The sequence below is a fragment of the Bradyrhizobium sp. 1(2017) genome (genome assembly GCF_011602485.2).
Taxonomy (GTDB): domain Bacteria; phylum Pseudomonadota; class Alphaproteobacteria; order Rhizobiales; family Xanthobacteraceae; genus Bradyrhizobium.
Window position 1 is genome coordinate 1,763,510 of the sequence record NZ_CP050022.2, and the last position, 111,398, is coordinate 1,874,907.

A 111,398-nucleotide genomic window follows, 5' to 3' on the forward strand; every position below is an offset into this window, starting at 1 on the left:
GCTGTTCCTCCAGCGCGGTTTTTTCCGCACGCAGAGACTCGAAGGCGGCCGACGACTTGCCGCCGCTCAGGGCTGCGAGTTCGACGCGCAGTTCCTTGACGGTGCGTTCGGCGCCGTCATTGGCCTGGCGCAGCTGGTTGTTCTCGTAGTCGCGCTCGGCGAGCAGCTTGCCCTGCGTGGCGAGGCGGCCCTCGAGGTCGGAGACGCGGCCCGACAGCATCTCGGCCTCCTTCACCTGCACGATGAGCTGGCGATCGAGCTCGGTGACGCGCTGGCTCAGATTCTCGACGCGGCCGCGGGCCTCGGCGAGCTCGCGCGAGGCGGTCTCGGATTCGGTCCGCTCCAGCGCCAGGCGCGCCTGCGTCGCGGCGAACTCCTTCTCGGCGTCGCCGACGCGGTTCTTCAGTTCCTCGATCTGCGTGCGCACGGCGACCAGCTCGACCTGGCGGCTTTCCGCCATCATCGAACGGTCGGACAGCTCGGTGTTGATCCTGCCGAGCTCGGCCTGCTTGTCGGCCAGCGCGATCTCGGCCTCGCGCAGGGATGCGGTCTTGGCGTTGAACTCTTCTTCGGTGGCGCGGAGCTGCTCCTTCACCGCCTTCTCGCGCGCCTCCAGCGCGAAGATCGTGGCGTTCTTCTCGCCGAGCTCGATCTTCATGCGGTTGATGGCGTCGCTCTTCTTGCCGAGCTCGGCGAGCTGGCTCGTGGTCTTGTTCTTGAGCTGCTCGACGCTCATCTCCAGCCGTCGCGCCGACATGGCGAATTCGGCCCGGAGCTGGTCCTTGTCGGCCTGGATCTCGGCCATCGACAGCGGGGTGGCGGCCTCGAGCCGGCGCGTGGTCAGGCGCACCGCGCGGTTATGCACCAGCGGCACGATGGCAAGCCCGCACAGCATCGAGAGCAGGAAACCGATCGCCAGGTACATGATCGGTTCGACCATGGTCCAGAACTCCCAGAGCTAAGGAAAAATTTACCAACGACCATGCCATGGCGGGCCGGCAAAAAGCCAGCCCCGCTCTGTCGTTAACCTTGATCTGTGAGCAGACGGGAGAAGGAAAACCCTAGAACGGGTTCCAGGTCGCGCGCGGGGTGTATTTGAGGTAGCCGATATTGGCTCCCAGCCGCAGGCCGAGGCCCGAGCGGATCGGCACCAGCACGATGTTGTTGGCGGTGAGCGCCGTCATCCCGAAACCGCCGATGATGTAGGCCGAGCCGTCGAGGCCGGCGAAGCGCTGGTAGATCGCGTTGGTCGCGGGCAAATTGTAGACCAGCGTCATGGTGCGGGCACCGTCGCCGCCCCAGTCGAAGCCGAGCGAGGGGCCCTGCCAGTAGACGCGCAGATCCCCGGCGTTCTTGGTGTAGAGCGTGCCTTCGCCGTAGCGCAGGCCGGCGACGAAGGCACCAGAACCTTCCTCACCCAGGATATAGCCGTTCGGCAGGCCCCATTGGCTCACCGCCTTCTCGATGATCGAGGCGAGCCCGCGCGAAACATTCCCGAAGAAGCGGTGGCCGGCATTGACGAGCTCATCCGGCCCATAGGTGCTGGGTGTCGGGGTCCGCTGTGGCGGCGGCAGGTCCGGCGGCGGCGCCGGCTGGGCGGAGGCCGGCACGATCCAGCCGACCATCGCGACGAGCGCGAGCGCAGCAAGGCGTGATGCGAAAGTCATAAAAGAACCCCTGGTATCGAATCCCGTCGCTTCCTTAACCTGACGCCAACAGGCACGGCTCTAGGTTGCGCCGGATGTCCCCTCGACTCGGATGTTATCCGCAGCAACTATGACGGCACAACGGCAGGAAGATAGCCCTTTGCGCCCCGGAATTGCCTTGATCGGCCGTCTGGTCTGCCTGCTGGCGGGCATCTGGCTGACCTGCGCGGGGCTGCCGGCCAAGGCTGCCACCACCGAGCGGATCGTCATCAACCGTTTCAGCGGCGTCGCCATCGAGGGCTTCGACCCCGTCGCCTATTTCGTCGATGGCGCGGCCGCGCGGGGCACGGCGCAGTTCGAGGCAATCCTCTGGGGCGCGGTCTGGCGCTTCCGGAACGAGGGCAACCGGGCCTCCTTCGTGTCCCATCCCGAGATCTACGGACCGCAATACGGCGGCTATGATCCGGCCGATATCGCCCGCGGCGTCGCCATCGCCGGCAATCCCCGCTTCTTCGCGATCGTGGCCCAGCGGCTCTATCTGTTCAGCCGCGAAACCAATCGCGACGCCTTCGCCGCCGATCCCGAGCGCTTCCTCTATGAGGTCGGCAAGCGCTGGCCGGCGCTGCTGGACCAGCTCGGTCAGTAGCAAGCCCGGTCAGGAGCGGCCGACCACGTCAGAAATCACCGCCTGCGGGTCACCCCAGGCGATGAACTCCGGGATGATGAAACCGCTGCCGCTGCGCTGGCCGAAGCGGAGCGCGCCGCCCTGGCCGTCGGTCACCCTGCCGCCCGCCGCGGTCACGACCGCGCAGCCGGCCCCGACGTCCCATTCCGATGTCGGCCCGAAGCGGGGATAGATGTCGGCGCTGCCGTCCGCGATCCGGCCGAATTTCACCGCCGAGCCACACGTCTTCCTCACGGCATTGGAGCGGCTATCGATGAAAGCCTCGCTTCTGGGATCGCCATGCGAGCGGCTCACCGCCGCGATCCAGGGCTCGCCTTGCGCCGGCAGCTTGCGGGTGCGGATCGGCTCGGCCGTACCGATGGTCACGCCCTTAAAGCTGACGCGCTCGGCGCCGCGCCCGACGATACCGCGCCAGAGCAGGCCGAGCGCGGGCGCGGAGACGATGCCGAGCAGCGGCACGCCCTCGGTCACCACGGCGAGGTTGACGGTGAACTCGTCGCGGCCGGCGACGAACTCCTTGGTGCCGTCCAGAGGATCGATCAGGAAGAAGCTGCCCTGGAACGGCGGGGAGGCGAGCTGGGTCCGCTCTTCCGACAGCGTCGGCACGTCGACGGCGAGCTGCGCGAGGCCTTCGGCGATGATGCGGTCGGCGGCAAGGTCCGCCTCCGTCACCGGCGAGCCGTCCTGCTTGCCGTCGACCCGCATCGCCGCGCGGTTGACGGCCAGGATCGCTTCGCCCGCCTTCACCACCAGCGCGGTGAGCGGCTCCATCAGGCCGGATGCGGCCGCATCGTCGATCATCCTCACTTGCGTGCCTCATTCATCGGCAAGTTTCGTCCCTCTCGGTTGATTCGCCCTGATCGATTCGACCGGGGCCTTTATGGCCGCTTCGAACCTATCGCAAGCTAGCTGCCGCGGGCTTGCGAATGTTAGAACCCGCAGCATCCGTCAAGCATGCGTGATTCGCGGCGTCCAGCGCCGTGCAATTCCAGGAACCCTCCAGGACCCCATTATATGTCTGACGCTTCGTCGCCCGCGACCGCCACTGCTCCCGATATGCTCGAACTCGCTGCGCTCTTGTGCTCGCGGGTCTGCCACGATCTCATCAGCCCCGTTGGCGCCATCGTCAACGGGCTCGAAGTGCTCGACGACGATCCCAAGCCCGAGGACCGCGAGTTCGCGCTCGACCTGATTCGCAAGAGTGCCAAGACCGCCTCGGCCCGGCTCCAGTTCTGCCGCCTCGCCTTCGGCGCCGCCGGCTCGTCCGGCGCGCAGATCGATCTCGGCGATGCCCAGACCATGGCGCGCGGCCACATCGAGGACGGCAAGTGCTCGATCACCTGGAATCTGCCGCGACTGCTGCTGCCGAAGAATCGCGTCAAGCTGCTGCTCAACATGCTGGTCGTTGCCCAGCACACCATCCCGCGCGGCGGCATGCTGACGATCGATCCGATCGGCGAGGGCGAGACGATGAGCTTTCGCATCACTGCGACCGGACACAATGCGCGTCTGCCGCAGAACATCTCCGAGCTCCTCAGCGGCGAGCGTGGACCGGCGGCCGACGCACATGCGATCCAGCCTTATTATACGCGGCTGCTCGCGCTGGCCTGCGGGCTCACGGTGACGCTCAAGCCGGAAGGCGAAGCCATCATCGTTAGCGCTTCGTAAACGCGCACGTCGCTCTCGGACCGTTAATCGAATCTTTACGAGGCGCTTCGGCTTGTCCGGAGCGCCTTATCTCTTTGTTGGTTCCGTTCTTTTGCACATACTCAACCAATATTAAACGCTTTGCGGTGAAGCTGGCTTCATTCCGAAATGGCGCATCACGTCTCGTGCGCGCCCTCCCTGTATGAAGGCCTGTTTTTATGGATGATCTGTTGCGGGAGTTTTTGACGGAGACCAGCGAGAGCCTGGACACCGTCGACAATCAGCTGGTGAAGTTCGAGCAGGAGCCGAACAACGCCAAGATCCTGGATAACATCTTCCGCCTCGTCCACACCATCAAGGGTACCTGCGGCTTCCTCGGCCTGCCGCGACTGGAAGCGCTGGCGCATGCCGGCGAGACCTTGATGGGCAAATTCCGTGACGGCATGCCGGTGACCGGGCAGGCGGTGACGGTGATCCTGTCCTCGATCGACCGCATCAAGGAGATCCTGGCCGGCCTCGAGGCGACCGAAGCCGAGCCCGAGGGCAACGACCGCGACCTCATCGACAAGCTGGAAGCGATGGTCGAGCAGGGCATGGCGGCAATGTCAGCGTCGGCTTCGCCGATCGCGTCAGGCTCGGCGCAGCCGATGCCGGCTGGAAGTGCCGCCGCTCCCGTTGCCGAAGCCCCGCCGCTGGTGCCGGAGGCCCCGGCTGCCGCGCCCGCCAAGGAGATGACCACGGGCACGCTGATCGACCAGACGCTGGAGCGTCCCTTGCGTCCGGGCGAGGTCTCGCTCGACGAGCTCGAGCGCGCCTTCCGCGAGACCGCGATCGAAGCGCCGGCCCCGGCCCCCGTTGCCAAAGCCGAGCCCGCGCCTGAAGCTCCGGCCGCCAAGGAGATTGCCAAGGAGGCTGCAAAACCCGCCAAGGAGAAGGCCGCGCCGAAGAAGTCGATGGCCGACGAGAATGCCGGCGAAGGTGCCAGCATCGCCAACCAGTCGATCCGCGTCAACGTGGACACGCTGGAGCATTTGATGACCATGGTCTCCGAGCTGGTGCTGACCCGCAACCAGCTGCTGGAGATCTCCCGCCGCAACGAGGACACCGAGTTCAAGGTGCCGCTGCAGCGCCTGTCCAACGTCACCGCCGAGCTGCAGGAGGGCGTCATGAAGACGCGCATGCAGCCGATCGGCAATGCCTGGCAGAAGCTGCCCCGCATCGTCCGCGACCTCTCTAGCGAACTCGGCAAGCAGATCGAGCTGGAGATGCACGGCGCCGACACCGAGCTCGACCGCCAGGTGCTCGACCTGATCAAGGACCCGCTCACCCACATGGTGCGCAACTCCGCCGATCATGGCCTCGAGACCCCCGCCGAGCGTCTTGCCTCCGGCAAGGGCGAGCAGGGCACCATTCGCCTGTCCGCCTATCACGAAGGCGGCCACATCATCATCTGCATCGCCGACAACGGAAGGGGCCTCAACACCGAGAAGATCAAGGCCAAGGCGATCTCGTCAGGCCTCGTCACCGAGGCCGAGCTCGAGAAGATGAGCGAGGCCCAGATCCACAAGTTCATCTTCGCGCCCGGCTTCTCGACCGCGGCCGCCATCACCTCGGTCTCGGGCCGCGGCGTCGGCATGGACGTGGTCCGCACCAATATCGACCAGATCGGCGGCACCATCGACATCAAGAGCGTGGCTGGCGAGGGAAGCTCCGTCACCATCAAGATCCCGCTGACCCTGGCCATCGTCTCGGCCCTGATCGTGGAAGCTGCCGGCGACCGCTTCGCCATCCCGCAGCTCTCGGTGGTCGAGCTGGTGCGCGCCCGCGCCAACTCCGAGCACCGCATCGAGCGCATCAAGGACACCGCGGTCCTCCGCCTGCGCAACAAGCTGCTGCCGCTGATCCACCTCAAGAAGCTGCTCAAGATCGACGACGGCGCCGCATCCGATCCCGAGAACGGCTTCATCGTGGTGACCCAGGTCGGCAGCCAGACCTTTGGCATCGTCGTCGACGGCGTGTTCCACACCGAAGAAATCGTGGTCAAGCCGATGTCGACCAAGCTGCGTCACATCGACATGTTCTCCGGCAACACCATCCTGGGCGATGGCGCGGTGATCATGATCATCGACCCCAACGGCATCGCCAAGGCGCTCGGCGCCGCCGGCTCCTCGGCCCATGACATGGGCGACGAGAACGGCGCGCATCACATCGGATCGGGCGAGCAGACCACTTCGCTTCTCGTCTTCCGCGCCGGCTCGTCGCAGCCCAAGGCGGTCCCGCTCGGGCTCGTCACCCGCCTGGAAGAGCTGCCCGCCGACAAGATCGAGTTCTCCAACGGCCGCTACATGGTGCAGTACCGCGAGCAGCTGATGCCGCTCGTCGCCATGGAGGGCGTCACCATTGCCAGCCAGGGCGCCCAGCCGATCCTGGTGTTCGCCGATGACGGCCGCTCCATGGGGCTCGTCGTCGACGAGATCATCGACATCGTCGAGGAACGGCTCAACATCGAGGTCGGCGGCTCCAGCCAGGGCATTCTGGGCTCGGCCGTGATCAAGGGTCAGGCCACCGAGGTGATCGACGTCGGCCACTTCCTGCCGATGGCGTTCGCCGACTGGTTCACCCGCAAGGAGATGAAGCCGTCGCTGCACTCGCAGTCGGTGCTGCTGGTCGACGACTCAGCGTTCTTCCGCAACATGCTGGCGCCGGTGCTGAAGGCGGCCGGCTACCGCGTCCGCACCGCGCCGACCGCGCAGGAGGGCCTGGCTGCGCTGCGCGCGCAGAGCTTCGACGTGGTGCTGACCGACATCGAGATGCCCGACATGAACGGGTTCGAGTTCGCGGAAGTGATCCGCTCGGACAACAATCTGGGCGCGATGCCGATCATCGGCCTGTCCGCCCTGGTGTCGCCGGCGGCGATCGAGCGCGGCCGTCAGGCCGGCTTCCACGACTATGTCGCCAAGTTCGACCGTCCCGGTCTGATCGCGGCGCTGAAGGAGCAGACCGCGGGCGCCGCCGGCGCCTCCGAGCTGAGCCGGGCAGCGGCGTAAGCAGGACAGGGATCAGGAGACACCGAGATGACCAACAAGACCCAATCAGCCGAAGGCGCCATGGTCGAATACGTCACCGCGATGATCGGCGGCCAGCTGTTCGGGCTGCCGATCTCCCGCGTGCAGGACGTGTTCATGCCCGAGCGCGTCACCCGCGTGCCGCTGTCCTCGCGCGAGATCGCGGGCGTGCTGAATCTGCGCGGCCGCATCGTCACCGTGGTCGACATGCGCGCCCGCCTCGGCCTGCCCAGGGCCGAGGACGGCAAGGTGCCGATGGCGGTCGGCGTCGACCTGCGCGGTGAATCCTATGGCCTGCTCATCGACCAGATCGGCGAGGTGCTGCGCCTGCCCGAGGCCGGCATGGAGGAGAACCCCGTCAACCTCGATCCCCGCATGGCCAAGCTCGCCGGCGGCGTCCACCGTCTCGACGGCCAGCTCATGGTCGTCCTCGACGTCGATCGCGTCCTCGAGCTCGCGCCTGACATGATGGCGGCCTGATACGGCGGCACTGCCGCCGACGTGCCAGTAGTTGGAAGTACCCCCGCAAAGGGGAGGAAGCAGAGGTTCACATGCGAACTTGTCTCGTCGTTGATGATTCCAGCGTCATCCGCAAGGTTGCGCGCCGGATCCTTGAAGGCCTCGACTTCCAGATCCTCGAAGCCGAGGACGGAGAGAAGGCGCTCGAGGCCTGCAAGCGCGGCCTGCCCGATGCGGTGCTGCTCGACTGGAACATGCCCGTCATGGACGGCTACGAGTTTCTCGGTCATCTCAGGCGCATGCCCGGCGGCGACCAGCCCAAGGTCGTGTTCTGCACCACCGAGAACGACGTCGCGCACATTGCCCGCGCGCTGCACGCCGGTGCCAACGAATACATCATGAAGCCCTTCGACAAGGACATCGTGACGGCGAAATTCCAGGAAGTCGGCCTGATCTGAGCGAACGCCCGGAGGCTGAACGGGTCCTTCGGCGCTGGTTTTCAAATGAACCGTTCGGTCTGAGTTGGTGAGTAATGAGTGTTGCGTTCGCAGGTAAGTCGACCACGGGCTCGTCGCGCGAAGCCGGGCCGCTGCGGGTGATGATCGTCGACGACTCCGTCGTCATCCGCGGTCTGATCTCGCGCTGGATCGGTGCCGAGCACGACATGGAGGTCGCGGCCTCGCTGCGCACCGGACTCGAGGCGGTCAACCAGGTCGAGCGCATCAACCCCGACGTCGCCGTGCTCGATATCGAAATGCCCGAGCTCGACGGCCTGTCGGCGCTGCCGCAGCTGCTGGCGAAGAAGCGCGATCTCGTCATCATCATGGCCTCGACGCTGACCCGCCGCAACGCCGAGATCAGCTTCAAGGCGCTGTCGCTCGGCGCCGCCGACTATATTCCGAAGCCGGAATCGACGCGCGAGGCGTCGGCCGCGGACATCTTCCACCACGATCTGATCCAGAAGATCCGTCACCTCGGCGCGCGCCTGCGCAGAAAGCCCGCGGTTGCGAGCCCGCCATTGGCGCCCGCCGGCCCCGCACCGGCCGCCGCACGTGCACCGGTTGTCGCGCGGCCCGCCGCGCCCGCACCGGCCGTGCATGCGCCGTCGTCGGGAGCGCTGGCCCTGCGCCCGTTCTCGACCCAGACCCCCAAGGTGCTGTTGATCGGCTCATCGACCGGCGGTCCCCAGGCGCTGATGACGCTCGTCACCGAGCTCGGCCCCGTGATCGACCGCGTCCCGGTGCTGATCACCCAGCACATGCCGCCGACCTTCACCACCATTCTTGCCGAGCATCTGGCGCGTTCGAGCCGCAAGCCGGCGGCCGAGGCGGTCGACGGCGAGCCGGTGAAGCCGGGGCGGATCTATCTGGCGCCCGGCGGCAAGCACATGCGCGTCGTGCGCAGCGGCGCGGACGCCGCGATCGCACTCGACGATGGTCCCGCCGTCAATTTCTGCAAGCCCGCGGTCGATCCGCTCTTCACCTCCGCCATCGACATCTGGCACGGCGGCATCCTCTCCGTGATTCTGACGGGCATGGGCTCGGACGGCATGCGCGGGGGCAAGGACATCGTTGCTGCCGGCGGCAGCGTCATCGCGCAGGACGAGGCCACGAGCGTGGTCTGGGGCATGCCGGGCGCGGCGGCCAATGCCGGCATCTGCGCCGCGATCCTGCCGCTCAACCAGATCGGCGCCAAGGTCAAACGCCTGTTCGCGGGAGACCGTTCGTGACGCCGGCGGACTACGACTATCTGCGCAAGTTCCTGAAAGAGCGCTCCGGCCTCGATCTGTCCGCCGACAAACAATATCTGGTCGAGAGCCGGCTGCTGCCGCTCGCCCGCAAGGCGAGCCTATCAGGCCTTCCCGATCTCGTGCTGAAGATCAGGAACGGCGACGGCCGGCTTGCGACCGACGTGGTCGAAGCCATGACCACCAACGAGACCTTCTTCTACCGCGACAAGATTCCGTTCGATCATCTGCGCGAGACGATCCTGCCGGGCCTGATCCAGGCGCGCACGGCGCGCAAGTCCTTGCGCATCTGGTCGGCGGCGTCGTCGACCGGGCAGGAGCCTTATTCGATCGCGATGTGCGTGAAGGAGATGGGCGCGGCGCTCGCCGGCTGGCGCGTCGAGATCGTTGCCACCGATCTGTCGCAGGAAGTGCTGGAGAAGTCCAAGGCCGGCATCTACAGCCAGTTCGAGGTGCAGCGCGGCCTGCCGATCCAGCACCTGATGAAGTATTTCACGCAGATCGGTGAAGTCTGGCAGCTCAATGCCGACATTCGCGCGATGGTGCAGTTCCGCCAGCTCAATTTGCTGCAGGACTTCTCCCATCTCGGGACCTTCGACGTGATCTTCTGCCGCAACGTGCTGATCTATTTCGACCAGGGCACCAAGGCGGTGATCTTCGAGCGCATGGCGAAGGGGATGGAAGCCGACGGCACGCTGCTGCTGGGGGCCGCCGAATCCGTCGTCGGCATCACCGATGCGTTCCGCCCGATCACTGAGCGCCGCGGTCTCTACCAGCTCAACCCCGCGCGCTCCGGACGGCCGATGGGCGGATTGATGCCGCAGCCGCTGAAGGTCGCCGCGGCGAGGTGAACTTCTCCTCGTCATTCCGGGGCCGCGCGTGAGCGCGGAGCCCGGAATCCATAACCACAGGCCATCGCCATAGGCAGGTGATTAGACGCGAGCTGTTCGATCCGCCTGTGGCTATGGATTCCGGGCTCACTCGCTTTGCGAGTGCCCCGGAATGACGGGCGCCTCACAAGATCGCATGCGGCAGGAAGCGCGAGCGGTTGCCGGTGATCGGGCTCTCGTCCTCGCGGATCGACAGGCCGCACGGTTCGTGGTTCACCAGCCAGCTTCCAATCACCGGATAGAAGCCCGAAAAATTCGGCAGCGGTGCCAGAGCCTGCCGCACGAAACCCTCGGCGCCGTAGGGGCCCGCCTGCTCGTCGAGCGGCATGCCGCCCGACACCAGCGTGACGTTGGCGCCCTCGCGCGACAGCAGCGGCTTGCGCACATAGGACGTGCCGAGCTCGGCGGCGCGTGGATCGTCCTCGAAGAAGGCCGGCAGCAGATTGGGATGGTTCGGAAACAGCTCCCACAGCAGCGGCAAGATACCCTTGTTGGAGAGCACTGCCTTCCACGGCGGCTCGATCCAGCGCGTCGGTGCGTCCTTGAGCTTGGCGCCGAAGGCGTCGTGGAACATCCATTCCCAGGGATAGAGCTTGAAGGCCAGCGCGATATCGCAATCGTCGAGATCGACGAACCCGCCGGTCTCATCGCGCCAGCCGACCTGCTCGATGTCGAGCAGCCGGGTCGAAAGCCCCGCCTGGCGCGCGGTGTCTTCGAGATAAGCGAGTGTACCGGCGTCTTCCTCGTTGCCGGTGATACCGGTGAGATGGATTTGGCGGCCGCTGGCGATCTCCTTCCAAGCTGCGATCAGCCGCTCATGGATGGAGTTGAATTGATCGGCACGCGAGGGGATGACGCGCCGCTCGATCGCCTGCTCGAGCCAGGTCCATTGGAAGATGGCAGCCTCGAAGAGCGAAGTCGGCGTATCCGCGTTGTATTCGAGCAGCTTTGCCGGACCTTTGCCGTCGAACGTCAGGTCGAGCCGGCCATAGAGGCTGCGGTCGTCGCGCTCCCAGCTCTCGGCGATCAGGCTCCAGAATGTTTCCGGAATCTTCAAGCGGCGCAAATATCGCTCGTCGCGGATGATGCGGCCGGCGAGCTCAACGCACATCGCGTCGATCTCGCCGGTCGGCGTCTCGATGCCGCGCTCGATCTCGTCGAGGGTGAAGCCGTAATAGGCGCGCTCATCCCAATAGCGTTCGCCGTCGATGGTGTGGAAGACGAAGCCGCACTGCGCTGCGGTCTCTCGCCAGTCGTCGCGCTCGAGACAGGTGATGCGCTGCATGGGTCAGCCGCCGCCCGAGAAGCCATGGCCGAACGAGCCGAAGCCGCCGCGGCTCACGCTGCTGTGGCCGGAGTCGGACGACGTTCCCGACGAGGAATGGCTCGAGGTATCGCTGCTGAAGAAGCTCGATCGCGACGACCAGCGCGAGCTGCTGCCGCCTGACGAACTGCTGCTGCTACTGCTGCACGTCGTGGTCGTCTGCCCCGGCACGGCGCCAGGAGAGGTCTCGCAGTTCTGACGCGGCATCAGCGTGTAGGCGGTGGTGCCGACCGCGATCGTGCCCATCACCAGCAGCGCGACATGGCCGGAGCGCTTCACCGGCGGCCGCATGGCCGGCGGCTCGGCCACCGGCCGGCGCTTGCCGAACTCTTTTTTGGAAGGTTTGTCGGGCATTTCAGTAGATCATGCTGGCGGCGTTCAGCAGGCCCGCGGCGAGCGAAGACAGGCCGAGCCAGATGGCCGGCGCAAGCTCGCCGGCGGCGATCCGCGCAGACAGGTTCGGCACCGGCACTCTCACCAGAAAGAACACAATGACCTGCACGATCAGCGCGATCGTCGCCCAGATCAGGCAGTCCAGCACGTTGGCCGAATGTGCGATGGCGCTGACCAGCGGCGACACAAAGCCGAGCAGGCTGAGGCCGAGCGCGATCGCGGCGGCCGGCTCGTTGTCGCGGATGAGCTGAAATTCGTTATGCGCCGTGATGCGGGTGTAGACGAACAGATAGGCCACGATCGCGATCAGCCCGGTGCAGAAATAGACCAGGAAGGCGGGCAGGCCGGCGAGTGATTGCAGGATCATCGTTCCCCCATCGTGCAGCGACCATTCGTCGGCGCGAAGAGGATAGCGGTTCAACGGCTGGAGGGCGATGAAACCTCCGGCCTGCCCCAAAAAACAAAACCCCGCCATTTGCGGCGGGGTCCAGGCTGGGAGGAGCGAGCCTGACAAGGCTCGCGACGTAAGCCCTGAGGTCAGGCGGGGATGCGTTCGTCGGCCTCGTGCGGCTCGCGCAGCACGTAGCCGCGGCCCCACACGGTCTCGATGAAGTTGCGTCCCTCGGAGGCGTTGGCCAGCTTCTTGCGGAGCTTGCAGATGAAGACGTCGATGATCTTCAGCTCGGGCTCGTCCATGCCGCCATAGAGATGGTTGAGGAACATTTCCTTGGTGAGGGTCGTGCCCTTGCGGAGCGAGAGCAGCTCCAGCATCTGATATTCCTTGCCGGTCAGATGCACGCGCTGGCCGCCGACTTCCACCGTCTTGGTGTCGAGGTTGACGACGAGGTCGCCGGTCTGGATGACCGACTGGGCATGGCCCTTGGAACGGCGCACGATCGCGTGGATGCGGGCAACCAGCTCGTCCTTGTGGAAGGGCTTGGTCATGTAGTCGTCGGCGCCGACGCCGAGACCCTTGACCTTGTCCTCGATGCCGGCGAGGCCGGAGAGGATCAGAATCGGTGTCTTGATCTTGGAGACCCGGAGCTGCTTGAGCACGTCGTAGCCGGACATGTCGGGCAGGTTGAGGTCGAGGAGAATAATGTCGTAGTCGTATAGTTTACCGAGATCGACGCCTTCTTCCCCCAAATCGGTCGTGTAGACGTTGAAGCTCTCAGACTTCAACATCAGCTCGATCGACTGCGCGACGGCGCTGTCATCTTCAATCAGCAAAACGCGCATGCCAGTTCCCCATAGTCGCCGCTCCTGGGCGTCAGGTCGGCCGCATTCGCGGCACTCAACAAAACGCCTTTGAACAACTGATTCGGATCCTGACAACAGATGGTTAACAAACTCTGATTCTGGAACGCAAGTCCCCCCGGTGCAATTTTTGTCGAATCGCCCTAAGGTCTTGTGCGCGAAGCAGCTTTCGTCACCCGATTCCGTTCAAGTTCCACTTTAAGAGACGGGCCTAACCGACTCCCGCGACTCAGCCTTCTTCTGAAGGGGAGTCACGCTCAGTCTCAAAGACAGTGACGCAATGATTAATGATGCGGGTAAACACGAAGTTAAGCGCCGTTCAGAAATATGGCGAAACTTAAGGTTCTCACCGTGAAGGCCCGTGATCGCGCAGCGACCCTGGGGATGACCAAGGCGCGTCCCTTAATGAAGGTCCACCGATGAAGGCTCTGGCCGAACAGATCGGCGACATCGACGGCATCAACATCTACGGCCGCGTGGTCGGCGTGCGCGGCCTGATGGTCGAGGTGGCCGGTCCCATTCACGCGATGTCGGTCGGCGCGCGGCTGGTGATCGAGACCGGCGCCAACCGTTCCATTCCCTGCGAGGTGATCGGCTTCTCCGGCAACAACGCGGTCGTGATGCCGTTCGCCGGCCTCGACGGCGTGCGCCGCGGCTGCAAGGCGGTCATAGCCAATGCCGCCAATCAAGTGCGGCCGTCATCGGCCTGGCTCGGCCGCGTCGTCAATGCGCTGGGCGAGCCGATCGACGGCAAGGGGCCGTTGCCGCAAGGTTCCTCGCCGATGCCATTCCGCAATGCGCCGCCGCCGGCGCATTCGCGCAAGCGCGTCGGCGCGCCGCTCGATCTCGGCGTGCGCGCGATGAACACCTTTCTCACCTGCTGCCGTGGCCAGCGCATGGGCATCTTCGCGGGCTCCGGCGTCGGCAAGTCGGTGCTGCTGTCGATGCTGGCGCGCAACGTCGATGCCGCGGTCAGCGTCATCGGGCTGATCGGCGAACGCGGCCGCGAGGTGCAGGAATTCCTGCAGGACGACCTTGGCGATGAGGGCCTTGCGCGCTCCGTCGTCGTGGTCGCGACCTCGGACGAACCGGCGCTGATGCGCCGCCAGGCCGCCTATCTGACGCTCGCGGTCGCCGAGTATTTCCGCGACGAGAACAAGGATGTGCTCTGCCTGATGGATTCGGTGACGCGCTTTGCCATGGCCCAGCGCGAGATCGGTCTGTCCGCCGGCGAGCCGCCGACGGCCAAGGGCTACACGCCGACCGTGTTCACCGAGCTGCCGAAGCTTCTGGAGCGCGCCGGGCCGGGCCTCGGCGAGGGCGCCATCACCGCGATCTTCACGGTGCTGGTCGATGGCGACGACCATAACGAGCCGATTGCGGATGCCGTCCGCGGCATCCTCGACGGCCATATCGTGATGCAGCGCTCGATCGCCGAGCGCGGCCGCTACCCCGCCATCAACATCCTCAAATCGGTCTCCCGCACCATGCCGAAATCGGCCGATCCGCAGTTCTGGCCGACGATCCAGCGGGCACGGCAGGTGATGGCGACCTATGCGGACATGGAGGAATTGATCCGGCTTGGCGCCTATCGGGCCGGCTCCAGCCCCGAGGTCGACGAGGCGATCCGCCTCCACGAGCCGCTGGAGGCCTTCCTGCGCCAGCGCAAGGACGAAAATGCATCACTGGCGGACGGCTACCGCCAGTTGGCTCACATCCTAGGGAATTTGGAAACGGAACGCTAACTTTGTCAGGTCATCATCCGATCCCACAGAGTAGCAGAGCCGGTCTTGGTCCCAATCGGGCCTGTGGGGAGACCGGTGCCGTCCCACGTGCAGCGAGGGGACTTCTGGGGAGTACGAGTCGATGAAGTCACGTGATACCCTCATCCGCCTGAAGAAGTTTCAGGTCGACGAGAAGCGCCGCCGGGTCACCCAGATCGAGACCATGATCGCCGACTTCCAGCGGATGTCGGTCGACCTGGAACGCGAGATCCAGACCGAGCAGGAGCGCGCCGGGATCAACGATCCCTCGCACTTCGCCTATCCGACCTATGCCAAGGCCGCGATCCAGCGCCGTGAGAACCTGACCCGCTCGGCCGACGAGCTCAAGGGCCAGCTCGACGAGGCCAAGGCCGCGCTGGCCGAGGCCTTCGAGGAACTGAAGAAGGTCGAGCTGCTCGACGAGCGCGACCAGGCCCGCGAGCGCGCCGAAGAGAACGCCCGCGAGCAGGCCGACCTCGACAGCATCGGCCTGATGCGCGCCCGCATCGGTGCCGTCGCCTGAGGGCGCCGGCAAGCCAGACCGCCGAGAAATCCGCAAAACCCGGACCCGCAAGGTCCGGGTTTTCGTTTGTGCTGTCCACAGCGTGACGCGGCGCCCCTTGGTGGTCGGCTTTGTCGCGCGCTATGGTGGTGCAGTGCCATGGCTTGCGCGGAACGCGACGGGCCGCGTGTCGGGAGGCTGAATGCTGACGCCAGCAGAGCTGGTCGGGCTGATTGAGGAGGTGGCGAAGGGCGATCAGGCCGCGTTCGAGCGCCTCTACGTCGCCACGCGCGCGAAACTCTATGGCGTCGTGCTCCGTATCTTGCGCCGGCAGGATCTTTCGGAGGAGGTCATCCAGGAGACTTACGTCAAGATCTGGAACGGCGCCGGTCAGTTCAATCCGGCGCTGTCCTCGCCGATCACGTGGATGGCGTCGATTGCGCGCAACCGTGCCATCGACGTCGTGCGCAAGAAGTCGGAAGCCTCCATCGAGGAAGAGCCCCAGGCGATGGAGGTGGCGGCCGACAATCCCGATCCGCTGGCGCGGCGGGAGATGACGGAGGAGCTGAAGCGGCTCCTGGAATGTATCGGCCGGCTCGAGCCGGACCGTCAAAGGCTCGTGCTTCTCGCCTATTACAATGGCTGGAGCCGCGAGCAATTGGCGGAGAAATTCGCCGCGCCGGTCAACACGGTGAAGACGTGGCTCCGGCGCAGCATGCTGGATATCCGGGAATGCCTCGGACTGTGATGGCTTGGATGATGACGTGGCTTGGATGATGAGGACGGTTCTGGACTGCAATTGATGGCCCACACGGAGGACCATATCGCGCTCGCCGCGGAATATGCGCTCGGTACGCTCGACGCCGACGAGCGCGCGCAGGTCGAGACCATGATGGCGGTGGACCCGGTGTTCGCCGAGATCGTGCAGGCCTGGGCCTTCCGGCTCGGCGTCCTCAACCAGATGGTCGGCTCGGCGGAGCCGCGTCCGGTGGTGTGGGAGAACATCAGGTCCGAGATCGCGCGCACCGCGGCTGCGCAGCAGCCGCCTGCGCTTGCCGAGGCTTCGCCGCCACCTCCGCCCATCCCTGACTTGCCCGCGCCGGAAACTGCTTCGTCGGATTCCTCGGCCGAGGCGGTGCCATCCTCGGAGCCGCCGCCTGGCGCAGCAGAGCAGCCGGAGACGCCGCGCCCCGAGCCCGATGCCATCCCGCACATCGCGCCGCAATTCATCCCGCAGGTCCATGCTCCCGATCTCAACGTCGTCCGCGCGGCCGAGGCGCCGATCATCGACGACGGCAATCTGATCCGGCTCGAGGGGCGCGTGAAGCGCTGGCGCAACATCGCGTCTGCCGTCGGTGCGCTGGCGGCCGCTCTGCTCGTGACGCTGTCGCTTCAGATCTTCCAGCCCGATGCGCTGCCGGGCGGCTTGCGTCCTGCGCCGCGCATCCAGACGGTGGAAGTGAAGACGCCCGCGCCGCCGCTCACCCCGTCCGCGCAATATGTTGCCCTGCTCCAGGGCCCGGCTGGCGGCCCCGCCTTCATCCTCACCATCGACGGCGCGACGCGGAGTTTCACGGTCCGCAAGGTCGGCGCGACCCTGGAGCCCGGCAAGAGCTTCGAGCTCTGGCTGATCTCCGACAAGCTGCCGCGGCCGCGCTCGCTCGGCGTCATCGGTGCAAGCGATTTCACCGCGCGTCCGCTGCTTTCGTCCTACGATTCCGACGTCGTCAACGGCGCGACCTACGCCGTCACCGTCGAGCAGGCCGGCGGCTCGCCCAATGGCGAGCCGACTTCGGCCCCGGTGTTCTCCGGCAAGCTGATCGAGACCGTGCCGCCGGCGCAGCCGCAGCAACAGCCGCCGGCGAAGAAGTAATTCCGTAGCGCGGACGAGCGAAGCGATATCCAGGACCAGCGTCCCCGCACGCCGCTCCGCTCATGCGGGCCAGGGTGCGCTCATGTCGCCAAGGTCCATTCCGCCGTCGCAATCCGACAAGTCCCCCTGAATCCGCTCCCGATTTGAACCTCGCCGCAATTCGCGGCGTCAAATCCCCGGAATTTGCAGTCGGCGCCGCCGATCGCGGAGCCGGAGAGGGGCTAGAAATCAGATGGATGCAGCGAAAACGCCCGGCATCTTCATTCACCAATATGCGGGGCTGCCGCACGGCCCGGCATTCGAGCAGTGGCGCGAGCGGGCCTTCGGTTCCTGCGGCCTCGATATCGGGCCGAGCCGGGGCGACAGCATCGACTGCCGGCTCCAGGTCAGTGTCGTCGACAACATCGCGCTCGCGATTCCCGAAGGCGCTTCCGCGCAATATTCGCGCACGCAGAGCCATCTTGCCGACGGCAGCGACGATCTCGTGCTGATCGCAGCCCATGCGGGCCATGTCCGCGTCGGGCAGAACGGCCACACCGTCGACCTCGCGCCGTCGCAGATGGTGCTCGTCGACATGGGCATCACCGGCACCGTCGGCCATACCGACGAGGACCGCTTCACCACCATTCGCATGCCGCGCCGCGCGCTGCTCGACATCAATCCGCGCGCCGAGGCGAAACTCTCGCAGGTGCTCTCCGACGGCGCGGTCGCCGAAACCATCTTTCGCTACCACGGGCTCGCCGCCAATCAGGGGCCGCATCTCGACGCCGTCGGCCAGCGCCTGACCGCGCAGCACATGGTCGATCTCGTCGGCCTGCTGCTCGGGACCGACGCCGAGCATGCCAGCCTTGCGCGTGGGCGCGGGCATGCGGCGGCGCGTCTCGATCTCATGCGCGCCGACGTGATGGCCGCACTCGGCCGCAACGATCTCTGCCTGTCCGAGATCGCAACGCGCTCGGGCCTCAGCCCGCGGCAGGCGCAACGCCTGTTCGAGCAGGCCGGCACGACCTTCACCGAGTTCGTGCTGGAGCAGCGCCTGCTCCAGGCGCGCAAGCTGCTCTCCGATCCCCGCGCCAGGACGCGCAAGATCAGCGACATCGCCCACTCCTCGGGCTTCGCCGATCTGTCCTATTTCAACCGCGCCTTCCGCAAACGCTTTGGCGCGACCCCGTCGGAATTGCGCGAGGCGTAAGCCGCGATATTGTGCAGCGGCGCAGCACTGCCGCATTTGGTCGATGCGGGCTGTTGAGCTATATTGCCCCGCGCGGGCAGGCCGCAGCATTGCTTTGGAAAGTATAGTAGGCGGACATGGCGCTTATCGTCGTGCTCGGCGCCGGGTTTGCGGGCCTGTGGGCGGCTATCGGCGCCGCACGCAAGCGCGACGAGATCGGTGCCAACAGTGACATCGAGATCCACCTCGTCGACCGCAATCCCTATCACAATATCCGCGTGCGCAATTACGAGGCGGATCTCGGCGAGGTCGCGCTGCCGCTGCCGCAACTGCTCGACCCGATCGGTGTCAGCCACGGCATCGGCGAGGTCGAAGCCATCGATCCGGCACTCCGCGAAATCTCGCTGGTCACGAGCGGCGGCGAGGAGACGCTGCAATATGACCGCCTCGTGCTGGCGCTCGGCAGCGAGGTGATGCGTCCCGACATTCCGGGCCTTGCCGAGCATGCCTTCGACGTCGACACCTATGCCGCGGCGCTCCGCCTCGAGGATCATCTGGTCTCGCTCGGACGCAGCGTGCCGGCGCCGGGGCGCTCGACCGTCGTCGTGGTCGGTGCCGGCTTCACCGGCATCGAGGTCGCGGCCGAGATGCCGGCGCGGCTCGCGCGTGCGGGCATCAGCGGCAACCGGCGCATCATCCTCGTCGATTCCAATCCGGCGGTCGGCGCCACCATCGGCGCGCAGGCGCGTCCCGTCATCGAGATGGCCCTGGCCTCGCTCGACGTCGAGATGCGGCTCGGTGTGCGCGTCACCTCCGTCGAGGCGGCTGGCGTGCATCTGAGCTCGGGCGAGTTCGTTGCGACGCAGACGGTGATCTGGTGCGCCGGGATGCGCGCAAGCCCCTTGGCGGCGAGCTTTCCGGATGCGCGCGATCGCCTCGGGCGGCTCCTGGTCGATCCCTACATGCGGGTTGCGGATGTGCCTGGCGTGTTCGCGGCCGGCGACGTGGCCTCGAGCGTGGTCGACGGACTGCATCCGACCGTGATGTCCTGCCAGTTCGCGCGCCCCATGGGCCGCTTCGCCGGCCACAATGTGGTGGCCGATCTCGCCGGCCTGCCGATGCTGCCGCTGCGGATCGACTGGTACGTCACCGTGCTCGATCTCGGCGGCTGGGGCGCGCTCTATACCGAAGGCTGGGATCGCGAGGTGCGGACGACCGGCGCAGCGGCAAAGGCGACCAAGGAGATCATCAACCGCAAGCGCATCTATCCGCCGCTGACCGGCAATAAGGACGAGCTATTTGCAGCGGCTGCGCCGACCGTGCAGGCGCCGCCGCCGACCTATGGAGTGCCGCGTCGTTGAGCTGGATCGTGGGTCCATCAACCAAGCGAGGCGACGGGTTTGCGCGGTCGGGCTGCAGCGGAGCGGCAGCAGCCCTTGTCCGCCCCGGGCCCCTTAGCCGACTTTGCCGTTCAATGCCGAGAGGTCGCCTTCTGACCCATAGCAGACGAGGCCCGCTCGAAGGGCTGCCTGCGAAAGCATCGGTCGAGGAGATTACCTCTTGCCCAAATCCTCTGCGAAGCGCAGGAGGTAGCCGTCAGGGTCTTGGACCAGGAATTGCCTGTTGCCGCGCTCCTCTCCTGCGATCCGATACCACGCGTCATGACACTCTCTGAAGAGAGGCCATTTCTCGCGCTTGAGTGCATCGAGAAGAGGCGCCACGGATTCGACGAACATTTGAAAGTTGATCCCGCGTCCAAGTGGTCGTTGCAGAGCCCCGGTTTCCCAGTTGCCATTGTGTTGCTTCAGCATGACCTGCGAGCCTTGTAGCTCGATGTACACGAAGCGGTTTTCGGGTCGCTGATACGCGATTTGGAAGCCGAGTATCTTGCACCAGAAATTCTCACTCCCTTTTAGGTCAAAAACTTCCAGCTCAGGGACGAGCCGGGCAAAGCCCCCGGTTGGCGATCTATCGGTTGGAAGTCCCATGGCTCGCTAATCCTTCCGCATGCGTAATTTGGTACAGGGCACTCGGGCACGACGCTGCTCTTGCGGGGAAAATCAGATATCATCCACGGGGCGCTTTGACGACCGCTAATGGCCCTTAACTGAATAAGACTGAAGCTATTGTGATGTCGGCTATCGGCGGTGGACCGGACGCGGGCCGTGCGTACCTCGACCGCCGCTTGTGACCCAGAGCAGACTCCGCTCGCGTCAAGGTCGCCCATTCAGTTCCTATTTGGTCCTCGATAGAAATCGTAAGCATTCAGCTCATTCGCGAACGATTCACCAGTGTGGAGCCGACTGCCATCGAGCTGACCCTGAATTGTCTTCAGCCAAGGCAGCTTTGTTTCGACCGCGCGAGTAATCGGGTCATCTGTCACCTCGATGGTCACCTCACGGAGCGCAACGTCAGCACCAAAGGTTGCTCGGAGATTTGCTGGATCAACCTGCACCACCGACTTCGGATCATTGGGGTCGCTAAAGTGAACCAACATTGGAATTACATCGAGCGGCAACACGCGATGAGGGCGCCGCTTAATCAACAGCCGCACTTTTGGAAGAGGATCGATCTCACCCTTGAGCAGATCGGCAAAAACGTGAAACAGCATCCAAGCAGGGCCACCTAGATCTCCAAATCCTGTCTTCGGTCCTCGCAGAAGCGCGAAGAGTGTGCGGTGAGAGCCGAGGTCAACCATCACAGCTTCGCCGCTGATCTCACTTCCAGCCCCGCCCATAGACCCAAAGATGGGTCTCATGTCGGATTGCTTGACCTGGATGACGCCAGAACCACTGACGAGCCTGCCATCAACATCTACGTTAACCGTTAGTCGGTATCTGATTGTTTCGCTCAGGCTACCACAGCCAGTTAATGCGCTCACTAGAACGCAGAGCGCGGCCAGCCGTTTCGCAAGGAGTAGAGCCATCGCCGTACCAATTCACGCCGCTAATCTGATCGAGCTTTCTTGCGCTTTAACAAGCTTTGGTTGTGCATGGCGACGCGCTAAAGTTCAGTAAATGTTTGTCCCGGCCGCCCGTAAAGGCGCAAAGCTGGGCAGAGCTTCACTTCCGCTTGTGGCCCTCGGCGGACCAATCGCGGCACAGTGGGCTAGGGCAAATTTTGATCCATTGCGGACTAAGAACTGTTGCGGCAGTGTTTGTACTGCACTTTCGGCTTGGCTGACGAAAGCCCTGTCCTATTGTTGCTTCATGGCGATTTGGCAATTCGACTTTTATCTCCTCCCCCGCGAAGCCGCTGAGCGGCTTCATGGATCGTCGCCCGTAGTGCTCGGAGCGCTTCGAAGCAGCCGTGCTCAAGACATGGATGGCGATCCAAATCCACACAGCTATTGGAATGGCCGCGAATGTTACTCTTACGAGAACGCCGTGGCCGCGTTGCTACCGGCTAGGAAGTCATGGGCTCCTGAGGGGCTCATGTTCGGTGACGAGAGAAGCGATAGTATCGAGCTATGGGACGACAGCTTTTTTATCCGACTGGACATGCGGCGATTTAATGCGGCGCTGGCCCGCTCGATTGTTGGCTTGGCCGCGGCTGATGGTCTAATGCTCGGTATGGTTGAAACAGGTCATCTGCTGCCGGCATCATACCCCATGCTGCTTCGCCAGATCGTACAGTCCCGGGCGCTCAAATTTGCACGAGATCCCATTGGGACATTGAGCGTGTAACCTAAGACCGTCCGTTCACCGGAAGCGAGGCCTTGATAGATGATGATTGAAAACGAAGGGCCAAAGATCGGGTCTGAAGACATTGCGGCCATAGAATCTGAGCTGGATGCCGAGTTATCATCCGAGTATCGCGAATTTCTCTTGAGATATAACGGTGGTACTCCAACGCCAGACGCTGTGGACGTGCCGGACGCGCTGGGAACACCGACGGACGTACAGGTGTTCTTTGGCATTCGCAGATCAACAGCAGCCAGTAATCTGTCGTGGAATCTCGGTCTGATTTCGGACCGTTGTCCGGGTTGCCACGTTCTGCCAATCGCATGTGATTCGGGCGGGAATTTATTTTGCCTGAAAGTCGAGCGCGGCATTGCTGCCGAAGTTGTGTGCTGCGACCTAGGCTCTCCCGACTGCAAGTGCTATCCAGTGGCGCCGACCTTCGGAAAATTCCTCAGCTGCCTTAGAGCGTATGGGCAATAGCTCGTCTGAGCTTATTTCCGACGACGAGGTCTAAGACGATCACCCCAGATGCCCGCTTCTGACCCATCTGCGAAGTTGCGTCGTGTCTGTCCGAGGTCCGCTCATCGCGCTGGTGCGGACCAAATATGCTCCACCTGAGTTCTTCGCATTTTGACCCAAAGCAGACAATCCATGCATTGTTCATCTATGGTTGTCCGGGACTAGAGATCACAAGAGAGCCGATGTCGGGGCTGAGTAAAGGCGCAACGTGGATGATTGCCAAACCAACCTTGAGCGGACCTCGCGTGTTGTTGCGGAATCCCGAGCCGCGAGATTTGACCGATCGCCTCGTACTGGGGTTTGACCCCGCGATTGTTCACATGTTCGGCGTTGACCCCAACCTCGCAAACACGATCCCAGCCTTGGCGCCGTTGACGACTGGTTCAGCGGCGGCATGGCTCGCATGGCTCGCAAACGAGCCACATGGGTGGGTAGTTGAGCACGAAGGGCACCTCCTCGGTGATGTACGCTTGATTGCGACGCCGGTCGACCGCGCTCCGGGGCGGGCAGAGTTGGCAATATCTCTTTACGATACCGCCAAGCTTGGTTTAGGTCTCGGACGCGAGACGATCCGCCTCGTCCTAGACCATGCCTTTAGAACCCTTGAATTGCACCGCGTTGGTTTGCGAGTAGCGTCATACAATGAGCGCGCAATCCGCTGCTATGCGGCGTGTGGGTTCATCGTAGAAGGGCGCATCCGAGAGGCATCGCTCATAGCTGGTGAACGGTTCGACGATCTGGTAATGGGGATTCTAGCCAGCGATTTTCACAAAGCCGCCGTCAAGAGCAATTGCTAGGACCGTATCACTGAGGCGGTGCGGGGGGCATCGCTTGCGAGCGTCGGGGGTATCATGGCGATTTCTGCTTCTGGGCCCGTAGCGGGCCTCCCGCACCCTTCGCTGATTTGTCAACTTGTGACCCTAAGCGGACAAAACACCCTTACGATAGAGCAACTGGTGCAACGGCCGGGGCGTTCTAGGACGGTGCTACTTCGGCATGAAACGTTAACTGCTATCAACCAGAACTGTAGCCAAGCCGGATTATGCCATGCGACAAAAGCGCAATGGAAATGACGCTCCGAATGACCATTGTGGCGGTCCTCGCTGTGGCGACGTCGTCATTGTCATGGTCAAGTCGATCAGCCTCCGCGCAAAGCTTTGATCCAGTCGGCAAGCTGTCCACCTGGTACACGGATCGCAATTCAATCGACATAGAGATCACGGCAGCCAATGGCGCAGGGAACGAGGCGCGCCCCCTTGACCCGCCGCGCGTGCTTCGCCTTCGCCTAGAGCGCGCTTACGTCCACACGCTAATTAGTAAGCCTTCCATCAGCATCGTCGGGCTCTCATTTGATCTCCCAACCGGGCTGCCGAGTGCCTTGTTCACGGCCCCTCCCGAGCAAGTCGACGTCCGAGGAGATCCGATCCGCCAGCTATCCCACTCCGAGGCGATCGCGCGCATGATCAACGTTGTTGTTGAAAGCAACATATCAGGCGAAAGCATGGGGGGCGCCTCGGCGAAGATAAGCAAGTGTAAAGGGGCGGAAATCCAGAGCGATCTGCTCGCCTTCGACAAGGATCGTGATCGTGCTTGCAAGATCTGGTCACTTTTTTCCGGCGCGAAGTACGTGGGGCATCTTTCGGAGAATAACTGGCTGTTCATTCTCTGCACGAATTCACCGATCGGATGCACGGTCCGATTCCCCTTTGAGGGCTTCTTCCCTTCTGTGTCATTCAATGTAAGGCACCTGAGCCAGTGGAGGACGATAATCGAGAAAGCGACCGCGTTTCTGAAGTCTAAGGAGCTGCCGTGACGCAGCGATGGATGTCGGTTTATGGCCCATCGCTTCAGTTGGCGCAGTGCATCGGTAGCTCTGTAGGCGGGGTAGAGCAGAAGGCATCGCCTCCGGTGCGGACTGCCGCACTTGACCCAAAACGAACAAAACTAGGTCGATTTCAGGGGAATTTTCATTTGAGCGGCACCAAACGTCCCTGTCATCTCGATGGGTTCGCTTGCCGGTGCACTGCACCTGCGAACCAACCGGACGGCATCGACATACGCAATGCTCTGCCGGTGCGCTTCGATGTCTGTGCAGAGCGCCGCTACCTGCTCGGGTTCGAAATCAATTTCAGCCGGATCAAGTTGCAAATCTGTTTCTACAACAAGGACGGTTTTTTTGCCGGTTCGATCGAAAACGTATTCGACCCGAACCGACCTCGCGTTCCGGTCCGTTATCATTGGTTACTTCCTCGCGCGGTCCGAAATCGCTTATTGACCATCGACATGATGGGTGAAGTGATCGTTTTGGGAAAAGCCCTCGGTCCTTCGTTCGCTGGTTTGGGGCGCCCTATTACGGATGAATGCGAAATACAAGAAGGCCAGTATAGCGAGTAACGCGATGGGTACTCCTACCCAATTCGGCATGATGCACTCCGTCGGCAGCCTTGGGTGCCCACACAGGGCGCGTCCGTATAGCACATTCAGCTTTTGGGAGGGCTTTGCTCATCCAGATTGGTTTCCCGTTTCTTTCGACGTGTGGGATCATCTCCAACGCGATGTCTGGATTTGGCCCGTAGCTGACCTTGCTGCGCGGTTCGCGAATCGTCAGCTTTGGTTTCAATTCCAGACATCTGACGCAGAAGCTACCGGTCGAACCAATTCGGCGGAGGTGGCCCAGCTACAAGCCTTTGCGTTGCCCGACGGGCAAAACACCCAAGAAGTCGGTCAATGCCCGGTGTTAAAAACATTCCACTTTACCGAAATTCGGAAATGGCGTATCCATCACGGCAACCCGGCCCAAGGAAGAGGGGCGTATCGCGATCGTCACGAACGCGGGCCGGGCGGCGGTGGACGCGGGTCACATCGGCGCGAAGGGCTTTTGCAGGGCGGGCGACCGTGAGCGAAGGCGTCGCGCACACGACCGGGGTGATCTGCGTACGGCAAAATCGTGTGGTCCTGGCGCCCGGGGTCTGTGCGCCAAGTCGTGCGGTGATGTCGCGGCCCAACCGGGTTCGCAGCATCAGTCATCCGCAAGGCGACGGGGGCAATAGTGCATCGCTCCCCGGGGAGAGCACGACATAAGCCGTAAACCCACTGCGCAGGGAAGGCCGGATGTTTGGCTTCACCTGTATGCCGCTGTGCAGATTCTTGTTGCCACCTTTCGCACAGTGGACCGTGGGTGCCCGGCCGGCACCCGGTCTTCCCTGCGCCCTTTTTCAATTGGGGGTGAAGCGACGAAGCATAGCTCGGGCGAGATCAGCCGCGAGGATGCGAAGGTGTGACTGCAAATGAAGATGCGGCGCTCGTGCCCTAAAACACCGTCATTGCGAGCGAAGCGAAGCAATTCAGACTGCTTCCACAGAGGCGGTCTGGATTGCTTCATCGCAAGAACTCCTCGCAGTGACGAGGGTGAGGCGAGAGTTCGAAATCTTCCGACATACCCCAGACAGGCGAAAGCGCCCGTGGGGGGCGGGCGCTTTCAGTAGTCGACTTGGGGTTGGGGTCGTCTACATATCCACGTGGCGACTTTGGGGGGCTGGTAAAGGGCCGCGTGAATTCAAAAAACTCGTCAGATCTCCTTAGCGAACGAGGGACGCGTTCGAGCTGGTGACAACGACCGGCTTGCCGGCCTTGATGACGCGGGCCGTCTCGGTCAGACCTTCATCCGAGCCAGTCGAGCCCGTGCGTGCCGTGATACCGAGGCCTGCCACCGCGATCCCTGCGACGAGGGCCACGACCACGATTTTCAAATGGGTCGAGCGATCTGCGCTGTAGATCGAGTGGTTCATGGAAGGCTCCTGCCGCCATCTACCCAAAGTAGTCGCCAGCCTATTGAGGCAGGTTCATGCTTCCGGTGCCCAACAACCTAGTATTGGGGGGAATCGTTCCCAAGAGGTCATCACAAGAGCGTGAAATGACGTGAAAGATCGCGATCAAAAGCGACCCTTGATCGTGCAATTATATAATTATTTCAAAGCTGTAATGTGCTTTCGAGTGGCTCTTTTGGTCTTTGGTCGACAAGGCGCCAGGAACTCAAAAACCATTTGCCTGTGGCCGAAAAACACACGGCTTCTTAAGCCAAATCAGATGCTTCCGACGGTTTTCAACCTCGCCCTGGGGTGGATTTCGGCCTGCGACAGCACGGTGGTCTGGGCCCGGAACCGTTCCACCAGGGAACGCACGAACGGACGAATTGCCGCAGAGGTCACCAGCACTGGCGCTTCGCCTTCGCGCGCGGCGCGCTCGAAGGCCTCGCGCACGCCGGTCATGAACTCCGACAGTTTCGAGGGCTGCATGGCCAGGCTGCGCTCCTCGCCCTGGCCGATGATCGATTCGGCGAAGGCCTGCTCCCAGCGCGCCGACAGGGCAATCAGCGGCAGATAGCCGTTGTAGGAGGTGTTCTGCGCGCAGATCTGGCGCGCCAGCCGGGCGCGGACATGCTCGACCATGGTCGCGGGGTTGCGCGAGAACGCGAGCGAGTCGGCGATGCCTTCCAGGATGGTCGAGAGGTCGCGGATCGAGATGCGCTCGGCGAGCAGCAGTTGCAACACGCGCTGAATGCCGGAGACCGTGACCTGGCCCGGCACGATGTCCTTGACCAGCTCGCTCTGCTCCTTCGGCAGCTCCTTGAGCAGCTTCTGCACCTCGCCATAAGAGAGCAGGTCCGACATGTTGGCCTTGAGCAGCTCGGTGAGGTGGGTCGAGAGCACGGTCGCGGCGTCGACGACGGTGTAGCCCTTGAGCGAGGCCTCTTCCTTGAGGCTGGCATCGACCCAGGTCGCGGGCAGGCCGAAGGTCGGCTCTGTCGTGTGGATGCCGGGCACCTGCACCTGGCTGCCGCCGGGGTCCATGACCATGAACTGGTTGGGCCAGATCTTGCCGGAGCCCGCGTCGACCTCCTTGATCTTGATGATGTAGGTGTTGGCCTCGAGCTGGACGTTGTCGAGGATGCGCACCGCCGGCATCACGAAACCCATCTCGATCGCGAGCGATCGGCGCAGCGCCTTGATCTGCTCGGTGAGGCGGTCGGTGCCGTCGGGGCCGTTGACCAGCGGCAGCAGCGCATAGCCGAGCTCGATCTTGAGGTCGTCGATCTTGAGTGCCGCCGAGATCGGCTCTTCGGCGGCAGTCGCGCCCGGCGCACCCGGCGTGCCCGGGGCAGGCGCGGCCTTGGCAGCTTCCTCGGCCTTGACGGCGGACTTCTTATGGTTGCGGGCGTTCCAGGCCAGCGCGCCGGCGCCGGCGCCGAGCGCCAGGAAGGGGAGGGTCGGAATGCCCGGCAGCGCCGCCAGCACCAGCATCACCGCCGAGGACATCGCGAGCGCCTGCGGATATCCGGAGAACTGCTTCATCAGCGCCTTGTCAGCGGCGCCGGAGACGCCGGCCTTGGAGACGAGCAGGCCGGCCGCGGTCGAGACGATCAGCGCCGGCACCTGGGTGACGAGGCCGTCACCGACGGTCAGCAGCGTGTAGGTGCGGCCCGCGTCGGCAAAGGACATGCCCTGCTGCGCCACGCCGATGATCATGCCGCCGACGACGTTGATGAAGACGATCAAGAGGCCGGCGATGGCATCGCCGCGGACGAACTTGGAGGCACCGTCCATGGCGCCGAAGAAGCCGCTTTCGTCCTCCAGCTCCTTGCGCCGCTCCTTGGCGACCTTCTCGTCGATCAGGCCGGCGGACAGGTCGGCGTCGATCGCCATCTGCTTGCCGGGCATGGCGTCGAGGTGGAAGCGGGCGGCGACTTCGGCGATGCGGCCCGAACCCTTGGTGATGACGACGAAATTGACGATGATCAGGATGGCGAAGACGATGATACCGATGACGAAATTGCCGCCCATCACGAAATTGCCGAAGGCCTCGATGACGTGACCGGCGGCAGCAGTGCCCTCATGTCCGTGCGACAGGATCAGTCGGGTCGAGGCCATGTTGAGCGACAGGCGCAGCATGGTCGAGATCAGCAGGACGGTTGGGAAGGCGGAAAATTCCAGCGGCGCCTGGATGAACAGCGAGGTCATCAGGATCAGGATCGAGAGCGTGATCGAGATCGCCAGGAACAGGTCCAGCACGATCGCGGGCAGGGGGAGGATCAGCACCACCAGGATGGTGAGGACGCCGAGCGCCAGCGCGATGTCGCCGCGCTTGAGGATGGTGACGATCTCGTTGAGGGAGGGGATCGAGGGCCTTGCTGCGCCTACGCCCTGTCCTGCGGTGACGTCGACCATGGTAGCTGCCTCCCCGCGCGGCTGCCGTCCGCGCGCCCCAAACGTCTGCGCAGCGGCCGAGGGGCCGCCGTTCCGAAAGTGAGGCACCGCACTGGCGTCCACAGGGAATCCCCCGTTCTACGCGGCTGACGACACTCGACTTCACCCGGCAATTCTTGCCGGGTGTATGGTTAGCAAAGGGTTAACGGAGGGGTTGGAAGGGACGGACCGGGGTGTTTCGGTGGCTCTGAGAGCGTCATTCCGGGGCGATGCGCCGCATCGAACCCGGAATCTCGAGATTCCGGGTCTGGTCCTTCGGACCATCCCGGAATGACGGCTTTGGCTGGCAGCCCCTACTTCGCCTTCTCCATCCTCGTCACCGTGTACCCCGACGCCGCCTCCTCGGCCTCGAACGTCACCTTGTCGCCGACCTTCACCTGCTTGAGCATCGCGGAATCCTTGACGCGATAGACCATGGTCATGGGCTCCTCCATGCCGAGGCTCTTCGCTGGTCCGTGCTTGAGCGTGATCTTGCCGGCGCTCTCGTCGATCTTCTTGACCTCGCCGCTGATCGAGGCGGCGCCGGCCGCCAGGACTCCGGTGACAACGGCGCAGGTGACAACGCTCGACGTCAGCGCCAGCGCAGCAGTGATACGGATGATGCGGTTCATGAGTGTCTCCTTTCGCCTTACTTGACGGTGACGTTGCCGACCATGCCGTAGTCGCGATGGTCGGGGATCAGGCAGGAAAATTCGAACGTGCCGGTCTTGCTGAACTTCCACAGGATCTCGGCGGTCTTCTTCGGCTCGAGCCGCACCCCATTGGGGTCGTCATGCTCCATGTGCGGATGCTTCTTCATCTCCACCGCATGCGCGAGATTCTCCTTGGTTGTGGCGAGCAGGAATTCGTGGTCTTCCTTGCCGACATTGCGCAGCACGAAGCGGATCTGCTCGCCGCGCTTGACCTCGATTTTCGCGGGCGTGTAGTCCATCTCGTTCATCAGGATCTCGATGGTGCGCGCCGGCTTCCTGGGATCGCCGGGCTCGCCGGCCGAAAAGGTTGCGTGCCCGTGCTTGTCGTGGGCGAGGGCCGGCGCGATCGAGAGCGCGGCCAGCGCGAGGCCGAGCCCGGCAGTCTTCTTCATTGCAGTCTCCTGTTGCTTCATCGAAACGCTCACATCTTCATGTTCTTCATCGGCGGGCTGCCCGGCTTTTGCCGCGCCGGCTCCGCAGCCGGGGCGGTCACTTCGTAGGCGACGGTGCCCTGCGGATACTTGTACGGTCCGGGATCGCGGTAATCGTCGCGTGGGAGGTCCTCGCGGATCTTCATCACCGTGAACATTCCGCCCATCTCGATCGGCCCGAACTGGCCGGTGCCGGTCATCATCGGCAAAGTGTTGTCGGGCGCGGGCATCTCCATGTTGCCCATCGCCATGCCCGTCGAGCCCATGGCCATGCTGTCAGGCGCGAGCTTGCCGACGGCCTTGGCGAGATCCTTGCGCGACACGCCGATCAGGTTGCGCACCTCGTGCCCCATCGCGTTCATGGTGTGATGCGACTTGTGGCAGTGGAACGCCCAGTCACCGGGATTGTCGGCGAGCACGTCGAACACCCTGATAGCGCCGACCGGCACGTCCGTGGTCGTTTCCGGATACTGCGCGCTCTCCGGGATCCAGCCGCCGTCGGTGCAGGTCACCGCGAAGCTGTGGCCGTGCAGATGGATCGGATGGTTGGTCATGCTGAGATTGCCGATACGCACGCGCACCTTGTCGCCGAGCCGCACCGGCAGCGGATCGATGCCGGGAAACACCCGCGCATTCCAGGTCCACATGTTGAAGTCGGTCATTTCGTTGACCAGCGGCAGATAGGTGCCGGGATCGACGCGATAGGTGCTCATCACGAAGACGAAGTCGCGGTCGACGGGCCGGAAGTGCTGATCGCGGGGATGCACGACCACCATGCCCATCATGCCCATCGCCATCTGCACCATCTCGTCGGAATGCGGGTGGTACATGAAGGTCCCGCTCTTCTTCATCTCGAACTCGTAGACGAAGGTTTTTCCCGGCTGGATATGCGGCTGGGTCAGTCCGCCGACGCCGTCCATGCCGCTCGGAATGATCATGCCGTGCCAGTGCACAGTGGTATACTCGGGCAGTCTGTTGGTGACGAAGATGCGGACCTTGTCGCCCTCGACGGCCTCGATCGTCGGGCCCGGCGACTGGCCGTTGTAGCCCCACAAATTCACCTTCATGCCCTCGGCGAACTCGCGCACCACGGGTTCGGCGACGAGATGGAATTCCTTCCAATCGCCGTTCATGCGGAACGGCAGCGACCAGCCGTTCAACGTGACGACGGGCCGATAGTCGGGGCCGCTGATGGGGTGCAGCGGCGGCTGCATCACCACCTTGTCCATGTGCGCAGCTTCCGGAATAGCGGCGGCCTGGACGCGGCCACTGATGGCCGAGGCGCCGGCAAGGGCGGCGGCGCCCAAAAATCCTCGTCGGGAAAACATGCATGCCTCCATGTCAGTGGCCGCCACCGGCAGGCGCTGCCGCGGCGATGGTGGTTGAATTGTCGCCGCCGGAAGCAGCGCCGCCGCCATTGACGGCGGCCTGCAAGTCGGATTGGGCGAGGAAAAATCTCTGCCTGGCATCGATGGCGCCGCGCAGCGAGGCCAGACGCTGCCGCGCCTCGGTGAGCAGTGCAAAGATGTCGACCTGCATGCTGGAGAAGCGCAGCTGCATCTCCTCGGTGATGATTTTCCGCAAGGGAATGATCTCGCGCTGGTAGTGGCTGGCGATGTCGTAGGTGGAGCGGTAGACGCGATAGGCGTCGCGTGCCTCCGAGCGCACGTTGACGGCCCGCTCGGTCAGGCGATTGAAGGCGAAATTGTAGGTCTCCGCCGCCTGGCGCACGCGAACCTCGCCGCCGTCGAAGATCGGGATCTGGAACTGGACGTCGAAGCCGCGCTCGCGGAACGGCGGACCTTCCGGATCCTGGGTGCGGCGGGAGATGCCCGCGAGATCGAACAGCGTGACGAAGCGTGTCGCCTCGGTGAGGTTCAGCGATTTCGCCAGCGCCGTCAGCTCCAGCCGCGCGATCTGCAAATCGATGCGATGGGCGACCGCGTCGGCCTCGATCGAGGGCAAGGCCAGCGGCCGGCGCGGCAGCGGCAGCAACGCGTTCGGCAGGCGGAAGTCGAGGCCGCCGTCCCACAGTCCCATCAGGCGCGCGAGCCGTTCGCGCGCGCTCGCTGCCGTCTGACGTGCATTGACGAGGTCGGCGGTGGTTTCGGCGTAAAACACCTGCTCGCGGGCCTGGTCGAGCTTGTTGAGCGAGCCGGTCTCGCCGAGCTTGACCGCGAGCTGTGCAGTGGATTCCGCCGTCGCCTTTGCGTCCGTCAGCAGCACCACCATCTCGTTGCCGGCGACGGCGCGCCAATAAGCGCGGCGGACGTCGGCGGCGAGCCGTAACGTCGCCAGCGCTGCGCGCAATTGAGCCTGGTGAAAACGATCGCGGGCGATATCGGAGCGGAACGGCAGGGTGGCCAGCGCGAGGATATCACCGACCACCTGACGCTCGATCTCGCTGGCGCCATTGCCAGTGATCCGGGATAGCGCGAACACCGGATTGGGCGGCAGGCTCTGCTCGACCAGATCGGTCTCGGCCAGCGCCAGCTCGTTATAGGCGGCTTGTAGTCCCTTGTTGTTGAGCAGCGCGATCTGGACGGCGGTGTCTGCGGTGAGCGTACGCGACAGCAACTGGCGCGTGCGCCCGTCGACCGCGTCGACTCCCTCGGCTGTTCGCACGAAGGCAACATCCTTGTTGATGCTCTGGCTCGTCAGCTCCGACACCGTCGTCATGCCGCTGTCGGGCGAGAACCCGGCGCAGCCAGAGAGGCCGAGAGCGGCGAGAACGAGCAGGCCTCGCGCAAAATCGCGTTTCATGGCTCGCTCCTACCGGTCTTGCTTGGGGCGCGGCGCCACGGCGTCGTTGCGGTCGCGCCATGGTGCCGGCGTCGCAGGCCGCAGGCTGGTATAGGGCGCAACGGTCGAGCGATAGCCGACAGGCGCCACCTTGGCCGCCGGATCGGCGGGATCGGCGCTGGCGACCCGGTTCGTCGCCGGCATGCAGCCCGACAGCGCCAGCGCGGCCAGGGCCAGCAGCGGCCAATTGAATCGAAGGTGTCGTCCACGTGCCGCGGATGCGGCGGCGGACTTCGCCCCGGAAAGCGTAAGCATGATTCATCCCTGATCTGGAGACGATAGGTTCGCGCGCGCAGACGCGCGCTCGGCCCGACGTTGTCGCGTCAGATCAGGCGATGGGGGGACGGTAGTGCTGGGGCGAGGCCGCGCCGTGCATGCCGGCCACGATTTCGGGCACGCAGGCGGATGTCGGCTGAAGCGGTGTCGCGACGATCGGCAGGTCGGCCGGCAACGCGCTGATGCACATCATCGCACAGCACGGTCCCATCGTTCCCTTGCCGCCATGATCATGCGGGGCGGGTGCATCCTGCGCCGCGGTCTGGTGATGCGCATGCGACCCGGCATGGTGATGCGAGGTGCCGTCATGGCCGGCCAACATCTGGTGATGCGCCGGCACGAGATCGGCAACGGCTGCTTCGTCGGTAAGACACGGTGCCGCACCGCTGCCCCAAGCGAGGGCCGCCGCGGGCGCGAGCACGCAGAACAGATAGGCGAGGGCAACAAGTCTCCCCACCCTGATCCGCATCGATCGCGTCGATCGCAGCAACATTCCGTAGATATGCTCCTCGCGCGGTCAATGTTGCGCACGCTGATTGCAAATTAGTGGCAAAACGCGCGTTCGCCAAGCTCCTTCTTACCGCAGTGCACCGCGCATGCCCAATATCGCGCCACGATGCTTGACCCTGCGGCGATCCGCGGGTCATGTTCCGCCCCGTGCACGCACCAAATCATCCGGGACAAACGCCTGATTCATTCCGCCCTGATTCCCGTCAGGCCTGGATGCGGCTTGTCATTGCGCTCGTGATCGGTTCGATCGGCGGCGTCGGCATGTGGGCGATCGTGGTCATGATCCCCGCGGTGCAGGCCGAATTCGCCGCCACGCGCGGCGCGGTGTCGCTGGCCTTCACGCTGATGATGTTCGGTTTCGGGCTTGGCGGCGTCATCGCCGGCAAGATCACCGACCGGTTCGGCATCGTGCCGGCGATGGCGATCAGCATTGCCTTTCTCGGCGTCGCCAATGTGCTCGCGGGCCTGTCTGCGCAACTCTGGCAATTCGTGGCGGCCTACTTCCTGATCGGGCTCGGAACCTCGGCGACCTTCGCGCCGCTGATGGCGGAGGCCTCGCACTGGTTCGAGCGCTATCGCGGCCTTGCCGTGACGATCGTCGCGAGCGGCAATTATTTCGCCGGAACCATGTGGCCGCCGCTCGTGAACTGGGGCATGCAGGAGATCGGCTGGCGCTACACTCATGTCGGTATCGGGCTCGTCTGCGTCAGCCTGATGACCATCCTGGTGCTGGTCCTGCGCGCGCAGATGGGCGACGACAAGGCGCACGATCACGCCAATGCGCCGCCGCCGCGGGTCGACCTCAAGCTGTCGACCAACACGCTGACCGTGCTGCTGTCGATCGCCAGCATCTCCTGCTGCGTCGCAATGGCGATGCCGCAGGTGCATATCGTCGCCTATTGCGGCGATCTCGGCTATGGCGTGGCGCGGGGCGCCGAGATGCTGTCGCTGATGATGGCCTGCGGCATCGTCAGCCGGATCGGCTCGGGCTTCCTTGCCGACAAGATCGGCGGCATCCGCACGCTGCTGGTGGGATCGCTGGCACAGGGCTTTGCGCTCGTCTTCTATCTGTTCTTCGACAGCCTCACGTCACTTTACCTGATCTCCGCGATGTTCGGCCTGTTCCAGGGCGGCATCGTGCCGAGCTATGCAATCATCGTGCGCGAGGCGATGCCGGCGAGCGAAGCCGCAACCCGCGTCGGCATCGTGATCTTCGCCTCCGTGTTCGGCATGTCCTTCGGCGGCTGGGTGTCGGGGATGATCTTCGACGCCACCGGCTCCTACGGCGCGGCGTTCGCGAACGGCGTGGCGTGGAATGCCCTCAATATCGGCATCGTCGTGTTGCTGTTGATCCGCTCGCGGATGGGCTCGGTCAAGACAGGGCCGGGTTTTGCAACCTAGACCGCCTGTCCCGCCTTCAGCAGCGAGCAGCCGGTGATCTTGTAGCTGCCGTCTGGTTGCCGCTCGAGCGTATACAGCGCTTCCCAGGCCTCGCCATTGGCGTCGACGATATGGACGCGCTGGGCGATCCAGCTGCCTTCGGCCTTGCTGTCGCCAAACTCGAAACTCTTGTGCCGATAGACCGGCGCGTAGCCGTTCTGCACCATGGACATGAAGATGTCGGGTGCGGGGAAGAGCTCCTGAATCGCCGGGGCGGCGTGGGAATAGGCCGCAGCCGCATCGTCGCGAACGAATGCTTGCTCCTGGGCGCGGATGACGCCCTGCGCCGCAGCTATATCGTCGGCGAATGCCGGAGCGGCACCGAGGGTGATCATGAGAGCGACGAGCAAGGCGGCAATGCGCATGACAGGCTCCGCGTTGAAATCCCGGCGATGCTGATCCTAGCACGCCCCATGGGAAATACGGGCGCGCTATCGCTTCCGTTTCACCGCCGGCCTTACGGATTTGGCCGAGCGCGCCTTGGGCTTGCTGGCCGGCTGCACCCGCAGGCCGTCGACGAACACGTCCAGCATCCGCAGCACCGAGGATTGCCATCCGGGCTGGTCGTGCATGTAGCACATGCCGATCAAGGCCCTGAGCAGGTCTTCCGGGCTGATATCGCCGCGCATCTGGCCGGCTTCGACAGCGCGGTCGAGCAGGGACCCGATCGCCTTGGTCAGCCGGTCCATCGAGAACGCCGCGAGCTCCGACGAGCTCTGATAGGTCAGCGCCAGCGCGGCTGACATGCCCTTCTTCGTGGCAACGAATTCGACGGCTGAGCGCAGCCAGCGGCGTAGCGCATCGACCGGGTCCTTGGCACTGCGTAGATGCTCGGCAAGCTCGCTGAGCTGCTCGACCTCGCGGCGATACACCGCCTCGAACAGATCTTCGCGTGTCGGGAAATGCCGATAGAGCGTGCCGATGCCGACGCCGGCGCGTTTCGCGACGGCCTCGAGGCTCGCCTCGGGGCCGCCCGCGTTGAACACGACCTTTGCCGCTTCGAGCACGCGTTCGCGATTGCGCACGGCATCGGCACGGGGCTTTCGGGTCCGGTCGGTCTGGTCGTCCATGCCGGCAATGTAGATCACGAATTGGTTAGATTGAACCCTCGCTGAACCCTTGTGGGGCTGCATCGCGTTGGTAGCGCACAGGCTTTCGACCAATTCCAAATATTTTCGGGCAGCCCTTGTTAAGCGGAGGGTGCCTCCGTATCTTCGCTCGTGTGCTCGTCCGGGTCATGTCCGGGCGGGTCGAATTCGACGGCGGCCACGGCGGTGGCGCGCCGCGCGATCACTCATGTCCATATCTGATCGGAGCCTTGTATGAACCCCTCCATCAGCCTCACCGTGAACGGTGCGCGGCGCGACTTCGTCCTCGACGATCCGCGCGTCACGCTGCTCGATCTGTTGCGTGAGCGCCTCCATCTCACCGGAACCAAGAAGGGATGCGATCGCGGCCAGTGCGGCGCCTGCACCATTCTGGTCGACGGCAAGCGGATCAATTCCTGCCTTGCGCTCGCCATCAGCCATGACGGCGCCGACATCCTCACCATCGAAGGCGTTGCGCGCGGCGACCAGCTTCATCCAGTGCAGGCTGCCTTCATCGCCCATGACGGCTTTCAGTGCGGCTTCTGCACGCCAGGCCAGATCATGAGCGCCATCGGCATGATGAGCGAGGCGCAGGCCGGCAACGATCCCGAGCGCATCCGTGAATGCATGAGCGGCAATCTATGCCGCTGCGGCGCCTATGCCGGCATCGTCGATGCCGTGCTCGACGCACAAGATCGCATGGACGAATCCAACCAGAGGCGCTCCGCATGAAGCCGTTCGATTACGTCAGGCCCGCCACGGTCGGCGAGGCCGTTGCCGCCGCGGCCCAGCCGGGCGCCGTCTATCTCGCCGCGGGCACCAATCTGCTCGATCTGATGAAGGGCAATATCAGCCGCCCGGATCGTCTCGTCGACGTCACGCATCTCGAAGGGCTCGACGGGATCGAGCGCCTCGCCGACGGGTCTTTGCGCATCGGCGCACTCGTCAGCAACGCCGATCTCGCACACGATACCGAATTCGCAAGGTCGTATCCGGCGGTGGCCGAAGCGCTGCTCTCCGGTGCTTCCGCACAACTGCGCAACGCCGCGACGGTCGGCGGCAATCTCCTGCAGCGGACGCGCTGCGCGTATTTCTACGACACCGCGAGCCGCTGCAACAGGCGCGAGGCCGGCAGCGGCTGCGACGCCCGCCAGGGCGAGAACCGCGGCCATGCCGTGCTGGGCTGGAGCGAGAGCTGCATCGCCACGCATCCGTCCGACTTCTGCGTGCCGCTGGTCGCGCTCGACGCAATCGTCGAGATCGAGGGCAGAAACGGCCGGCGCGAGATCGCGCTCGCCGAGCTGCACCGCCTGCCCGGCGATACGCCGGAGCGTGAGTCCGCGCTCGAGCCCGGCGACCTCATCGTCTCGGTGCGGCTGCCGCCTGCGGCGCGCGGCTTTGCCGGGCATGCGCGCTACCTCAAGGTTCGCGAACGAACCTCCTACGCCTTCGCCATCGTCTCGGCCGCCGCAGCGTTGCGGATCGAGAACGGCAAGATCGCCGAGGCACGGCTTGCCCTCGGCGGCGTCGCCGCAAAACCCTGGCGCGCTCGCGCCGCCGAAGACGTGCTCAAGGGCGTGGCGCCCACGGCCGACGCCTTCCAGGAAGCCGCCTGGCGCGCGCTCGCCGACGCCAAGCCGTCCGGCGACAACGCCTTCAAGATCGATCTCGCGCGGCGCATCGTCGTGCGCGCGCTGACCCTTGCCGCGGCCGGCACGCCCGCGCGTCTTCCCGCGCTGCCGGCCTCTCCCTTTGCCTCGACGTCTGGAGCCATCCATGCCTGAGCTCAACCTCTCAAGCGCGCCTGCTCATCTGCGCCACGGCTCGAACATCGGCCAGCCACTGACTCGCCGCGACGGCGTCCTCAAGGTCAAGGGGCAGGCGACCTATGCCGCGGACAATCATCCGACCGGCATGCTATTCGCGGTGCTGGCCGTCGCCGGCATCGCGCACGGCCGTGTTACCTCGCTCGATGTCGCCGCCGCGAAGCGCCATCCCGGCGTCGTCGATGTCATGACGCCGGACCACAAGCCGCAGCTTGCGATCGACCCCGAGATCAAGACCAATCCGTTCGTGTTCCGGATGGAGGTCTTGCAGAGCAACGAGGTCCGCTACGCCAACCAGCCGATCGCCGTCGTGATCGCGGAGACGCTGGAAGCCGCAACGGAAGGCGCGCTGCTGCTGGCGCCGCGTTACGAAGCGCTGCCCGCGCTGGTCGGCCTCGATGCCGGCGAGAGCTACGTGCCGCCGGTAGTCGGCGTCGGCAATCCCACTGAAAACCATCGCGGCGATGTCGAGGCGGGCCTCGCCTCGGCCGACAAGCAGATCGACGCGACTTACGAGACGCCACCGCAATATCACAACGCGATGGAGCCGCATGCGATCGTCGCTCACTGGAACGGCGACAATCTGCAGATCGATATGCCGACCCAGGGCCTGATGCTGTCGCTGGCGCGCGTCGCCGAGCTGTTCGGCATCGCGCACGACAAGATCCACATCCGCAGCCCGTTCCTCGGCGGCGGCTTCGGCTCGAAGGGACTGATGGCCGGCCCGCCGGTCCTCGGCATCATGGCGGCAAAGCTGGTCGGCAAACCGGTGAAGCTCGTGCTGCGTCGCGAGCAGATGTACGGCCCGGTCGGCCATCGCGCGCCGACGCGGCAGCGCTTGCGCATCGGCGCCGATAGCGAAGGGCGCTTGACCGCGCTCGATCATCACGCGCGGACCGTGTCGAGCACGTTCGACGACTTCTATGAACCCGCAGCCGATGCCTCGCACACGCTCTACGCGGCGCCGGCGATCCGCACCTCGCACGACGCGGTGCGCGTGAACACCGGCACGCCGCTGTTCATGCGCGCGCCCGGTGAAGCGACTGGCTCGATCGCACTCGAAAGTGCGATCGACGAGATGGCCTGGGCCTGCGGCATGGATCCGCTCGCCTTCCGCCTGAAGAACTATGCCGAGGTCGAGCCGATCACGGGAAAACCGTTCTCCTCGAAAGCGCTGCGTGCCTGCTACGATCAGGGCGCAGCGCGTTTCGGCTGGGCGAAGCGCTCGCTCCAGCCCAAACAGATGCGCGACGACGCCGGACTTCTGGTCGGCTGGGGGATGGGCACTGCGACGTTCCCCGCGCTGATGTTCCAGGCCGAGGCACGTGCTGTTCTCCGCCTTGACGGCTCCGGTGCGATGGAGATCGGCGCACATGACATGGGGCAGGGCGCCTGGACCGCGCTTGCCCAGATCGCGGCGGATGAACTCGGTCTCGCTATCGATCGGGTCGAGTTCAAGGCCGGTTCATCCGACCTGCCCGACGCAGGCATTGCCGGCGGCTCGGCGCATACGGCAACGGCGGGCGCTGCGATCCACAGCGCCGGTGCGGCCGTCGTTGCCAAGCTCGCCAATCTCGCCACCAATGACGAGCGCTCGCCGCTGTTCGGCGCGGGTAATGCCGGTGTGATCGCGCGCAACGGTCGTTTGACCCGGCGCGACGACGAGAGCCGTGGCGAGAGCTATGTCGAGATCCTCGCGCGCGCCGGCATTGTCGAGATCGAGGCCCGCGGGACCGGCGCGCCGAACCCGGCGGCGATGGAAGAATACGCCATGCATGCCCACGGCGCGGTGTTCGCGGAGGTGAAGGTCGACCCCGAGCTCGGTCAGGTTCGCGTCACCCGTATGGTCGGCGCCTTCGCGGCGGGACGCATCGTCAATCCTCGGATGGTGCAGAGCCAGCTGTTCGGCGGCATGATCTGGGGCCTGTCCTTCGCACTGCACGAGGAGGCGGTCACCGACCGGCGTACCGGCCGGATCATGAATGCCAATCTCGGCGAGTACCATATCCCCGTGAATGCCGACGTGCCGCCGCTCGACGTGATCACGGTCGAGGAGCATGATCCGCACGTGAACGCGCTCGGCATCAAGGGCGTGGGCGAGATCGGCATCACCGGCAGCGCCGGCGCCGTCGCCAACGCGGTCTGGCATGCGACTGGCGTACGGGTCCGCCGCTTTCCGATCCGGATCGAGGAATTGCTGGTGCAGCGCTGATGCGGCAGGCGGGGCGAGACCTCCTCGCTCCGCCGCGACGGTCAGTTGATCATCCTGCGCAGGGCCTTGATCTGCTTTCGCTGCGCCTCGATGTATTTCGCGATGGCGTCACGCAGCTCGCGCGAGTGGAGCTTGTCGGTGTCGCGCTGAACTTCCTCGAGCGCAGCTTCTGCATAAGCGAGAGCGGTTTTCATCTGCGAGCCCTGTTACGAAGCCCCGGAGTTTCCAAGGAGTTGCTTGAGTGTCCGGAGCCGCAAGCCACGGCTGCCCGGCTACCGTTCGCCTCATATAGAGGTTCGGCTCGTGGAAATTGAGATGCCTCGAGCTCCGTAAGATACCGGTGGCCCCGTAAGATCACGGATAACACACGCGTGTCAGAACGTCGGCGGCGTGCAGGCCGAGATCACTTCGCAGGGCTTGCCGCCGACGCAGCGGAAGCGATGCGGACGGCGGCTCTCGAAGTAATAGGCGTCGCCCGGATTGAGGATGCGGCGCTCGTCCTCAACGGTCACCTCGAGTTTTCCGGAGATCACGATACCGCCTTCCTCGCCGTCATGGACGAGGTGGACGCGCCCGGTGTCGCTGCCGGGTTCGTAGCGCTCCTTCAGGATCTGCAGGCTGCGGCCGAACAGATTGTCGCCGATCTGGCGGTAGGAGATCGGCTTCTTGCCGACTTCGGTCAGCTCTTCGGCGCGGTAGAAGATCTTGCGCCGCGACTCCGGCTCCAGCGCGAAGAACTCGGCGAGCCCCATCGGGATGCCGTCGAGGATGCGCTTGAGCGCGCCGACCGACGGGTTCATCTGGTTGGATTCGATCAGCGAGATCGTCGAATTGGTGACGCCGGCGCGCTTGGCGAGTTCGCGCTGCGACAGCTTGTGGCGCGCCCGGATGAATCGCAGCCGTCCGCCGATGTCGACGCTCATGTTCCGGTCCTTGCGTAGCCATGTGTTGCAGGTGTTGCGGATCGCGCAAATATGGACCGGCAGCCATAGTGAAATCAATGGCTTGCAGGTCACCAGAAAAGGACTTGTTGCGCCTGCGCAGCCGTGGCTCTGCTAGCAGGTCAGCAAAGGAGCGCGGCCGTGACCCTTCATCAGATTCCGAACACTATCAAGACCGACTCGTTCTGGATGCCGTTCACGGCCAACCGGCAGTTCAAGAAGGCGCCGCGCCTGTTCTCCTCGGCCGAGGGCATGCACTACACCACCGTCGACGGCCGCAAGGTGATCGACGGCTCCGCCGGTCTCTGGTGCGTCAATGCCGGCCACGGCCGCAAGCAGATCGCCGCGGCGGTCGAGCGGCAGCTCATGACGCTGGACTTCGCGCCGACATTCCAGATGGGCCATCCGCTGGCCTTCGACTTCGCCGAGCGCCTCGCCGAGATCGCGCCGAAGGGTCTCGATCGCGTCTTCTTCACCAACTCGGGCTCCGAGTCGGTCGATACCGCTCTCAAGATCGCGCTCGCCTATCACCGCGCCAATGGCCAGTCGAGCCGGACCCGCCTAATCGGCCGCGAGCGCGGCTATCACGGCGTCGGCTTCGGCGGTACGTCGGTCGGCGGCATGGTCGCCAACCGCCGCGCCTTCGCGACCCTGCTGCCGGGCGTCGACCACATCCGCCACACCCACGATCTCACCCGCAACGCCTTCGCCAAGGACCAGCCCGAGCATGGCGCCGAGCTCGCCGACGATCTCGAGCGCCTGGTCGGCCTGCACGGTGCCGAGACCATCGCTGCCGTCATCGTCGAGCCGGTGCCGGGCTCGACCGCGGTGCTGCCGCCGCCGAAGGGCTATCTGCAGCGCCTGCGCGAGATCTGCGACAAGCACGGCATTCTCCTGATCTTCGACGAGGTCATCACCGGCTTCGGCCGACTCGGCACGCCGTTCGCCGCCAACTTCTTCGGCGTCACGCCGGACCTGATGACGACGGCCAAGGGCATCACCAACGGCACCATTCCCTGTGGCGCGGTGTTCGCGAGCCGCAAGGTGCATGACGGCATGATGGTCGGTCCGGAGAGCCAGATGGAGCTGTTCCACGGCTACACCTATTCGGCGCATCCGACCGCCTGCGCGGCCGGCATCGCGACGCTCGACATCTACAAGGACGAAGGCCTGCTCACGCGCGGTGCGTCGATGGCGGATTACTGGCGCGATGCGCTGCATTCGCTGAAGGGGCTGCCGAACGTCGTCGACATCCGCAATTGCGGCCTGATGGGTGCGGTCGAGCTCGCCCCGCGCGACGGCGTCGTCGGTGCCCGCGGCTACGACGTCATGGTCGACTGCTTCAACACCGGCCTTTACCTGCGCATGAGCGGCGACAGCTTCGCGATGTCGCCCCCGCTGATCGTCGAGAAGAGCCACATCGACCAGATGGTCTCGATCCTCGGCGACGCCATCAAGAAGGTGGCGTGATAATTGCTCTCGCCGTTGCGGAGTGCTTTTCTTGCAGCGGCGAGCCGTGATGCCGCGGGAGTTTGACGAAGCGTGAAAGTCCTGATCCTCGGCAGCGGTGTCATCGGTGTCACCTCTGCCTACTACCTGGCGCGTGCCGGCCACGAGGTGACGGTCGTCGACCGTCAGCCGGAGCCGGCACTGGAGACCTCCTTCGCCAACGCCGGCGAGGTGTCGCCCGGCTATTCCTCGCCCTGGGCAGGCCCCGGCGTGCCGGTGAAGGCGGTCAAGTGGCTCTTGATGAAGCATGGGCCGCTGGTGGTCCGGCCCAAGCTCGATCCCGTCATGTGGGTCTGGCTGCTCAAGATGCTGCGCAACTGCACCAGTGCGCGCTACGCGGTCAATAAGAGCCGGATGATCCCGATCGCGGAATACAGCCGCGATTCCCTGCGCGATCTCAGGCGCGACATCGGCATTCAATATGACGAGCGCTCGCAAGGCACGCTCCAGCTGTTCCGCTACCAGGCCCAGCTCGACGGCACGGCCGAGGACATCGCCGTGCTCAAGCAATACGGTGTTCCCTTCGAGGTGCTGAGCCGCGAGGGCTGTATCGCGGTCGAGCCGGCGCTATCAGGCGTGAAGGAGAAGTTCGTCGGTGGGCTTCGCCTGCCGCAGGACGAAACCGGCGACTGCCACATGTTCACGCGGGCGCTGGCCAAGCATGCCGAGGCGCTTGGCGTGCGCTTCATGTTCAACACCGGCATCGACCGCATCGTCACCGACGGCGCGCGTGTCAGCGGTGTTGCGACCAGTGCCGGCTTGTTGCAGGCCGACGCTTACGTGCTCGCGCTCGGCAGCTGGTCGTCGCGCCTCGTGGCGCCGCTCGGCATTTCGCTGCCGGTCTATCCGGTGAAGGGCTATTCGATCACGGTGCCGATCAAGGACGCCTCCGGTGCGCCGGAATCCACCGTGATGGACGAGAGCTACAAGGTCGCGATCACGCGCCTCGGCAATCGCATCCGCGTCGGCGGCACCGCGGAAATCTCGGGCTATTCGGACAAGCTCTACGACGCCCGCCGCGCCACGCTCGATCATTCGCTGACCGATCTGTTCCCGCGCGGCGGCGATCTCGCCAAGGCGACGTTCTGGAGCGGCCTGCGCCCGATGACCCCGGACGGCCCGCCGGTGATCGGCCCGACGCAATACGCCAATCTCCACCTCAACACCGGCCACGGTACGCTGGGCTGGACCATGTCCTGCGGCTCGGGGCGCGTGCTTGCCGACATGCTGTCGGGCAGGAAGCCGGACATCGACGTCAGCGCGCTGACGGTGGAGCGGTACAAGCACCGGTTCGGGTGATTGACGCTATCATTCCGGAGCGATGCGAAGCATCGAGCCCGGAATCTCGAGATTCCGGGTTCGCCTCTTCGAGGCGCTCCGGAATGACAGCAACCGGCTACTACGCCCCCGTCACGCAATTCACCCAGAGCACAACGGCCTTCGCATCCTCGGCCGGATTTGAAAACCGGTGCGGCCGCCGGCTCGCAAATCTGAAACTATCCCCGCTCTTCAGCGACCATGTCTCGCTGTCCACCGTCAGCATCATCTCGCCTTCGAGCACGAGGCCGGCCTCTTCGCCGTCATGGGTGTAGAGCTCGTCGCCGGTTGAGCCGCCGGGATCCAGATGCACCAGGAACAGGTTCAGTTTGTTGTCGGCGCTTGCCGGGCTCAGCAATTGCTTGGACACGCCGGTGCGCCAGAGTTTCAATTCGGGCCGTTGCAGCCCGCGTGTCACCACCTGGTCAGATGCACCGTCGGCACTCGGGCTCGCGCCGAACAGCGCGGCGATGCCGACGCCGAACACGTCCGCCAGCGTTGCCAGCACGCGCAGCGAGGGTGATGACAGGCCGCGCTCGATCTGGCTGAGAAAGCCGATCGACAGCGCGGTGCGCGCCGCGACCGTTTCCAGCGAGAATTGCCTGACGCGCCGGAGATCCCTGATGTGGCGGCCGACCGCGACATCCATCGCGGGCTCCCTGGGTTTGGTGACGGCCTTGGTTCTGGCCTTCGGCTTCCTCGCCGGCCTTGCGGCGGCGGGTTTGCGCATTCTTTTGCCACCGCTCACGTCAGATCGCTTCCTTCATGTGCATGAAAACCGCTTGCGTGATCCACAAAAATGTGACCAAATTTTCATATTGGTGAAAATAGGCCGAAACGGCTTGGCCCGCAATGTCGGCGATCACGGCAAGTGCGAGCGCCGCCATCGGCCAGGCCCACAGGGGGATGCAATGAAGCGTTTTGGTCTGGCCGCGGTCGCGGCACTGGCAATTGCAGCGGTGACGCCGGCTTCGGCGCAGCAGGTGTTGAAAGTCGGCTCGACCCCGACGGGCATTCCCTTCACCTTCCTCGACACCAAGACCAACACCATTCAGGGCATCATGGTCGATCTCGTCACCGAAGTCGGCAAGGACGCCGGCTTCAACGTGCAGATCGAGCCGATGCAGTTCTCGGCGCTGATCCCGTCGTTGACCTCGAGCAAGATCGACATCATCGCGGCCGCGATGTTCATCACGCCGCCGCGGAAAGAGGTCGTCGACTTCTCCGATCCGATCTATACCTATGGCGAAGGCTTGGTGGTGCCGAAGAGCGATACCAAGGCCTATGCCACGCAGGATGATCTCAAGGGCCAGACGGTCGGCGCCCAGGTCGGCACCGCCTTCGTCGACGCGCTGAAGAAAACCGGCCTGTTCGCCGAGGTGAAGGCCTACGACACCATCCCCGACATCCTGCGCGACGTGAATACCGGACGCCTCAAGGCCGGCTACGCCGACTATCCGATCCTCGCCTACAATCTGAAGCAGGGCGGCTTCCCCGAGGTGCGTCTCGTCGACGGCTACAAGCCGGTGACCGTCGGCTCGGTCGGCATCGGCGTTCGCAAGGGCGAAGCTGCGCTGCTCGGCAAGATCAACGCCTCGCTGGCGAAGCTGAAGGCCAACGGCACCATCGACAAGATCCTCGACAAATGGGGCCTGAAGGCACAGGGTTGACCAGGCTGCACGATGAAAGGCTTCTGGCACGACGCCGTCGAATTCTTCCCGATCCTGTTGAACGGCGTCGCGCTGACGATCATCGTCACCATCGGCTCGCTGCTGCTCTCGACGGTGCTGGGCCTGATCTGGGCAATGATGCGGGTCTCCGGCATCAAGGTGCTGTCGATGCTCAGCGCCAGCCTGATCAATGTGATCCGCGGCATCCCGATCATCGTGCTGCTGTTCTACCTCTATTTCGTGATGCCTGAACTCGGCGTCACGCTCTCGGCCTTGCAGGCCGCGATCCTCGGGCTCGGCATCGCCTATTCGGCCTACCAGGCGGAGAATTTCCGGGCGGGCATCGAGGCGATCGACAAGGGGCAGATCGAGGCGGCACAGTCGATCGGCATGGGCTGGTGGCTCACCATGCGCCGCGTGGTGCTGCCGCAGGCGGTGCGCATCGTGCTGCCTCCTTACGGCAACGTGATGATCATGATGCTGAAGGATTCCTCGCAGGCTTCCACCATCACGGTCGCCGAGCTTGCCCTGCAAGGCAAGCTGATCGCGTCATCCACCTTCAAGAACACCAGCGTCTTCACCCTCGTGGCGCTGATGTATCTCACCATGAGCATCCCGCTGATCCTGCTGGTCCGTCACTTCGAGAAACGGGCCGGCAAGCGATGATCGAGCTGAACGACGTCCACAAGAGCTTTGGCAAGGTCGAGGTGCTCAAAGGCATCACGGCGTCCGTGCAGAAGGGCGAGGTGGTTTGTATCATCGGCCCCTCCGGCTCGGGCAAGTCGACCATCCTGCGCTGTATCAACGGGCTTGAAAGCTACGACCGCGGCGAGATCAGCGTCGAAGGCCTGAAGGTCGACCGCGATGCGCCGTCGATCGTTGCCATCCGCACCCAGGTCTCGATGGTGTTCCAGCGCTTCAACCTGTTCCCCCATCGCACGGCGCTGGAGAACGTGGTCGAGGGGCCGCTCTTCGTGAAGAAGGAGCCGCGCGCGCAGGCGCTGGAGCGTGGCCGCGCACTGCTCGCCCAGGTCGGGCTCGCCGAGAAGGCGGATGCGCATCCGCCGCAGCTCTCCGGCGGCCAGCAACAGCGCGTCGCGATCGCGCGGGCGCTGGCGATGCAGCCCAAGGCGATCCTGTTCGACGAGCCGACCTCGGCGCTCGACCCTGAGCTGGTCGGCGATGTGCTCGGCGTGATGCGCAAGCTCGCGGACGACGGCATGACCATGGTCGTCGTCACCCACGAGATGGGCTTTGCCCGCGACGTCGCCGACCGCGTGCTGTTCATCGACGGCGGCGTCATCGTCGAGCAGGGGCCGGCCAAGGCGCTGCTCAATCAACCCCAGCATCCGCGCACGCAGGACTTTTTGCGCCGGGTGCTGCATCCGCTCTGATCGGTCTTTGCCATGACGACGCGCCTGCCTTTGCCGCCTTCGCTCTATGCCGACACCGCCGTCGCGCCGGTTGCCACGCCGCCGCTCGACGTCGACAAGATTGTCTCCGTCGCGATCGTCGGTGGCGGCTACACCGGCCTCTCGACCGCACTGCATCTGGCCGAGCAGGGCGTCGAAGCCCTGGTGCTGGAGGCGCAGGAGCCGGGCTGGGGCGCGTCGGGCAACAATGGCGGGCATACCAATCCCGGACTGAAGCACGACCCCGATCAGATCGAGGCCGATTTCGGCGCAGAGCTCGGCCGCCGCATGATCGATTTTTCCTACGGCACCACGAATTTCACCCACGAATTGATCCGCCGCTACCAGATTCCGTGCGAAGCGCGGCAGAACGGTACGCTGCGCGCGGCCTATCACGAGGCCAGCGCCGCCGCGATCGAGAGGACCGCGCAGCAATGCATCCGCCGCGGCATGCCGGTGTCCTATCTGAACCGCGAGCAGCTCCGCGAGATGACCGGCACCGACCGTTATATCGGTGCCATGCTGGATACCCGCGGCGGCGACCTGCATCCGCTCAGCTATGCCCGTGGCCTTGCGCGCGCTGCGATCTCGGCGGGCGCCAAGGTCTTTGGCGAGACGCCGGCATTGTCCTTGCGCCGCGACGGCTCGCGCTGGCGCATCGAGACGCCGCGCGTCGTGGTTCATGCGGACAAGGTCCTGCTCGCCACCAACGGTTTCACCGACGATCTCTGGCCAACGCTCCGCCGCACCATCGTGCCGGTGTTCTCATCGATTGCTGCCACCGCGCCGCTCTCCGATGCGGTCGCCCGTTCGATCATGCCGACGCGCTCCGTCCTGTACGAGAGCGGGCACATCACGGTCTATTACCGTATCGATCAGCAGAATCGCCTGTTGATGGGCGGCCGCGGTCCGATGCGCTGGATCAAGTCGCCGAACGACGTCGCCTATCTGATGCGATACGCGGAGAGGCTGTGGCCGCAGCTCAAGGGTGTGGCCTGGACCCACGGCTGGAATAGCCGGCTCGCCATCACCAAGGATCATTATCCGCACGTTCATGAGCCCGCGGAGAACATCCTGATCTCGCTCGGCTGCAACGGCCGCGGCGTGGCGCTCTCGACCGCGATGGGCGCGCAGCTCGCCCGCCGGCTGATCGGCGGCCCCAAGGCCGAGATCGACATGCCCGTCACCGGCATCAAGCCGATCCCGATGCACGCGTTCTGGCCGGTCGGGGTGACGACCGCGGTGATCGCGGGCCGCGTGCGCGACCGGCTCGGCATTTAGAAAAAAGGCGCCGCCCGGTTGGGAGCGACGCCTTGCACGACTTGCAGTTAAGTGCCTCAGCAGCGGCCTTGTTTCCACAGGCCGGGCGGGCACCCGTGACCACGCCAGCCGACCTTGCGGCCATGATGCCATCCGGGCGGAGTTCCATGGCGATGTGCATGGTATCCGCCATGATGGCCGTGGCCATGGCCGTGACCATGACCGCCTTTGGCCAATGCCACGCTGGGCATGGTCAAGCCGGCAGCAATGATCACTGTTGCGGCGAGCGCGAGCTTCTTCATCAGAAATCCTCTCTTGTTAGGCACGCATCTGTCCGTTCGACGAACCGACATCGATCGCCGTGTCGCGCGCAAATGCGGAGGAGTCGTGACGCTCAGTCTTCCGCCACCGCGTCAGCCCAGGGCTGGAAAATCTCGACCGCGCCGAAATTCGTGTCGCCCTCGCGCATCACCACGCTGGGGCAGGCGAATTTCTGCGGCAAGGCCTGCACCCGGCTCTCCTCATAATCGAAGCGCGCGGCCAGCGTCTTGCGTACGTCTGCTGGCAGCCGGGTGTCTCCGATCACGATCGCGCCTTCGCTGGCGTCGATGCGCGGCTGATGGATGGCGGCATCGAGATCCATGCCGAAATCCATTGCGAAGGATACGAGCTGCATCACGGAGGGCAGAATGCGGCGTCCGCCGGATGCGCCGACGGCAAGGCGCTTGCCGTCCTTGGTCTCGGCGATGACGGGCGTGTAGTTGCAAAGGCAGCGCTTGCCGGGCGCCAGCGAGTTGGTGGTGCCCGGGGTCGGGTCGAACCACATGATGCCGTTGTTCATGGTGATACCGGTGTGCGGTGTCACATATCTCGAGCCGAAGGACGAGAGCAACGTCTGCGTGACCGCCGCGATGTTGCCGTGACGATCGACCACCGAGAAATGCGTGGTGCAGGCGGGCGCCAGATATTCGGCGCCGAGCGAACGCTTGCCGTCGGCATCGCCCATGTCCTTGAGCCTTTCGCGGAAGGCCGCCTGCAAGGCGAGCGCATATTCGACATAGGTGCCGGCATCCGGCGCGCCTGCGGGCGTCAGGCTCTGCTGCAGCAGGCGCAGCGCATGCGCCATCGTCGGCCCCGCTGTGAGCTCCGGCGTCGCAAACACCTTGCCGCCGCGATAGGGGATCGCCAGCGGCGCGCGCAGATGGGCGCGGAATGCGGCGAGATCCTCGACCGACAACGAGCCGCCGTCGGCTTTGATGTCGGAGGCAATACTCCTGGCGAGATCGCCCTGGTAGAAATCGCGGGGGCCGGCGTCGGCCAGATGTGACAGCGTCGCCTTCAGGCCGTCCTGCGGCAGCCGCGTCTCGGCCTTGATGCCCCATGGCGCGCTCGGTGGCAGGCCATCCTTCAAATATGCGGCCGCACTCGCGGGATAGCGCCTCAGATCGGCGGCAGAGCCCGAGATCGTCACCGTGGTCCACCAATCGACCAGCAGGCCTTCGCCGGCGAGCGCGGCGGCCGGCGCGACCAGATCCTTCCACGGCATTTTGGTGTAGCGGCGATGCGCCTCTTCCATCCCTGCGACGACACCGGGCACGGCGATCGAACCGGGGCCGTGGACGTTGCGATCGTCCTTCACCCGCGGCCAGGGGAAGAGATCGGAGGCGGCGCCTTCCCCACTGAGCGGATAGTCGGCGGTGCGCAGGCTCTGCGGCGCGCACATGCCGTAGTCGATCACCTCGGTGCGATTTTCCTTCGCGCGGTAGAGTACCATCGCGCCGCCGCCGCCAATGCCGCTGTTCCAGGGCTCCAGCACGTTCAGCGCCATGGTGGTTGCGACGATCGCGTCCACGCAGTCGCCGCCCGCCGCCAGCACCTGCACGCCCAATTCGGCAGCTCGACGCGATTGCGAGGCGACGATGCCGCCCTTGGATGTGACGGCGGGTTTGCGGACGGTTTGGTTGAGGCTGAACTGGTGAGGCATGATGTCGTCTTGATGCTTGCCGATGGCGTCGCGGCGTTGAATTCGAGGCTCCGCAATTGGCGAAGCCCGCGGACAATGGCACATTGCGGCAAATGAGAACATCGAAAGGGAGACGCGACATGGCTGGTGTGAAACAGGCGCGGGATGGCGCAGTCGGGATCCTGACGCTCGACGAGCCGGCCAGCCTCAACGCGATGACGCCGGACCTGCTCGGCGCACTCGCTGTTGCCGTCGCCGAGATGACGCGGGACGAAGATATCCGCGCGCTGGTCCTCACCGGCGCCGGGCGCGGATTTTGCTCAGGACAGAATTTGAAGGCATCGGAAGCGCTCGGCGAGGACATCGCGGCCGGCGTGATGCGGTTTTACTGGCCGGCCTTCAAGGCCTTGCGCGAGTGCCGTGTGCCGGTGGTCGTCGCCGTCAACGGGGTGGCGGCCGGCGGCGGCTTCAGCCTGGCCATGGCCGGCGACATCATCGTTGCGGCGCGGTCGGCGAGCTTCATCCAGGTCTTCAGCCGCATCGCTCTGGTGCCCGATCTCGGCTCGACCTGGCTGCTGCCGCGCCTAATCGGCCGCCAGCGCGCGCTCGAATTGATGCTGCTGAACGAGCCGCTCACGGCCGAGCACGCCCATGAGATCGGTCTGGTGCGGCAGGTGGTCGACGATTCCAGGCTGATGGAGGAAGCCCTCGCTTTGGCGCGGCGCCTGGCCGATGGTCCGACGCGCGCCTTGGTCGCAACGCGCGCGCTCGTCGAGGAGAGCGAGCACGCGACCTACGAGGCGCAGTTCCGCCGCGAGATCGAGCTTCAGGCCACGATCCGCAAGAGCACCGACGCCATCGAGGGCCGCAATGCCTTCGTCGAGAAGCGCAAGGCGAAGTTTACTGGCAAGTAGGGGGACCGAGACGCAAATGCCCGGGACGAGCCCGGGCATGATGAGTCGGGAAGGGGTCGTCGAAAGCGACGGGGCCGCAGTCTCAGAGCGAGCGGTCCAGCCGGCTGGCCTGGTACTTGGCGCGCCATTTCGGGCCCGGTCCGCGCATATAGTGAAGCTCGGGACGGTACGGATCGCCGGCGACCCTCATCAGGGTCTGCCATTTGATGGCGACGAAGCCCAGGGGCTGGCGGAGCAGGGTCAGGGAAGCGAGCAACATCGCATCACCTCAATGAGGCTTGCCAAGCATGGCGGTGAAGGGGAGGTCAAAAATCTCCTCGCCGTCGTCGTCGCTGACATGGATCACCCAGTCGCGCCAATCCTCGTTGCTCGGCGTCAGGATCATCGACCGCATGATCTGGGCGGCGCGGTCGCGAGCCTCCGTGAGATTGGAGACGGCGGCGCCGTAGCGATCGATCAGGGTGCCCTCGGTATTGGAGCAGTGAAAGTAGACCTGGACCATATTCGCCTCCTGTAGGGAGCGGCTGGGATGGCAAACTGATACCACCCAGGGCATTCGCGAAACATTCGGGTCGAACCCGGTAAGGGAAACTACGGAGATTGGTCGGTGCCAACGCCGTTTCAGGTTTGATCACAGGCGGGTGAGCATCAACTGGACGGCGCTCCGGCGGCATGAAACAAGTTTACCGGGAATCCGGGGAAGCCACCGTGAACTACCTTACATTTCAGCGTGGAGGCAGACGCCTCCGCTTGCTTGCGGCTGTCGTCGCCGGGGCGCTGCTCGGCGTCGTACCGGGAGCGTCGTCCGAAGCGGCGAAGAAGAGCGGTTATGCGATCGGTACCGACACCTGCGGCAGCGGCGATCTCGCCTTTCCCAGGATTCAGCTCGACATGAAGGCGGGATTCTGCGCCGGCCTCGTCGCCAGCGAAGAGGACCGCCTCAGATTCCCGCGCGCGATCATCCAGCTGCCCGGCCGCGACCTGTTCGTGGTGGCGGACATGGGCGGCTGGGGCCATGCCGATGGACGGCTGCTGCTGCTCGATCCGCACGCGCCCCCGGGCCAGCGCTTCAAGGAGCTCTTGACCGGCGTCGAATATCCGTTCGGCCTGGTGGTCGGCCCCGACAAGAAGCTTTATGCCTCGACCGCAGAGACGATCTTCCGGTTCGACCCGCTCGCCGACAATCCGCGCGGCACGGTCGAGACCATCATCCGGCACATGCCCGGCCGGCGGATCGCTCTGCCCGACGGCACCAGAATCGACGACAGCGCGCATCCGCTCAAGCCGTTCGTCTTCGACCGGAACGGGCGGCTGTTCGTCAATATCGGCTCACATGACGACGACTGCGTCACGCCCGCACCGATCGCGAAGCCATGCGCGGCCGCCGAGGGCGCGTCTGCGATGGCATCGATCTGGCTGTTCACGCCGCCTGCAGGCGGCGTTTTCCCGGCGCTGACGCCTAAGGATCCCGACCCGCCGCACCGCGTCTATGCGCGCGGCTTGCGCAACTCGATGGCCTTGGCGCTGCATCCGAACTTTCCCGATGCCGGCTACGCCTTCCTGCAAGGGGAGAACGGCCGCGACCTGCCTGACATCTTCAAGCCGAACGAGGAGATCAACGCGATCGAGCCGGGCAGGCATTACGGCTGGCCGTATTGCACCGATGTGTCGACGCCGAGCCCGCAATTCAGGCGCGTGCTGCAAACCGGGGTCTACAAATCGCTCTGCACGGCCAATGCGCTCTACAAGCCGCCGCTCTCGCTGATGCCGCCGCACGGTGCGCCGCTCGCGATGCTCTATTATCGCGGCGGCAGATTTCCGGAGCTGGAGGGCAAGCTGCTGGTGGGCCTGCACGGCTATCGCCCGACCGGAAGCCGCATCCTGATCTATGACGTCGACGACCGCGGCTTCCCCAAGCCCAGCCCGGCGCCGGTGCACTACCACGTCAGTTGCGTGGCTGACCCGACCCGCAGCTTTCAGACCGACGCCGGCGAAGTCGCCGCCGCGCCGTTCGAGGAGCTGATCTCGGGCTGGCACCGCGTCAACGGCGTGCGGCCGCAAGGTGCTCCGGTCGGCATGACGGTGGCGGAGGACGGCGCGATCTGGCTGGTCGAGGACAAGAACAGGACCGTGATCCGCATCGACCGCGCCGCGGGCGATGCGGCGGCGCCGCTCCCTTGCGAGGCGCGCAGCCAGGCGATGATCGACCAGCTCGCCGCCTTCGTGGCGAGAGATGCGCAGAACACCGTCCGGCTGACGACGCTGCGCAAGAGCCTGGTCGAGAAGCATTGCGCCGGCTGCCACTCGGATTTCGGCCTCAAGCCCGGCCAATCGGAGACGGACAAGGACGGCGCTGCTCTCCGTTTCATGCTGTCGCAGGACGGCTGGATCTATCCCGGCGATCCCGACGCGGGCAGATTGCGCACGCGGCTGCGCGGTCTCGGCGCGGAGAAGCTGATGCCGCCGGGCGGCGAACACCTGCCGAAGACCGAGCCGGGTTACACGCGGCTGCTCGATACCGCTGACCTGCTGGTTGCGAAGATGGTGCCGGGCACGCGAATGCGCATCAAGTCCGGGCCGCCGCAGCGCAAGTTCTTTGGCAGGACCAATAAGGAATGCGGCGAAATACCGGCCGCCAAGGTCGTGGTCGTGACACAAAGGAGCGCTGTAGACAAACCCGGCTTCAGCCGATTCTTCCGGCCGGCCGATTCCTATCTGAACGGCGAGTGCACCGACGACGATGGCTATTACATCCGGCAGGAATTTCTGGTGCCTGTGCAGTAGCATCCTGCTCGTCGCGACGCCGCCGGCCGCTGCCGAGACCAAGCTGTTCGAAAGCGTGCAGGTGACGCCGGCGGGCGAGTATACCTTCGGCATCGAAGGGCCTGCCGCCGATCTCGACGGCAACCTCTTCGTGGTCAATTTCGGCAAGCCCGGCACCATCGGCCGGCTGCCGGCCGGCGGCACGGCGTCGGAGTTGTTCACGGTGCTGCCCGAAGGCAGCGTCGGCAACGCCATCCGTTTCGATCGCATCGGCACCATGTTCATTGCCGACTACAAGAAGCACAACATCTTCGCGATCCCGAAGGGTACGGCAGTGCCGGCCGTCTGGTTTCATTCCGACGAGATGAACCAGCCCAACGACATCACGATCGCGCGCGACGGCACGATCTATGCGAGCGATCCGAATTGGAAAGGCCGGGAAGGCTATATCTGGCGCATTGCGAAGGGCATCGACGGCAGAGTGCAGGGGCAGGTCATGTCGGCGCCGCGCGCGATGGGCACCACCAATGGCATCGATCTCAGCCCGGACGGCAAGACTCTCTATGTCGGCGAATCCAGCAGCGGCCAGATCTGGTCCTATGGCATCCGGGGCAACGATCTCGTCGACGCAAAGCTCGTCAAGTCGTTCCAGCCCGACAGCATCGACGGCCTGCGCACCGACGTCACCGGCCGTCTCTATGTGGCGCGCATTCTCAAGGGGGCGATCGCGCTGCTGAAGCCCAACGGCGTGGTCGAGCGCGAGATCGCGCTCCGGGCCAAGGAGCCGACCAATCTCGCCTTCGGCGGTGGTGACGGCAAATCCGTCTTCGTCACCCAGCGTCAGGGCGGCTTCATCGAATCCTTCCGCACCGACCAGCCCGGCCGCGAGCACTGTCTCCAGCGCGGCCGCTGCTGAGCATGATCTGGAAAAGTGTGCAGCGGTTTTCCGGAAAGATCATGCTCAAGTGAAAAGAACGTTCGGACGATCTGCTTCCGGCGCAGAGCCGCGCGACAGGTGCGGCATTCTTCTTGCTTGCATCTGGGCGCTGCGGGGACCAAGACTTTCGTGGCACGTCAAGAGAACCGCGACCACGGAGTATTTGAGTGAAAGCCGTCCATACCGAGCTGCACCGCAGCCATGATCCGCAATTCTTCCTGGTTCGCGGCGTCGTCAAGCGCACCACCGAGCAGCCCGAGCGTGCCGATCGCCTGCTCAAGGGACTGAAGGACGGCAAGCATCAACTGGTCGAGCCGACGATGTTCGGGCAGGGGCCTCGCGCGCGAATTCACAGCCCGGAATATCTGTCCTTCCTGAGTGAAGCCTGGGACGCCTGGACGGCGCTTGGCGATTCCGGCCCGGAGATGATCGGCAACATCCATCCGGTGCGCCACGCTGCGACCTATCCCACCCACATCGTCGGCAAGCTTGGCTGGCACACCGCCGATACCGCAGCGCCCATCGGCCCCGGCACCTGGGCCGCCGCTTGCGCCGCGACCGACGTCGCGGTCACGGCGGCGCAGATGGTGATGGACGGCGAGGACGCGACCTATGCCCTTTGCCGTCCGCCCGGCCATCACGCCTATCGCGACATGGCCGGCGGCTTCTGCTTCCTCAACAACAGCGCGATCGCGGCGGCGCATCTACGGCAGAAGCACGAGCGCGTCGTCATCCTCGATGTCGACGTCCATCACGGCAACGGCACGCAGGGAATCTTCTATGCGCGGCCGGACGTCTACACGATCTCGATCCATGCCGATCCAGTCGCCTATTATCCATATGTGTGGGGTTATGCCCATGAGCGCGGCGAGGGGCCCGGCCTCGGCGCCAATCTCAACATCCCGCTGGCCATTGGCACCGGCGATGACGCCTACATGCAGGCGCTGGACGTCGCGCGCAGGGCGATCGAATCCTTTGCGCCGGGCGCGCTCGTCATCGCGCTCGGCCTGGATGCCTCCGAGCACGATCCGCTGAAGGGATTGGCGGTCACCACGCCGGGCTTCCGCCGCATCGGCCGAGCCATCGCGAAGATGGGCCTGCCGACCGTGTTCGTGCAGGAGGGCGGTTATCTCTCGGATATCCTCGGCGCAAACCTGACCTCGGTGCTGGCAGGGTTCGAAGAGGCGCGGTGAAGTCTCTTTCGCCTCCGCCCGCGCAGGTCGTCATGCCCGGGCTTGTCGCCGGCATCCACGATCTTTGTTCGGCGCGGCGACGCGCGGATGGCCGGGACAAGCCCGGCCATGACGATTGCGGAGAATTCGGAAAGTAAGGCGAGAGCTCAAAACATCCCGCTCGCCGCGAGCGCCTTTCGGACGTGCTGCATCTCGGTCTCGTCGGCGACCATGTCGAGCATGATCGTGGTCAGGCCCCTCGCCGCAAATTCCCTCAGCTTCGTGCCGATCTCGGTGTAGCTGCCGACCAGATACGGACAGTCGGCCTGGAAGGTCAGGAACGGCAGGAGCCAGTAGCCATTGTCGGCAAGCTCGGCGTTCTGGCCGGCATAGAGGTGGCGCTTCCATACGGAGTCGGTATTTTCCACGGTGAGCGCGAGCAGCTCGCGATCATCGACGTTGTCGCGAAAACGGGCCCTGGCCGCCTGCCGCGCCTCCTCGCGTCCCTCGCGGGCGAAAATCCCAAAGTTCATGCCTGCTACGTCGCGCCCGCGATCGAGATCGGATGGCAGCATCTGCATCTTGATGCAGCCGGTCTCTCGTGCCACGCGCTGCGCCGCTTCCGACTGGCCCGCGATCAGGAATTCTGGCATCAGCTCCGGCGGCAGGCGCGGTCGCAATTGCAGATGTCTGGCGCGATAGAAATGCCCCTGGAAATTCAACGGTCGCGGGCTCGAGAGCAGCTCACGCATCAGCGTGACGAATTCCGCGAGCCGGACGTAGCGGTCGGCGTGCGATGAGTCATCGCCCAGTCCCTGCAAGTCGCTGACCGCGGTCCCCGTGATCATGTTGAGATAGACCTTGCGGCCGTAGAGCTGCGCGAAGGACGAGACGAATTTGGCCGCCGTGAACGGATGCATGTAGACCGGATTGACGGCGATCAGCGGTGAAGATCGCGCCGTCTCCGCGATGATGTGCTGGGCCATCGCCCAGGGCGTGACGAACACGTCGTTGCCTTCGAACAGCAGGATGCCTTCGAAGCGGTTCTGGTCGGCGAACCGCGCCACCCGCATCAGCTCACCGACATATGTCCTGGGGTCACGGTTGCGAGAGATCGCCGGAAAGACCCGCAGCCGCGGAGCCGTCATTCAGCCGCTTCCCGGAGCGGCCAGGCATTGCGGCTGATGGGAAGGCCGCCGGCCGCACGGGAGCCGTCGGCGATCGCGAGCCGGTGCGAAGGGGAGGGCGAGCATAGCGAGAAGCGCCAGCCATGCGGATCGTCGGCAATGTCGGGCTTGAAGCTGATCTCGATGGCCTCGCGTGACACCTGCATGGCGAAGGCGTCGAGCGGCAGATTGAGCCCAAAGCCCCTGGCCTTCAGATAGGCCTCCTTCAGCGTCCAATAGTCGAAGAAGCGCTCGATCGCGGCGGGCTCAGGCAGCCCGCGCAAGGTTTCGATTTCCTCCGGCGCAAAGAAGCGGAGCGCGGTGGACAGCGGCGCGACGCGCCGGGACACGGTTTCGACGTCGACGCCGACGGCCTCATGCCGTGATACGACGCAGGCGACGCATCCGTCGGCATGCGACAGGCTGAAATGCAGCGCGGTCGAGGTCCTGGGCGCTGCGACAAACGGCCGCCCGTAACGGCCGGCCGCAAAGGACCAGTCGGAGGGAGGAACGTTGGACGCGACCTGCGACAGCGCCATGCGCAGCATGGCATGCGCGAAAATGTACTGTCGTCGATGCCGCTCGAACATGAAGCGGTCAGCCCGGATCCGTTCGTCGACCGAGAGCAGCCGTCGGCACGCATCGAGCGCGCCCGGCGCGTCGATCGTTTCGATCAGTCCGACGAAGAGTTCAATCCTATCGTCTGCCATCAAATGGGCCTTTGGCGTCGGACGAGGCCATATCCCCGATCCCGACGGAAGAATCACCTGAGCAAGAAGCAACCCGTGCAGACCGCTGCTAGCGGTACACCCGGGCAAATTCTTGTCGATTTGCAGGCCGGTTTACAGGCGCAAGCTTGTGCGAGACCCCAATGCGACGCACAAGCGGCCCGGCTCCGAACGTTGAAGTCTGAGATTCGTGCGGCGTCCCGCCGACGAACCTTACTTCTTCTTCGCCTTCTTCTTGGCTTTCTTCGCTCCGCCCAGCAACGAAAGGCTGGCGTCGACGTCCTTCAGTGCGGACTGGAGCTTCTTCTTCTCGGCGGTGAGCAGCTTCTGGAGGGCCCTGCGATCCTTGTCACTCAATGTGGTGCCCTTGGCAAATTTGATGATACCCATAACACTCCCCCGGTTGAAAATAATCGTCCAGATCAAAACGCGGGAATAATGTTGCGCGCTAGCGCCCAAATAATCAAGATGCAACTTGCTCATTCACAGCTTTGACGAGTGAATCCGTACTGGTCCCGTCCTGCGCGACCGATCATGCCGCCCTGCGAGCGAGCAACCGGCCGAGCGGCATGTCGGGCCGGGCGATGGCGGCCGCCAATAGTATGACCAGATCCTTCATCCACGTCCGGACCATATGGTCGTCCAGCAATTCGCGCTTGTAATTGCACGAGCCGGTGATTCCGGCCGGGCGCTCCTTCAGCATCAGCGACAGCCAGGTCTGGTCGATCGGCAGCACCGGCTGGCCCTCGCGCGCGATGTTGCCGATGGACTCCGTCGCGAGATCAGGCAGAGCCAGCGGCTGGCGCAGCGGATTTTGCAGGGTGAAATAGACCTGGAGCAGCGAGGCGGGGTCTATCCCCTCCCGCTCCAGATGGTCGGCCAAAATGCTGAACGGCAGCTCCTGCCGCACATGCGCGTCCAGCACGCTCCGGCGTACCCGCGCCAGGGCTTGGCCGAACGACAGCTCGGGCGTAATTTCGCTGCGGACGATCACCGTGTTCTCGAACGGGCCGACGATGCGGTCGGTGTCCGGCTGGGCGCGATTGGCCATCGCGGTGGTGACCACGATATCGGTGCGGCCCGTTCGTGCCAGCAGCAGCGCCTTCAGGCCGGCGAGGAGGCACATGAACAGGGTAGCGTTATGCTGGCCGGCGAAGGCCGTGATCCGGTTGACCAACTCGGGCTCGAGGCTCACTGGGTGATGCCCGGTGGATGCCCCCGGGCTTGACGCGCCGTCGAAGACGGGGCCGGCACCACGCAAATCCTCAGTCCAGTCGGCGGCCTGGCGACGGGCCGCGCCGGTGCCGCACCACCAGCGCTGCCAGCGCGCGACGTCGGAAAAGGCCGGCGGCGGTTTCGGCAGCGGTACCGACGGATATCCGGCCAGCGCCGCATAGCGCGTGGACAATTCCTCGAACAGCACGCCGATCGACCAGCCATCGACGATGGCGTGATGCAGCGTCAGCAGCAGCACATGATCGTCGTCGTGGAGCCGCAACAACCGGGCGCGCAACAGCGGCGCGCGCGTGGCGTCGATCGGAGCAAAGGTCTCCTGCTCGATCAGGAGGTTGATTTTCCTGAGCTCGAGCGCCCTGCGCCGCTTGTTGTTATGGGGATGACCGTCGCCGATGGTCTCGACCGTCAGGGCAGGACCGATGATGCCGGGCGCGACGACATGGCTGGTGGGCTCCTCGCCGTTCCAGTTGAAGCTGGTTCGCAGCGATTCGTGCCGGCCGACGATATCGTCGATGGCCTGCGCCAGGGCGGCCCGATCGAGCGGGCCCTTGAGGCTGAAGGCGAAGGGCAGGTTGAACAGCGGCAGCCCCGGCAGGTTCTGTTCGATCCGCAGCATCTGATCCTGCGCGATCGAGGGCGCCGGAGGACCGCCTTCGGTCGGCCTCGTTTCAGCCCGCGTTGTTTCGATCGACCTTGCCCCGCGCGCGGCACGCTTGCGCGGCTTCGCGGCCACGGCCGCATCGACCTGCCGGCCAAGCTCTTTGATTGTCGGGGCCTCAAAGATGGTCTTGATCGGCAGCGAAACCCCGAGCGCACGAGCGATGCGCGCCATCGTCTGGCCCGCGAGCAGCGAATGGCCGCCGAGATCGAAGAAATTGTCGGTGACGCCGATGCTCTCGACCTTCAGCAAGTCGATCCAGATGTCGGAGAGCACCTTTTCCGTGAAGCCCCGCGCCGGCAGGGCTACATCCGGCCCAGACACCTCCTGCTGCGCCGGCGCCGGAAGCGCGGACCGGTCGAGCTTGCCATGGGCGTTGAGCGGCACCTGATCCAGGAACAGGAAGGCGGACGGGACCGCGTGGCCCGGCAGACGGCTCTTCAGGAATTCGCGCAGCTCGCTGGCGTTGCTCGTGTTGCCGGGCCTTGCGACGATATGGGCGACCAGCCTGACATCGCCGCTTGCCTCGCGACGCGCCTCGACGATGCCGGCATGCACATTGGGATGCCCGGCGAGCACGTTCTCGATCTCCTTGAGCTCGATACGGTAGCCGCGGATCTTGACCTGATGGTCGGCGCGGCCGAGGCATTCGATTGTGCCGTCAGCGCGGCGGCGGGCGAGGTCGCCGGTCCGGTAGAGCCGGCTGCCTGTCCGGTGCGAGAACGGATCGGGCAGGAAGCGTTGCCGGCTCTGTGCGGGATCGTTGATATAGCCGCGGCCGACGCCGGCGCCGCCGATGCAGAGCTCGCCGGTCACGCCGAGCGGCAACGGCTGGAGGTTTGCATCGAGCACGTGGAGCTGGGTGTTCGGCAGCGGCGCGCCCACCGCAACGTTGCCGGTCGCGGCCGCCGGCGCCTTGGTCAGGCGATGCAGGGAGACGTCGTCGGAACATTCCGACGCGCCATAGGCGTTGATCAGCGGCACTTTCGGGCAGCGGGCGAACCAGGCGTTGCAGAGATCGACGGGCAGCGGCTCTCCGGTCGAGATCAGCAGTCGCAATCTGGCGAAGGCGCGCCGGACCCGTGCCTCGTTCATTCGTTCGACGACGACGCGCAAGAGCGAGGGAACGATCTCGAGCACCGTGATGCCTTCGTGTTCGATCTCCTGTGCCAGCAGGATGGGGTCCTGCACCGTCGCGTTGCCGCAGATATGCACGCGCGCGCCGGCCATGGGCGCGGCGAGGAACTGCCAGACCGAGATGACGAAGCTCTGCGGCGCGGTCTGCGCGATCACGTCCCTGGCCGAGAGCCCGAGCTCGGAGATGAGCGAGGCCAGATGGTTCGACAGGCCGCGCTGCTCGATCATGACGCCCTTCGGCGCGCCGGAGGAGCCGGACGTGTAGACGAGATAAGCGAGGCTCGATGCGGCACGCGGTGCGGCGCGGACCGGCTTGGCCGCCGCTGGCGCGACCACGTCTTCGAGTTCGGCCACATGAATGCGCTCGACCAGCGAGTCGAGCAGCGTCTCGGCCGTGGCGGACTGGGCTCGTCCGGTCAGCAGCACGCGGGCGCAGCTCGATCCGAGGATGGTTGCAAGGCGGGCCGGCGGCTGGTCGGGATCGAGATTGAGGAAGGCCGCGCCGACGCGCTGCACCGCGATCATCGCCGCGAGCAGGTCCGGTCCGCGCTCCGCCAGCAGCGCGACCACGCTCTCGGCGCCAACGCCCTTGCGCGTCAGCCAGCGCGCGGCCGCCTGACTGCGCTGCGCCAGATCGCGATAGCTCAGGGACGCGCGGCCGTCCGACACTGCAACGGCGTTCGGCCTACGCTTGGCTTGACGATCGAAGCGCTCGCTCGGATTGCCGCGCTTGGCGAAATCGACCGGCGCGCCCCGGCCTTGCGCCAGCAATTGGCGGCGTTCGGCCGCTGTCAGGAGCGGCAGGCGCGAGATGCGCTGCTCCGGATTGGCGATGACGGCCTTGAGCAGAGTCTTGAATTGGATCGCCATGCGTTCGATCGTCGCCGCGTCGAACAGATCGGTGGCGTATTCGAAGAATCCGGTGAAGCGGCCATCGGCCTCGACCAGCTCGAGCGTGATGTCGAAGCGCGCCACCTTGGGATCGATTTCCAGCCGCCGTGTCGACAGGCCCCGGAAGCGGGCCGCCTCGATCGAGGCGTTCTGGAGGATGAACATGATCCGGAACAATGGATTGCCGTCGCTCCGGCGCGCGATCTGGAGCGCGCGCAGCACCTCCTCGATCGGCAGATCCTGGTGGCGGTAGGCGTCGAGCGTGACCTGCCGCACCCGCCGCAGAATCTCGCCGAAGCTCGGATCACCGCTGAAATCGTTGCGCAGGATCAGGGGGTTGGCGAACAGCCCGATCAGGCGTTCGCTTTCGATCTGGTTGCGGTTGGCGATCAGCGATCCCGTGGCGACATCGTCATGCGAGGTGAGGCGGAACAGCAGGCATTGGAAGGCCGCGAGCAGCGTCATGAAGGGCGTGACGCCCTGGTTCTGGCTCAGCGCGCGCAGGTCGGCCGACAGGGTCTTGGAGAATTCGAGATAGTGACGGGCGCCGTGGCCGCTCCAGACCTCCGGCCTCGGCCGGTCGGTTCGCAGCGGCAGCGTGGTGACGCCATCGAGCTGAGTCCGCCAATAGTCGAGTTGCCCCTTGGCCGCCGGTGTCAGCGCCCAGCTCTGCTGCCAGAGCGCAAAGTCGCGATATTGGAAGGTGGGCGGGAGCAGCACGGCGGCGCTCTGCTGGTGCGCGGCCGCATAATGGGCGGCAAGCTCCTCCCAGAACAGCCGCTGCGACCAGCCGTCGGTGGCGAGGTGATGGACGTTGACCACAAGCGCGTGGCTCGTTCTGTCGAACGACAGCAGCGTGACCTTCAGCGGCGGCTCGCGGGCGAGGTCGAACGGATATTGCGCGAGCTTGAGCGCCGCGCGCCTGACGATTGCGGCCCGCTTGTCGGCCGGGCAGGGTTTTAGCTTGATCCGCTCAAACCGCTGCGGCGATTGCAGCACGAGCTGCGCCGGCTCGCCCTGCGGCTCGATGAAGATTGACCGCAGCACCTCGTGGCGCGCGCAAATCGCCGTGAGGCTCGCAGAAAGCGCGGCGACATCGAGCGGGCCTTTGAGAACGGCGGCTTCGACGACATTATAGTTGTAGCGCGTCGGATCGAGCCGCGAGAGCACATACATCCGCTGCTGCTGGAACGATAGCGGTGCATCTGCCGCCGCCTGGCGCCAGGCCGGTAGTCCCGTCTCGCGGCGGCTTGCAGCGGTCCCGAGCCGTGCGGCGAGCGCGGCCACGGTGGGGCAATCGAAAATGTCCTCGAACGAGAGGTCGACGCTGAAGCGTCCGCGCAGGCGCGAGCGCATTTGCGTCACCGCGAGCGAATCCGCACCGAGCGCGAAGACGTCCTGATCGGTGCCGACCTGCGGCAGCTCCAACAGGCCGGCCCAGATCGCGGCGAGCCGGGTCTCCAGCGCGTTGCGTGGCACCTGCGCCTCGTCGCCGCCCTCCGAGGGCGCGATCAGGCCGGCCAGCGCGTTGCGCTTGACCTTGCCGCTGGCACCTTTCGGCAACGCCGCCACGCTGCGGATCAGGCTCGGCACCTTGTAGGCTGCAAGTCGCTTTCGCGCGAACTGGCGCAACTGGTCCGAGCTCGCCTCGGAATTGGGCCGCAGCACCACGACGGCAGCAACGTTCTCGCCGAGCTTTTCGTGCGGGACGGCGAACACGCCGGCCTCCAGCACGGCCGGATGGCCGAGCAGGACCTCTTCCACTTCCAGCGGCGAGATCTTCTGCCCACCGCGGTTGATGACGTCCTTGATGCGGCCGACGATGAAGAGATAGCCGTCCTCGTCGAGATAGCCGAGATCGCCGGTTCGGAACCAGCCATTGCGGAACGCGGCTTTGGTTGCCGCCGCGTCATTGTAGTAGCCGCGGCTCATGTTGGGACCGCGCAGTATGATCTCGCCATGCGCGCTGCTCGCAAGCGGGCGGCCCGCCTCGTCCATGATCGCGATCTCCGGTCCTGCGGCGCGGCCGACCGATCCGATCTTGCGCAGCTCGAACGGGTTGGCCGCGATCTGCGAGGCCGCCTCCGTCATGCCGTAGGTCTCGAGCACGGGAACGCCGAAATTTGCTTCCAATCCCTCGAGGATCGCGGGCGCCAGCGAAGCCGAGGCCGAACGGATCACGCGCAAGGACGACGACCGCGCGCGGTCCGGCTCGGCTTCGGCCGCAGTCAGCAGCGCACGATGAATGGTCGGCACCGCCGTGTACCAGGTCGGCTGCAACTCTCGCATCCAGCCGAAGAAGGACGATGGATCGAAACCCTCGGTGCAGATCACGCTGGAGCCTGCGGCCAGCGCCGTCAGCAGGCCGGAGATCAGGCCATGGGCGTGAAACAGCGGCAGCACGTTGAGCAGGCGATCATGCGACGTGAGCGACAGCACGCGGCCGGCATTGTGGGCGGACAGGCACACATTGCGATGCGTGAGCGGCACCATCTTCGGCCGCGCCGCCGTGCCCGACGTCAGCAGGATGAACGCATCGTCCTCGCCGCGCGCGGCGCCGCCGGCATTCGCCGGCCCGACCGTCGGGCCGTTGAACGCGCAACCGCCGAGATCGCTGGCCGGTCCCGGCACGAAATCGATCACCGCGATGTCGAGTGCCCTGGCGACGTCGCGGCTAGCCGAGTTCATGTCGGCCCGGGTCACGAGCGCCGTCAGCTTCAGTTCGCTGAAATAGCGCTGCAGCTCGTCCGCGGTCAGGTCGGGATTGACGGGGACGCAGGCACTGCTCGATGCGACCGCGATCAATGCCAGCGCACTGTCGGCGCCGCGCGGCAGCGCAACGGCGATGCGGTCGGCGGGGCCGATGCCGAGGCCACGCAGGGTGCGGACCAGTTGCCGGATCAATTCAGCCAGTGCGCCGTAGCTGAGGGCAGGCCGACCCGGGGCCAGGAGAGCGGGTGCAGCCGGCGTCTTCCGCGCATGGAGGTCGAGCAGGCCGCCAATATGGGCCAAGGACTTGGTTTCGGAGCCCAAAGCTTCCGATCCCACTCCCGCTCCGGATGCAATGTCCGACAACGCCATTCCCTTTTGATCTGATTGGGCTATTCTTCCCAAGACTTAGGGAACGCGTCCAGTCCGAGGTGAAGTTCGGCCCCCAAAATCTGTGGTTGAGGGGGCCTAAAGCCCTTCGACGGAATGATGGTCGGGCAGAAATCACCATGCTGGAGAATGAGCCGGGCACGGGAACGGAGGGCGGGCTGAAGCGCTGGCTCGAGGGCATCGGTCTCGGCCATTACACCGATCTTTTCGCGCAGCACCGTCTCGATCTCGACGTCATGGCGGACCTGACCGAGCCGGATCTGGTCGAGCTCGGATTGCCGCTCGGCGATCGCAAGCGGCTTCAGCGGGCGATGTCGGCGCTGTTTCAGGCTGAAACGGCCGAAGTGGCGCCTGCGCAAAAGCGGGCGGAGGTCGGCGCGGAACGGCGCCAGCTGACGACCATGTTCTGCGACATGGTGGATTCCACCTCGCTCTCGGTGCAGTTCGATCCGGAGGACGTGCGCGACATGATCGCGAGCTTCCGCGAAACCTGTGTCCGCGTCGTCAAGCATTACGAAGGCTTTGCCGCCCGTTTCGTCGGCGACGGTATCCTTGTCTATTTCGGCTATCCGACCGCACATGAGGACGACGCCGAGCGTGCGGTGCGCGCCGGGCTGGAGATCGTGCGGGCGCTGTCGAGCGCGAGGGCGATCGAGCCGCGCGGTGCGCTCAGCCACTCGCCCGCCGTCCGCATCGGGATCGCGACCGGTCTCGTCGTGGTCGGCGATCTCGTCGGGCAGGGCACCGAAGAGCGCGACTCCGCGGTCGGCGAGACCGTCAATCTCGCCGCGCGCCTGCAAGGGCTGGCGCCGCCCAATGGCGTCGTGATTTCCGCCTCGACCCAGTCGCTGCTGAAGGGGAAGTTCGAATTCCGCAATCTCGGCGTCCACGAACTGAAGGGCATCTCCGAGAAGGCACAGGCCTGGCACGTGATGCGCGCCTCGCGGGTGGAGACTCGCTTCGCCGCCGCCATGGGCACGCGGCTGACCCCGCTCGTCAACCGCGAGGAAGAGATCGCGTTGCTGATGGGGCGCTGGCAGCAGGCCAAGGACGGCGACGGCCAGGTCGTCGTCAAGTTCGGCGAGCCCGGCATCGGCAAGTCGCGCATCATCCAGGAAATCTTCGAGCGGATATCCGGCGACCGCCATGGGCAGGTCTCGCTCCAATGCTCGCCTTACTACACGTCCACGGCGTTCTATCCGTTCGCCGAGCAGCTCAAATTCACGCTCGGCCTCGACCGCGAGGATTCCTCCACGCTGTCGCTGAGTGGCCTCGAGACTGCGATCGCCGCCGCGCATGGCGACGTCGAGCAGGTCGCGCCGCTGTTTGCCGCGCTGCTGTCCATCCCGACCGGCGACCGCTATCCGCGGCTCGAACTGTCGCCGCAACAGCAGAAGGACGCGACCGTCGCGGCGCTGGTCAATCACTTGCTGGGCCTTGCGCGCGAGATGCCGCTGGTGATCGCGTTCGAGGATCTGCATTGGATCGACCCGACCTCGCGCGAGGTGATCGACCTGCTGGTCGACCGCGTGCAGAACCGGCCGGTCCTGGTCATCGTCACCGCGCGTTCCGAATTCCAGCCGAGCTGGAACGCGCATTCGCACATCACCACCCTGGTCCTGAACCGCCTGAGCCGGCAGCTTCGCACGACGCTGGTCGAACGCGTCGCCGGGCGAGAGCTGCCCAAGGAGGTCGTCGAGGAGATCATCGTCAAGACCGACGGCGTGCCGCTGTTCCTGGAAGAGCTCACCAAGACCGTGCTCGAATCCAATCTCCTGACCGAGCGGCACGGGCGCTACGTGCTGTCGGGCCCGTGGCGGCAGCTCGCGATCCCGGCGACGCTGACCGACTCGCTGATGGCGCGGCTGGACCGGATGGGGCCGTTCAAGCGGATCGCGCAGATCGGCGCCACCATCGGCCGCGAGTTTTCCTACGAGACGCTCCATGCGGTCGCCAACACGCCCGCCGAACAGATCGAGGCCGCCCTCAATCACCTGGAGGAGGCGGGGCTGATCATGCGGCGCGGTCATCCGCCCGAGGCGCTCTATTCCTTCAAGCACGTGATGATCCAGAACGCCGCGCATGCGAGCCTCCTGCACAGCGAGCGCCGCAAACTGCATTCCCGGATCGCCCAGGTGCTCGCCGAAATGTATCCGGAGAAGACCGAGCGCGAGCCGGAGCTGCTTGCCCATCACCTGACCGAATCCGGTCAGAGCGAGGGGGCTGCCAGCTTCTGGCTCAGGGCCGGCAAGCAGGCGGCCAAGAGCGGCGCCAATCTGGAAGCGATCGGTCATCTGCGCCGCGGCCTCAGCGTCGTGCAGGCCAATGCGCGCATGCAGGGCGCCGACGAAATGGAGCTCGAGCTGCGCATTGCGCTCGGCAATGCGCTGATCGCTGCCAAGGGCTATGCCGTGCAGGAGGTCGAGGAGAATTACATCCGCGCGCTCGAGCTCGGCCAGCAGCTCGATGACGACGAAAAGGCCTTCGCCGCCACGCGCGGGCTCTGGGTATGCCATTTCATCCGCGCCGATCTCACGCGCGCGCACGATCTCAGCGTCGAGCTGTTGAGATTTGCCAAGCGAGAGCGGCTGAACCAGCGCACGCAGCCGGCGCAGCAGACCGGCTATCTGATCGAGGCGCACCGTTCGATCGCGATGACCATGCTGTATCGCGGCCGCTTCGCGGCCTCGCAGCATCATCTGCATCGCTGCATCAACCTCTACAGCCCCGATCTGCACTCCGACCTGATGGAGCGCCACGGCATCGATCCCGGCGTCGTCTCGCTGTCCTATCTCGGCTATCTCCTGTGGTTCCTCGGCCGTCCGGACGCGGCGCGCCAGCACAGCGAGCAGGCGATCGCGAATGCCGAGAAGATCCGCCATCCGTTCACGCTCGCCTTTGCGCTCGTGTTCAGCGCTTATCTCTGCCAGCATCTGCGCGACGTCGAGGGCACGCGCGATCACGCCAACCGCGCCATGATCATCGCCACCGAGCACAATTTCCTGCACTGGAAGCAGCAGGCTGCGATCCTGCGCGGCTGGGCGCTGGCCCAGCTCGGCGAAGCCGACGAAGGCCTCAGCCAAATGCGCTTCGGCCTCGACGAGTACGAGGCGATGGATTCCTGGCTCGCCGGCTGCTGGTTCCGCTGCCTGCTGGCGGAGGCCTACGCCAAGGTCGGGATGCGCGATGCCGCCTTGCGCGCGCTGGACGGCGCGCTCGCGACTGCGAGACGGACCGGCGATCACTCCTACCTCGCCGAAGTCTATCGCCTGCAGGGCGAGATCACGCTCTCGGACGGCGATTCGGCATCGGTGCCGGAGGCCGAGGACATGTTCAGCCTCTCGCTGGAGATCGCGCGCAAGCAGGGCGCGCTGTCCTGGGAGCTTCGCACCGCCGTCAGCCTCGCGCGCTTGTGGTACGAGGCCGGCCGGCGCGAGCACGCAAGCCTGCTGCTCGTGCCCGTCGTCGGCAAATTCAGCGAGGGTTTCTACACGCCGGACCTGAAGCAGGCGATGCAGCTGGTCAACGAGCTCGGTGCGGACGCACTCGTCCGCGAGCAGGTCCATCCCTGACATGAGCGAACTTGCCGCCGCGCGTGCGCGTTATGTCGAGAGGATCGCGAAGCGGGAGCGGATTGCCTCCAAGCGCCTGCTCGACGCGCTCGCCGCCGTGCCGCGCGAAAATTTTCTGCCGAGGGGACCGTGGCGCATCAAGAGCGAGGCGGCGCGCAGCTATCGGGGAACGCCCGATGCCGATCCCGTGCATCTCTACGACAATGTGCTGGTCGCGATCGACGCGCGCCGCAGGCTCGACACCGGTCTGCCGAGCCTGTGGGCGCACTTCATCGATGTGCTCGACATCAAGGAGAAGGATCGTGTGGTCCAGATCGGCTGCGGGCTCGGCTATTTCTCCGCGATCCTGTCGAAGATGGTTGGGCCGAAAGGACGGGTGATGGCGGTCGATTGCGACGAGCGTCTGGCGTTCCGCGCCGCGAACTATCTTCGCCCTTATCGCAACGTCATCGTGTTTCATGGCGATGGATGTGAGGAGATCCGCGAGCGCGCTGACGTGATCATCATCCACGCCGGCTTCTCCTGTCCTCACCCGCTCTGGCTTCAGGCGCTTCGCCCGCGCGGCCGCCTCCTGGTGCCGATAACCCAGCGGGACCGCGAGGGCGCGGTGATCAAGATCACGCGCCGGGGCAGGGGCTTCGAAGCGGAAGCGGTGCAGCAGATCCGGATCTTCCCGGGCCGGGGCCGCGGTGTGACCGCGCTCGACGACCGTGTCGCCGACTGGTGGCAGCGCGCATCCGCTTTGGCGCCGCTGCGCTTTCGCGCGCTCGAGCAGGGTTTGCCGGCGGATGGCTAATGGTTCGTTGCATTTTACCTTGATTGCGAATGGACGTATCCAACGCGCCGTCAGGCGGCTATGACTGCGGCCTGACTGCCATCCGAGCGCGCCCATGCATTCCGTTGCCCTGCTGACCGCCAGCTACGCCAAGGATATCGAGCGCTTTTCGCTGCTCAGCGAGAGCATCGACACCTGGCTCTCGGGATATACGCGGCATTATGTTCTCGTTAACGATGAGGACGTGCCGCTGTTCGAGCGGTTTGCCTCCGACAAGCGCGTCATCGTCCCGGCGTCGCGTTACCTGCCGAAATGGCTGTTCGCGCTGCCGCCGGCCCTCCAGTTCGTCAGCAAGCGCCGCGTCTGGCTGTCGCTGCTGTCGTCACCGGTGCACGGCTGGCACATCCAGCAGATGCTGAAGATCGCCGGCGTCCTCAATGTGCCGGAGCAGCGTGTCTGCATCCTGGATTCGGACAATCTGTTCTTCCGCGAATTCGACGTCAGCGAATACGCCGGCGGCGAGAAGACGCCGCTCTTCGTCACGCGCGAGGCGATCGGCGCCGACCATCCGGTGCACGGCGTGTGGCTCCGCACCGTCGATCAGCTTCTGGGCATCGGGCAGCGTCGGTTCCCGGCAGATGATTATGTCGGCAACGCGCTGGTCTGGGACAAGGACACGGCGCATGCGATGACCGACGCCATCAAGTCGGCGACGGGCCTGAGCTGGGCTCTGGCACTGTGCCGGAAGAAGAAGTTCTCCGAATATCTGCTCTACGGCAACTTCGTCGCCCATTCGCCGAAGCATCTGGCAACCCATCAGGTCACGGAAGACAGCATCGCAGTCTCGCACTGGGACGACACGCCCCTCGACCGTCCGGCCATCGAAGCGATGATGCGTGCCGCCTCGCCCGAACAGGTCGCGCTCTGCATCCAGTCCTATTCGTCGACCTCGATCGACGACATCCGCGATGTGTTCCGCCTCTCCTCGCGCGACCGGCGCGCACCCAGCCTGTCGCCCGACCACATGGGCGATGCGTCCGAATTCGAGACGCCGAAGACGCGCTAAGGATTACGCGTCCTTCGTGAACTTGCTGATCACGTCCATGAACGGCTTCGGCTTGAATTCGCCGTCGAGCGGCAGCGGACGGTTCGGCTGCTTGTCCTTGCGGGCGAAGGTGCCGTTGATCCAGCTGTAGCGATCCGAGATGCCCCAGGTCAGAATCGAGCGCACCGGTCCGCTGGTCGAAACCGCCGTCAGCAGATCGTCGACGCGCTTGGCGACGATGGCGTCGCGCTCGGCCGGGCTTCCCGCTAGCTTCTGATCGTCGACGTCGAGCTCGGTGACGAGCACCTCGAGGCCCCAGGACCGCAGCTCGGTGACGAATTCGGCGAGCCCGTGCGTGTCGATCTCGAGCTCGGCATGCAGATGCGATTGCAGGCCCACGGCGTGGAGCGGAACGCCCTGGTCGAGCAGGTCCATGATCAGGTGGCGGTACGCCGCGCGCTTGGCAATGAAGGAGTCCTTCGCCGATTCGATGTCGTACTCGTTGATCGCGAGCTTGACGAAGGGGTCGGCTGCGGCGGCGGTGCGGAAAGCCAGCGGAATCCAGCTATTGCCGAGATGCTGCGTCCAGAACGTGTCGCGCCGGTCGGTGACCTTCCTTGGATTGTCCGGAATCGGTTCGTTGACGACGTCCCACGACGTCAGCTTGTCCCTGTAGTAGGAGACGACGGTGCCGATGTGGTCGCGATACGCGCGCTCGACGCCTTTGGTGTCCTTGATCTGCTTGGTCCAGTCCGGGATGTCGTGATACCAGGCGAGCGCATGGCCGCGCATGGACAGGTCGTTCGCCCGCGCAAAATCCAGGATGGCATCGGCGCGCTCGAAAGCGAAAGTGTGCGCGTCCGGCCGCAGCATCGGCCATTTCAGTTCCAGCACCGGCACCACCTGGGTGCAATAGGTGCTGATGGCCTCACCGAGCCGCGGATCGGCTTGCAGATCCCAGAGCGTCGCGGCTGCTCCATAGCCCGGGCGGCGCTGGGAGAACTTCGAGGCCGGTGCGGCTGACGTCGATGCACCCGCCGCGAGCGTTGCGGCGCTGCCGAGCAGGAATTCGCGTCGGTCGAGCCTGGTCACGCGTGACGCTGCATCGCGGCTTCCGCGATCTCGTAGTAGTGAAGCGCGCCCTTCTCGAGCGTCAGATTGTCCAACACATAGTCGCGCGGCGCGAAGTCGCCGGCGCTGGCCTGCGCCCAGAAACGGTCCCAGCCGGAGGTGAAGCCGTCGGCATCGGTGAAGGTCATGCCGCAGCGCGCGTCGAAATACGGCACCGAAGACACGTTGCCCTCGTATCTCACCTTGTCCGGGAAATATTTCGGGTCCTGCCACGGCCCGCCGCGGTCCCAGGCGAACACGGGCACGCCGCTCGACAGCGCCTGCTGGCAGGCGATACCCTGGCTTTCGTGTTCGCAGAGGAAGACCATGCTGCGGCAACGCGCGAGCGCGGCCTTGTAATCGTCTTCCTTGTAGTGACCGTAGCGGATCACTTCGACGCTGCGGCCGCTGGCTTCGAGAGACTTTCGGATCGGCTCGATCAGCTCCGGCTCGTACCGCTCGTAGTCCCAGCGGACCTTGTCGTAGAGCAGCACGTCGACGCTTTTCTGATCCGCCGGCGCAGGTGTCCACAGATCGGTCTCGATGCCGACGGGCCAGGCACCGACATGCGGCCAGTGAGGACGGAACATGTCGGCATACCAGGCGCACGGCACCAGCACGCGCCTCACGTCGAGGTCCTTCAGATTTGCCGGTGCGTCGATCGGATGGTCATACATGGCGACGCCGAGCAGGATCGGGTTCTTCCATTTGAACCAATCGAGCACGAAGGGCCGTCCGATGATGCAGGCCAGTTCCTCGGGGTGCTTCCGGATATAGCGATAGTCATTGACGCGATAACTGATGCCGAGCCGATCGAGGCCTGCGCACAGATTGAGCAGGACGCGCCGCTGTCCGCTGATGAAGGACTTGCCCAGCAGCAGACGCCGCAGCAGCGGCCGGAGGTGACGGTCGCCGGGAAACCAGCGGTCGTCCCGTTCCTCGAAGAAGAGGTTGAGCACCATCCTGTCGCGGCCCGTGCGGCCGGCATTCGCCGGAAGCATGGGCGCGTCGGCACCGCGATGCGGCAGGCAGGCCGGTTTCGCCCGTGTTCGTTCGGCAACGTCCATGTCGGTCACATCAGCGCATCAAAGGAGTCGGGCGACGTTTCGCTATCATTGCTTCTTTTCTGTGATCCCGGCGGACCCTACAAGGACAGGGCAAATTTAACGCTAACGCGCGATAACCGCGCGGTCGTTCCATTCGCGGTCCGATTTGCAGGCTTATGCGGCTATCCTCTTAGTGCCAGCGGCGTTGGTCCGATTGTCACGCCCAGCCGTCTTAACGTTCCGTTAATCCTGATCGCCGCCCACGGTCCCGTGTTCGCATGCTGAACCGCCATTTCTCGATCTATCTGGTCGCCTACATCCTGCCTGCGGCGGTGGGATTCTTTGCGGTCACGGCCTACACACGGCTGCTGTCGCCGGCGGAATATGGCGTCTATGTCGTCGGCATCAGCCTTGCCGGAATCCTGGGCGCGATCTTCTTCGCCTGGATCAAACTGTCGGTGTCCCGCTATCAGGCGATGTCTGCGGACGTCGACTTTCGCGGTACGGCGATGGTCGCCTTCGGCCTGACCGCGGCAATTCTCTGCGCGCTGACACCGCTGGTGTTCCTGTTCCGCAGCGACGTCAGCGTCGAGCTGCTGCTCGCCAGCATGTTCGTCGCGATCATGGCCAATGCGGTCGATGTCGGCCAGGAGTTCGAGCGCGCCAAATTGCGGCCCTATCGGTTCGCCGCGATCTCGATCGTGCGCAGCGTGGCGAGCGTCGGTTTCGGCCTGCTCGGCATCTGGCTCGGCTGGGGCGGCATCGGCCTGCTCGCCGCGTTCGGCCTCGGTTCGCTCACCGGCATCATCCTGAATCTGGTCGGCGACCGCACCAGGATCGCACGCTTCCAACGCGACCAGTTCATGCAACTCGCGCGCTATGGCCTTCCCTTGACACTGGCCGGGCTCTCCGTTGCGGTCTACTCGGCCTGCGACCGCCTCATTGTCGCTTATCTGCTCGGCAAGGACGCCGCCGGCATCTTCGGCGTCGCCGCCGATCTGCCGCGCCAGTTCATGGTCATGATCGCATCCAGCGTCGCCGCCGCCACCGTGCCGCTGGTGTTCCGCTCCCTGTCCGAGAAGAACGATGCGGTGACGCGGGAGCGGCTCACCGAAAGCCTCGAGCTGTTGCTCATCGTCGTCGCGCCCGTTGCGGTCTGGCTTGCGCTCGCCGCGGACCAGGTCGCCGGCACGCTCGTCGGCGTCGATTTCCGCGCCGGCGTGTCCGCGCTGCTGCCGACTTTGGTGCTCGCGCGCTTCTTCGGCATCGCCAATCAGTTCTATGTCCAGATCAGCTTCCAGCTCGCCGAAAAGCCCTTCATGCTGGCGGCGCAGTCCTTCCTCACGCTGGTGGTCAGCGTCGTCCTGATGGTCGCGCTGGTCGCGGGCTATGGCCTCTACGGTGCGGCGCTGGCGACCTTCGCGACCGAGGCGATCGGCTTCCTGGTTGCCGTCGTCCTGATGCACCGCGCCCACCCGGTGCCGTTCGACCTCCACCGCCTGGCCGGTGTTGCCGTCTCCGCCGCAGCGATGGCGGCCGCGATCCTGGTGGCGCGATCGCAAGCGGGCGGTACAGGTCCGGTGTCGCTCATCATCGTCAGCCTCGCCGGCGGCCTCGCTTACGCCGCCGCGGCCTGGCTGCTGAATGTCGCGAATGTGCGAACCTTGTCGCTGCGTTTGCTGCGTACGCTCAACCGCAGGGCGCTGGGCGTCTAGTCACGCCGGTGGCCGTGGCCTGCCGCCGGGCGCACCTGCGGCTAATTAACCGGACATTCTGCCGCAGCGGTCGAGGCCGGCTTTGGGCGAGCCCGGTCGGAGGCCGCCTTCCGCCTGTGCATGCGGTCGTATATGACAGGATTTGTCGCCGGAACGTGCCGAATCTCGCCACAGACGGAACGTAAGGCGGCTGCGGCTTCTTAATCCAGAGATCGCAAATTGATGTTTGAGCGACACCAGCGGGCCGGCAGTTCGACCGAGGATGGCATGAAAAACCGATCGACGACGACGCGATCCACCAGGGCGATGCGGCGTCGGGGGGCTGCCGGGATCATTGCGCTTGCAACTCTCGCCCTGTTGGCACCGGTGGTGCCGGCGACTGCGGCCAAGCAGGCCCGTCAGGCGGCCGAGGCGGTGGCCCAGCGTGTGGCCGGCGATCCCATCATGGCGATCGTGTCGATCAAGAGCCAGCAGGTCACGTTCTACGACGCCGACGGATGGATCGTGCGCGCGCCGGTGTCGACCGGCACCACGGGACGCGAGACGCCGGCCGGCGTCTTTGCCATCGTCGAGAAGGAAAGGGAGCATCGCTCGACCATGTATGACGATGCCTGGATGCCGCATATGCAGCGTATCACCTGGAACGGCATTGCGCTGCATGGTGGGCCGCTGCCGGGCTATGCCGCCTCGCATGGCTGCGTTCGGATGCCGTTCGGCTTCGCCGAGAACGTCTTCGACAAGACCTATATCGGGATGCGGGTGATCATCTCGCCCGAGGATGCGGTCCCGACCGAAATCTCCCACCCCTTGCTGTTCGTGCCCAAGCAGGAAGCCATTGCGGTGGCCCCGAGCCGCGTCGGCAAGCTCTCCACCGAGGCCGAGGAGGCCACACGAGCGGCCGACGAAACCAAGAAGGCCGCATCGGCAGCCGCGAAGGAGGCCACATCGCTCCCGGCGACGCTGCGCAAGCTGGAGCAGCAGAAGTCCCGCGCGGACGCCGAGCTCGCCTTCGCCGACAAGACGATCGCGAATGCGAAGACCGATCAGGCCCGCGCCAAGGCCGAGGAGCTCAAGCAGAAGGCCGTCACCAAGGCCGCGGACGCCGCGACGCAACTCGACGCCGCCAAGGCCACCGCGCAGCCGAAGCGCGACGCCGTCGCCGCCACGAAGGAGGCGGCCAAAGCTGCGGCGACCAGGAAGGCCGACGCGGTGAAGGCGGCGACCGACGCAAAGCTCGCGCTCGAGCCGGTCTCGGTCTATATCAGCCGCTCCACGCAGAAGCTCTATGTGCGGCGAAACACCCACAAGCCGGCCCCCGACGGCGGCGGCGAGGTGTTCGACACCAGCATCGAGGTCCCCGTCACGATCCGCAATCCCGACCTGCCGCTCGGCACGCACATCTTCACGGCGATGGCGAACACCAATACGGGCCTGCGCTGGAGCGTGGTCACGATCGAAAACGGCGACCAGGCCAGGCATGCGCTCGACCGGATCACCATTCCGCAGGAAGTGTGGGACCGCATCGGGCCGACCGCATTGCCGCGCTCGTCCATCGTCATCTCGGACGAGCCCTTGAGCAGCGAGACCAACTACCGCACCGAATTCGTCGCGGTGTTGAGCAACCAGCCGCAAGGCGGCTTCATCACGCGCAAGCCCACCGCGCCTGCCATGGTCGCGAGCGACGACGGCTGGGACAATGGCGGCAACGGCTTCGGCTTCTTCTACCCGCGCGATCCCTATGTGCAGCCGGCCAATCCGCGCCGGCGTGGCCAATACCAGTATTACCAATCGACGCAGCCGATGCAGCGGGGCTTCTGGTAACGAGGCTGAGCTGGCCTGCGGCCCAGGCTTACGGCCGCGCGGTGATCACCAGGGCCTGAATCTTGGCTTCGAGCGGTCCGGACCCGTGGCGCGCGCGGATCGCCTCGGTGACCGCGTCGGTTGCGGCCTGAAGATCGCCGCCCGTTCTCGCCTCGATCTCGGCGCGCAGCGGCGTGCCCTGGCAATAGGCGAACGCCACGAGGTCGGGCGTCGGTGCACGGCTGATGGCGGCTCGCGTCTCGATCGAGATATTGCCAAAGCCTGCGCGTTCGAGATCGGCCCGTATGATCGCCTGGTCGAAATAGCCGTGCGGTGTCCGCGCCATGAAGCGGGGTGGATCAGCGGGAAACAGCTCGCCGAGGGCCGTCGTGACGACGTCGGCGAACACGTTCTCCTCGATGCGGTCCCAGACGTTGAAGAGGAACGTGCCGCCGCCCTTCAAGACGCGCTTTGCCTCCGAAAAGCCCTTGACGCGGTCCGGAAAGAACATGGCGCCGAACTGACAGCAGACCACGTCGAACTCGGCCTCGCCGAACGGCAGCGCCAACGCATCCGCCTGGCGCCAGGAAATGCGATCGTCGCCCGCCTGACGCTTTGCTGCGACTGCCAGCATCGGCTCGTTGAGGTCGGTCGCAACGTAGCGGACCCCGCGCGGCAGCGCCGCCGCCACGGCGCGTGTCACGGCGCCGGTGCCGGCCGCGATCTCGAGCAGCACGGAGGGAGAGAGCGCGGCGACACGTCTTGCGATGTCGTCGGCATAGAAGGCGAAGATCATCGGGACGAGATGCTCGTCGTAGAGCTTCGGGATCGAGCCGGCGAAAACCTTGTCAGTGTCGGACATGCCTGCCTCGCTGAAGGTTCGGACGTGAGGCCCAACCTTAGCACGGATCGCCGCCTCATCGTGCGGGCAAACCGGCAAAGTCCGTGATCGAGCCTTACGATGTCCCGCCGCCAACCTCGCGGATCGGCCGTGTACCGTCCCAGTTCAGCGCGGCCTGCCGGACCTTCTCGAAAAACGGTCCCTTGGTGCCGCTGATGTCGGAGATCTCGATCACCGTGCCCGGATGGGCCTGGGTGTCGAAATAGGCAAAGCGCCCCTTGTCGCCGCCGATCTGGCCCTCATGGCCGATCCTGTAGCCGAGCCCGAGCGCCTTGTCGTAGAGCGCCTGGTAGTCATGGCTCCAGTAGGACATGTGCTGCAGGCCTTCGTGCCCGGCGTCGAGGAACTCCTTGTACAGCGAGGGCGCATCGTTGCGCTGCTGGATCAGCTCGATCTGGAGGTCGCCGGAATTGGCGAGCGCAATGCTCATCTCGACGGCCGAATCCTGGCCGCGATGCCGGAACCAGTCGGTCCTGACCCGATCCATGTAGTACCAGGGGCCGACGCCCATGATTTCGATCCAGTGCTTCATCGCGGCGTGGATGTCCCGCACCACATATCCGTTCTGGCGCACCGCGCCGAAGATGCGGCTCATGCCTGCACTCCTGTTTTTGTCTGCTCACTTGACCTCGATGCCAGCGTCCTTGGCAACCTGCTTCCAGGCTGCGATGTCGCGGGCGTTGATGTCACGCTGCTCGTCGCCGGGCACGAATTGCGCGGTGATGCCGAGCCCCAACAGCTTCTGCTTCACCTCGGCATCGCCGAGCGCGTCCTTCAGCGCCGCCGACAATTTCTGCGCGATCGGCGGTGCGAGGCCCGCGGGCGCATACATCGCCCAGGACAGGCTGCGGTCGAACGCCACGCCCTGCTCCTTGTAGCTGGCGATATCGCGCAGGCTCGGCGATCGCTCGCCGCAGGCGGCCAGCGCCTTGATCGAGCCGTCCTTCACCAGCGGCGTCGCCGTCGCCATGTCGAGCGTCGCCAGCGAGATGTGGCCGCCGAGCAGGTCGCCGGCCAATTTTGCGATGCCGTTGAACGGCACGTGATCCATCTTGATGCCGGTCTGCTGCATCAGGATTTCGGCACAGAACTGTCCGGTCGAGCCGACGCCCCAGCTGCCGTACTGCACCGGCTCGCCTTTCTTGGCGAGCGCGACCAGGCCCTTGATGTCGCTGGCGGGAAAGGTTTTGGAGGCCACCAGCATGATCGAGGACGTCCCGACGCGCCCGATCGTCGTGAAATCCTTGATCGAATCGTAGGGCAGTTTCGGATAGATCGCGGGGGCCAGCACATGGGTGGTCATGCCGCCGACGGTGATGGTGTAGCCGTCATTCGGCGACGTCGCGACCATCTGGGTGCCGAGCGTGCCGGCAGCGCCCGTATGGTTCTCGATATAGATGGTCTGTCCGAGCGTCTTGCCCATCTTGTCGGCGAGCAGCCGGCCGACCACGTCGCCGCCGCCGCCGGCCGCATAAGGCAGCAGCATCTTGATCTTGCGCGTGGGGTAGGCGGCCGGATCCTCGGCGCGGGCCGGCAAAGCTGCCGACAGCAACGCGAGCAGTGAGAGCGTGACGGTGCTGAGCTTCATGACAGTTTCCCCCTAATCCTCGAAACGAAAACGATAGGCCTCGCCGTGACGGATCACGCGTCCGGCGGTCGGTGCCGGAAAATGGCCGGTGAGCAGATAGCTCGGCGTGTCCGCAAGCTCTTCCAGTAGCGCCAGCCGGGTTGCGAGCGCCGCGGCCGGATCGACATCGGCGGCATTCGACAGCCAGGGCGCGGCGCACTGGATCGGATGATGGATGACGTCGCCCGACATCACCGCGTGATCGTGGCCGCCGTTGAGGTGGATCTGCATGTTGCCGGCGGTGTGGCCCGGCGCCGACGCGAAGCGCAGGGCCGCGTCGCGATCGTCGAACAGGCGATGATCGATCTCGACCAGCTCGGCAAGGCCGGCGGCAACCACCGGCAGCACGGAATCCTCGAACGAGCCGTGGTTCACCGGGCTCTTTGGCGCCGCATTGTGCGCCGCCTCGAAATGCCGATATTCGGCCCGGCCCATCAGATAGCGCGCGTTGGGGAAGGTCGGCACCCAGCGGCCGTCGATGAGCCGCGTGTTCCAGCCGACGTGATCGACATGCAGATGCGTGCACATCACGAAGTCGACGTCCTCAGGGGCAACGCCGAGCGCCCGCATGTTCTCGAGATAGGGCTGGTCGAGGTCGTTCCACGCCGGCACGCGCGGCCGCTTCTTGTGATTGCCGCAGCAGGTGTCGACGATCGCCGTCCAGCGCGGCGTGCGCACCAGGTAGGAATGATGGCTGAGGATGAAGCGGCCGCTCTCCGGCTCGATATAGCGGTGATCGAGCCAGCTCCGGTTCTCCGCGATCACCTCGTCGGTGACGTTGGCGAACAGCCAGCTCTTGTCGAAGGCGAGCGCGGGAATCTCGCTGACGAGATCGACCCGCATGCTGCCGATCCGCAACCCCCGCATCGGTCAGTTCTTCAGGAGGTCGCCGAACGGCACCCAGCGCGTGCCGTCGAAGCGGATGAGCTGGAGGCTCGTCATCGGCGTGTAGCGCTCGGGCGAGTTGTTGACCGCAGTGCCGTTGATCAGCATCGGCGGCCGCACGTCCTTCATGGTCGTGGCCTGCTTGAGGACGTTGGCGCGGGTGAGGTCGTTGCCCGAGGCCTTCAGCACCGTCACCAGCGTCTGCGCGATGGTGTAGCCATAGACGTTGAGCCAGTCGCTTTTGTTGGCGTCTGGCAGGTACTTGTCCATGAAGGCGACCCACTCCTTGTAGCCGGCATCGTCCTTGATCGCCGGGTCGGTCGAATCCTTCAGATACTGGCTGGAGATCACGCCGGTGGAATTGTCCTTGCCGGCCGGCTCCAGCACGCCGCTGATCGAGGCGGAGACGTTTGAGATGATAGTCACAGGCTTCCATCCAATCTCTCCGATCTTGCGGATCGCCTGCGCGGCGAACTTCGGCGTTGCCGCCACCAGCACGACGTCGGCGCCGGCGGTCTTCAGTTGCAGGATCTGGGTGTCGACGGTCGGCGCCGAGGTCTCATAGGCCGCGCGCGCCACGATCGCCTCGCCGCCGCCGAGCCCTTCCTCCAGTGCCTTCAAATAGTCCTTGCCGAGATCGTCGTTCTGGTAGAGCACGCCGACCTTCGCATGGGCGTGGCTCGCCTTGATGTATCTGGCGTAGGCGATGGCCTCGTCGCGGTAGGTCGGCTGCCAGCCGACGGTCCACGGAAAGTTCCTGGGATCGTCCCACTTCGCCGCGCCCGAGCCGAGGAAAAGCTGCGGCACCTTGCGGTCGTTGAGATATTTATGCACGGCGCTGTTGGTCGGCGTGCCGACGCCGCCGAAGATCAGCAGCACCTCTTCGCTCTCGACCAGGCGGCGCGTCTGCTCCACCGTCTTCGGCGGGCTGTAGGCATCGTCGGCGATGATCATCTGGATGCGCCGCCCGTTGACGCCGCCCTCGTCGTTCACCTTCCGGAAGTAGGCCTCTGCCGATTTCGCGATCTGCGCGAAGGCCGACACCGGCCCGCTCAGCGGCGCGGTGGTGCCGATCTTGATGGTCTTGTCGTCGGCGCCGGGATCGTACTTCCAGCTCTGGGCGGAGGCGGGGCCGGCTGCGAGCAGCGGCAGGAGGATGCAGGCCGCAGCCAGGCGAAGGCGGGCAAAGCGCGCCATGAAAATTCTCCCTGAAATTGCTCTCCGCTTCTCGATGGAGCGGAGTTGAAACGCGAGAACAGTGCCCCGAAGCGGAACTTGCGGGCCGCGACCGTCGCTGCCAGGATGGCAAACGAACGATCGTTCGTACGGTTGACTAACGAACGATCGTTCGTTAGTCAAGCTGCATGGCTGTCCACACCTCCAGCGCAGCGGAAGCGGCTGCACCCACGACCCGCGACCGCATTCTCACCGAAGCGCTCGATCTGTTCGCGCAGAGCGGCTACGGTGGCGCCTCGATGCGCGAGCTCGCGCGCCGCGTCGGCATCCGCGAGAGCAGCCTCTACAATCATTTCCCCGGCAAGGCCGCGATCCTCGAAGCGATCGTTGCCGAGCACGGTCCGGCCAGTTCGGCGAGCCGGCTGGAGGAGCCGCGCTACAGGCAGCTCGCGCGCCAGCCGGCCGCGTTCTGCCGGCAGTTTGCGCTGGACCTCGTCGAGCAATGGTCCGATCCGCGCGAGCACCAGTTCCAGAAGGTCATCACCGCCGAGCGCAACCGCGTGCCCGGCATCCGCGCCAAGTTCGCCGATCATTTCTACGCGCGCGAGCAGAGCATGATGACGGACTATTTTCGCGGCTTCGCGCTCGCAGGCCTGATCTCGACGCCGGATCCGCGCGAGACCGCGCGGCTGTTCGCCGCCGGACTCATCTACATCCGTCTCGAGCATTACGTGATGGGCGCCGCACCCTCGCCGCGGCCGAAGGTGATCGACGCGATCGACCGCTATCTCGCCTTCTTCCTGTCGCTGATTGCAGCGGATGGCGGGACTACCGACAACAAGAAACGAAAAGCAAAGGGAGAGAACCGTGGCAAGGCTGCCCCTGATTGATCCGGAGACGACGAGCGGCGACATCCGCGCCTCGTTCGACCGCATGCCGGTCAAGCTCAACATCTTCCGCATGATGGCGCACGCCGAGGCCAACATGATCCCGGCGATGCGGCTCGGCAATTCCATCCTGCACAAGCAGAAGCTCAGCGCGGTCAACCGCGAGCTCCTGATCCTCCAGGCCGCGCAGCTCGAGGGCGGCGCCTATGAATGGCGCCAGCACGTGCCGATCGCGCTCGGCGTCGGCTGCACCCAGGGACAGATCGATGCCGTCGAGCGCAGCGATTATGATGCCGCCGCGCTGAGCGAGGCCGAGCGCGCCCTGCTCAAGTTCGGCCGGGAGGTCGTCGAGAACGTCCGCGTGCCCGAGGCGACCTTCGCTGCTGCGCGAAAGCATTTCAGCGACCAGGAGATCGTCGAATCCATCGTCGCGCTCGGCTTCTACATGATGATGGTGCGCCTCACCGAGGCGACCGAGACCGATCTCGATCCCGCCGCCGGCATGAAGGTCTATGACGGCGGCAGGAAGTAGGCGGCTGAGATGATGGAAACCGAGAGCAAGCCGGAGCGCTATGTCCGCCCGCCGAGCGCGGAGTCATCAGGCGAAGCGCCGGGCAGGGGGCGGTTGAAGGGCCGCCGCATCCTCATCGTCGGCGGCGGCCAGCGCGTGTTCGACGCCGCCACCGATCCGATCGGCAACGGCCGCGCCATGAGCATGCTCTGCGCCCGCGAAGGCGCGAAGGTCGCGGTGGCCGATCTCAACCGCGGCTCTGCCGAAGAGACGGTTAAGCGCATCACCGGCGACGGCGGAGAAGCCTTTGCGATCGCAGCCGACGTCACCTCTGAATCCGACGTCCAGCGCATGATCGACGAGGCCTGCCGCGCCATGGGCGGCCTCGACGGGATGGTGCTGAACATCGGCACCTTCGGCAAGGTCGGGCTCGATCACGTCAGCCCGGAAGAGTGGAACAGGATCTACGACGTCAACGTCCGCGGCCCCATGCTGTGCTGCCGCGCCGCACTGCCGAGATTCGACGATGGCGGCACCATCGTCTTCATCTCCTCCATCGCTGCGCTGAAGGCGGGCTCGCAGATGGCGGTGTATGATTCCTCGAAGGCTGCGCTCGGCGGCCTGATGCGCAACATCGCCCATCTCGGCGCGCGCCGCGGCATCCGCGCCAATCTCGTCTATCCCGGCCTTGTCGACACCCCCAACGGCCGCGAAGCCGGCGCCGGCCGCCCTAACCGCGGCAAGGGCCACATTCCCTTTGGTCGTCAGGCCACCGCCTGGGAGATCGCCTACGCCGTGCTGTTCTTCCTGTCGAACGAAAGCGTCTATGTCACCGCGCAGACGCTTGCCGTGGACAGCGGCCTGAGCGGGATGTAGCCGTATCGAATGCGCAAGCCTCGCGCAATCGCGCAATGGGATCAAACTGCCGGGCAATATTTGCAGCGTTGCGCGGGATCTGCGTCGCTTCGACGAGGAAACGCGATAGAAATCAATCGCGCCTCGCTGGCACAGAAATTGCCAAGTAATTCCATGCAACGACCACAGGAATCCAGACGTGACCAGCGTCAGCTACACCGTCCCGCCGAACTGGACCGCAGGCTCCGATAAAACGGGCGCGAGCAAGAACAAGAATCCGAACGATCCGAACATGCTGACGACCGGCGCCTATGGCAGCGCGTTCGAGCTGATGCTGGACAACCGCGCCAACGCCGACGGCACCACCACGGAGACGCTCACCTACAAGAGCTACAGCGGCAAGACCAACGGCTCGTTCTCCGCCACCGCCGAGACGGCGACAGGCGCCGATCTCGGCAGTGCCTATCAGGCCCTGCTCGCCACGCTTCAGGCCAATGGCGAAATGGACGACAAGACCGCCGCACAGCTCAACGACGCCATAGGTAAGCTCGATACCCAATCCGGGGGCGGTGCCAGGGATGCTGCGGTCTCCGGCGGCGGCCTGCTGGTGCAGGCGGGGGGTCCGGTCTATTTCAACGGCATCTCGGCCTATCAGAACCGGTTCGTAGATTCGCTCGTCAACGAGCTGAGCACCAGGCTGAACCTCGACGCCAAGGCGTGAGAAGGCCGCCCATCAAACAGGTTGGCAAAGCCGCCCCATGGCGCGCATGATGAGTCGATGACATCGGCCCATACGCGTTTCTCGGACGGCACCCAGGCATGAAGACCACGCTGCTCAAATCAGAAGCTTACACCCGCTCGCCCTGGAAGAACGGCGGCGGCGTCTTCACCGACATCGCCGATGCCCATCGTGCAGGCAGCCCGGTGAACGATTGGGACAGCCTGCTCTGGCGTTTTGCCTCGACGCCGATCGTCGCGCCCGGGCCCTTCTCGTACATGCCCGGCATCGATCGCCTGCAGATGGTCGTCGGCGGACGCGGGCTGGTGCTGAAATCGCCCACGCAGGATTTTGACGAGCGTGAACCTTTTACGACGGTGCGGTTCACCGGTGAGACGGAAATCGTGACCGCGCTCGAGTCCGGTCCGGTCGAGGTCGTGAATCTGATGGCCCGGCGCGGGGCGGCGGAGATCGCGCTGCTTGCGCTCCGCGAGCCCGGCGAGCGGCAGCTGCCCGCCGGAACACATCTCGTTTACGCGGCGCACGGCGACTGCCAGATCCGTCTCGATGGCGAGGATCTTTCGATTTCGCACGAAGACACGCTGAAGGTCGAGTTGACCGGGGCTTCCACGCTTGCGCTCGTTGCGGGCTTGGCCGTGCTGGCATCGATCCGCATTGTCAGCTAGCACCTCGCCAAGCTGCGCGCAAACCCGGCAATCGGGCAGGTTGACGCAGCGGCATCGGAGCACGATATCTGCTCCGATGCAGACCGCCGCTCGAGAGGCAGGACATGAACGCGCGACCAGACAATCCCGCCTCCAGCACGCCTGCCGACGGCGTGATCGACTGGCTGACCAACGGCACGCGCGACGAGCGCTTCATCGACAACATCTTCGCGCAGATGTGCATCCGCCTGCAGCAGGCGGGCATTCCGCTCAAGCGGTCGACGCTTCACGTCATGATCCATCATCCGCAATGGCTGGGAGCCCGCATGATGTGGTCCGACGGCAAGCGCGAGGCGGAAATCACCCTGGCCGACTATGAAGTTCGCGAGCGCTCCGAATATATCGGCAGCGCCGCCAACGAGATTCATGACGGCGCCGACGAGGTGCGCGAGAAGCTCGAACAGGAGTCCGCGCTCGGCCGCAAGCATGCCCTCTATGACGAGATGCGGTCGCTGGGCCTCACCGACTATGTGGCCTGGCCGATGCTCCACACGCTCGGCAAGCGCCATCTCGTCACCTTCGCGACCGACCGGCCCGGCGGTTTCGAGGACGCCCACATCGCGGGCCTGAAGAAGCTGTTGCCGGTGCTGGCGCTGGTCAGCGAGATCCGCATCAAGAACCGCCTGGCGCGGACGCTGCTCGAGACTTATGTCGGCTCCCATGCCGGCGAGCTGATCCTCGCCGGCGCCACCCGGCGCGGCACCGGCACCACCGTGCGCGCGGCGATCATGATCTGCGACCTCAGGGACTTCACCAAGATCTCCGACAACTGGCCACGCGACGACGTCATCGATCTGCTCAACGATTATTTCGATGCGATGTCCGAGCCGATCGCGCGGCATGGCGGCGAGATCCTCAAATTCATCGGCGATGGCCTGCTTGCGATCTTTCCGCTGAGCCAGCCCAATGCCTGTGCGAATCTCCTTCATGCCGTGACCGAGGCCCGCAAGGCCATGGTCGCGCTGAACGAGCGCAACAACGGGACCGGCCGCGCGCCGCTCAATTACGGCATCGGCGTCCATGTCGGCGACGTCATGTACGGCAATATCGGATCGTCGAGCCGGCTCGACTTCACCGTCATCGGCCCCGCCGTCAACATGGCCTCCCGCCTCGAGGCGCTGACCAAGACAATCGGCAGGAAGGTGCTGCTGTCGCGCGATTTCGCGGAGCTAGTCGAGAAGGAGTTCGCGCTGGAGCACGTCGGCCAGCACGAGGTGCGCGGCTTCAGCGATCCGATCGAGCTGTTTGCGTATCCGGGCTGAGCGGCGACCGGCTACCGAAGGCGAGAAGATTGCGCCTATTTGCGGTTCGTGCCGGTGGTGTTCGGCTGGGCCTGCTGACCGCCCTGGGTTTGCCTGGAGAGGTCGTTGTCTCCCGGCCGCATCGTCTCATGTCCGCTCCTGGGCATTGAGATCAGGCAGCCCCGGCCCGGCGGTCCGGGGGCGGGAGTCGGGCCGAGGCCGCCATTTGCCGGAATTGTGGAACCCCGACGCGGGGCAATGCGCGGGAACGCGGGGCGTTCCTATTTGCTGTTGGTGGCGCGGGCGGTGTCGCCAGGCCGACCAGCGATCCTGTTCCTCCCGGTGGGCGTGCTCGTTCAGCCGGTCGGCGATCTCATCCGCAGTTTGCGCGCGCGCCTGAAAGAGGGGCCGCAGACGAGCTATCGCACTTAGCGGCCGGTTCGAGCTACTTCTCGACGGGGCCTGACCAATCCTTGAAGCCGCCGACATTATAGACGTTCTCGTAGCCCATATCCTTCAGGAGCTTGCCGGCCAGTGCCGACCTGCCGCCGGACGCGCAGTACAGAATGACGGACTTGCTCTTGTCGAACGCCTTGTCGTGATAGGGCGATTCCGGGTCGGCGCGAAACTCGAGCATCCCGCGCGAGACGTTTACGGCGCCCGCGATCTTGCCGCTGGCTGCGACTTCCGGCGCATCGCGAACGTCCACGACGAGCGTATTGCCGTTCTTGATCATCTCGGCCGCCTGGTCCGAGGTGATCTTGGGGACTGCCGCGTTCGCAGCTTCCAGCATTTGCTTGACGCTCGTTGCCATCGTTTTTCTCTCCCTTGCCGCCCCGTGCATGAGGATAGCACATCGATTTGGGCTGTGCCCCCTCCAGCCGATGGACGCGGTGCCTGCGCAAACGCGGCGTTTTGTCGGCTTGCCCTCGATGTGGCGGGCCGAACGCGTCGTGCGGTTGGGCAAATGCGGGCGCCTTGTTGAAAGAGATCGCCGCCCAGGGCTCGTAAGCTGTTTTCGTTGGCGGCTCAGAAACCAATGCCGCCCGCTTCATCGGGAGACGAGGCAAGCCCGGTGCAACACAAGAGGTGAACGGCGACATCGGGCGTGACACCAAGAGGAGACGTCAATGGCAATCTGCTCCGTAGATCTTCATGGCCGAACCGGGCGCTGTGCAGTTTGCGACGGCAGGTTCGGTCTCGTCAGGTATTACGCGTGGCGCAAGCCGCTTTGTTCGAGGAAGTGCGTCGAACGTTTTGCGACGCGCCGCCAGGACGACCGCAACTGGGTAGGCCGTTTCCCGATCGCCTTCGACATGCCTCCAGAGAACCGAGTGAGGATCCCATGACGCTGCAGATGTCAGGACGAGGCAAGCAATATATGGAGACGGCGCAGAGCCTGCTGCGCGCGGCCCGGAGCATGACCGACGAGGTGGTTGCGACCCGGCTGAAGCTGCTGGCCGATGATTATCAGCGGCGCGCCGAAAAGGCCGTGAGCGACGATGCCGCCAAATCGGTGGCGCGCTCGGCCGCCAGGACCGAATACGACTGGTCGAAGGAGTTCGTGTGAGATGATCCGGATCATTGCCGTGCTCTGCAGCCTCTCGTCTCCGACGGACTGTCATGAACAGGTCGTGACGACCTCGGACCTCGCGGACGTGACGATGCAGTCGTGCCTGGTGGGCGCGCCGCAACTCGCCGCATGGATGGCGCAGCATCCGGGCGAACGTCTGGCCGCATGGCGCTGCACGATCGGCAAGCCGGCCGGCGGCAGGGGCGCGTAACGACGCGAGCTCTGGCCCGGAGGCGGGATAGGGGCGGCCCTGTTGCCAACGCCGGGTTGTGCGACTACGTTTTGCGAAGAGCTACGCAAACGGTCGTTGGCCGCACTTTCATGCCGAAATTCCTCCGCATCGGAGTCCATCAGTCCAACGTCTCCGGATACACGTCGAAGGCGTGGTGTGTCCGGCGCGTCGGCTCGGCGATTTTCCTGAAATGGGGTGCCGTGGAGGTGCAAGGCACCGGTGCCGGGCGCCAAGTGTACTGGTCGCGATCGCCGCAGGAGAAGACGATCCGTTGCCGCACTGCGCAGCGTGCGCAGGATTATGCCAAGGCCGCGATCGCGCGGCGCCGCAGCCATCGCTATGAACCGCTGACCGGGCCGATCGCCCTGCAACTCCGTCCCGCGATGCGGAGCTCCGAGCTCAAGCAGGCCCTCGCCACCATCCTGATCGTCGACATCGTCGGTTCTACCGCAAAGGCTGCCAAGCTCGGCGATGCGCGCTGGACCAAGGTCATGGGCCATTATTACGCGGCGGTCCGCAAGGAGCTGAAGACGTGCCGCGGCAAGGAGGTCGTGACCACCGGCGACGGCGTGCTGGCGACCTTCAGGAAGCCTGACGCCGGGATCGCTTGCGCGACCGCGATCCAGAAAGCCATGCGCACGCTGGGCCTGGAGATCAGGGTGGGCCTGCATGCCGGCGAATACACGATCAGCGGCGGAGAAATGGTCGGCCTCGCCTTCCACATCTGCACCCGCCTCGCCGCCAAGGCGCGCGCCGGCGAGGTGCTGGTGTCGAGCGCGGTGAAGGAACTGATGACGACGCAGACGCAGATCAGCCTGAAGGATCACGGCATGCACCGGCTCAAGGGCGTGCCGGAGCGGTGGAGGCTGTACAGGGTCGTGGGGTGAGAAGTTCTCGAGCTCGGGACTTGTCTCGATAACAATGGGTCAGTGATCGGGATAAATCAGCGCGATGTGCCTGGGGCGGTTTGCGCGGGAGCGATCCATTCGACCCCGGGTGCCTGTGTCTGACGCAGGATGGTCCCGACAAACCCGGTAAGCAGATCTCGTACTGCCTCGGCGGCATTGGTCAAAGGAAAATTGCCGGACGAGATCATGGAGCAAGTGAGATAGACAGGTGGCTCGATCGCCTCGGGCTCGCCGAGGTCGTCCCCCGACATGTCGGAAAGATCGCCCTTTGGCAGTACCGAGCCGCCCACGCCCGCCCGCACGGCGGCAATGATGTTTGCCACGACGTCGGCCTCCATCACGACGTTCGGCGAGAGCATCGCTGCCGCAAAAACTCGATCGAGCGCGGTGCGCGTGATGTTCGGGGAAGGCGGCAGGATAAGCGGCAGCGATGCAAGGTCGACGAGCTGTATCGGTTTGCCTTTCGATGCCGCGCGATGGCGAACCAGAAACAGCCGCTGTTTGAACAGCGGTGTGCGTGCGACCGTCGGGACGAATTCGTCCTCCAGCACCAGGCCGAGGTCGAGCTCATGCTCGGTGACGCGCCGCTTGATCGTTGGACTGTCGGAGACCGCCATCCTGAGGACGACATCGGGAAGAGACGTCTTGCATCGCTCCATGAATGCCATTGGCGCCGTCGTCAGGAAGGTCGACGACATCCCGAGCCGCACAATCCCCTTCGTCTGCCCGGTACCAGATCGCACGATGCCGGGGAGCTGCTGCAGTCGTCTCAGGATGGAGGATGCCTCCCGGTAGAGGACCTCGCCGGCGGCGGTCGGGCGAACGCCGCGTGCGCTGCGCAGGAGCAGGCTCACGCCAAGCTGCTCTTCGAGTTGCGCGATCTGCTGGCTTAGCGCCGGCTGCGCGACGTGGATCGTGGATGCCGCGCGAGAGAAGCTGCCCGCGTCAACCACGCTGACGAAATAATGCAGGTGACGGTACTGCATCATGCGATCAGTTCCGTGCCGGGCCGCGTGTTCCCCGCGATCTGGTCTTTCATGAAGCGGATCAAGACGTTCTTCACGGCTTCGCCGGCGTGCGTCAGCGGGAAATCGCCGGAAGAAACCAGCGAGCATGTCAGGAATATCGGCGGCTCGATGAGCAGCGGTTCGGCGAACGCACCCGGATAGACGTTCTCGAACGTCCCGGCGTTGAAGATGGAGCTTCCGACCCCCGAGCGTACCGCAGACAGCTCGCTGAGCGCGGCATCGGTCTCGGCGATGATGTTTGGCGTGAGCTTCGCCTCCGCAAAGGCGCGGTCGATGACGATGCGCCGGTGCTTGGGAAGTGGCGGCAGCACGAGCGGCAATTTTGCGACCTGCTCGAGCGAGATCGTGCCTCGGCACTCTGCCAGACGCTCACGTGTCACCAGGTAGAGACGTTGCCGGTAAAGGGGATGGCGTGAGAAGTTTGGCACGAAGTGATCTTCGAATACGACGGCCAAGTCGAGTGTTTGCGCCTCGATTCGGGCTTGAAGCAGGTCGCTGTCGCCGTCCGAGAATTTCAGCGTTACTTTCGGGAGGGCCTTCTTGCATGCGGCCACGGCCGGACCGGCAAGGGCGCCCGCGATCGCCACCGTCATTCCGAAGTTGACGATACCCTCGACGTCACCGGAGCTCGACCGCACAATTCCGGGAAGCTGCTCGAGCTGACGCAGGATTTCGGTGGCCTCGCAAAACACGATCTCGCCGGCGGCTGTGGGACGTACGCCGCGCGAACTTCGCTCCAGCAAGGCAATCCCGAGTCGCTCTTCAAGCTCCCCGATCTGCTGACTGAGCGCAGGTTGCGCCACATGGATTTCTGCGGCGGCGCGCGAAAAGCTGCCGGCTTCGACCACCTTCACGAAATAGCGCAGATGACGAAACTGCATGACCGCGTGCCGCCCCGACCGCTCTCCCAGCTGGCTCGAAAACCGTCCGTCCCGTCCGACTGCGGAGCCGCCGATCCGCAATATTGCACGCAGCGGGCGAGCCGGCACCTGCAAAGTTGTCGCGACAATGCAAGAGGTTACGGGGAGGATGCAAATTTTCGGCTTGCCGCGGCAGAACGCCGATCAGCGCCTTGGCCAACTGCGCGATGGCGGCATGGCGGACTTGGTCGAGCGAGGCTCCGAAAGGTTCAATCGAGACCATCACGAACGCTTGTCGGCCTGATCGGCCATATTAGCCGCCGATACCTCTATATCGAGGCCATATTTGTTTTCGATGGCGGTCTGGATCATTGATCCGCCCGCGCTGGCGACGATCCACCGGGCTGCCCCGTCGTCCCGATCCGTGCCGCGGCGCTTTGCAAAATCATCTTCTTCCAGAGCCGCCAACACTTGGTCTGTCTCAAAGGTTCAATGTCCCTACGCGGGTTTGCCGCGACGAGCGGCAATTCGCGATCCGTCATTTCAACGGTCCCCCACATGAGCAAAAAAGGAGAATTCTTATGCGTAAAACCTGCCTCTCTGCCGCCGCCGTCATTGCGGTTGTCCTCGCTACGGCGCTTGCCGGCGCACAGCCAGCAGCGGCGCGAGATGGCTGCGGTGCCAATCGGTATCGCGGGCCGGGTGGCGCCTGCCACTGGTTCGGCCGCGGCCCCTATCCGAACGGCTTCTATGGCCCGCGCATGGCTTCAAACGGCTGCCCTCCTGGCTATTGGCACGGTCCGTGGGGGCATTGCCGCGATACGCCTTATCACGGCCGACTCCCTGGCGGTGGCTGGCAATAAGCAGTCCAGCGTCATGTCCAATCGGATAGCCGTCAGAGCGCGCAGCGACAGCCTGTCGTCGCATATCCTGCCGGTATCGGGAACGATGATCGGGGTCTGCACGACCCTGATCGGCCTCGTGAAGATCGCAACCCTCAAGCACGGCACGTCGCATGTCGACCAGTACGCTGCATTGGTCGCCGTGACGTTCCTGGCGAGCGCGATGACGTCATACCTGTCGATCCGCTGGTCGGATCGGGCGCAATTGAGCACCCGCATCGAGCGGCTGGCCGACGTCATCTTCCTTTGCGGTCTGGCTGGCATCACGCTCGTCGCAACCTTGTTCGCGTACGAGGTGATCTAGTTTCGCATTTGCGCGTCAACGCATGGGCATCGAACCGATGCACAGGGGCGAAAGCCGGCGCGGTCATTCAATGGAGAGAACGATGTTTCGGAATTCAATCAAGATTTTGAGCGCGGCGCTCGTGATGATTGCGATCGACGGCGGAGCGGCCTTTGCCCAGGGCACGATGCAGCAACAGGATGCTTGCCGCCCGGACGTATTCCGGCTCTGCGGCAGTTACATCCCGAATGTGGGCGCGATCGTCGCCTGTCTGCGCGGCAATGAGCCGAGGCTGAGCGAGGCGTGCCACCAGGTCATGTTCTCTGACGGGAACCAACAGTACCAGCAGGCAGCGCGGATGCGCGCCGGAGACGACCGGTAATGCCGGGACCGGCATCTGTTCAAACCCCGATCTCATGAGGCGACCATGTCTGCTTCCACCAGCGCCGGAAAGTCGCGGCTAACGCGTTGCCTTGCAGCCGTCGTGTGCTTGGCGACATTGATGTTCCGGGCAAGCGATGCCGGCGCGCAAACGCCGTTCTATCGCGCAACGCCACAAGAACTCGACGGGCCACCCGGTTCGCTGATCCGTTCCGAGCCGATGGCGTTTGCTCCCGCAGGCGCGCAGGCGTACCGGGTGCTCTATCGTTCGGTCGGTATGCAGGGCGAGCCGATCGCCGTGTCCGGCGTCATCGTCGTCCCGCCCGGACCCGCACCTGCGGGCGGTCGGCCGATCGTGGCTTGGGCGCACCCGACCACCGGTGTGGTGCCGCATTGCGCGCCCTCGCTCGCGATCTTCGTTTTCCAGCAGATGGCCGGGCTGCGCCGGCTGATCGAGCAGGGCGCCGTCGTGGCGGCCACCGATTATCCGGGGTTGGGCACCGCAGGTCCGCATCCTTATCTCGTCGGAGCCAGCGAGGCGCGGGCGGCGATCGACTCGGTGCGGGCGGCGCGCACCCTGCCTGACGTCGGCGACGGCAACAGCTTTGCCGTATGGGGTCATTCGCAGGGCGGCCAGGCGTCGCTCTATACGGGCCTGATCGCGAACACCTACGCGCCAGAGCTTCGACTCGTTGGTGTTGCGGCCGCCGCGCCTGCAACGTCCCTCGTGACGTTGATGGGAGACGACTTCAAGAGTGCGGGCGGCAAGAATCTGACCGCGATGACGTTGTGGTCGTGGTCGCGGGTGTACGGCGCACCGATCGATCGCGTCGTGCTGCCTGAGGCGATGCCGACGATCGACCGGCTTTCGAACGAGTGCATTGAATCGGTTTTCGACATCCTGGAGCGCCGGAAGACCGAGAAGCCGCTTGAGCAGCAGTTCCTGTCGGTGCCGAACATCGCTGCCGTGCAGCCCTGGCGGTCGCTGGCCATGCGCAACAGCCCGGGCACGCTGCCGCCGACGATTCCTCTGTTTCTCGCCCAGGGCACCGCGGACAACATCGTCCGGCCGGAGGTCACGCGAAGCTACATGCAGCGCCAATGCACGGCGGGCGGCAAGGTCTCCATGATGTGGGTGCCCGGCGTGGGTCATGGATTCATCGCGCGGGATAGCGCGGATGCCGCGGTGGCCTGGATGATGGACCGATTCGCGGGACGCCCCGCACCGAGCGATTGCGGCAAGTCGGTTGCCGACGCCGCGGCGGTCGAGGCCGCGCAATAGATTTTCCAATTGTATCAAGAATTGCACACGAGAAAATCGAGGTTTAATCATGAATTCCGTTTCGACGATACGCGTTCGGCGTGGACAATCCGCATTGCGCTGCTCGGCAGCTCTCAGCGGTCTTACCCTGCTCGGACTTTTCGGGCTCTGCTTCGCGGCAAACGCGGCGGACAAGCCGCCGCTGGCGCCTGACGTCGCAGCGCCTTTCAGCACGAATTCGCGGCTTTCGGCGTCGCTCGAATTCAGTCTCCCGGCGCTTGCCGCCGATATCGAGCGGGATATCCCGCGCCGGCTTGCCAGTATCGATGAGCGCATCAGTTGCGTGCATCGCCGCGTGCTGTTCTGGAAGGTCAATGCCAATTGCGATGTGTGGGGCTATGTCGAGCGATCCGGTCCGGTGTCTCTATATGGCCGTGGCGACCGCGTTTATGGATCGGTGCCGATCTACGGCGCGTTGGAGGGGCAGGGGGCCAACCGCTTCACCGCGCGTATTCATGGGGAGACCGAGGCCAGCGCCACGATCGAGGCTTCGGCACGTCCGCGGCTTGGTCAAGACTGGTCGCTGGATCTGGATTTCAGCGACGGCTTCCGGTGGAGCGAGCCGCCGGTTCTGCAGGTGATGGGCCGGGAAATTCCGCTGGCCAAATATGCCGAGCCGAGGATCAGATCTGAACTGGGCACGGTGAGGTCGCGCGCGCTGACGGCAGCGCGCCGCCTCGATCTGCGCGACAAGGCAGCAACGGCCTGGCGGCATGCGTTCGAGCCGATCGCGCTTTCGGACAGTCCGGCCATCTCACTGCAAATGGCGCCGCAGAGCGTTTCCTTCGCCGGGATGCAGGCCGGCTCACGGACGTTGCGCGGATCCATCGAATTGTCCGGAACCGCGCAAACGGTGATCGGTCAGGACCGGCCGGCGGTAACCGCAACGGAATTGCCGCCGCTCGGTCAGAGTGTCGACGCGCCCGGCGCTTTCGACGTCATTTTGCCGGTGCAGATCGGCTACGGCGTGCTGAAGGACCGGCTGATGCAGGCGGTGCTGGCGATGCCGCCCGTGGCGGGTCTCGCGGTTCGGGAAGTCGACCTATATCCGTCATCGGGCAAACTCGTCGTCGGCCTGCGCGTCGCTGGAACTGCCGACACCGGCCCTGATGCGGGAAGATGGGTCTACCTCTCCGGCGCGGTCCAGGCCGATGCCGACGGTCGCATGATCCGGCTGTCCAGCCTCGATGTCGTGACCAGCGACGAAGGTCTGTCTGCGCTGGTCGATCCCATCGCGACCCAACTCGGGTCGAAGATGAATGTCGATTACGGCGTCGCCTACGACAATCTGCTGGCTGCGGCCAACACGAAGCTGAACAGGCCGTTGAAGGACGGTTTCCGGATGGAGGGAAATCTCGCGTCCGCCAGACTGGAGAACGTGTCGCTGCTCGCCGATGGCGTGGTGATCGCGGTACGTGCCAGCGGCGAACTCAAGATCCTGTACGGCATGTGAGGCCTGAGCAGATGCCCCGGCGATAGCCGCGGCGTGGATTCGGCTCCGAGCACCGGTTCGCCACGATACAGGTCGACGAGGTCCGGAAAAAGGCGCGATTCATGCCGTTTCTGGCCGCGAATCCTAGCATTTGCAGCAAGACGTAGGTGATGCTACATAATAAAGCGTAGGCACCTGGCTGAACTGCTGAAAGGCTGAATTCGATGCAAATTCGTACGCTTCCGCGCCGGCGCTTCGGTTCGACCGGTCGGGCGGCAAATGTCGCCTTCCGCCTTCCGGCCGTCGTCACGTTGGGCTTGATCGGCGCGATGGGGCCGGCGCTTGCGCAGCAGGGTTCCGAAGGCGCGGCAATAGCTGCCGCGACGCTCCCTCGCGATCTCAGCCCCTGGGGCATGTTCATGCAGGCCGACATCGTCGTGAAGGCTGTCATGGCCGGGCTCGCTTTCGCCACGTTGGTCACGTGCACGGTCTGTCTGTCCAAGGCGATTGAAATGTTCGCCGCGCGCCGCAATGTGAGGCGGGCCCTGCGCGAGCTCGAGGTGGCGCGGAGTCTGGACGAGGCCGTGCAGACCATCCGCGAGGGGCCCGTGGCACGGCTGCTCGAGGGGACGGTCGCCGAACTCGATCTGAGTACCGATCGGATGGATAAGGATGGAATCAAGGCGCGGATTGCGTCCCGTCTCCAGCAGATCGAAGCGGCCGCCGGCCGGCGTATCGCATTCGGCACGGGGGTGCTGGCGACCATCGGCGCGACCGGTCCCTTTGTGGGCCTGTTCGGCACGGTCTGGGGCATCATGAACAGCTTCATCGGCATCTCGAAATCCCAGACCACCAACCTCGCGGTCGTTGCGCCCGGCATCGCGGAAGCGCTGCTGGCGACGGCGCTCGGGCTCGTCGCGGCCATCCCGGCGGTGGTGATCTACAATCTGTTCGCCCGACAGATCGGTGCGTATCGTGCGCTGCTTGTCGATAGTTCGTCGGAGATCGCGCGCCTGGCGGGCCGGGACCTCGATGGCGGCACGATCAGCGCCAAGCGATTGCGGCTCGCGGCGGCGGAGTGAGCCGATGGCGATCAATCTCAATCAGGCCGGCGGCGACCTCGCCGAGGTCAATGACATCAACGTGACGCCGTTCATCGACGTCATCCTCGTGCTTCTGATCATCTTCATGGTCGCTGCGCCGCTTGCGACGGTCGACATTGCCGTCGACCTGCCGGCGTCGAATGCCCAGCCGCATCCGCGTCCGGACAAGCCGGTCTATCTCACGGTGAAGCCGGATCTCTCCTTGTCGGTCGGCGAGGAGACGGTCAGCCGCGCCGCGCTCGCCGGCGCGCTCGATGCCGCCACCAACGGCCAGAAGGATGCGCGAATTTTTCTTCGCGGCGACAAGATGGTTCCCTACGGCGAGATCATGCGGGTCATGAACGGACTGCGTACGGCCGGTTATCTCAAGGTTGCGCTGGTCGGGCTGGAGCAAACGTCCGAACCATGAAGCGTCTCGCCGCCGAAGATGCGTCGGACCTGAAACGCTGGACGTTCAGCAGCCTCGCCGTTCTGACCATGTACAGTGCGCTGGCGGCTTCGCTTGCGACGTGGCAACGGCCCGACGATCTCGATCCCGCCGAGCCGGCGGGCGCCGTGGTGGTCGACCTTGCGCCGCTGTCCGCCGCCCCGTCGACCACGCCGTCCGACATTCCGCCCGGGCCGGAGCAGGTGATGTCCGAGGCGCGCCCCGAGGCGAAGCCGGAGGTCGCGCAGCCCGACGATGCGCCCGAGCTTCCGCAGGCCGCCAATCCGGAGGCCGTCGTCGATGCGCGAACCAGGGCGCTGCCGGATGCCGCGCCGGAGCAACAGGCCGCTGCGGCGACATCGGCGCCGCCGGCGGTGTCGGAGCGCATCGCGCCGGTGGCCGCGGCACCGATCCAGGGTCAGCCGAGCCAGAAGGATTCGCAGGCGGTCGCGACCTGGCGTTCGCAGATCCAGGCGCTGGTCGAACGCAACAAGCGCTATCCCGAAGTCGCTCGCTCCCGCCGCGATCAGGGCATCGCGCAAGTCCGTTTCACCCTGGACCGCAACGGGATCGTAGGTGAGGCGCGCGTGATCCAGAGCTCGGGCTCGGACGCGCTGGATGGCGAAGCCGTTGCATTGCTCAAACGCGCGCAACCGTTTCCCGCTCCGCCCGACACCGTTGTCGGCGATGTCGTGGTGGTCAGGCTGCCGATCCGGTTCACCGTCAAGTAAGGGCGGCGCTCCGTTACGCGCATCGCTTGGCCCGGGATGAATTGTCGCCTTGGAGGAATCTAGTCCCCGGCGATCGTCGCGCCGAACTTGTAGTTCACGCCGACGCGGACGGTGTCGGTCCTGACCTGCGCATCGGAATCGAACGAGGTCGCCATGCCGCCGGCCATGTTCGGCGTGGCGCGGAATGAGCCGAGATCGGCGTGAAGATATTCGATCCGTCCGGTCCAGTTGCCGAACAGCCGGCTTTCCAGTCCGGCGCCGACCGCCCAGCCGAAGCGGAACGTGTCGACATTGAAGGGCGTCGTCGTCGCCGCACCGGTCGTGGTGAAGCCCGACACCGATCCCGATGAGGTCACGGTCCCGAACGGAACACCGGCCGTGAGATAGGCGAGGGTTGCTGGCGTCACCGCGACGCCGACGCGGCCGCGCAGCGAGGCCATCCAGTCGAGCCGGTAGGCCATGGCGGCCGTCATCGGGGCATCGAGCGGGAGCAGGGCGGCGTTGCAGGCGGCTGTCGGGCACGTGGTCGACGACTGTCCGTGCTGGCCGGCATACGCGAAATCGCCTTCGATGCCCGCCACCATCCGCCCCATCGTCCAGTTGTAACCGGCCTGGACGCCGAGCCCCGCATGATCGAGCCGCGCGCTCGGGCGCTCGCCATAGAGCGGGTTCAGGCTCGCATTGTCGATGAAGCCGGCATAGGTCTTCGCGGCGCCCCATGAATATCCGGCATTGCCGCCGACATAGAAGCCGCTCCAGTCCCACGATGGGGCGAACCGCGCCTCACGGAAGATCGAGGGCGTATCCTGCTCGCGCGCGATGCCGATCCTGGTGGTCGCCGGCGCATCGGCACCGTATTTGACGTTGAGGAACAGCTTGACGGTCCGGCCCGGCAGCAGGATCTCGTCCTTGTGGAACTGCACGGAGTTGCGGATGTCGGCGTTGAGGAGATTGTCGCCGGTCAGGCCGGTCGCCAATTCCACCGCGCCCCAGGGCGAATCCTTCCAGCGCTGCCGGTGCTCGATTTGGAGCTTGAGCAGATTGTAGCCGTCGGTCGGCGTGTCGAATTGCGCAAAGTCGTTCTGCCGGAAGGCGTGCAGCAGGTTCAGCCGCGCGTACCAGGCGTCGCTGCGCCAGTACACGCCGCCGCCGAGCCGCATCGGCGGGATGCGCGGCACGTTGGTGCCGTCGGTGAAGGTGGCGCGCACCATGTCGAACTGGCCTTCCAGTCCGAAGATGCCGCCGGAGAGCGGCGACACGTCCCATTGCCACGACAGTTCGCCGCCGCGGAAGATCGCGTCGCGCTGGGAGTAGGCGACCTGGATGTAGTCGCCGGTGCCGCCGGCCAAACAGGTCGCGAACGTCGCCCCGCAGAAATTGCCGGTTGACTGGCCAAAGATGAACTTGTCGTAGCGGGTGTAGTAGAGGCTGGCATCGAACCTGACATCGCCGAGGATTCGCTTCAGGCCGATCTCCGCGGTGTTGGCGGTCTCGAGTGTCAGGTCGGAATTGCCGATCTTGAAGGTCTTCTCCGAATCATCGGGCCCGCTGGCGAACAGTTCGAGCGCGCGCGGCGCGCGCTGGATCCGCTGCAGCGTCAGGCTGGCCTGAAGATACGACGGCAGATCCTTGATCACGCCGAGGCTGAGGCTCGTCGGCAGGAAGCTCGATCGGGATGGCGAGCTCACCGGTTCGTTCGGCGGCGGCAGGTAGGTCGATGGAAATTCGAACGAGGTGCCGGCGACATCGACGGATTCGATGCGGGCGGCGAACTGGGTTCGCAGCGTATCGGTGTGCTGCAATTCCTCGAACACGTACCCGGCGGCGGTCTTGGTCTGCGCCGGAAGCAGGATGGCCTGGCCGATCGTGTCGAGGCGCTGGTATGCGGCCTGCACGCCGACGATGCCGGTCAGCGCGCCGAGCGGCGTCGCCACCGGCCGGCTTTCCACTTCGACCTTGCCCTCGGTCTGGCGGTTCTTGAAGGTCGCGCCGATGGTCTGGAAGTTTCCGAAAGCGGTCTGGTTGAGATTGATCTCGTCGTGCCGGTAGTCCGAATAGCCGAGCCAGTAGCGGACGGCGGCGATCGCCATCGCGTCCGGACGATACTCGCCCTTGCTCATGATCTTGGTCTGCTCGAGATCGTTGTGCTGCTGGCTTTCGGCCGCCGCGATGCCGGGGACATGGTAATCGCTGGTGAAACGGGAGATCGACAGGCCGGCATAGCCGCCGTCGAACAGATAGGAGCCGCCGATCGCCGCGCCCGCGCTCTGCATCGCCGAGTTCGGCTGTCGGCCGTTGAAGGCCGGCGCCGGGCTGGGCGGCGCGAGATAAGGGTAGCTCGGGATGCGATAGTCCTGGGCGCCGCGGCCGTAGACGTCGGCATGCACGGCTGCGTTGCCGGCACCGGCGTCGAGCAGCAGGCCGCTTTCCCAGCCATTGTCGACCGAGGTGACGGCCGACCGCAGCTCGGCGGCCATTCCCCCGACCGGCGCGGCAATCGGAATCCGGTTGTTGGTGACGTCGACGATGCCGCCGACGGCTTGCGAGCCGAAGCGCAGGGCGCCCGGCCCGCGAAAGATCTCGGTCTTCTGCAGCGCCAGCGGATCGAGCGGAACGCCGTGATCCTGCGCGATGTCGGAGACGTCGACACTGCCGATGCCGTTCTCCTGGATCCTGACCTTGGCGTCGGACAGGCCGCGCAGCACGGGGCGCGACGACTGGGTCGACAGGCCGGCCGAGGTCGCGCCGGGTGCGGTGAAGAACAGATTGCCGAAGCTCGTGCTTGTGCTCGCCTGGATCTGGTCGCCGGTCAGCGCCGATGGCGCGAAGGGCGGGACGGCGGACGCGGCCGGTGGCGGCGTGGGCGCCGCTACGCTGCGCGATGCGGTCGGCCGGCCAGCCGGCTCATTGCGCGTGGTGCGGCGAGCTGGCCTCGGCTGCCGGCCCTCGACCGTCACCTGGGGAATTTCGATTTCTGACGGAGCATTGGCCTGTGCCGGCGATGACGGCGCGGGCGCTGACGGCGGCGCCGGGGTGGCGGAGGACGGGGACCCGGACGTGGTGGGGGCCGGCGCGGGTGCTGCGGAGGGCCGCGCGTTCGATGCATCCGGCGACGCTTGTGGCTGGGACTGGGCTGCGGGCGACCCGGACGGGGCGTCGGTCGCGGGAGGGGTGGCCTGCTGGGCCGCCGCGATCCCGTGCAGGCAGATCAAGGCGACCGACGTCGTGCCCAAAAGGGCCCGACGAGCAACCCAAACGCGCATTCCCAACCTCCAACGTGCTCCCGGCACGCTTAGCAAACGCACCAACATGTAGCTAAAGCTACAATTGAGATGCTCGGCTACGATGTCAAGGTGGGGCTGTTGCAATTGCGAAGCTGTTGCAGGAAGGCGACACGGCAAACCGCCGGCTTGCAATGTCCTGCCGGGGGGCCCATGGTCGGTCAGCTATGAATGCGGATTCTCCCATGGGCCGGAAGGCTTCACCGACGCGCAAGCCCTCTCTGCATGCCCTGCCGACGGAACAGGCACAGGCGCGACGCTTCGGCAAGGCCCGTACCGCGCGGTCGACGGCGATCCTGGAAGACTATGTCGAGTTGATCGCCGATCTGATCGAATCGACGGGTGAGGCGCGGGCCACCGACATCGCGCGGCGATTGGGGGTGTCGCATCCCACCGCGATCAACACGATCGCCCGGCTGAAGCGCGAGGATCTCGCCACGGCGCGCCCCTATCGCGGCATTTTCCTGACCGAGAAGGGCGAGGCGCTGGCAAGGCGCGTGCGCGCGCGCCACCGTCTCGTGCTCGAAGTCCTGCTCTCGCTCGGGGTGCCCAGGGAGGCCGCCGAGGCCGATGCCGAGGGCATCGAGCACCACGTCTCCGAGGCCACCCTCAAGGCCTTCTCGGATTTCCTCAAGGGATCGCGGGTCAAGAAGGCCAGTTGAGCGGGGGCCCTTGCCCGGGCTTCCTCCGTTCGAGGCTTCCGCTCCCGGGCGCGGTCTATTTGTCGTCGCACTGCTTTCCAATTCTCGCCAAGTTTGGCGATCAGCAACGCTTCGACATCCAGCAGAGGCGTGACGCTTGATCCAGCTCAAGGGTTGGCGCGCCTCGCAAGACGACAGCCGGCCTCGGACGAGCATCATCTGGCAGGGTCAACATGTTGAATGAAGCAGTCGATCATGCGTTGCATGAGGTGCAGGCCGCGCGGCGTGACCTCACCCTGACCACCTTCTGCGTGCGGCAGGCAGAAGCACGTTGCAGATTGGATCGAGCCAAAGCCAGCCTTGCCGATCTGAAGCAGTCCCGGAACCACGACTGGGCCTCTCACGACAACGCTTCCATCCCACGATAAGTGGCGGGTCTTGATCCGGACTTTTCGCCGTCCGCCTCGATATGGCCGATCGTGATGTTTCGAGAGAAGTCTCTCAAGGCCCAAGCGACAAGCCGCAACGTCAATCTTGGATGACATACACGCGGGTGCAGTCCAGCACTGTCACCGCAGTCCCATCTGTCTGATTGATCGTATTCGACCTCACATCGCTTTTACGCTCAGCAGCCGATGCTGGAGTGACTTTGGCGGATGTGTTCGATGTGTGTTCGATGTGACGCGACTTCAGACCTGCGGGGATGTGGGTGTGCGTCACGCAATGGTGAGCATACCGGCTTGCCGTTCGCGCAGCCGTGATTTTTCACCGCGTGTTTTTTCCCGGGCGCATGCCTACCTAATCCTTGTTCAAGAAATTCGAAGGAAACGCGTTCAACAGAGCAGCCGATTCGAGCCAGCGCGAATGCTCCGCACGAACAACAGCCGTTCGGAGTACGACTATGATTGGATTCAGGACTTCCATTATTGCAGCGATGATATCGATTGGCGCGATCAGCTCTGCAAGTGCCCAATGCCCGACGTGGGCGACTTCAAATCCAGCTTCGTTTCAGGCGCAATATCCCAATAGGGATGTGCTGAACGACTGCGAGTTGACGCCAGCAGGCAGAATGGGCCTCGAACTCCCTGGCGGCGCGGCTCCCTGGTATGGGCCCAGCAGGGCTTATGGGGCAATGCCTGGCGTTGCTCGGCACCACGGCTTCCAGCACCGATCGCGGTGAGGATCTGAAAATGGATCCGGATGGTTGGATTCCGGCGGACAAGCCGGAGCGCGCCATGTCGAATGACCAGACAATCAATCCGTGTACCTTCGCGATTCCTCCCGTTTTCGGCCCAAACTGATCCCGTCGAGGCCGGATGCGCTCGGCCCACGGATGTCTCGCCAATTTCTGCGCCAGGCCATGTCGGAACCCGGGCCGGCCGTTCGTCTTGAAACCGAGCCGCCTCGAACCGGAGTTCTGCGTAAATGGCCCCGCGCGCCAATTGGAAAGGCTTCCTGCGACTGTCCCTCGTCACCTGTCCCGTGGCGCTCTTTCCGGCCACATCCGAGAGCGAGAAGATCTCGTTCAACCAGCTCAACCGGCAGACCGGCCACCGCATCAAATATGTGAAGGTGGACGCGGACACCGGCGACGAGGTGCCGAACGAGGACATCGTCAAGGGTTACGAGCTCGAGAAGGGCCAGTACATCGAGGTCTCGAAAGAGGAGCTCGAGGAGATCGCGCTGGAGTCCACGCGCACCATCGAGATCGACGAGTTCGTCGGCAGGTCGGACATCGACCCGCGCTATCTGATCCGCCCCTATTACATCCGGCCGGACGGCAAGGTCGGCCACGACGCCTTCGCGGTGATCCGCGAAACCATCCGCGAAATGGACAAGGTCGCGATCGGGCGCGTGGTGCTGACCAACCGCGAGCACATCATCGCGCTGGAGCCGATGGACAAGGGCCTCGTCGGCACCCTCTTGCGCTACCCCTACGAGGTGCGCAGCGAGCAGGAATATTTCGACGAGATCCAGGACGTCAAAGTTACCAAGGACATGCTCGATCTCGCCAGGCACATCGTCAACCAGAAGGCCGGACGTTTCGATCCCGGGAAGTTCGAGGACCATTACGAGACCGCGCTGATCGAGCTGATCAACGAAAAGCGCGCCGGCAAGGTTATCCGGCCGAAGGAGCGGCCGAAGGGCGAGAACGTCGTCGACCTCATGGAGGCGCTGCGGCGGAGCGTCGGCAAGGAGGCCGGGAAGCAGGCCGCGCCTGCGAAGGCGGGCAAACCGGCGAAGAAGCCGAGGAAGGCGGCGGCCGGCCAGAAGGAGATGCTGATGCCGATCGCGGGCAAGAAGGCGGCCGCCAAGGAGACGTCCGCGAAGAAGCAGGCCTCAGGGGCGCGGCGGAAATCGGCATGAAGCATCCGGTGACGCCGGACGGACGCTACTTCGTCGTCCGCGGTCGCCTTTGGAGAATGGCCAACCCCGATCTCGCGGAAGATGAGCGCGCAGCGCTGGTGAAGCGGCTGATGGCAGCGAGGCGCGCGGTCCGCGACGCCAAGGCGGACAAGGACCTGGACCGAGAGGCGGCCGCGCACCGCGCCGTGGACGAGGTCAAGTGCGCGCTGGGGGAGCGGGAGCCGGTCTGGTGGACCGACGGCGCGCCGGACTTCAATCGCCACATGGCCAGGACCACGCCTTATGCCGCCTGGTACGCGAAGCTCCTTGCCGCAGACCTCAAAGGCCCTCGTCAACGCACTCCGGACACGTCTCGCCAATCGAATCGAGGACATCGTTGATCTCCGCGAGGCCTGATCCGCGGAGACACCGTCCGGTGGGTCCTGGCGCGCAAGCGCGACCGCGATATCGCGCGCGTGCGGGTCGGCACGATCCCTGGCCCAGCCATGCTCCTCGCATTCGCAAATCGCGCCAGCCTCCTGCAGTACATGTATGGCCCATCCCCGCAGGGTTCGGATCGCCGGCCGGCGTTCCCTCGTCATCGGCATTTCGAGATCACTCCTGCCGGGACGAATCCGTGCGCCCGCCTGCTCGTTCCGGGCAGTTAGCACGGAGCAGGGATTCCCAAACGGCGGGGCTGGGCTTGTCCACTGCTCCGAAGGTCTGGGGATAATCCTGGGTGGGGGCAGGGTCTTCTTTCAAGCACAGTCAGCGTGGCTCGGCCGCAATTGCGGGGCACGCAGGTTTGCGTGAAGGAACCTGATACTGAGAGGCGACTTATGTCGTCATCGGTTTTCGGAGGACTTGCCATGGCCATTGATGCGTTCGCTGGCACTACTCCCGTGTTTCTCCCCGAGCAGTTCTTCGTTGGTCGCTTTGAAGGATGGGCGGTGGTTGAAAGTCTCGTCGGCGGACTTTTAAAGCGAGCGACGATAACGGCGCATGGTGAGTTGGACGCGGACACCGACACCGTCGTCCTCACTGAAACCTATACCTTTGATGATGGCCACAGCGACACGCTACGCTGGACGATTCACAAGATCAGCGAAGGTCAATACACTGGCCATGAAAATCGCTTGGAAGGTGAAGCCACCGGCGAGCAGGCCGGTTGTGCATTCCATTGGAGGTACATGCGCGACACCCCCCAAGGGGATGGAAAGTCGTTCAAGCTCAACTTCGATGATTGTTCTACGCGATTGATGATCGAGCGTGCATTGTTCGCGGAAGCGCTGGGCGTGCGGGCATCCCGTTCGCAACGGCGCATGTTACTTATCGGAAGGTTTGATGGTTTGGTCGTGGCACGAACTCAAGCGCGACCAGTGACGCGAGCCATCGGGTCTAAAGCTTGCTGCCAGTGCGAGAACTCATAAGCTGCGATGCCGTTCTTTCGTTCTTCAATCTGTAAGGGATATGGGGCTTTCGATCGACGGCATTCGCTGAAACTAGGAGGCAGCGTGGGTAGAAGCAAATGTCATTGCTGAAGGCATCCGCATGCCATCTATGAGAAACTCTAACAACGGCTGAACCAGTGCTTTCTCGGCCACGTCATCTCCAAGCACGACGATCTCCGTCATTGGCAAAGGCGGCCAGTGTTCCGGTACATCTATGATCTGCATTCCTTCCTGGACAAAGGAGCGACCCAAAAGCGTAATCCCCAGCCCACCGGCAACCGCAGCCTGAACACCGGTGAGGCTGCTGACGGTGCATGCTGTGACCCACGCCTGTCGCGCCCCATCGAGCGTTGTGAACATGAGGTCTCGATAACTGCACGGCGGTCGGAGAAGTACGAGTGGCAACGGCCGGTCCAGATCCAGCCGGAAGTCGGAGGCGGCAAACCATACCATCGGCTCCCGCCAGATAATGCGACCTCGCGCTTTGAATTCCTTTGTCGCGATAACGAGGTCCAGATGTCCTGCTTCGAACTCCCGCAGCAGATCGTGGGTCAGGCTGGTGTTGACATCGAGTTGCACGCCTGGGTGCAGCCGAAGAAAGCGTGCGAGGAGTCTGGAGAGTTGGAGCGGAACGAAATCTTCGCAGATTCCAACGCGCAGCCGGCCTTTTGTCTGCGGAGCCTGAAGCGAGCGTATGACATCGTCATTCAGGTCAAGCAGCCTCCGCGCTCCGATCAGCAATTGGCCGCCGGCGCCCGTTAGTGCCAGCGATCGGCTGGTCCGATCGAAAATGGGATATCCGATGAGTTCCTCGAGCCTCCGGATCTTTTGGCTTACGGCGGATTGTGAACGGCCGACCATGTCAGCGGCGGCGGTAAAGCTCCCGGCATCGGCAACCGCAACGAAGGCGCGCAACAAATCAAGATCGAGGTCACGCACATCGCACCCATTAGGTTCTCTACTAGACCCATTCAAACTATGCGTTTTCCTTCTCTGCGCCAAGGAGGCAAGAGATTGGCTTGAGGAAATGCCGCCCGCCGCGGGCGGCGGTTGACCGACCTCAAGAGGAATCCGGAATGAAGGCAGTTGGTTATCGGGTGGCGGGTCCTGTTTCGGCGGATGACTGCCTTGTCGATCTTGAACTGCCGCCTCCGCGGCCCGGCCCGCGCGACCTGCGGGTTGCGGTCAAGGCGATCGCGGTCAATCCAGCCGACGTGCAGATACGGGCGCGAATATCGCCGCCTCACGGCGAAGTGCGCATTCTCGGATTCGATGCCGCCGGCCTGGTCGACGCTGTCGGTTCGGATGTTACGCTCTTCAAGCCGGGAGATGAGGTGTTCTATGCCGGGGCGATGGATCGGCCGGGCACCAACAGCGAGCTTCATCTCGTCGACGAACGGGTCGTCGGCCACAAGCCGAAGACGTTGAGCTTCGGTGAGGCGGCCGCGCTTCCCCTCACATCGATTGCGGCATGGGAACTCCTGTTTGAGCGCCTCGCCATTCCATACGGCGTCAAGACTCAGGCTGGCGCGCTGCTGGTTATCAACGGCGCGGGCGGCGTGGGATCAGTCCTGACGCAACTTGCACGGCGGCTTACCGGCCTGACAATCATCGCGACTGCGTCCCGTCCGGAAACCGAGGCGTGGTGCCACAGGATGGGGGCTCATCACGTCATCAATCACCACCATCCTCTGGACCGCGGGCTGAAGGAGATCGGTATCGGTGAGGTCGCATATGTTGCTGGCCTGACGGCGACCGACAAGCACCTGCCAGCTATCGCGGAAGCGATTGCCCCGCAAGGTCGGCTGGCGCTGATCGATGACCCGCTCGTTCTCGATATCGTCAGCCTCAAACGCAAGAGTGTCTCGGTGCACTGGGAACTGATGTTCACGCCCACGCTGTACCAGACGCCCGACATGATCCGACAGCATCGTTTGCTCAATGAGGTTGCTGCTCTTGTTGATGCAGGGCTGCTGCGCACAACGCTCACGGAAGAGGGCGGACCGATCAACGCGCTCAACCTCAGGCGCGTGCATGCGCAGGTGGAAAGCCATCGGAATATCGGCAAGACGGTTCTATCGGGGTTTTGAATCCATGCTCGGACCGGACCCGGTCGCCATCATCGATCGCTGCGCATCTAATAAAGGGAAGACAAAATGCGACTTCACCCCGCTGCTCCTGCCTTGGCAGCTCTTGTCTTGCTTGCCTCCGGCCTAGTCTCGAGCGCGCCTGCGATGGCACAGGATCGGCCTGCGCCCTCGCTATCGACAGCGCCTGTCGTTACCGATTTGCCGGGCGGCGGCATCCAGCCCGGTGTCAGCGGCCATTCGGCTGACTTGCCAGTTCTCTATCAGCTCGACCAACAGCCGATCGAGCAGATATCTCCTTTGGTGCAACGACAATATCTGACGGGCGCGCAATCGACGTTCGTGAAATGGACGGTGAAGAAGGGTGGCATTTTTCCGCTGCACCATCACGCCAACGAGCAGATCACCTGGATTACCGAAGGGCGGTGCGAGGTCTCCTCGCAAGGCAAGAAGTTCATCATGACGCCGGGCACGGTCATGATCATTCCACCGAATACGCCCCATGAATTCGTCTGCACGGAAGACACGATCGATATCGATTTCTTCTCTCCGCAACGCCAGGACTGGATCGATGGAGTTCCTTCGATTGCGGCGACGTCCAAGTGAGGCGGACGCCGATCGCGACAGCGCCCAGTCAAATCGATCACAGAAACTCGGGAGTCAAACACAATGCCCAGCCAGCCCCTCACTCACAGCAGGCAACAACTGACATATGCGGCGGCCGCCATAGCGATCGAAGCCGCGGTCGCGAAATCCAGGGAGATCGCGGCGCCGGAGTGCATCGCTGTCGTGGACGCGGGAGGTAATCTCATCGCCTTCGCGCGGGTTGATGGCGCTGCCGTTCTTGCCCGGGATCCTGCAATTGCCAAGGCTGCGACCAGTGCTTCGATCGGCGTGCCTACGGGCGGGATTCCGTTCGAATTCGGCGCGAATCTGGGATCCGCGAGTCACGGTGGCATTGTTAATCTCGGTGGGGGCTTTCCGATCGTCTTTCACGGCGAATTGGTCGGCGCGATCGGTGTCGGGTCTGGAACGACTGAACAAGATGTCGCGGTCGCCGCAGCCGGTCGCGATGCGGTCCTGGCGGCGCTGGCCGCTTCCGCGTGACCGTCGCGCCGGTGTGTGTTGACTTGCCCGCAAATCGGATGATGAACTTGTACAAAGCAGCAACCCTCGCTTGTCTCGCCGTATTCTTCGGTTCAGCAACGGTGCGAAGTCAGGGAGACACTGGTATGGCTTCGAAGACGTCATTGGTACCCGGCTCTGCCAAGCACCTCGCCAGCGATCGTCCGATCGGGAAGATCGAGCCGGTCTTTGAGTTCTATGATGCGATGCCGACCGGCGTGTCCGTCGCCGCCGACGGGCGCATCTTCGTCAACTTCCCTCGATGGGGCGATGACGTGCCGTTCACCGTCGGCGAGATCCGCAAGGGCAAGGTCGTTCCCTATCCGGACGCGACGATCAATACGTTCGATCGGACACGACCGGGAGAAACTCTGGGCAGCGTGCAGAGCGTCGTCGTCGATGCGGCCAACCGATTGTGGATCCTCGACACGGCGGCGCCGGGCTTTTCGACCCCTGTGGTGGGTGGCGCGAAGCTGGTCGCGGTGGACTTGACGACCAATAAGGTCGTGAAGACCATCGTGCTGCCTTCATCGACCGTCTTGCCGACGACCTATGTCAACGACGTGCGCTTCGACCTGCGGCAGGGGAAGGCCGGCATTGCTTTCATCACCGACTCTTCGATCAGCGGACCTGGCGGTATCATCGTTGTCGATCTCGACAGCGGTGAAAGCTGGAGGAGGCTCACGGGGCACAGGTCGACCTCGCCGGATCCCGCATTTGTTCCCGTCGTGGAAGGGGAGCGGCTGGCGGCACGTGAAAAAGGAAAACCGCCTGCGCCATTCAATGTCGCCTCCGACGGCATCGCCATTTCTGAGGACGGCGCCACGCTCTATTACTGCCCTTTATCCAGCCGGCACCTGTATTCAATCCCGACCGCTCTTCTGCTCGACCGGTCCGCGTCGGACGCGGCCGTCGCGGAGGCTGTTGCTGATCTCGGCGAAAAGGGCGCCTCCGATGGCCTCGAGGCCGACGACAAGGGCCGCGTCTATGCGGGAGACTATGAGCGGAATAGCGTTCGTCAGCGCCAGACGGATGGCGAGTGGAAGACCATCGCGCACGATCCAAGAATACTTTGGCCCGATACCCTTTCGGTCGCGTCAGACGGCTATCTGTACTTCACGGTCAACCAGCTTCACCGGCAAGCTCAATTCCATGAAGGACGGGACCAGCGCGAGAAGCCATACACGCTCTTTCGCGTAAAGATCGATGCAGGGCCGGTGCTGCTGAAATAATCAGATGGTCTGCGGCATTTATGAACTTATTGCAAAGTCGACGGACATGCCTGATGCGCCGCTTGATTGTTGTTCTCATCCTTGCAAGTTCATCCGCGATGGCGGCGCCAATGGATAAGCTCGTTCCGGAATTTGCATCGAACGCGCTTATTATGAATGGTGTTACGACGACGCCCGATGGGCGGCGCTTCGTTGTTGTTCAGCCGCAGGAGTCAGGTCAACCGGAGATCGCTGAAATCACCGCTGGGGTGGCCCGGCCCTATCCTGACGCAGCCTGGAATGACTGGCGCGAGGGTCAGGACGGACAACGCGCGTTCGTCGGCGCAAACTCCTTGCGCGTCGGTCCCGATGGCGCCCTGTGGGTTGTCGATCGCGGGGCGCCGGGGATAGGTAAACCGTTGGCAAAGGGTGGCCCGAAGCTTGTTCGCATAGATCTCGCTGCCAATCGGGTGACCCGGATCTACGATCTGGCCTCCGTTGCGCAAGGCGTGAGTTTCGTCGACGACATTCGATTCAATGGGGGCGCTGCTTACCTGACCGATGCGGGGCGCCCCGCGCTGATCGTCCTCGATCTGGGCACTGGCCAGGCGCGTCGTGTCTTGGAGAACCATCCTTCGACGGTCGCCGCACGGCCGCTGATGGCGGAGGGCCAGCAACTCGCCGATCCCGAAGGCAGGCCGGTTGTCGTCCATGCCGATCAGCTCGAAGTTTCGAGCGACGGGCGCTGGCTCTATTACCAGCCTTGTTCGGGCCTGATGGTTCGGATTGAGACGCGCTTCCTTGATGATCCGTCTATCGAAGAGGCGACGCTCTCCGGCCGTGTCGAGCGATTTGCCGATACTCCCTCCACCGGAGGGACCGCCATCGACGCGGAAGGTACGATCTATGTCAGCGACACCGATCGCTCGCGAATATTGAAGGTCTCTGCGGGGGGACAGATATCGACTTTGGTTGCCGATCCGCGCCTTGCGTGGGTGGATGCCATGTGGATCGATGACAGTGGCAAGTTGTGGATGCCGGCGGCCCAGCTCAATCGAACTCCGGGCCTCAATCGCGGCAAGGACACCGTTGCTTGGCCAGTTACGATTTACTCAATTGCAATCGGGGCAAAGCCGGTGCGGCGCTAGCCGCCTCAAGCTGATTCCGACACGGGATCGCTGCGGATGGAAGTCTGGGATAGAGGGCTGCTGACTTGCCATGGCTACACGATGAATCGCCCTGTCGAAGTCATAAGTGGACGAGCGGCGGATATCCCGGCAGGTTCGGGCGCAGATCGGGGGAGCAGACTCCTTGCTGTGAGCGCAGCCTTGGTCTCCGCGGTTTTCTTTGGCGTCAACGCGGTGGCATCAAAGATACTTTATGCTCCCGAAGCGGCCGCCGGCTTTGATGCGGTCAGTCTTTTTGTTGCGCGCGGCGTCTGGTCGCTGCCGCTGTTCCTGCTGCTCGCCGTCATCACCAAGCCACGACGGCTTCCTCCACTGACGATCAAGAACACCGCGTTATTCCTGTTTTGCGGGATCGCGTACGGCCCCGGGACCAACGCGCTATCCGCGCTCGGCGCTCATGCCACCAGTGCCTCACATGCCGTGTTGTTGCTCAGCCTGTTTCCGCCGTTGGCGGCAGGACTTGCGACAATATTCCTGCGCGAGCAGCTTTCTGCGTTGAAGATGGTCGCCATCGTCATCGGTGTCATAGGTGCTGCAGCGCTGACCCTATCCGGGTCCTCCGGCGCCGCGACCACGAGCGGCGATCTTCTCATCGCGGCCTTCATCTTCACCTGGGCGATCCTGACACTCGGCATCCGGCAACTCGACAAAACCTATCCAGCGCTGTTTGTCGTCGGTGTGTTCGGCACGATCGGATGCGCTGCGCTTGGTGCAATTGGTGCCGCTGTTGGGCGCCTCGATTCTGTGTTCATTCCGGCGTATCATTTCGATCTGCAAACGGTGCTATGGTTCGATCTCGAGCTGGTGTTGTTACTGTCGCTCGGCGGCCAATTGTTGCAGAGCATGGCTCTCCGCACGTTGAATGTAGCCGCGGTAGTCGCGTTGACGTCCTACGGTTCAATCTTCTTTGGTCTTGCAGCCTCACTCCTGATTCTCGCGGAGCGCTTGACCGTGCAAGATGTCATCGCCGCAGCATTTCTCGTGACCGCGCTTGGCCTTTCGCTATGGCCCGAACGGCGCATCTCCCAAAGCGACGCAAAGACGGTGACGGTGGCAGATGAACCGGGAAGATTGGTTTAACGGGCCTGCCGAAGGCGTTCTGGTGCGGCAGCCTGATCAGAAATCAACTTGCGCCCGCTAAGCCATTGATTTGCTGGTGGGCCCGGCAGGACTCGAACCTGCAACCAGACCGTTATGAGCGGCCGGCTCTAACCATTGAGCTACAGGCCCCGCCGCGAGACGGCCGCGGATGTGCGGCCGGCAACGGTGCGTGGTTCGTTTACAGGGCCTGAGGCGGGGGTGCAATCCTCAAGCGTTTTCAAGCGCGTGGTCCTCGGCTTGCGTCAGGGAAAACGCGTCAAG

At 64.6% G+C, this 111,398-nt stretch carries 109 protein-coding genes, 1 tRNA gene and 1 pseudogene (1 of these 111 cut by a window edge); 65 read left to right on the top strand and 46 right to left on the bottom strand.

Annotated features, from left to right (window positions below):
• Both HAP40_RS08475 and HAP40_RS08480 read right to left on the bottom strand, forming a co-directional pair.
• Positions 1-940: the 5' portion of a hypothetical protein gene (locus HAP40_RS08475; RefSeq protein ID WP_166818237.1), read on the bottom strand. Its footprint begins 359 nt before the window's first position; the window shows 940 of its 1,299 coding nt (coding positions 1-940); the start codon lies at positions 938-940; its stop codon lies off the left edge, out of view.
• 121 nt (positions 941-1,061) lie between these two features.
• Complete coding sequence (locus HAP40_RS08480) at positions 1,062-1,667, bottom strand: DUF1134 domain-containing protein (RefSeq protein WP_166818236.1); 606 nt, start codon at positions 1,665-1,667, stop codon at positions 1,062-1,064.
• 139 nt (positions 1,668-1,806) lie between these two features.
• Between HAP40_RS08480 and HAP40_RS08485 the strand changes: the two genes are divergently transcribed.
• The gene (locus tag HAP40_RS08485; RefSeq protein ID WP_166818235.1) at positions 1,807-2,292 is read left to right on the top strand and encodes a YHS domain-containing (seleno)protein; all 486 of its coding nucleotides are present in this window, start codon (positions 1,807-1,809) and stop codon (positions 2,290-2,292) included.
• 9 nt (positions 2,293-2,301) lie between these two features.
• Here HAP40_RS08485 and HAP40_RS08490 read toward each other — a convergent pair whose 3' ends face one another.
• Positions 2,302-3,132 (bottom strand): 3'(2'),5'-bisphosphate nucleotidase CysQ family protein, encoded by an 831-nt coding sequence (locus HAP40_RS08490; RefSeq protein WP_166819578.1) that lies wholly within the window; start codon positions 3,130-3,132, stop codon positions 2,302-2,304.
• Positions 3,133-3,345: 213 nt separating this feature from the next.
• Between HAP40_RS08490 and chpT the strand changes: the two genes are divergently transcribed.
• The 6 genes from chpT (at position 3,346) to HAP40_RS08520 (ending at position 10,100) form a co-directional block, all read left to right on the top strand.
• Entirely contained in the window at positions 3,346-3,999 is a 654-nt protein-coding gene (gene chpT, locus HAP40_RS08495) for a histidine phosphotransferase ChpT (protein ID WP_166818234.1), read from the top strand.
• A gap of 197 nt (positions 4,000-4,196) precedes the next feature.
• A complete protein-coding gene (locus HAP40_RS08500) occupies positions 4,197-7,025 on the top strand; it encodes a hybrid sensor histidine kinase/response regulator (RefSeq protein WP_166818233.1) in 2,829 nt (942 codons plus the stop codon).
• Between the two features lie 27 nt (positions 7,026-7,052).
• On the top strand, positions 7,053-7,523 hold the full coding sequence (locus HAP40_RS08505) for a chemotaxis protein CheW (protein ID WP_166818232.1): 471 nt from the start codon (positions 7,053-7,055) through the stop codon (positions 7,521-7,523).
• 71 nt (positions 7,524-7,594) lie between these two features.
• On the top strand, positions 7,595-7,960 hold the full coding sequence (locus HAP40_RS08510) for a response regulator (protein ID WP_007600538.1): 366 nt from the start codon (positions 7,595-7,597) through the stop codon (positions 7,958-7,960).
• Positions 7,961-8,034: 74 nt separating this feature from the next.
• Entirely contained in the window at positions 8,035-9,231 is a 1,197-nt protein-coding gene (locus HAP40_RS08515) for a protein-glutamate methylesterase/protein-glutamine glutaminase (RefSeq protein ID WP_166818231.1), read from the top strand.
• Positions 9,228-10,100 (top strand): CheR family methyltransferase, encoded by an 873-nt coding sequence (locus tag HAP40_RS08520; RefSeq protein WP_166818230.1) that lies wholly within the window; start codon positions 9,228-9,230, stop codon positions 10,098-10,100. Before HAP40_RS08515 ends, HAP40_RS08520 begins: the two co-directional genes overlap by 4 nt.
• Positions 10,101-10,263: 163 nt before the next feature.
• Here HAP40_RS08520 and HAP40_RS08525 read toward each other — a convergent pair whose 3' ends face one another.
• From HAP40_RS08525 to ctrA, 4 genes are all read right to left on the bottom strand, one after another.
• Complete coding sequence (locus HAP40_RS08525; protein ID WP_166818229.1) at positions 10,264-11,424, bottom strand: glutathionylspermidine synthase family protein; 1,161 nt, start codon at positions 11,422-11,424, stop codon at positions 10,264-10,266.
• 3 nt (positions 11,425-11,427) lie between these two features.
• Positions 11,428-11,817 (bottom strand): hypothetical protein, encoded by a 390-nt coding sequence (locus tag HAP40_RS08530; protein WP_166818228.1) that lies wholly within the window; start codon positions 11,815-11,817, stop codon positions 11,428-11,430.
• 1 nt (position 11,818) lies between these two features.
• Positions 11,819-12,223, bottom strand: a complete 405-nt coding sequence (locus tag HAP40_RS08535; RefSeq protein ID WP_166819577.1) for a DUF350 domain-containing protein — start codon at positions 12,221-12,223, stop codon at positions 11,819-11,821.
• Between the two features lie 170 nt (positions 12,224-12,393).
• A complete protein-coding gene (gene ctrA / locus HAP40_RS08540) occupies positions 12,394-13,095 on the bottom strand; it encodes a response regulator transcription factor CtrA (protein WP_016848562.1) in 702 nt (233 codons plus the stop codon).
• Between the two features lie 437 nt (positions 13,096-13,532).
• Between ctrA and fliI the strand changes: the two genes are divergently transcribed.
• From fliI to HAP40_RS08570, 6 genes are all read left to right on the top strand, one after another.
• The gene (gene fliI / locus HAP40_RS08545) at positions 13,533-14,858 is read left to right on the top strand and encodes a flagellar protein export ATPase FliI (protein ID WP_166818227.1); all 1,326 of its coding nucleotides are present in this window, start codon (positions 13,533-13,535) and stop codon (positions 14,856-14,858) included.
• A 121-nt stretch (positions 14,859-14,979) separates the two neighbouring features.
• A complete protein-coding gene (gene fliJ, locus HAP40_RS08550) occupies positions 14,980-15,399 on the top strand; it encodes a flagellar export protein FliJ (RefSeq protein ID WP_011084990.1) in 420 nt (139 codons plus the stop codon).
• A 181-nt stretch (positions 15,400-15,580) separates the two neighbouring features.
• Positions 15,581-16,126: a sigma-70 family RNA polymerase sigma factor gene (locus HAP40_RS08555; RefSeq protein ID WP_166818226.1), complete on the top strand. Its 546-nt coding sequence runs from the start codon at positions 15,581-15,583 to the stop codon at positions 16,124-16,126.
• Between the two features lie 54 nt (positions 16,127-16,180).
• Positions 16,181-17,251: an anti-sigma factor gene (locus HAP40_RS08560; protein WP_166818225.1), complete on the top strand. Its 1,071-nt coding sequence runs from the start codon at positions 16,181-16,183 to the stop codon at positions 17,249-17,251.
• 232 nt (positions 17,252-17,483) lie between these two features.
• On the top strand, positions 17,484-18,443 hold the full coding sequence (locus HAP40_RS08565; protein ID WP_166818224.1) for a helix-turn-helix transcriptional regulator: 960 nt from the start codon (positions 17,484-17,486) through the stop codon (positions 18,441-18,443).
• A gap of 116 nt (positions 18,444-18,559) precedes the next feature.
• The gene (locus HAP40_RS08570) at positions 18,560-19,783 is read left to right on the top strand and encodes an NAD(P)/FAD-dependent oxidoreductase (RefSeq protein WP_166818223.1); all 1,224 of its coding nucleotides are present in this window, start codon (positions 18,560-18,562) and stop codon (positions 19,781-19,783) included.
• Positions 19,784-19,975: 192 nt separating this feature from the next.
• Here HAP40_RS08570 and HAP40_RS08575 read toward each other — a convergent pair whose 3' ends face one another.
• Positions 19,976-20,410 (bottom strand): bleomycin resistance protein, encoded by a 435-nt coding sequence (locus tag HAP40_RS08575; RefSeq protein WP_166818222.1) that lies wholly within the window; start codon positions 20,408-20,410, stop codon positions 19,976-19,978.
• Between the two features lie 239 nt (positions 20,411-20,649).
• A complete protein-coding gene (locus HAP40_RS08580; RefSeq protein WP_166818221.1) occupies positions 20,650-21,348 on the bottom strand; it encodes a hypothetical protein in 699 nt (232 codons plus the stop codon).
• A 508-nt stretch (positions 21,349-21,856) separates the two neighbouring features.
• Between HAP40_RS08580 and HAP40_RS08585 the strand changes: the two genes are divergently transcribed.
• From HAP40_RS08585 to HAP40_RS08605, 5 genes are all read left to right on the top strand, one after another.
• A complete protein-coding gene (locus tag HAP40_RS08585) occupies positions 21,857-22,108 on the top strand; it encodes a hypothetical protein (RefSeq protein WP_166818220.1) in 252 nt (83 codons plus the stop codon).
• 39 nt (positions 22,109-22,147) lie between these two features.
• On the top strand, positions 22,148-22,585 hold the full coding sequence (locus HAP40_RS08590; RefSeq protein WP_166818219.1) for an SMI1/KNR4 family protein: 438 nt from the start codon (positions 22,148-22,150) through the stop codon (positions 22,583-22,585).
• Between the two features lie 221 nt (positions 22,586-22,806).
• On the top strand, positions 22,807-23,421 hold the full coding sequence (locus HAP40_RS08595; RefSeq protein WP_166818218.1) for a GNAT family N-acetyltransferase: 615 nt from the start codon (positions 22,807-22,809) through the stop codon (positions 23,419-23,421).
• Between the two features lie 266 nt (positions 23,422-23,687).
• Positions 23,688-24,437, top strand: coding sequence for a hypothetical protein (locus tag HAP40_RS08600; RefSeq protein ID WP_166818217.1), 750 nt, complete (start codon positions 23,688-23,690; stop codon positions 24,435-24,437).
• Positions 24,434-25,018, top strand: coding sequence for a hypothetical protein (locus HAP40_RS08605; RefSeq protein ID WP_166818216.1), 585 nt, complete (start codon positions 24,434-24,436; stop codon positions 25,016-25,018). Before HAP40_RS08600 ends, HAP40_RS08605 begins: the two co-directional genes overlap by 4 nt.
• A gap of 1,184 nt (positions 25,019-26,202) precedes the next feature.
• Here the strand turns inward: HAP40_RS08605 and HAP40_RS08610 are convergent.
• The 8 genes from HAP40_RS08610 to HAP40_RS08645 all read right to left on the bottom strand — a co-directional run bounded on the left by HAP40_RS08610 (position 26,203) and on the right by HAP40_RS08645 (position 33,581).
• Positions 26,203-26,412 (bottom strand): hypothetical protein, encoded by a 210-nt coding sequence (locus HAP40_RS08610; protein WP_166818215.1) that lies wholly within the window; start codon positions 26,410-26,412, stop codon positions 26,203-26,205.
• 294 nt (positions 26,413-26,706) lie between these two features.
• Positions 26,707-28,848, bottom strand: coding sequence for a flagellar biosynthesis protein FlhA (flhA, locus tag HAP40_RS08615; protein ID WP_166818214.1), 2,142 nt, complete (start codon positions 28,846-28,848; stop codon positions 26,707-26,709).
• Between the two features lie 332 nt (positions 28,849-29,180).
• Complete coding sequence (locus HAP40_RS08620; RefSeq protein WP_166818213.1) at positions 29,181-29,498, bottom strand: copper-binding protein; 318 nt, start codon at positions 29,496-29,498, stop codon at positions 29,181-29,183.
• A gap of 17 nt (positions 29,499-29,515) precedes the next feature.
• Positions 29,516-29,971, bottom strand: coding sequence for a cupredoxin domain-containing protein (locus HAP40_RS08625; RefSeq protein ID WP_166818212.1), 456 nt, complete (start codon positions 29,969-29,971; stop codon positions 29,516-29,518).
• Positions 29,972-30,000: 29 nt separating this feature from the next.
• On the bottom strand, positions 30,001-31,338 hold the full coding sequence (locus HAP40_RS08630; RefSeq protein WP_166818211.1) for a copper oxidase: 1,338 nt from the start codon (positions 31,336-31,338) through the stop codon (positions 30,001-30,003).
• Between the two features lie 13 nt (positions 31,339-31,351).
• Positions 31,352-32,773, bottom strand: a complete 1,422-nt coding sequence (locus HAP40_RS08635; protein WP_166818210.1) for a TolC family protein — start codon at positions 32,771-32,773, stop codon at positions 31,352-31,354.
• A gap of 9 nt (positions 32,774-32,782) precedes the next feature.
• On the bottom strand, positions 32,783-33,067 hold the full coding sequence (locus HAP40_RS08640) for a hypothetical protein (protein ID WP_166818209.1): 285 nt from the start codon (positions 33,065-33,067) through the stop codon (positions 32,783-32,785).
• A gap of 73 nt (positions 33,068-33,140) precedes the next feature.
• A complete protein-coding gene (locus HAP40_RS08645) occupies positions 33,141-33,581 on the bottom strand; it encodes a hypothetical protein (RefSeq protein ID WP_166818208.1) in 441 nt (146 codons plus the stop codon).
• Positions 33,582-33,733: 152 nt separating this feature from the next.
• Between HAP40_RS08645 and HAP40_RS08650 the strand changes: the two genes are divergently transcribed.
• Positions 33,734-34,999 (top strand): MFS transporter, encoded by a 1,266-nt coding sequence (locus tag HAP40_RS08650; protein ID WP_166818207.1) that lies wholly within the window; start codon positions 33,734-33,736, stop codon positions 34,997-34,999.
• Here HAP40_RS08650 and HAP40_RS08655 read toward each other — a convergent pair.
• On the bottom strand, positions 34,996-35,403 hold the full coding sequence (locus HAP40_RS08655) for a DUF4864 domain-containing protein (protein WP_166818206.1): 408 nt from the start codon (positions 35,401-35,403) through the stop codon (positions 34,996-34,998). The two genes, HAP40_RS08650 and HAP40_RS08655, sit on opposite strands and share 4 nt — an antisense overlap.
• Positions 35,404-35,469: 66 nt before the next feature.
• Complete coding sequence (locus HAP40_RS08660) at positions 35,470-36,108, bottom strand: TetR/AcrR family transcriptional regulator (protein ID WP_208024952.1); 639 nt, start codon at positions 36,106-36,108, stop codon at positions 35,470-35,472.
• A 252-nt stretch (positions 36,109-36,360) separates the two neighbouring features.
• Here HAP40_RS08660 and HAP40_RS08665 point away from each other — a divergent pair, with 252 nt between their 5' ends.
• Genes HAP40_RS08665 through HAP40_RS08675 form a run of 3 tightly spaced genes read left to right on the top strand, consistent with a single transcriptional unit; the run spans position 36,361 to position 40,164 of the window.
• Entirely contained in the window at positions 36,361-36,858 is a 498-nt protein-coding gene (locus tag HAP40_RS08665) for a (2Fe-2S)-binding protein (RefSeq protein WP_166818204.1), read from the top strand.
• On the top strand, positions 36,855-37,910 hold the full coding sequence (locus tag HAP40_RS08670) for an FAD binding domain-containing protein (RefSeq protein ID WP_166818203.1): 1,056 nt from the start codon (positions 36,855-36,857) through the stop codon (positions 37,908-37,910). Before HAP40_RS08665 ends, HAP40_RS08670 begins: the two co-directional genes overlap by 4 nt.
• The gene (locus HAP40_RS08675; RefSeq protein ID WP_166818202.1) at positions 37,903-40,164 is read left to right on the top strand and encodes a xanthine dehydrogenase family protein molybdopterin-binding subunit; all 2,262 of its coding nucleotides are present in this window, start codon (positions 37,903-37,905) and stop codon (positions 40,162-40,164) included. Before HAP40_RS08670 ends, HAP40_RS08675 begins: the two co-directional genes overlap by 8 nt.
• Before the next feature lie 41 nt (positions 40,165-40,205).
• Here HAP40_RS08675 and HAP40_RS08680 read toward each other — a convergent pair whose 3' ends face one another.
• Together HAP40_RS08680 and HAP40_RS08685 are read right to left on the bottom strand one after the other, a co-directional pair.
• Positions 40,206-40,358 carry a hypothetical protein gene (locus HAP40_RS08680; RefSeq protein ID WP_166818201.1) on the bottom strand — a complete coding sequence of 51 codons (153 nt, stop codon included), beginning with the start codon at positions 40,356-40,358 and terminating at the stop codon, positions 40,206-40,208.
• Between the two features lie 180 nt (positions 40,359-40,538).
• Positions 40,539-41,087: a cupin domain-containing protein gene (locus HAP40_RS08685; protein WP_008561958.1), complete on the bottom strand. Its 549-nt coding sequence runs from the start codon at positions 41,085-41,087 to the stop codon at positions 40,539-40,541.
• A gap of 159 nt (positions 41,088-41,246) precedes the next feature.
• Between HAP40_RS08685 and HAP40_RS08690 the strand changes: the two genes are divergently transcribed.
• Both HAP40_RS08690 and HAP40_RS08695 read left to right on the top strand, forming a co-directional pair.
• Positions 41,247-42,575 carry an aspartate aminotransferase family protein gene (locus tag HAP40_RS08690; RefSeq protein ID WP_166818200.1) on the top strand — a complete coding sequence of 443 codons (1,329 nt, stop codon included), beginning with the start codon at positions 41,247-41,249 and terminating at the stop codon, positions 42,573-42,575.
• A 72-nt stretch (positions 42,576-42,647) separates the two neighbouring features.
• A complete protein-coding gene (locus HAP40_RS08695) occupies positions 42,648-43,913 on the top strand; it encodes a D-amino acid dehydrogenase (protein WP_166818199.1) in 1,266 nt (421 codons plus the stop codon).
• A gap of 100 nt (positions 43,914-44,013) precedes the next feature.
• Here HAP40_RS08695 and HAP40_RS08700 read toward each other — a convergent pair whose 3' ends face one another.
• Together HAP40_RS08700 and HAP40_RS08705 are read right to left on the bottom strand one after the other, a co-directional pair.
• Complete coding sequence (locus tag HAP40_RS08700; protein ID WP_166818198.1) at positions 44,014-44,661, bottom strand: cupin domain-containing protein; 648 nt, start codon at positions 44,659-44,661, stop codon at positions 44,014-44,016.
• 19 nt (positions 44,662-44,680) lie between these two features.
• On the bottom strand, positions 44,681-44,818 hold the full coding sequence (locus HAP40_RS08705) for a hypothetical protein (RefSeq protein ID WP_166818197.1): 138 nt from the start codon (positions 44,816-44,818) through the stop codon (positions 44,681-44,683).
• A gap of 24 nt (positions 44,819-44,842) precedes the next feature.
• On the opposite strand from HAP40_RS08705, the gene HAP40_RS08710 reads away from it, so the two are divergent.
• Genes HAP40_RS08710 through HAP40_RS08725 form a run of 4 tightly spaced genes read left to right on the top strand, consistent with a single transcriptional unit; the run spans position 44,843 to position 48,294 of the window.
• Positions 44,843-45,601 (top strand): ABC transporter substrate-binding protein, encoded by a 759-nt coding sequence (locus tag HAP40_RS08710; protein ID WP_166818196.1) that lies wholly within the window; start codon positions 44,843-44,845, stop codon positions 45,599-45,601.
• Positions 45,602-45,613: 12 nt separating this feature from the next.
• On the top strand, positions 45,614-46,267 hold the full coding sequence (locus HAP40_RS08715; RefSeq protein WP_166818195.1) for an amino acid ABC transporter permease: 654 nt from the start codon (positions 45,614-45,616) through the stop codon (positions 46,265-46,267).
• Complete coding sequence (locus HAP40_RS08720) at positions 46,264-46,995, top strand: amino acid ABC transporter ATP-binding protein (protein WP_166818194.1); 732 nt, start codon at positions 46,264-46,266, stop codon at positions 46,993-46,995. Before HAP40_RS08715 ends, HAP40_RS08720 begins: the two co-directional genes overlap by 4 nt.
• 12 nt (positions 46,996-47,007) lie before the next feature.
• Complete coding sequence (locus tag HAP40_RS08725; protein WP_166818193.1) at positions 47,008-48,294, top strand: NAD(P)/FAD-dependent oxidoreductase; 1,287 nt, start codon at positions 47,008-47,010, stop codon at positions 48,292-48,294.
• Positions 48,295-48,350: 56 nt separating this feature from the next.
• On the opposite strand, the gene HAP40_RS08730 is transcribed toward HAP40_RS08725, so the two are convergent.
• Both HAP40_RS08730 and HAP40_RS08735 read right to left on the bottom strand, forming a co-directional pair.
• Positions 48,351-48,575 carry a hypothetical protein gene (locus HAP40_RS08730; protein WP_166818192.1) on the bottom strand — a complete coding sequence of 75 codons (225 nt, stop codon included), beginning with the start codon at positions 48,573-48,575 and terminating at the stop codon, positions 48,351-48,353.
• Positions 48,576-48,667: 92 nt separating this feature from the next.
• Entirely contained in the window at positions 48,668-50,257 is a 1,590-nt protein-coding gene (locus tag HAP40_RS08735) for a gamma-glutamyltransferase family protein (RefSeq protein ID WP_166818191.1), read from the bottom strand.
• A gap of 119 nt (positions 50,258-50,376) precedes the next feature.
• Here HAP40_RS08735 and HAP40_RS08740 point away from each other — a divergent pair, with 119 nt between their 5' ends.
• Positions 50,377-51,150, top strand: a complete 774-nt coding sequence (locus HAP40_RS08740; RefSeq protein WP_166818190.1) for an enoyl-CoA hydratase-related protein — start codon at positions 50,377-50,379, stop codon at positions 51,148-51,150.
• Positions 51,151-51,232: 82 nt separating this feature from the next.
• Here the strand turns inward: HAP40_RS08740 and HAP40_RS08745 are convergent, their stop codons facing one another.
• On the bottom strand, positions 51,233-51,409 hold the full coding sequence (locus HAP40_RS08745) for a hypothetical protein (protein WP_166818189.1): 177 nt from the start codon (positions 51,407-51,409) through the stop codon (positions 51,233-51,235).
• Positions 51,410-51,418: 9 nt separating this feature from the next.
• The gene (locus HAP40_RS08750; protein WP_091884042.1) at positions 51,419-51,652 is read right to left on the bottom strand and encodes a DUF6894 family protein; all 234 of its coding nucleotides are present in this window, start codon (positions 51,650-51,652) and stop codon (positions 51,419-51,421) included.
• A gap of 206 nt (positions 51,653-51,858) precedes the next feature.
• Here HAP40_RS08750 and HAP40_RS08755 point away from each other — a divergent pair, with 206 nt between their 5' ends.
• The 3 genes from HAP40_RS08755 (at position 51,859) to HAP40_RS08765 (ending at position 56,043) form a co-directional block, all read left to right on the top strand.
• Positions 51,859-53,934, top strand: a complete 2,076-nt coding sequence (locus HAP40_RS08755; RefSeq protein ID WP_166818188.1) for a PQQ-dependent sugar dehydrogenase — start codon at positions 51,859-51,861, stop codon at positions 53,932-53,934.
• Complete coding sequence (locus tag HAP40_RS08760; protein ID WP_166818187.1) at positions 53,891-54,829, top strand: SMP-30/gluconolactonase/LRE family protein; 939 nt, start codon at positions 53,891-53,893, stop codon at positions 54,827-54,829. The genes HAP40_RS08755 and HAP40_RS08760 overlap by 44 nt, the downstream gene beginning before the upstream one ends.
• A 188-nt stretch (positions 54,830-55,017) precedes the next feature.
• Positions 55,018-56,043: a histone deacetylase family protein gene (locus HAP40_RS08765; RefSeq protein ID WP_166818186.1), complete on the top strand. Its 1,026-nt coding sequence runs from the start codon at positions 55,018-55,020 to the stop codon at positions 56,041-56,043.
• A gap of 146 nt (positions 56,044-56,189) precedes the next feature.
• Here HAP40_RS08765 and HAP40_RS08770 read toward each other — a convergent pair whose 3' ends face one another.
• From HAP40_RS08770 to HAP40_RS08785, 4 genes are all read right to left on the bottom strand, one after another.
• Positions 56,190-57,170: an LLM class flavin-dependent oxidoreductase gene (locus HAP40_RS08770; protein ID WP_166818185.1), complete on the bottom strand. Its 981-nt coding sequence runs from the start codon at positions 57,168-57,170 to the stop codon at positions 56,190-56,192.
• Positions 57,167-57,898, bottom strand: coding sequence for a 4'-phosphopantetheinyl transferase family protein (locus tag HAP40_RS08775; RefSeq protein WP_166818184.1), 732 nt, complete (start codon positions 57,896-57,898; stop codon positions 57,167-57,169). The genes HAP40_RS08770 and HAP40_RS08775 overlap by 4 nt, the downstream gene beginning before the upstream one ends.
• A gap of 231 nt (positions 57,899-58,129) precedes the next feature.
• Positions 58,130-58,306: a hypothetical protein gene (locus tag HAP40_RS08780; RefSeq protein WP_166818183.1), complete on the bottom strand. Its 177-nt coding sequence runs from the start codon at positions 58,304-58,306 to the stop codon at positions 58,130-58,132.
• A gap of 142 nt (positions 58,307-58,448) precedes the next feature.
• Entirely contained in the window at positions 58,449-64,919 is a 6,471-nt protein-coding gene (locus HAP40_RS08785; RefSeq protein ID WP_166818182.1) for a non-ribosomal peptide synthetase, read from the bottom strand.
• A 137-nt stretch (positions 64,920-65,056) separates the two neighbouring features.
• Here HAP40_RS08785 and HAP40_RS08790 point away from each other — a divergent pair, with 137 nt between their 5' ends.
• From HAP40_RS08790 to HAP40_RS08800, 3 genes are all read left to right on the top strand, one after another.
• The gene (locus tag HAP40_RS08790; RefSeq protein ID WP_166818181.1) at positions 65,057-68,509 is read left to right on the top strand and encodes an ATP-binding protein; all 3,453 of its coding nucleotides are present in this window, start codon (positions 65,057-65,059) and stop codon (positions 68,507-68,509) included.
• A 1-nt stretch (position 68,510) separates the two neighbouring features.
• A complete protein-coding gene (locus tag HAP40_RS08795; protein WP_166818180.1) occupies positions 68,511-69,305 on the top strand; it encodes a protein-L-isoaspartate O-methyltransferase family protein in 795 nt (264 codons plus the stop codon).
• Positions 69,306-69,399: 94 nt separating this feature from the next.
• A complete protein-coding gene (locus HAP40_RS08800) occupies positions 69,400-70,350 on the top strand; it encodes a DUF6492 family protein (RefSeq protein ID WP_166818179.1) in 951 nt (316 codons plus the stop codon).
• A gap of 3 nt (positions 70,351-70,353) precedes the next feature.
• On the opposite strand, the gene HAP40_RS08805 is transcribed toward HAP40_RS08800, so the two are convergent.
• On the bottom strand, positions 70,354-71,421 hold the full coding sequence (locus HAP40_RS08805) for an endo-1,4-beta-xylanase (protein ID WP_166818178.1): 1,068 nt from the start codon (positions 71,419-71,421) through the stop codon (positions 70,354-70,356).
• Entirely contained in the window at positions 71,418-72,506 is a 1,089-nt protein-coding gene (locus HAP40_RS08810; protein WP_166818177.1) for a glycosyltransferase, read from the bottom strand. The genes HAP40_RS08805 and HAP40_RS08810 overlap by 4 nt, the downstream gene beginning before the upstream one ends.
• Before the next feature lie 257 nt (positions 72,507-72,763).
• Between HAP40_RS08810 and HAP40_RS08815 the strand changes: the two genes are divergently transcribed.
• Together HAP40_RS08815 and HAP40_RS08820 are read left to right on the top strand one after the other, a co-directional pair.
• Positions 72,764-74,200: a lipopolysaccharide biosynthesis protein gene (locus HAP40_RS08815; protein ID WP_166818176.1), complete on the top strand. Its 1,437-nt coding sequence runs from the start codon at positions 72,764-72,766 to the stop codon at positions 74,198-74,200.
• Positions 74,201-74,467: 267 nt separating this feature from the next.
• Positions 74,468-76,021 (top strand): L,D-transpeptidase, encoded by a 1,554-nt coding sequence (locus HAP40_RS08820; protein ID WP_166818175.1) that lies wholly within the window; start codon positions 74,468-74,470, stop codon positions 76,019-76,021.
• 28 nt (positions 76,022-76,049) lie between these two features.
• Here HAP40_RS08820 and HAP40_RS08825 read toward each other — a convergent pair whose 3' ends face one another.
• The 5 genes from HAP40_RS08825 to HAP40_RS08845 all read right to left on the bottom strand — a co-directional run bounded on the left by HAP40_RS08825 (position 76,050) and on the right by HAP40_RS08845 (position 80,610).
• Complete coding sequence (locus HAP40_RS08825) at positions 76,050-76,862, bottom strand: class I SAM-dependent methyltransferase (RefSeq protein ID WP_166818174.1); 813 nt, start codon at positions 76,860-76,862, stop codon at positions 76,050-76,052.
• 94 nt (positions 76,863-76,956) lie between these two features.
• Entirely contained in the window at positions 76,957-77,496 is a 540-nt protein-coding gene (locus HAP40_RS08830; protein WP_166818173.1) for a VOC family protein, read from the bottom strand.
• A gap of 24 nt (positions 77,497-77,520) precedes the next feature.
• Entirely contained in the window at positions 77,521-78,489 is a 969-nt protein-coding gene (locus HAP40_RS08835) for a Bug family tripartite tricarboxylate transporter substrate binding protein (protein WP_166818172.1), read from the bottom strand.
• A 12-nt stretch (positions 78,490-78,501) separates the two neighbouring features.
• Positions 78,502-79,395, bottom strand: a complete 894-nt coding sequence (locus HAP40_RS08840) for an MBL fold metallo-hydrolase (RefSeq protein WP_166818171.1) — start codon at positions 79,393-79,395, stop codon at positions 78,502-78,504.
• 3 nt (positions 79,396-79,398) lie between these two features.
• A complete protein-coding gene (locus HAP40_RS08845; RefSeq protein WP_166818170.1) occupies positions 79,399-80,610 on the bottom strand; it encodes an ABC transporter substrate-binding protein in 1,212 nt (403 codons plus the stop codon).
• Positions 80,611-80,777: 167 nt separating this feature from the next.
• Between HAP40_RS08845 and HAP40_RS08850 the strand changes: the two genes are divergently transcribed.
• The 6 genes from HAP40_RS08850 (at position 80,778) to HAP40_RS08875 (ending at position 85,547) form a co-directional block, all read left to right on the top strand.
• Positions 80,778-81,479, top strand: coding sequence for a TetR/AcrR family transcriptional regulator (locus HAP40_RS08850; RefSeq protein ID WP_166818169.1), 702 nt, complete (start codon positions 80,778-80,780; stop codon positions 81,477-81,479).
• On the top strand, positions 81,457-82,008 hold the full coding sequence (locus HAP40_RS08855; RefSeq protein WP_166818168.1) for a carboxymuconolactone decarboxylase family protein: 552 nt from the start codon (positions 81,457-81,459) through the stop codon (positions 82,006-82,008). Before HAP40_RS08850 ends, HAP40_RS08855 begins: the two co-directional genes overlap by 23 nt.
• A gap of 9 nt (positions 82,009-82,017) precedes the next feature.
• The gene (locus HAP40_RS08860; protein ID WP_166818167.1) at positions 82,018-82,863 is read left to right on the top strand and encodes an SDR family NAD(P)-dependent oxidoreductase; all 846 of its coding nucleotides are present in this window, start codon (positions 82,018-82,020) and stop codon (positions 82,861-82,863) included.
• A 178-nt stretch (positions 82,864-83,041) separates the two neighbouring features.
• Positions 83,042-83,563, top strand: coding sequence for a hypothetical protein (locus tag HAP40_RS08865; RefSeq protein ID WP_166818166.1), 522 nt, complete (start codon positions 83,042-83,044; stop codon positions 83,561-83,563).
• Between the two features lie 98 nt (positions 83,564-83,661).
• Positions 83,662-84,246, top strand: coding sequence for a HutD family protein (locus tag HAP40_RS08870; protein WP_166818165.1), 585 nt, complete (start codon positions 83,662-83,664; stop codon positions 84,244-84,246).
• 104 nt (positions 84,247-84,350) lie between these two features.
• Positions 84,351-85,547: an adenylate/guanylate cyclase domain-containing protein gene (locus HAP40_RS08875; RefSeq protein WP_166818164.1), complete on the top strand. Its 1,197-nt coding sequence runs from the start codon at positions 84,351-84,353 to the stop codon at positions 85,545-85,547.
• Positions 85,548-85,971: 424 nt separating this feature from the next.
• Here HAP40_RS08875 and HAP40_RS08880 read toward each other — a convergent pair whose 3' ends face one another.
• Positions 85,972-86,340, bottom strand: coding sequence for a rhodanese-like domain-containing protein (locus HAP40_RS08880; protein WP_166818163.1), 369 nt, complete (start codon positions 86,338-86,340; stop codon positions 85,972-85,974).
• Between the two features lie 531 nt (positions 86,341-86,871).
• Between HAP40_RS08880 and HAP40_RS08885 the strand changes: the two genes are divergently transcribed.
• The 3 genes from HAP40_RS08885 (at position 86,872) to HAP40_RS08895 (ending at position 88,218) form a co-directional block, all read left to right on the top strand.
• On the top strand, positions 86,872-87,096 hold the full coding sequence (locus HAP40_RS08885) for a hypothetical protein (RefSeq protein ID WP_246741154.1): 225 nt from the start codon (positions 86,872-86,874) through the stop codon (positions 87,094-87,096).
• Position 87,097: 1 nt separating this feature from the next.
• On the top strand, positions 87,098-87,310 hold the full coding sequence (locus tag HAP40_RS08890) for a hypothetical protein (RefSeq protein WP_166818162.1): 213 nt from the start codon (positions 87,098-87,100) through the stop codon (positions 87,308-87,310).
• Between the two features lie 110 nt (positions 87,311-87,420).
• Positions 87,421-88,218: an adenylate/guanylate cyclase domain-containing protein gene (locus HAP40_RS08895; RefSeq protein WP_166818161.1), complete on the top strand. Its 798-nt coding sequence runs from the start codon at positions 87,421-87,423 to the stop codon at positions 88,216-88,218.
• Between the two features lie 56 nt (positions 88,219-88,274).
• Here HAP40_RS08895 and HAP40_RS08900 read toward each other — a convergent pair whose 3' ends face one another.
• From HAP40_RS08900 to HAP40_RS08910, 3 genes are all read right to left on the bottom strand, one after another.
• Entirely contained in the window at positions 88,275-89,228 is a 954-nt protein-coding gene (locus tag HAP40_RS08900; protein WP_246741153.1) for a LysR substrate-binding domain-containing protein, read from the bottom strand.
• Entirely contained in the window at positions 89,225-90,148 is a 924-nt protein-coding gene (locus HAP40_RS08905) for a LysR family transcriptional regulator (protein WP_166818160.1), read from the bottom strand. Before HAP40_RS08905 ends, HAP40_RS08900 begins: the two co-directional genes overlap by 4 nt.
• Positions 90,149-90,409: 261 nt before the next feature.
• Entirely contained in the window at positions 90,410-90,598 is a 189-nt protein-coding gene (locus HAP40_RS08910) for a hypothetical protein (RefSeq protein WP_166818159.1), read from the bottom strand.
• 110 nt (positions 90,599-90,708) lie between these two features.
• Between HAP40_RS08910 and HAP40_RS37305 the strand changes: the two genes are divergently transcribed.
• The 8 genes from HAP40_RS37305 (at position 90,709) to HAP40_RS08945 (ending at position 96,707) form a co-directional block, all read left to right on the top strand.
• Positions 90,709-90,990: a hypothetical protein gene (locus tag HAP40_RS37305; RefSeq protein WP_414645376.1), complete on the top strand. Its 282-nt coding sequence runs from the start codon at positions 90,709-90,711 to the stop codon at positions 90,988-90,990.
• 13 nt (positions 90,991-91,003) lie between these two features.
• A complete protein-coding gene (locus HAP40_RS08915; RefSeq protein WP_166818158.1) occupies positions 91,004-91,333 on the top strand; it encodes a hypothetical protein in 330 nt (109 codons plus the stop codon).
• An 82-nt stretch (positions 91,334-91,415) separates the two neighbouring features.
• Positions 91,416-91,694 (top strand): hypothetical protein, encoded by a 279-nt coding sequence (locus tag HAP40_RS08920; RefSeq protein ID WP_166818157.1) that lies wholly within the window; start codon positions 91,416-91,418, stop codon positions 91,692-91,694.
• 120 nt (positions 91,695-91,814) lie between these two features.
• The gene (locus HAP40_RS08925; RefSeq protein ID WP_166818156.1) at positions 91,815-92,975 is read left to right on the top strand and encodes an alpha/beta fold hydrolase; all 1,161 of its coding nucleotides are present in this window, start codon (positions 91,815-91,817) and stop codon (positions 92,973-92,975) included.
• Positions 92,941-94,467, top strand: a complete 1,527-nt coding sequence (locus HAP40_RS08930; protein WP_246741152.1) for a DUF4403 family protein — start codon at positions 92,941-92,943, stop codon at positions 94,465-94,467. The genes HAP40_RS08925 and HAP40_RS08930 overlap by 35 nt, the downstream gene beginning before the upstream one ends.
• A gap of 398 nt (positions 94,468-94,865) precedes the next feature.
• Entirely contained in the window at positions 94,866-95,528 is a 663-nt protein-coding gene (gene exbB, locus HAP40_RS08935; protein ID WP_414645377.1) for a tonB-system energizer ExbB, read from the top strand.
• A 4-nt stretch (positions 95,529-95,532) separates the two neighbouring features.
• Positions 95,533-95,958 carry a TonB system transport protein ExbD gene (gene exbD / locus HAP40_RS08940; RefSeq protein ID WP_166818154.1) on the top strand — a complete coding sequence of 142 codons (426 nt, stop codon included), beginning with the start codon at positions 95,533-95,535 and terminating at the stop codon, positions 95,956-95,958.
• On the top strand, positions 95,955-96,707 hold the full coding sequence (locus HAP40_RS08945; protein ID WP_166818153.1) for an energy transducer TonB: 753 nt from the start codon (positions 95,955-95,957) through the stop codon (positions 96,705-96,707). Before exbD ends, HAP40_RS08945 begins: the two co-directional genes overlap by 4 nt.
• A 59-nt stretch (positions 96,708-96,766) precedes the next feature.
• Here the strand turns inward: HAP40_RS08945 and HAP40_RS08950 are convergent, their stop codons facing one another.
• A complete protein-coding gene (locus HAP40_RS08950) occupies positions 96,767-99,664 on the bottom strand; it encodes a TonB-dependent receptor domain-containing protein (RefSeq protein WP_166818152.1) in 2,898 nt (965 codons plus the stop codon).
• 509 nt (positions 99,665-100,173) lie between these two features.
• Here HAP40_RS08950 and mntR point away from each other — a divergent pair.
• From mntR to HAP40_RS08970, 4 genes are all read left to right on the top strand, one after another.
• Positions 100,174-100,650 (top strand): manganese-binding transcriptional regulator MntR, encoded by a 477-nt coding sequence (gene mntR / locus HAP40_RS08955; RefSeq protein WP_166818151.1) that lies wholly within the window; start codon positions 100,174-100,176, stop codon positions 100,648-100,650.
• A gap of 212 nt (positions 100,651-100,862) precedes the next feature.
• Complete coding sequence (locus HAP40_RS08960; protein WP_166818150.1) at positions 100,863-101,057, top strand: hypothetical protein; 195 nt, start codon at positions 100,863-100,865, stop codon at positions 101,055-101,057.
• A gap of 997 nt (positions 101,058-102,054) precedes the next feature.
• Positions 102,055-102,996, top strand: coding sequence for a Ku protein (locus HAP40_RS08965; protein WP_166818149.1), 942 nt, complete (start codon positions 102,055-102,057; stop codon positions 102,994-102,996).
• Positions 102,993-103,376 (top strand): hypothetical protein, encoded by a 384-nt coding sequence (locus HAP40_RS08970; RefSeq protein ID WP_208024799.1) that lies wholly within the window; start codon positions 102,993-102,995, stop codon positions 103,374-103,376. Before HAP40_RS08965 ends, HAP40_RS08970 begins: the two co-directional genes overlap by 4 nt.
• Here the strand turns inward: HAP40_RS08970 and HAP40_RS08975 are convergent.
• Positions 103,315-103,583 (bottom strand): annotated as a pseudogene (locus tag HAP40_RS08975) (hypothetical protein). The gene HAP40_RS08970 and the pseudogene HAP40_RS08975 overlap by 62 nt on opposite strands.
• Positions 103,584-103,844: 261 nt before the next feature.
• On the opposite strand from HAP40_RS08975, the gene HAP40_RS08980 reads away from it, so the two are divergent.
• Positions 103,845-104,405, top strand: a complete 561-nt coding sequence (locus HAP40_RS08980; RefSeq protein WP_334270959.1) for a DUF3833 family protein — start codon at positions 103,845-103,847, stop codon at positions 104,403-104,405.
• A 72-nt stretch (positions 104,406-104,477) separates the two neighbouring features.
• Here the strand turns inward: HAP40_RS08980 and HAP40_RS08985 are convergent, their stop codons facing one another.
• Complete coding sequence (locus HAP40_RS08985; protein WP_166818148.1) at positions 104,478-105,365, bottom strand: LysR substrate-binding domain-containing protein; 888 nt, start codon at positions 105,363-105,365, stop codon at positions 104,478-104,480.
• 137 nt (positions 105,366-105,502) lie between these two features.
• Here HAP40_RS08985 and HAP40_RS08990 point away from each other — a divergent pair, with 137 nt between their 5' ends.
• From HAP40_RS08990 to HAP40_RS09015, 6 genes are all read left to right on the top strand, one after another.
• Entirely contained in the window at positions 105,503-106,516 is a 1,014-nt protein-coding gene (locus HAP40_RS08990) for a zinc-binding alcohol dehydrogenase family protein (RefSeq protein ID WP_166818147.1), read from the top strand.
• Positions 106,517-106,660: 144 nt separating this feature from the next.
• The gene (locus tag HAP40_RS08995) at positions 106,661-107,119 is read left to right on the top strand and encodes a cupin domain-containing protein (RefSeq protein WP_246741151.1); all 459 of its coding nucleotides are present in this window, start codon (positions 106,661-106,663) and stop codon (positions 107,117-107,119) included.
• Positions 107,120-107,182: 63 nt separating this feature from the next.
• Entirely contained in the window at positions 107,183-107,620 is a 438-nt protein-coding gene (locus tag HAP40_RS09000) for a GlcG/HbpS family heme-binding protein (RefSeq protein ID WP_166818145.1), read from the top strand.
• A gap of 125 nt (positions 107,621-107,745) precedes the next feature.
• Positions 107,746-108,870 carry an L-dopachrome tautomerase-related protein gene (locus HAP40_RS09005; protein ID WP_208024798.1) on the top strand — a complete coding sequence of 375 codons (1,125 nt, stop codon included), beginning with the start codon at positions 107,746-107,748 and terminating at the stop codon, positions 108,868-108,870.
• Positions 108,871-108,923: 53 nt separating this feature from the next.
• Positions 108,924-109,997, top strand: a complete 1,074-nt coding sequence (locus HAP40_RS09010; RefSeq protein ID WP_166818143.1) for an SMP-30/gluconolactonase/LRE family protein — start codon at positions 108,924-108,926, stop codon at positions 109,995-109,997.
• A 180-nt stretch (positions 109,998-110,177) separates the two neighbouring features.
• Positions 110,178-111,116, top strand: a complete 939-nt coding sequence (locus HAP40_RS09015; protein ID WP_166818142.1) for a DMT family transporter — start codon at positions 110,178-110,180, stop codon at positions 111,114-111,116.
• A 74-nt stretch (positions 111,117-111,190) separates the two neighbouring features.
• Here HAP40_RS09015 and HAP40_RS09020 read toward each other — a convergent pair.
• A tRNA-Ile gene (locus tag HAP40_RS09020) sits at positions 111,191-111,266 on the bottom strand.
• Between the last annotated feature and the right edge of the window lie 132 nt (positions 111,267-111,398).

Coding starts and splice junctions, on each gene's coding strand:
- HAP40_RS08480 (WP_166818236.1), bottom strand. CDS start 1,667: ATGACTTTCGCATCACGCCTTGCTGCGCTCGCGCTCGTCGCGATGGTC.
- HAP40_RS08490 (WP_166819578.1), bottom strand. CDS start 3,132: ATGATCGACGATGCGGCCGCATCCGGCCTGATGGAGCCGCTCACCGCG.
- chpT (WP_166818234.1), top strand. CDS start 3,346: ATGTCTGACGCTTCGTCGCCCGCGACCGCCACTGCTCCCGATATGCTC.
- HAP40_RS08500 (WP_166818233.1), top strand. CDS start 4,197: ATGGATGATCTGTTGCGGGAGTTTTTGACGGAGACCAGCGAGAGCCTG.
- HAP40_RS08505 (WP_166818232.1), top strand. CDS start 7,053: ATGACCAACAAGACCCAATCAGCCGAAGGCGCCATGGTCGAATACGTC.
- HAP40_RS08510 (WP_007600538.1), top strand. CDS start 7,595: ATGCGAACTTGTCTCGTCGTTGATGATTCCAGCGTCATCCGCAAGGTT.
- HAP40_RS08515 (WP_166818231.1), top strand. CDS start 8,035: ATGAGTGTTGCGTTCGCAGGTAAGTCGACCACGGGCTCGTCGCGCGAA.
- HAP40_RS08525 (WP_166818229.1), bottom strand. CDS start 11,424: ATGCAGCGCATCACCTGTCTCGAGCGCGACGACTGGCGAGAGACCGCA.
- HAP40_RS08530 (WP_166818228.1), bottom strand. CDS start 11,817: ATGCCCGACAAACCTTCCAAAAAAGAGTTCGGCAAGCGCCGGCCGGTG.
- HAP40_RS08535 (WP_166819577.1), bottom strand. CDS start 12,223: ATGATCCTGCAATCACTCGCCGGCCTGCCCGCCTTCCTGGTCTATTTC.
- ctrA (WP_016848562.1), bottom strand. CDS start 13,095: ATGCGCGTTTTGCTGATTGAAGATGACAGCGCCGTCGCGCAGTCGATC.
- fliI (WP_166818227.1), top strand. CDS start 13,533: ATGAAGGCTCTGGCCGAACAGATCGGCGACATCGACGGCATCAACATC.
- fliJ (WP_011084990.1), top strand. CDS start 14,980: ATGAAGTCACGTGATACCCTCATCCGCCTGAAGAAGTTTCAGGTCGAC.
- HAP40_RS08555 (WP_166818226.1), top strand. CDS start 15,581: ATGCTGACGCCAGCAGAGCTGGTCGGGCTGATTGAGGAGGTGGCGAAG.
- HAP40_RS08560 (WP_166818225.1), top strand. CDS start 16,181: ATGGCCCACACGGAGGACCATATCGCGCTCGCCGCGGAATATGCGCTC.
- HAP40_RS08565 (WP_166818224.1), top strand. CDS start 17,484: ATGGATGCAGCGAAAACGCCCGGCATCTTCATTCACCAATATGCGGGG.
- HAP40_RS08570 (WP_166818223.1), top strand. CDS start 18,560: ATGGCGCTTATCGTCGTGCTCGGCGCCGGGTTTGCGGGCCTGTGGGCG.
- HAP40_RS08575 (WP_166818222.1), bottom strand. CDS start 20,410: ATGGGACTTCCAACCGATAGATCGCCAACCGGGGGCTTTGCCCGGCTC.
- HAP40_RS08580 (WP_166818221.1), bottom strand. CDS start 21,348: ATGGCTCTACTCCTTGCGAAACGGCTGGCCGCGCTCTGCGTTCTAGTG.
- HAP40_RS08585 (WP_166818220.1), top strand. CDS start 21,857: ATGTTCGGTGACGAGAGAAGCGATAGTATCGAGCTATGGGACGACAGC.
- HAP40_RS08590 (WP_166818219.1), top strand. CDS start 22,148: ATGATGATTGAAAACGAAGGGCCAAAGATCGGGTCTGAAGACATTGCG.
- HAP40_RS08595 (WP_166818218.1), top strand. CDS start 22,807: ATGTCGGGGCTGAGTAAAGGCGCAACGTGGATGATTGCCAAACCAACC.
- HAP40_RS08600 (WP_166818217.1), top strand. CDS start 23,688: ATGGAAATGACGCTCCGAATGACCATTGTGGCGGTCCTCGCTGTGGCG.
- HAP40_RS08610 (WP_166818215.1), bottom strand. CDS start 26,412: ATGAACCACTCGATCTACAGCGCAGATCGCTCGACCCATTTGAAAATC.
- flhA (WP_166818214.1), bottom strand. CDS start 28,848: ATGGTCGACGTCACCGCAGGACAGGGCGTAGGCGCAGCAAGGCCCTCG.
- HAP40_RS08620 (WP_166818213.1), bottom strand. CDS start 29,498: ATGAACCGCATCATCCGTATCACTGCTGCGCTGGCGCTGACGTCGAGC.
- HAP40_RS08625 (WP_166818212.1), bottom strand. CDS start 29,971: ATGAAGAAGACTGCCGGGCTCGGCCTCGCGCTGGCCGCGCTCTCGATC.
- HAP40_RS08630 (WP_166818211.1), bottom strand. CDS start 31,338: ATGTTTTCCCGACGAGGATTTTTGGGCGCCGCCGCCCTTGCCGGCGCC.
- HAP40_RS08635 (WP_166818210.1), bottom strand. CDS start 32,773: ATGAAACGCGATTTTGCGCGAGGCCTGCTCGTTCTCGCCGCTCTCGGC.
- HAP40_RS08640 (WP_166818209.1), bottom strand. CDS start 33,067: ATGCTTACGCTTTCCGGGGCGAAGTCCGCCGCCGCATCCGCGGCACGT.
- HAP40_RS08645 (WP_166818208.1), bottom strand. CDS start 33,581: ATGTTGCTGCGATCGACGCGATCGATGCGGATCAGGGTGGGGAGACTT.
- HAP40_RS08650 (WP_166818207.1), top strand. CDS start 33,734: ATGTTCCGCCCCGTGCACGCACCAAATCATCCGGGACAAACGCCTGAT.
- HAP40_RS08655 (WP_166818206.1), bottom strand. CDS start 35,403: ATGCGCATTGCCGCCTTGCTCGTCGCTCTCATGATCACCCTCGGTGCC.
- HAP40_RS08660 (WP_208024952.1), bottom strand. CDS start 36,108: ATGGACGACCAGACCGACCGGACCCGAAAGCCCCGTGCCGATGCCGTG.
- HAP40_RS08665 (WP_166818204.1), top strand. CDS start 36,361: ATGAACCCCTCCATCAGCCTCACCGTGAACGGTGCGCGGCGCGACTTC.
- HAP40_RS08670 (WP_166818203.1), top strand. CDS start 36,855: ATGAAGCCGTTCGATTACGTCAGGCCCGCCACGGTCGGCGAGGCCGTT.
- HAP40_RS08675 (WP_166818202.1), top strand. CDS start 37,903: ATGCCTGAGCTCAACCTCTCAAGCGCGCCTGCTCATCTGCGCCACGGC.
- HAP40_RS08680 (WP_166818201.1), bottom strand. CDS start 40,358: ATGAAAACCGCTCTCGCTTATGCAGAAGCTGCGCTCGAGGAAGTTCAG.
- HAP40_RS08685 (WP_008561958.1), bottom strand. CDS start 41,087: ATGAGCGTCGACATCGGCGGACGGCTGCGATTCATCCGGGCGCGCCAC.
- HAP40_RS08700 (WP_166818198.1), bottom strand. CDS start 44,661: ATGCGCAAACCCGCCGCCGCAAGGCCGGCGAGGAAGCCGAAGGCCAGA.
- HAP40_RS08705 (WP_166818197.1), bottom strand. CDS start 44,818: ATGGCGGCGCTCGCACTTGCCGTGATCGCCGACATTGCGGGCCAAGCC.
- HAP40_RS08710 (WP_166818196.1), top strand. CDS start 44,843: ATGAAGCGTTTTGGTCTGGCCGCGGTCGCGGCACTGGCAATTGCAGCG.
- HAP40_RS08715 (WP_166818195.1), top strand. CDS start 45,614: ATGAAAGGCTTCTGGCACGACGCCGTCGAATTCTTCCCGATCCTGTTG.
- HAP40_RS08720 (WP_166818194.1), top strand. CDS start 46,264: ATGATCGAGCTGAACGACGTCCACAAGAGCTTTGGCAAGGTCGAGGTG.
- HAP40_RS08725 (WP_166818193.1), top strand. CDS start 47,008: ATGACGACGCGCCTGCCTTTGCCGCCTTCGCTCTATGCCGACACCGCC.
- HAP40_RS08730 (WP_166818192.1), bottom strand. CDS start 48,575: ATGAAGAAGCTCGCGCTCGCCGCAACAGTGATCATTGCTGCCGGCTTG.
- HAP40_RS08735 (WP_166818191.1), bottom strand. CDS start 50,257: ATGCCTCACCAGTTCAGCCTCAACCAAACCGTCCGCAAACCCGCCGTC.
- HAP40_RS08740 (WP_166818190.1), top strand. CDS start 50,377: ATGGCTGGTGTGAAACAGGCGCGGGATGGCGCAGTCGGGATCCTGACG.
- HAP40_RS08745 (WP_166818189.1), bottom strand. CDS start 51,409: ATGTTGCTCGCTTCCCTGACCCTGCTCCGCCAGCCCCTGGGCTTCGTC.
- HAP40_RS08750 (WP_091884042.1), bottom strand. CDS start 51,652: ATGGTCCAGGTCTACTTTCACTGCTCCAATACCGAGGGCACCCTGATC.
- HAP40_RS08760 (WP_166818187.1), top strand. CDS start 53,891: ATGGCTATTACATCCGGCAGGAATTTCTGGTGCCTGTGCAGTAGCATC.
- HAP40_RS08770 (WP_166818185.1), bottom strand. CDS start 57,170: ATGACGGCTCCGCGGCTGCGGGTCTTTCCGGCGATCTCTCGCAACCGT.
- HAP40_RS08775 (WP_166818184.1), bottom strand. CDS start 57,898: ATGGCAGACGATAGGATTGAACTCTTCGTCGGACTGATCGAAACGATC.
- HAP40_RS08780 (WP_166818183.1), bottom strand. CDS start 58,306: ATGGGTATCATCAAATTTGCCAAGGGCACCACATTGAGTGACAAGGAT.
- HAP40_RS08785 (WP_166818182.1), bottom strand. CDS start 64,919: ATGGCGTTGTCGGACATTGCATCCGGAGCGGGAGTGGGATCGGAAGCT.
- HAP40_RS08790 (WP_166818181.1), top strand. CDS start 65,057: ATGCTGGAGAATGAGCCGGGCACGGGAACGGAGGGCGGGCTGAAGCGC.
- HAP40_RS08795 (WP_166818180.1), top strand. CDS start 68,511: ATGAGCGAACTTGCCGCCGCGCGTGCGCGTTATGTCGAGAGGATCGCG.
- HAP40_RS08800 (WP_166818179.1), top strand. CDS start 69,400: ATGCATTCCGTTGCCCTGCTGACCGCCAGCTACGCCAAGGATATCGAG.
- HAP40_RS08810 (WP_166818177.1), bottom strand. CDS start 72,506: ATGGACGTTGCCGAACGAACACGGGCGAAACCGGCCTGCCTGCCGCAT.
- HAP40_RS08815 (WP_166818176.1), top strand. CDS start 72,764: ATGCTGAACCGCCATTTCTCGATCTATCTGGTCGCCTACATCCTGCCT.
- HAP40_RS08820 (WP_166818175.1), top strand. CDS start 74,468: ATGAAAAACCGATCGACGACGACGCGATCCACCAGGGCGATGCGGCGT.
- HAP40_RS08825 (WP_166818174.1), bottom strand. CDS start 76,862: ATGTCCGACACTGACAAGGTTTTCGCCGGCTCGATCCCGAAGCTCTAC.
- HAP40_RS08830 (WP_166818173.1), bottom strand. CDS start 77,496: ATGAGCCGCATCTTCGGCGCGGTGCGCCAGAACGGATATGTGGTGCGG.
- HAP40_RS08835 (WP_166818172.1), bottom strand. CDS start 78,489: ATGAAGCTCAGCACCGTCACGCTCTCACTGCTCGCGTTGCTGTCGGCA.
- HAP40_RS08840 (WP_166818171.1), bottom strand. CDS start 79,395: ATGCGGGGGTTGCGGATCGGCAGCATGCGGGTCGATCTCGTCAGCGAG.
- HAP40_RS08845 (WP_166818170.1), bottom strand. CDS start 80,610: ATGGCGCGCTTTGCCCGCCTTCGCCTGGCTGCGGCCTGCATCCTCCTG.
- HAP40_RS08850 (WP_166818169.1), top strand. CDS start 80,778: ATGGCTGTCCACACCTCCAGCGCAGCGGAAGCGGCTGCACCCACGACC.
- HAP40_RS08860 (WP_166818167.1), top strand. CDS start 82,018: ATGATGGAAACCGAGAGCAAGCCGGAGCGCTATGTCCGCCCGCCGAGC.
- HAP40_RS08870 (WP_166818165.1), top strand. CDS start 83,662: ATGAAGACCACGCTGCTCAAATCAGAAGCTTACACCCGCTCGCCCTGG.
- HAP40_RS08875 (WP_166818164.1), top strand. CDS start 84,351: ATGAACGCGCGACCAGACAATCCCGCCTCCAGCACGCCTGCCGACGGC.
- HAP40_RS08880 (WP_166818163.1), bottom strand. CDS start 86,340: ATGGCAACGAGCGTCAAGCAAATGCTGGAAGCTGCGAACGCGGCAGTC.
- HAP40_RS08885 (WP_246741154.1), top strand. CDS start 86,872: ATGACGCTGCAGATGTCAGGACGAGGCAAGCAATATATGGAGACGGCG.
- HAP40_RS08890 (WP_166818162.1), top strand. CDS start 87,098: ATGATCCGGATCATTGCCGTGCTCTGCAGCCTCTCGTCTCCGACGGAC.
- HAP40_RS08895 (WP_166818161.1), top strand. CDS start 87,421: ATGCCGAAATTCCTCCGCATCGGAGTCCATCAGTCCAACGTCTCCGGA.
- HAP40_RS08900 (WP_246741153.1), bottom strand. CDS start 89,228: ATGATGCAGTACCGTCACCTGCATTATTTCGTCAGCGTGGTTGACGCG.
- HAP40_RS08905 (WP_166818160.1), bottom strand. CDS start 90,148: ATGCAGTTTCGTCATCTGCGCTATTTCGTGAAGGTGGTCGAAGCCGGC.
- HAP40_RS37305 (WP_414645376.1), top strand. CDS start 90,709: ATGCGTAAAACCTGCCTCTCTGCCGCCGCCGTCATTGCGGTTGTCCTC.
- HAP40_RS08915 (WP_166818158.1), top strand. CDS start 91,004: ATGTCCAATCGGATAGCCGTCAGAGCGCGCAGCGACAGCCTGTCGTCG.
- HAP40_RS08920 (WP_166818157.1), top strand. CDS start 91,416: ATGTTTCGGAATTCAATCAAGATTTTGAGCGCGGCGCTCGTGATGATT.
- HAP40_RS08925 (WP_166818156.1), top strand. CDS start 91,815: ATGTTCCGGGCAAGCGATGCCGGCGCGCAAACGCCGTTCTATCGCGCA.
- exbB (WP_414645377.1), top strand. CDS start 94,866: ATGCAGGCCGACATCGTCGTGAAGGCTGTCATGGCCGGGCTCGCTTTC.
- exbD (WP_166818154.1), top strand. CDS start 95,533: ATGGCGATCAATCTCAATCAGGCCGGCGGCGACCTCGCCGAGGTCAAT.
- HAP40_RS08945 (WP_166818153.1), top strand. CDS start 95,955: ATGAAGCGTCTCGCCGCCGAAGATGCGTCGGACCTGAAACGCTGGACG.
- mntR (WP_166818151.1), top strand. CDS start 100,174: ATGGGCCGGAAGGCTTCACCGACGCGCAAGCCCTCTCTGCATGCCCTG.
- HAP40_RS08960 (WP_166818150.1), top strand. CDS start 100,863: ATGTTGAATGAAGCAGTCGATCATGCGTTGCATGAGGTGCAGGCCGCG.
- HAP40_RS08965 (WP_166818149.1), top strand. CDS start 102,055: ATGGCCCCGCGCGCCAATTGGAAAGGCTTCCTGCGACTGTCCCTCGTC.
- HAP40_RS08970 (WP_208024799.1), top strand. CDS start 102,993: ATGAAGCATCCGGTGACGCCGGACGGACGCTACTTCGTCGTCCGCGGT.
- HAP40_RS08980 (WP_334270959.1), top strand. CDS start 103,845: ATGGCCATTGATGCGTTCGCTGGCACTACTCCCGTGTTTCTCCCCGAG.
- HAP40_RS08990 (WP_166818147.1), top strand. CDS start 105,503: ATGAAGGCAGTTGGTTATCGGGTGGCGGGTCCTGTTTCGGCGGATGAC.
- HAP40_RS08995 (WP_246741151.1), top strand. CDS start 106,661: ATGGCACAGGATCGGCCTGCGCCCTCGCTATCGACAGCGCCTGTCGTT.
- HAP40_RS09000 (WP_166818145.1), top strand. CDS start 107,183: ATGCCCAGCCAGCCCCTCACTCACAGCAGGCAACAACTGACATATGCG.
- HAP40_RS09005 (WP_208024798.1), top strand. CDS start 107,746: ATGGCTTCGAAGACGTCATTGGTACCCGGCTCTGCCAAGCACCTCGCC.
- HAP40_RS09010 (WP_166818143.1), top strand. CDS start 108,924: ATGCGCCGCTTGATTGTTGTTCTCATCCTTGCAAGTTCATCCGCGATG.